Genomic DNA, 111,547 nt, shown 5'->3' on the forward strand with positions numbered 1-111,547 from the left:
TTTTTCCTGGAGGGGAACAGCAGGTTGAGAATGGACAGGTCGTAGAACACCGAGGCATTGACCCGGGGGGAGAGGAAAACCCGGTGCGGCCTGGGAGCTCCCGCCTCATCGGCCAGCCGGTTGAGGAAGGCGAATACCTGCGGGTGATCGGCCGCCTTGATCTCCAGGTCCTTGCTGTCGCCGCCTTTCTGGACGAAGAACACGGCCTTGAGCATGAAGATGGCCAGAAAAGCGGCGCAGCAGCCGAGCAGGCCGTGCAGCAGCGGATCGTCAATGCCGGCAGCCACTTCGCTCAGGGTGCTATAGGCGACCCAGGCAAACCAGCCCGTCAAGGCCAGGTAGAGGGCCACGAACAGCAGCAGGCTCAGCACCGCCAGCCAGGCGTTGCGTTTGTACTGGCTGGTGGCCTGTATCAGCGTGGGAGGGACGTCAGTGGGGCCGGAGGGGTAGATGTCTTCCATGGAGGGTCCGTGTCATGGCTGGGGAAATTGATGTCCGGCATATTCTATATGCATGGTCAATCTTCCTGGGGCTCATGACAGGCCCGGGCGATCCGTTCAAGCGGTGCGCAGGTGCCGCACCGCGCCTTCCAGCTCCCGGGCCAGGCCCTGGATGTCGCGCACGGTGAGGCCCGAGCGCTCCAGGGCCTGGTGGGTCTGTTCCACCATCAGGGCCACTTCCTGGACATTGCGGGCGATTTCGTTGGCCGCGTCGGTCTGGGCGCTGGTGGCGTCCACGATTTCCCCCACGTGTTTCCGGGATTCGCTCACTTCCGCGTGGATGCTGGAGAGGGCCTGGGACAGCTGATCCACCACCTGCACCCCCTGGTCCACCTGCAGGCTGCTCTTGCGGATGTCTTCCACCACCGACTGGATTTCCCGCTGGATGGCGGTGATGGTCAGGCCGATCTCGGTGGTGGATTGGCCGGTCCGGTCGGCCAGTTTCCGGACCTCGTCGGCCACCACGGCAAAGCCGCGCCCCTGTTCCCCGGCCCGGGCCGCCTCGATGGCGGCGTTCAGGGCAAGCAGGTTGGTCTGGTCGGCGATTTCCTTGATCACGGCGACGATGCGGCCCACCTCCTGGGAACGGGCTTCCAGTTCCCCCACCATCCGGGCGGAGCTGCGGATGGCTGCCACCGCCCCGTGCATTTCCCCGGCGGCGCTCACGGCCAGGGCCTGGCCCTCCCGGGAGCGTTCCCCGGCCCGCTCGGCGATGCTGGCGGTCTCCTGGGCGTGGGCGCTGATCTCGTGGATGCTGACGGTGAGTTCCTGGACGGCGGCCGAGGTCTGCTGGGTGGCATCGGTCTGGCTGCTGGAGGCCCGGGTGATGCGCTCGCTTTCCCCGGCCAGATCGTCCGTATGCCGTGCCAGGGTCTGGCTGGCTTCCCGGGTGTGGCGGATGAGCTGGCCGAAGCCGCTGGCCATCTGGTTGAAGGCGGCGGCGGTGGCGCCGATTTCGTCGCTGGAGCAGATTTCCGCCTGGCGCGTCAGGTCGCCGCCGGCCATGGCATGGGTGCTCGCCTGAAGGGCGCGGATGCTGCGCAGGATGGCCATGTAGGCGCCCACCAGCAGCCAGCCGAGCAGGAGCAGCACCAGCCCCAGGGTGCCGATGCTGGCGCCCAGCTTGCCCTGGGCCGTGGCGTGGCGGGCTGCCAGGGAGCGGCGGATTTCCGGCTCCAGGGCCCGGGCCAGCTGCAGGACCGCATCCAGAACGCCGTTGCCCTGGGCCTGGAAGGCCGCCGGCTCCAGGTCGAAATCGCTGGTGTTGATGACCTTGGTGACCAGCTGTTCCTGGAAGCTCAGCAGCTGGGCGTTCAACTGGTTGTAGGCCGGCTCCAGGCGGCCCCGGGCCTCCGGGTCCAGGGTGTAGGCGGCTTCCAGGTCGGTGGCGATCCAGTCCATCAGGGTCACGAAGCCGGCCTGGGCGATGCCCAGCTTCTCCCGCTGGGACAGGGGCAGGCGCTGGTTGGCGATGGCCTTGGCGCCCATGTCCCGGGCCGGGGCCAGTTCCTTCTGCAGTTCCGGCAGCTTGGCCGTGAGGATGCCGATCAGGGTATGGGCCAGGGGGTCGTCGTCCCGCTGCAGGCCGTGCAGGCTGACCTGGGCCCGGAAGGTTTCCAGCACTTCCTGGGGATTGCCCTCCTGATCCTGGGCCCGGCGCAGCTGTTCCAGGTCCGGCAGGACCCGGGCCAGCCCCGCCAGCTCCGTTTCCAGGACCTGGGCATCGCGGCGGATTTCCGTCACCAGGACCAGGGTGATGAGGACCAGGGGCAGGGTGGCCAGAAGCGCCAGGAGCAGCAGTTTGGCCCGGTAGTCGAGCCGGTTGACCAGGAGGACGGCGGGCAGGAACAGGATTTTCATGGTCTCAGGCCGGGCAGCTCAGGGGGGACGGGGGGACATCCAGGCCCGCGAGGGCCAGGAAATGGCTACGGCGGCGCTCGATGAAGAGGCTGGAGCCGCGCTGCTTCTTGGCCTGCTTCTTGGCGTCGGCGGCCGCCGTGGCGATCTCGTGGTGGGATTCGTACTGGTTGCTGTCGGCCAGCAGGGCGCCGATGGACAGGGCGGGCAGGGGATGCAGCACCTCCTCGCCCCGCCGGTTTTCGCCTACCAGGCCGCCCCGCTGCAGGTCCTCGGCGGTGAAGATGGGCAGCACCCGCTCGTCGAACAGCTTCAGGGCCCGGGCGCAGCGGACTTCCCAGTCATTGCTCTGGAACAGGATCAGGAAGTCGTCGCCGCCGATGTGGCCGACGAAGTCCAGGCGGCTGTCGGCCACCTCCACCAGAATCTGCCCCAGGAGCTGGATCACGTCGTCGCCCCGGCGGTAGCCATAGACGTCGTTGAAGGGCTTGAAGTTGTCCAGGTCCGCATAGCAGGCGGCAAAGCGCACCCCGGCCTTGAGCAGCCGGTCGATGTGTTCGTTGATGGGAACGTTGCCGGGCAACTGGGTGAGGGGGTTGGCGTAGCGGGCCGCGGAAATCTGCATCTCGGTGATCAGGGCCATCAGGTCGTGGCCGCTGCCCACCCCCATGTAGCGCCCGGCGCTGGTGACGATGAAGCCATCGAACAGGTAGTGCCGGGCCGCCCGGGAGAGGATCAGGCCCAGTTCCTGGACCGTGGCGTTTTCATCCACGATCAGGGGGGCCGGGTCCATGAACATGGAGCAGGGCTTCTTGCCGTACAGCTCCCGGCGGAAGGGCCGGGCAAAGCGGTCGATCAGGGTGTGGCGGTTGATCAGGCCCACCGGCATGCCCTCCTGAACCACCGGCAGCACTTCCAGCTGAGTCTCGCTTTCGAAGCGTTCGAACACCAGGTCGTTGTCGGCCCGGGGGTCTATGGGCTCGATGTAATGCAGCAGGGTGCGGGCCGTGGTGATGCTGCTGGTGGCCATGGCCTGGGGAAAGACCGCCACCCGGCGGCTGCAGAGCACGTCCAGCACCTCCTGGCGCGGGCAGGTGGCCGGGGCGGGCACCGGCCGGGCGATGAAATAGCCCTGGCCGCAGGCGATGCCCAGGTCACGCACAGTCTGCAGGTCGGCGGCGGACTCTATGCCTTCGGCGATGATGTGGGCGGTACAGGTCTCGGCCAGGTCCTGCATGGCCTTGACGAACTGGAACTTGAGGTCGTCCTGGCCGATGCCGGTGATGAAGTGGCGGTCTATCTTGACGTATTCGGGGCGGATCTCCGACCACATGCGCAGGTTGGAAAAACCTTCGCCCAGGTCGTCGATGGCGATCTGGTAGCCCAGGCTGCGGAAGTGGGCCAGGGTGGCCTGGATTTCCGGGAAATCGGTGATCTGCTGGTTTTCCGTGAGCTCGATCACCACCCGGGAAGGGGGCAGGCCCAGGCGGCGCAGGAAGGCCAGGGTCTCGCCGTTCTTGAAGCGGGGGTCCAGCAGGCAGGCGGGACTGGCGTTGATGAACAGCTTGCCTGGCAGGCGCAGCTCGGCAAAGGCCTGCAGGACGGTTTCCCGGCAGGCATGTTCCAGCTCCAGGCCCAGGTGATGGCGGCGCGCGGCGCCGAACAGGGCGTCGGGCATGTGCAGCGGATGGCCCTCGGGGCCCCGGATCAGACCTTCGAACCCCATGGTGCTGTGGGCCCGGCAGTCGAGGATGGGCTGGAACACGGCGCTCAGCCGGTGTTCGCGGATCAGTTCGGTGAGGGCCCGGGCCTCCCCGGTTTCGGGGGCCATGGGGGGAAAGGCCGCGCCCTGCATGGCGTGCCGTTCGGGTGTCAGATGGGGAAAGGGATTGAGCATGATCGGCAACCCTCCGCGCTGTAGGGAGGGGCGATGCTAGGGCTTTCCGGTTACAGGCACGTGAAGGGGGTAAAGGGGTAAAGGCGGCAAAGGGTTTATCATCTTCGCTGCCAGGAGCCGAAGGGAGAAGATCATCGTGTTGGGAGAGCAGATTCGCCAGGAACGGCTGCGGCTTGCCATCCCCATCCTGGGGGCGCTGCTGCTGCTCAACGGGGTGATCGGCATGCTGGCCTGGCAGGACCGCCAGGCCCGGCTGGAGGCTGCAGCGCTCCAGACCGAACACGCTGCCCAGATCGTGATGCAGCGGAGCGAGGCCAAATTGAGGCAGTTGGACGATCTGCTCACCGGCATCAGTGAGGTGCTGGCCGTACGCCAGGGCGTGCCCGCCAAGCCTGACCTTTATGTGCACCGGCTGCTGGTGCGGCGTAACACCCTGACCGACGGGGTGCACTGGATCTTCCTGGTGCGTCCCGATGGTTTTCTGGCTGAATCTTCCCGGCAGTTTCCCGTGCTGCCGGTCAATGTGGCCGACCGGGAGTATTTTTCCCGGCAGCTTGAGCACTGGGATCAGGGACTCTACCTGGGCGCCCCTCTGCGAGCCCGACTTCAGGGGGAAAGTTTCGTCCCGGTGAGTCGCCGAGTGAGTAATGACGGCGGGCTGTTTCTCGGTGTGGCCGCCGCAGGCTTGAATCCGGATGCCCTGCTGGAACTTATCCGGGATCAGTCCCAGTCCTTGCCCGCGGGGTTTCAGGCCGGAATCTTCCTGCCCGAGGGCGTTGCCCTGGCCTGCCTGGGGATGAGCTGCGATACCGCCGGCCTCCAGGCCAGCCCCCTGTTTGCCCGCTTCCTGCCCGGGGAGGCGGAAACCTGTGCGGTCCGGGGGGCGCCCCTGCTGGATCAGACGGCCGTGGTGGGCAGTTACGGCCGGTCCCAGGTGTATCCCCTGGTGGTGGCGGTGCAGGTGCCCCAGGCTCTGGTGCATCAGGAATGGCTGCAGCAGATGCGCCAGCAGGCCCCGGCGGCCCTGATACTGAATCTGGCCCTGGTGGCCCTGGCTCGGGTGGCCCATCGGCAGTTCCGCCGCCGCCGGGATGCCCTGCATGCCCTGGAGCGCGCCAATCAGGAGCTGGAGCGGCGGGTGGCGGAGCGGACCGATCTCCTCCAGGCCAGCGAGGCCCGGGCCCGGGCTTTCATGAATACGGCCCGGGACGCGGTGGTGGTGATCAATGACCGGCAGCGGATCCTGGAATTCAACCCGGCGGCGGAGCGGATGTTCGGCTACCAGGGCAGCGAGGTGCTGGGGCAGGACCTGAGCCTGCTGATGCCTGAAGAGATGGCCGAACTCCATGCCCGGCAGGTGGGTGAGAGTCCGCTCCTGGAAGGGGGGCACCAGATGGGAAAGGGGCGGGAAATCCAGGCCATGCGCCGGGACGGGAGCCGTTTTCCCGTGGAAGTGAGCGTGGGGAGCACCCTGGTGGGGAGCGAGCCGGTGCATGTGGGCATCCTGCGCGACATCACCGAACGCAAGGAGGCCGAGTGGCAGCTGCAGCGCCTGGCCACCGTGGATGGCCTCACCGGGGTGTTCAACCGCCGGGCCTTCATGGAGCAGGGTGAGCAGATGCTGGCCCTGGCGCGGCGCTATGACTGGCCCCTGGCGGTGCTGATGCTCGACGCGGACTACTTCAAGAAGGTCAATGACAGCTACGGCCACCACGTGGGCGACCAGCTGCTGCGCCTGCTGGCCGAGCGTATCGGCGCCGTCCTGCGCAGCACCGACATCCTGGGCCGTCTGGGGGGCGAGGAGTTCGGTCTGGTATTGCCTGAGACCGGCGCCCAGGGCGCGGCAGAACTGGGGCAAAGGCTGTTGCGGGTGGTGCGCGAGGCCAGCCTGCCCCTGGAGGACGGGGGCGTGCTGCGCTTTACCGTCAGTATCGGCGGCGCCACCCTGGAAGCCGGGGATGGCTGCCTGGACGATCTCTTTCGCCGGGCCGACGCCTGCTTGTACCAGGCCAAGGACGGGGGGCGGGACCGACTGGAGCTGGCGCTGCCGGGCCAGGGCTGAGCCCGGGCGTCCGGAAAAAGAAAAACCGCCCGGCAGGCGGGCGGTTTCAGGGATGCCGGGGAACGCCGGCTTAGTTCACCTTGGCCTTGGCGCGCAGCTCTTCGATGAGCTTTTCCACCTTCTGCTGGTTGGCCCGCTGGGTCAGCTGGGGCTTCAGTTGTTCGAAGGGGGGAGGGGTCAGGTTGCGGCTGTCGTCCAGCTGGATCACGTGGTAGCCGAAGTCGCTCTTCACCGGGGTCTTGGTGTACTTGCCCTTTTCCAGCTTCACCATGGCGTCGGAGAAGGGCTTCACGAAGGCGGAGGGCACGCTCCAGCCCAGGTCGCCGCCGTTGTCCTTGGAACCAGGGTCCTTGGACTGCTTGGCCAGGTCGGCGAACTTCTCGCCCTTTTCCAGCTTGGCGATGATGGCCTTGGCGTCGTCTTCCTTCTCCACCAGGATGTGGCGGGCACGGTATTCGATGCCGCCCAGCTGGGTCTTGAAGGCCTCGTAGTCCTTCTTCAGCTGGGCATCGGTGACCGGGTTGGCCTTGACGTAGTCGGCGATGAAGGCGCGGATCAGGATGGCCTGGCGGGTGATTTCCATCTGGCCGATCACGTCGGGCTTCTTGTCCAGGCCCTTCTTCTTGGCTTCGCTCACCAGCAGTTCCCGGCGCACCAGCTCTTCCTTGACGGCGTTGCGGAACTCGGGGTCATCCTTGGCGCCCTGGGCCTTCTGCTCGTTGATGAAGGCGTCGGCCACGTGCTGGGGAATGGCTTGGCCATTGACGGTGACGAAGGCCTTGTCGGCGGCCAGGGCGGGTGCAGCGATCAGGGCGCCAGCGATCAGGGCGGCGGAGAGCTTGGTCAGTTTCAGCATTTGTATTTTGTCCTTGTGGGGAATGTTCATCGGGCTTGATGGGGTACTTCTTCCGGGGCCAGGGCGCGGATACTCAACGCGTGCACGGGGCCCTGCATCAAATTGCCAGCGGCATCATATACCAGCCGGTGGCGGGCCAGCGTGCTCCGGCCCCGGAAAATTTCCGCGACGATGGTGAGCCGGTAATGGCCGCCACCGTCCCGGGCACCGGCATGGCCGGCATGGCGCTGGGAATCATCTTCCAGCTCCAGATGCAGGGGATTCAGGGTCGCCAGGCGTTCCTGCAGCCGGGCGATGGTGTCACTGCTCATGCCGGCAGGGCCTTCTTGAAAGGCTTGACCGTGACCTGGGCGTAGACGCCCGCCGCCACGTAGGGGTCGGCGTCGGCCCAGGCCCGGGCAGCTTCCAGGGAGGCGAATTCGGCCACGATCAGGCTGCCGGAAAAGCCGGCGGGTCCCGGGTCGGGGCTGTCGATGGCCGGGCAGGGGCCGGCCAGGAGCAGGCGGCCTTCGGCGCTCAGGGCCTGGAGTCGGGCCAGGTGGGCGGGACGGGCGGCCAGCCGGGCTTCCAGGCTGCCGGGCACGTCCTCGCCGAGGATCAGGTAGGGCATCACGGTGTTTCTTCCTTGATGTAACGGGAAAGGTATACGCCCTGGGCGAGCATGAACAGGAGCAGCAGCCCCATGCCGCCGAACAGCTTGAAGTTCACCCAGGTGTCGGTGGAATAGTTGAAGGCCACGTAGAGGTTGAGCAGGCCCATCCCCGTGAGGAAGGCGATCCAGGCCAGGTTGAGCCGCAGCCAGGCGGGTTCGGGGAGTTCCAGCTTGTCCTGCAGCATCAGGCGGATGGCGTTCTTCTTCAGGAAGGTGGCGGTGAGCATGCCGCCGGCCATGACCCAGTACAGCACAGTGGGTTTCCACTTGATGAAGTCTTCGTTGTGGAAGATCAGGGTCAGGCTGCCGAGTCCAGTCACCAGGGCCAGGCTGATCCACAGCATCTTTTCCACCCGGCCGTGGCGCAGGTAGGTCCAGCCGATCTGGGCCAGGGTGGCGAGCATCACCACCAGGGTGGCCAGGAGGATGGGGGCCTGGCTGGCGGGAGTGGCGCCGAGCAGCTGGCTGGCCCAGTCGGCGGCCTGCTCGGGGTTTTTCTCGGCGTATTTGAAGGAAGCGAAAAAGAGGATGACCGGGAACAGGTCGTAGAGCAGTTTCATGGACTGGGCGCAGGAAAGGTGCAGGGATTATGTGCATTTCCCCGGGGCTTGTCCAATGGCCGGACTGCTATACTCGTTTCCAGCCTGCCGGCCGGTGGCCGGATCTGCGGAGTTCCCATGGAAAAAGTGCTGATCATCGACGACAGCGATATCAACCTGACCTTGCTCAAGCACCTGGTGCTCAAGCTGGGGGGCTGTGAGCCCATCCTCTTCGATCATCCCTTGCGGGCCCTGGAATGGTGCCGGACCCATGTGCCGGACCTGGTGATCGTCGATTACATGATGCCCGACATGGACGGTCTGCAGTTCATCCAGGCCTTTCGGGCCCTGCACGGGCGGGCCGAGATTCCGCTCCTGATGATCACCGCCAACGACCAGAAGGACGTGCGCTACCAGGCCCTGATCGGCGGCGCCAACGACTTCCTCACCAAGCCGGTGGATCGTACCGAGTTCGATGCCCGGGCCCGCAACATGCTCAGCCTGCGCCAGGGGCAGAAGTTCCTGGCCGACCGGGCCCTGCACCTGCAGGCCCTGGTGGATGAGCAGATGGAACGCATCCGCCAGCAGGAGCGGGAGCTGATCTACCGCCTCTCCCGGGCCGCCGAATTCCGGGACCCGGAAACCGGGGCCCACATCCAGCGCATGGCCCATTACTCCAGCCTCATCGCCGCCAGCCTGGGGCAGGACGAGGGGCAGCAGAAGCTGATGCTGCAGGCGGCGCCCATGCATGATGTGGGCAAGATCGGCATTCCCGACTACATCCTGCTCAAACCCGGCCGCCTGACCCCGGAGGAGTTTCAGGTCATGAAGGGCCATGCCCGGCTGGGCTTCGAGCTGCTCCAGGGCAGTGCTTCGCCGGTGCTCCAGGCGGGCGCGGAAATCGCCCACAGCCACCACGAGAAATTCGATGGCTCCGGCTACCCCCTGGGCCTGGCGGGGGAAGCGATTCCCCTCTCCGGGCGCATCGTCGCCGTGGCTGACGTGTTCGACGCCCTGACCTCGGAACGTCCCTACAAGCGGGCCTGGTCCCTGGAGGACGCCCGGGCCTTCCTGGAAAAGGGGCGCGGCAACCATTTCGATCCCGCCTGCGTGGATGCCTTCCTGCAGGCCTGGCCCCAGGTCCTGGAGGTGCGCAACCGCTTCCAGGATGAGGAAGCCCCCCTGATCTGATCACCCGGGAGCCCCCCTTGTCACCACTCTGGCCCCGCCAGCTACGGACTCAGCTGGCCCTGCTGGTTTCCAGCCTGTTTGCCGTCCTGGTATTCGCCTACACCTGGTACACGGTCCAGGACCAGGCTGCCGTGGCCCGGGAAATGATCCTGTCCCAGAGCCAGGCCCTGGCCCGCAGCGTGGCCGCGGGGGCGGCCAGGGCTCTGGCCGCCGGCGACCAGGGGGGCATGGACGAGGTGCTGCGCCAGTCTGCCGGCTATCCGGAAGTGCGCAGCCTGGCCCTGGTGCATCCCGCCGGCCAGGTCCTGAGCGTGGTGCGCAAGGATGCCCGGGGCGGGGTTTTCCTGGATGTGGGCCGCGACAGCCGCTGGGTGCCGCCGGCCCCGGCCCTGTTACAGCCGGTGCTGGAGTCGGGCACGGCGGGCGGCGTGCATGAGGTGCTCTGGCTGCCGGTGGAGCAGGGCGGCCTCCTGGGCTGGGTGCGCCTGGAAGTGAGCATGGTCAGGCTGGAACAGCTGCGTACCCATATCTGGCACGACAGCCTGATTGCTGCCGCCATTGCCATCCTGCTGGCGGTGCTGCTGCTCTACCTGATCCTGCGCCGGCCCATGGCCATCCTCTCCCAGGCCGCCGACTTTGCCGCCCACCTGGACCAGCATCGGGGCCGGACCCTGCCCGACTACCGGGGCAACGCGGAAATGGAAGCCCTGGTCCTGGCCCTGAACCGGGCCTCGGTGCGTCTCAAGGCCCAGGAAGAGCAGATCGCCGAGAACAACCGTTTCCTGAAGAGTCTCACCGATGCCCTGGGCGAAGGGGTGCTGGCCACCGATGCGGAGGGGCGCTGCACCTTCGTCAATGCGGAGGCCGAGCACATGCTAGGCTGGAACCGCAGCGAACTCCTGGGGGAGTATGTCCATGACCTGATCCACGGTCAGACCCCCTCGGGGCTGCCCCTGGCCCGGGAGGAATGTTCCCTGCACGGCCCGGCAGCCGCCTGCCACGAGTTCCGTTCCGATCTGGAAACCTTCCAGCGCAAGGACGGCAGCAAGTTCCCCGTTTCCATCGTCTCCATGCCCCTGTTCGAAGGGGAACATTTCAGCGGCACCGTGGCCGCCTTCCAGGACATCACCGACCGCAAGCGGGACGAGGATGACCTGCTATCCACGACTTCCCGCCTCTCGGCCCTGATCGAGAGCATGCAGGCCGGGGTGCTGGTGGAGGACGAGCGCCATGGGGTGGTCCTGGCCAACCAGTCCCTGCTCGAGATGTTCTCCTGTACCGATCCCAGTCTGGCGGCCGTGGGCCAGCCCAGCCGGGAGCTGGTGGCGCACTGCCGGGAGGCCATGGCGGCGCCGGACGAGTTCGCCGCCGAGGTCCGGCAGTTGATCCAGGCCGGCGCCCCGGTGCTCAACCACGAACTGCGGCTCAGGGATGGCCGGGTGCTGGAGTTTGACTACGTCCCCATCTACCTGTTTCCCGCCTTTCCCCAGCCGGAGGACTGCCGCGGCCACCTGTGGCTGTTCCGGGACGTCACCGGGCGCAAGCAGGCGGAGCGGGAACTGCAGCAGGCCAAGGACATGGCCGAGGCGGCCAACCGGGCCAAGGGGGATTTCCTGGCCAACATGAGTCACGAGATCCGCACCCCCATGAACGGCATCATCGGCATGACCGAACTGGCCCTGGACACGGAGTTGAGCGAGGTGCAGCGGGAATATCTGGACCTGGTCAAATCTTCCGCCGATTCCCTGCTGGTGATCATCAACGACATCCTCGACTTCTCCAAGATCGAGGCCGGCAAGCTGGACCTGGAGTGCATCCCCTTTGCCCTGCACCGCCTGCTCCAGGAATCCCTGAAGCCCCTGGCCCTGCGCGGCGAGGCCAAGGGGCTGGGCATGCACCTGGATCTGGATCCCCGGGTGCCCGCCTGGGTACGGGGCGATCCCAGCCGGCTGCGCCAGGTGCTGGTGAACCTGCTCGGCAATGCCCTCAAATTCACCGAGCAGGGGGAAATCCGCCTGGGCGTGGCGCCGGAACCCGGTGGGCTGCTGCATTTCAGCGTCAGGGACACGGGCATCGGCATTCCCGCCGCCAAGCAGGCCGACATCTTTGCCGCCTTTTCCCAGGCGGATACCTCCATCACCCGCCGCTTCGGCGGGACCGGCCTGGGCCTGGCCATCTGCGGCAAGCTGGTGGGCCTCATGGGCGGGCGCCTGTGGGTGGAAAGCGAACCCGGCCGGGGCAGTACCTTCCATTTCACCGCGGCCCTGGAAGCCGCGGCCCCGGATCATGGCCTTACGGATGCGGGGACGCCGGCCCAGACTGAAGCGGAGCATGGCGGATCGGCAGGGGGGCTGCGCGTCCTCCTGGCGGAAGACAACCCGGTGAACCAGAAACTGGCCACCCGCCTGCTGGAAAAGGACGGGCACCAGGTGATCCTGGCCGGGAACGGGGCCGAGGCCGTGGAGCTGGCCCGCCAGGGCGGGCTGGACCTGGTGCTCATGGACATGCAGATGCCGCTCATGGACGGCATCGAGGCCACCCAGCGCATCCGCGCCCGGGAGGCCGTCAGCGGCGGGCACCTGCCCATCGTGGCCATGACCGCCAATGCCATGCAGGGGGACAGGGAACGCTGCCTGGCCGCCGGCATGGACGGCTACGTGGCCAAGCCGGTGAAGCCGGCGGAACTGCGCCAGGCCATGGCGGCTGCCCTGGGCCAGGAGGCGGGGCGGCCGTCTGGTGCCGCGCAGGCTCCAGCGCCGGCGGCGGCCTTCCGGCTCGACAAGGCGGGCATTCTCGAGCGTTTCGGTCAGGACGAGGAGCTGTTCCAGACCCTGGCGCAGATGTACCGGGGCGACGTGGAGCAGTATTGCCAGGGCCTGCAGCAGGCCCTGGAAGCGGAGGACGCCCCCCGCCTGTCCCGGGAGGCCCACACCCTGAAGGGGCTGTTGGCCACCTTCTCCGACGAGGAAGGGGCCCAGCTGGCCCTGGAAGTGGAAAACGCCGCCCGGGATGGTGCCTGCGCCAGCCTGGCCGAACCGGTGCAACGGCTGCAGCAACTAGCCCGGCGTCTGGCCCAGGCCCTGGGCGAAGCCTGATTTTCCCGGGGCTGGCAGGATGGTGAGAAGGACGCCCTGATATTGCTTCAGGAGATGCTGGAGGAGGGCGAGCCAGGGCCGCCACCTCTACAACATCAGGGGGGGGCCTTAAGCTGTTCCGCCCAGGGGTTTGGACGTCCCGCAAAGTAGTCGCGAAGACGATCTTCGACATGCTCTGGCTCCCACGCGGCAGCGGCTTCCAATCCCTTGCACTCTTCAAAGGTACGCACGCGGGTGAGCCCATCGGAACTGCGGTACACCGAGTACCGTCCAGTAAGCCGATCTCTAATGAAATATTCAACTGGTTTGGCAAGCTCGGGCTCCAATGGATGGAAACTCACTACTTGCCATCTGTTCGAAGTTAACGCCGACTTCATTACTGTTAGCCTCCAAACAGGCTCCGAGTCGAAGATGTCTGATGGTGGAGCGTCGCCCTGAGGGACTCGATGCGAATACAGCGCAACCTGGGAGTTGGGAAGTAGGCGTGCGAAAGCATCCATTCCATCGCCCAGATAAATGCGTAACAAGCTACCTTCTCGCGGCTTTTCCTTCGTCATTAATTTGACCTTCCGATCCTTCTGACGGATTCAGGGCATGCGGATGGTTTACCTAATTGTCCAGTCTCACCCGCTTCGCCTCATCGTTGTGGGTCAAGGCGACACACCAGCTTATCTCGTCATCGAAGATGCAGACGTCAAAATCTTGCCAAGGTTCTCGGGCTTTCAGAAACTGAAGCACCGCCGGCACAGTGCTACGAATCATAGTTCCGTAGTTTTCGATATAGACGATCACGGCTTGAACCCCAGAGAACCAACTTTCTTGAAGTTCATTCGCAAACTCCGTTGGCGCAATTCTGCAAGAGATGGGAATTGCACCCGAGCGAGCCGAAAAGAAATAACCGTCAAGACGTGCCAGAAGATGGGCACGTATTTGTTTCGCTTCTGTGTCGGGCACTAAGGTCCCAAGAAGACTGAAATCCATACTAGAAACCGCCGTTGAAGGATTTGAAGTAGATATTTCCCTCGGCACTGGTTCCCTTGCCTCCAGACCAATCCTGCCATTTGGTATGTGTCTTCGGACCTTGGGTTTCCTGCCTGGGATGTTGGGCCGCGCCTGCTGAAGAATTGCCTCTGCCTCCCGCTGAGCCCCGACTGTGATTTTGTTGCCTTTGCCGGCAGCACTATGCACGGTATCCACGTTAGAGAAGACTACCCTTTACCGCGTCATCATCACTAAATCAGCGGATCAATCCTCGCGCAAGGCGGGCGTCTTCGCAGTCGGTCCAGACGGCTTACCTGTTCACCGAATCCATCTTGTCGAGCAACAAGCCGACCTCTTTGAGCAAAGCAGCAACGCGCCCACGGTCTGCCCCGATCCGAGTCTCGAACTCGAACACCTCGATTCCGTTGCATACCTCATTCAGGGCTGCATTCACGATCAGGAGTTCATCACGGCTGATGCCGATGTGCGAGTGCTCGCCAGTAGTTTCAATAACTTCCATGTCCATTACCTCAAAGCGTCAAAGTAGGGCGACTGTTCGTCGATTGATATGCAGTGCTGCCGTCAGCTGCTCGCGGATTCCTGATGACAACGGTACTGCTGGTATCGTCCCAGTGGGCAGATCGGCCGCCACTCAGCTGCCGAGAGGCAGTCGGGTTGTTGACTACGTTCTCGATGTGGTCGGCAAACTGCTCCCTCTTCTTTGGCCAGAAATTATCTTGTCAACGCTTGGACTGGTGGAGTATGCCGTTGGCGTCGATGCGGCAACACCACTTCACATGCGTGCCCCAGCCCTCGGTTTTGTTGGCTTCCACTATTCCTGTGGCGACCAGGTTGTCGGAATTTCCATGTTCGTCAATGTCGTCCATATACACGGTCACTTCCTGCCCTGCTTCTAGTGTCACGAGCGCGCCATTAGAAGCAGTTTTTGTGTCGCTTGTTGAAAGCAGTACCAGGTCAGGTTCCAACATTTCGTTGAAGTCCACATACAGCATGGGTTTGGTCATTGTCACTCCTTCACCGCGAGGTCAAGTGCATCGAAGAAGGGGGAAACCTGCTCCGCAATGGGCCGCCCCTGCAGGAAAACTCCGTGGCAAGAGTAGAGTGTTCGCTCCGATTCAATGTCGATGATTTCAGCATCGTAGTCGCCACTTCTCCAGCATGTAATACGAGCGACCGCCGTAGGCTTGTCTATGTCGAGTCGCGCTGACGAATTTTCCGAGTTCCGTCCCTTGGTTACGCGTACTTCCACCCATTCAGTCCCCCGGCTAGCTTCTACTTGCCTTGCCCACTCAAGAAATGAACTCAACATAGGGTCTCTCCAATCAAGGAAGTCTGATTGCTGAGTGGATATCCGTCGCAGCCGACATCTGCGGAACAGGCCGTCCTTTTCGAGCGGAGAGCCGGCCTTCAAGGGATTGGGCCTGTCAGAAATTTTGTGTGTGAGGCAATACTTGTCGCCAAGGAGCGTGTATGCCAAGCAAAGCGGGTGTTATCACTGGAGACCAGCGCAACGTTTACACATCACTCTCATACACGGCTTCTTCGCAAAGAACCATGATTTCGCCCCCGTACGAGGGCGAAAACCGGATTAATTTCAGGTCCCCTTGCTGTAGCTTTTCAAGAACCGCAGTCCGATACCTTTGTTGAGTCTCCCCCGCGCCAGGAAGAATGTGGTTGAGCGCTTGAGAACAAACCCCCGCATCTTCTTCAATGCAGATGTCCAGGATAATGTTTTGCTCCGCCAGACCCGTTGAGAACAAGTGGGCTACGCCATGAAGCTCTATCCTTGTTGCCTGTCCATCGGGGGCACGACAATGCAAGGCCACTTGCTTCCCGCCAAAGTCGATGCGATAGAGGAGCGCATCGTGCAGCATTGGCTGAGATAGCGAACCAGTTTCGTCATATACAAAAGCGTTCATCGGGTAATTCTCCAGAATTGGTGGCGATAGAAGTAGAGCCAAGCGGCGGGGTCAGCGGTTCAGGCCTGGGACGCCGCCAGGCGGCGCAGCTGCAGGGCCAGGATCAGCACCCCCAGGACGCAGGCACCCAGCACCAGGGCCACTCCCGGCCACTGGCCCCGGGACCAGGCCAGCCCCGCCAGGGAGCCAGGAATGCTGGCTCCCAGGTAATAGCCGGTCAGATACAGGGCCGCCGCCAGGGCGCGCCGTTCCCGGGCCCGCTGGCCCACCCAGCCGCTGGCGGTGGTGTGGCTGGCAAAAAAGCCGAAGGTGAATAGGGCCACTCCGGCAATCAGCAGCGCCAGCTGCCCGGCCAGGGTCAGGGCCAGGCCGCTACCCATCACCAGCACCATCATCCACAGCACGTTCTTTCGGCCGATCCGGTCCACCAGCCGGCCCGACCAGGCCGAGGCCCAGGTGCCCACCATGTAGAGCAGGAACACGGCGCCGATGGCGGTCTGGCTCAGTCCGAAAGGCGGCGCCTGGAGGCGGAAGCCCAGGTAGTTGTAGAGCCCCACGAAGGCGCCCATGAGCAGGAAGGAAGTGAGGAACAGGCGCGGCAGCCCCGGGTCCCGGAAGATGCGTCCCAGGTCGGCCTTCAGGGCCGCCGGCTGCAGGCTGCGGGCCTGGAAGTGGCGGGAGGCGGGCACGCTCTTCCAGAACAGGGCTGCGGCCAGGGCCCCGATCACGCCCAGGACCAGGAAGGCCGTCTGCCAGCTGCTCCACTCGGTCACCAGGGCGGCGATGAAGCGGCCGCTCATGCCGCCCAGGGCGTTGCCGGCGATGTAAAGCCCCATGGCACGGCCCTGGGCCCGGGGGGCGATTTCTTCTCCCAGCCAGGCCATGGCGGCGGCGGGCAGGCCGGCGATGGCGATGCCGATCAGGGCGCGCAGCACCAGGAGCTGATGGAAGTCCTGGACCAGGGGCACGAGCAGGGAAAAGAAGGCGGAGGCCACCAGCGAACACTTCATCAGCAAGGCGCGGCCGTAGCGGTCCGAGAGCAGGCTGGCGGGAATCAGGCTCAAGGCCAGGGCACCGGTACCGGCCGAGACCGAAAGGCTGGCGCTGGCCGGGGTGACGCCGAAATGGCCGGCGAGCAGGGGCAGCAGGGGCTGGGGGCCGTAGAGCAGGGCGAAGGTGGCGAAGCCGCCCACGAACATGGCCAGATTGGCGCGCCGGTAGGCGGGGGTGCCGGCTTCGAGGTGGGTGGAATCCTGGGGGGCTGGGGACATGGGGCAGGGCGGATGTGGTTATGGCCCCCATGCTAGTTGCCTCCGGACTAGTGGTCCAATATATTCTTTTCTATTGATTGATCTCCGAAAAGTATCAATGGAACTCCGACATCTGCGCTATTTCGTGGCCGTGGCCGAAGAGCTGCACTTCACCCGGGCTGCCGAGCGCCTGCACATGGGCCAGCCGCCTCTGTCCATGCAGATCCGCGCCCTGGAGGAGGAACTGGGGGTGCAGCTCTTCGAGCGCAGCCAGCGCCGGGTGCGGCTTACCGAGGCCGGCCAGGGCTTTCTGCTCCGGGCCCGGGCCATCCTGGCCGACACGGAGGCCGCCGCCGAGGAAGCCCGGCGCCGGGCCCGGGGTGAGCTGGGGCAGCTGCGCATCGGCTTCACCTCCTCCCTGCCTTACACCTCGACCCTGCCGGACCTGCTCTATGCCTACCGGCAGCGTTACCCGGAGGTGGAACTGCAACTGACCGAGTCCTTCACCAATGCCCAGCTGGAGGCCCTGGACAAGGGCACGCTGGATGTGGGGCTGGTGCGCTACGTGGGCGGTCCCCTGCCTGCCGGGGTGAGTGTCCGGGAAATCGGCCGGGACCCCCTGCGGCTGGTGCTGAATGCCGCCCATCCCCTGGCCTCCCGGCCCGCCCTGCGCTTTGCCGAGCTGGCGGGGGAGCCCTTCATCACCTTTCCCCCGGGAGTGGGCACCGGCCTGCCCGCCATTCTGGAGCGTCTCTGCCGCCGGGCCGGTTTCGAACCCCGCATCGTCCAGACCGCCCGGGAGGCCACCACCCAGATCGGTCTGGTGGCTGCCGGCCTGGGGCTGGCCCTGTTGCCGGCGCCGCTGGAATGCGTGCGCATTCCCCGGGTGCGCTACCTGCCCATTGCCGAGGAAGATGCCTATTTCTCCCTGTCCGTGGCTGTACGCCAGAGCGGCTGTGGCCCGGCGGTGCGGGGCTTCCTGGAATTGCTGGACGAAGTGGGGGCGGCGCGGGGAGGGGAGGGCCTGATCCTGTAGAATGCGCCCCTCCCGGTATCCGGGCATCTACAAGAAAATAAAGGAAATTTCCCCATGAGATGGTTGATCAGAGGCTTCTTCAAAATCCTGCGGCTCGTCATTGGCCCCTTCCTGCTGTTGGGGGAATGGCTCACCGCCCCCAAGGGCATGGTGCGCGCTCCCGAGGCCCAGGCCCGGGTGGATGCGGCCTGCCGGCAGCTGGCCCTGTACCAGTTCCGGACCTGCCCGTTCTGCATCAAGGTGCGCCAGGAAATGCGCCGCCTGTCCCTCCCGATCGAACTGCGCGACGCCCAGTTCGATCCGCAGCACCGGGCAGAACTGGAACAGGGGGGCGGCCGGGTGATGGTGCCCTGCCTGAAGATCACCGGGGCGGACGGCAGCGTCACCTGGTTGTATGAATCCGGCCAGATCAAGGCCTGGTTGCAGGAGCGTTTTTCCGCGTGAGTCAGGACAACTACTTTGCAGGTGTCGCATGAATGCTGATGTAACTTACGAGAACAATCCGCTGCATGGTCTGGGTTTGAAGGACATGGTGACCGAGTTGGTCGATTACTACGGTTTCGAGATCCTGTTCGCTTACCTGAATATCAATTGCTTCAACAAGAACAAGAACCCGAGTATCGAATCCAGCGTGAAATTCCTGAAAAAGACGGATTGGGCGCGGGAGAAGGTGGAAGGGTTTTATCTATATCAATTCAAGAGCCTGCCCCGGGCATCTGCCGAGCAGTTTGAGTTGCCCCCCAGGGCCCGGCTGATTCCAGCGGGGCAAAAGCCTGGCAAACCGGCCGAGCTGAGTCTTGAGGATGCCGAGCGGCTGCAGGAAAAGCGAGCCAGGAAAGCGACGCTGCATGGCCGGGAGCCGTTTTTCGTCAAGCGCGGGGCCGGCGGCGGGGGCTCCCGCTGATCGTGCCCCAGCGGTGCTGCCGGCTGTTTCTGGCCGGTTGATGGGCTGGATCTGGTTCAGGCCGGTCCGCTCCCGAGGGGGCTGCTCAAGGGCTTGATCTTCCTTTCCGGACCGCGCCAGGAGCCAAAGCAGGGCAGGCCGGGCCCCCGTTCCGGAGTTCTGGCCCCGGCCCCTTCACGGCTTCGTCATCCCCATGTAAAACCCCGGTAGTGCCCGTTCCCCAGAATCGCCGGCTTCTTCCACTCCGAGCCGAGATTCCCATGGACCGCCGTTCCTTCCTGCGTCGCAGCATGTACTTCACCGTGGTGGCGGCTTCCGCCGGACTGTCCGCCTGTAACGACGGCGGCGATGGCGACGGGGAGGAGGAGGTCTCCGGCCGTTACGGCTTTCCCCAGGGCGTGGCCAGCGGCGATCCCCGGGCCGAGAGCGTGGTGTTCTGGAGCCGCTGTGTGCCCAGCGACGGGAGCGGTGGCGACGTGGCCCTGCGTCTGCAGGTCTCCGCCAGCGAGGGATTTTCCAGCCTGGTGGCGGATGTACCCCTGACCGCCACGGCCACCTACGACCATACGCTGCGGGCCAAGGTGACCGGTCTGGCCAGCGACACTTTCTACTGGTACCGCTTCGTGGCCGGGGCGGACATGAGCCCCGTGGGCCGGGCGCGCACGGCCCCGGCCGCCACGGCGAGCCGGAACATGCGCTTCGCCTGGTTCACCTGCCAGGACTGGAGCGTGAACCACTGGGGCGCCCTGAGCCTGATGCTGGAGGAGGAGCTGGACTTCACCGTGCACCTGGGGGACTACATCTACGAGACCGTGGGGGCCGACTTCCAGTCCGGTGCCGTGGAGCCTGCCCACGGCAAGATCACCCTGCCCGACGGCATGCTCCTGGCGGACGGCTCCACTGCCGCCCGGACTCTGGCCGATTACCGCAGCCTCTACAAGACCTACCGGAGCGATAGCCGCATCCAGGCGGTGCACGGCAAGTTTCCCCTGATTGCCATCTGGGACGACCACGAATTCAGTGACGATGCCTGGCAGGACCACCAGACCTACACCAACGCCAATGTCCAGGAAACCAGCCGGCGTCGGGCTGCCAACCAGGCCTGGGCCGAGTACATGCCCGTGGATTTCGGCGATGTCTCCTTCGATCTGGGCAATGCCGCCTACGACAACATCCGCATCTACCGGGACTTCCGTTTCGGCCAGCTGCTGCATCTGGTGATGACCGACGAGCGCCTGTACCGGGACGACCACGTGGTCAGCGAAGCACTGATCGCCCAGCAGACCGGGGCCGACCCGGTCCAGGGGGACAGTTCCGTGGGCGCCCGGTATTTCGTGCCCAAGGACGTGCTCGACACCCTGGAGGGGGCGTTCCAGGCCAGCCAGGGACGGCTGCCCTCCATGCTGGGCAGCACCCAGACCCAGTGGTGGAAGGACACCATGAAGCAGTCCGAAGCCCAGTGGAAGGTCTGGGGCAACGAGGTCACCCTGAACCGGATGTGGGTGGATCTGCGCACCATGCCCGAACCCTACCAGCACATCTACGTGGTCAATGCCGACTGCTGGGACGGCTTCCCCTCCTGCCGCAAGGAGCTGACGGGCTACCTGAACAGCCAGGGCATCCGCAACGTGGTGGCCATCACCGGCGACCTGCACGCCTTCCAGTGCGGCGTCATCCGGGATGATCCGGCCACGGGGACCCCGGCCCTGGTGGATTTCGTGGTGGCCGGCATCAGCTCCTCATCCTTCTACAGCTACCTGAAGCGGGCCGCCGGGAGCACCGCCCTGGCCAGCCTGGTGGCCACCCCGGCCGGATTCGACGCCCTGATGCAGGGCCACAACCCGGACTTCGCCTACGTGGATCACGATGCCCAGGGCTATGCCACGGCCACGGTCAGCGCCGACAGCTTCACGGTGGTCTTTCACAAGGTGCTGCCCCTGGACGCCCAGGGCAAGGCGCCAGCCAGCCCCCTGGCGGGCCGCACCCGCATCACCCTGGCCCGGGACAGCCTGACTCCCCAGGTACAAACCGGGGTGTGACCCGGGGCTGACCTCAGGCCTTGAAGCGCTGCACTTCCTGGGAGAGGGTATCGGCCAGGGTCTGGAGCTGGCTGGCGGTGGCGGCGTTTGCTCCGGCGGCCGCGTTGTTTTCCTCGGCCATCTGGGCGATCCGTTCCACGTGCCTGGCCACCTCCGTGGTGGCCGTGGACTGTTCCCGCAGGGAGGTGGAAATGTCTTCCACCACCTGCATCACCCGCAGGGCCTGATCCTGAACCCGTTGCATGGCGGTTCCGGCCTGCTGGGCCTGGGTCACGCCGCTGTCCACCCGGGCCACGCCCTCCTGCATGCTGTGCACGGCCTGCCGGGTGCCGTCCTGGATGTTGGCGATCATGGTGGCGATTTCCCGGGTGGAGGCGGCCGTGCGTTCGGCGAGCTTGCGCACCTCGTCGGCCACCACCGAGAAGCCCCGGCCCGCCTCTCCGGCCCGGGCCGCTTCGATGGCGGCATTGAGGGCGAGCAGGTTGGTCTGTTCGGCGATTTCCTTGATCACCGCAACGATGCTGGAGATTTCTTCGGACTGCTGGCCGAGCCGGGTGATGAGGCCGGAGGAATGGTTCACCGCCGTGGCAATCCGCTGGATTTCCTCCACCACCTGCAGCACGACCCGGCCGCCCTGTTCCGCCACCTGGTCCGATTCCCGCGACAGGTCCTGGGCTTCCTGGGCGTTGTTGGCGATGTGGCTGACGCCCACGGTCATTTCCTCGATGGAGGCGGCCATGCCCGAAGCCGATTCGCTCTGGGTGCCGGCGCTGGTGGCGATCTGGGTGCTGGCGCCGGCCAGGTGGCCGGCCGCGCCGTGCAGGGTGTCCACATCCTGCTGCAGCCGGCGGATCAGCAGCCCCAGCCCTTCAGCCATGCGGTTGAAATGCTGGGCCGCATCCCCCAGTTCATCGCGGCTGTCGAGCTGGAAGCGGGTGCTGAAGTCCCCCTCGGCCAGACGTCCGGCCCCTGCGGCCAGCCGTTCGATGGCGTTCTGGATCGAGTAGTAGGCGCCGATGGCCAGGTAGGTGAAGCCCAGGAAGGCCAGGAGCGAGGTGGCCACGTTGATCAGCAGGTGCTCCCGGGAGCGTTCGATGCGTTCCTGCAGCAGCCGGTCCAGCTCCGGTGCCAGCACCTGGAACATGGCCTGATAGCCCTGGTCGATGACTCGGGTGACCTGGTCGAAATATTCCTGGGAGGGGGTTTCGAAGCGCTGCTCGATGATCTGTTCCCGGATCAGCCGGGCCACAGCTCTTGCGTCCTGGGGAAAGCGCTGGTTGAAGTCCTGCAGCCGGGCCCCGGCCGCCGGCGCGTAGCGGGCCACCTTGGTCATGCCACTGGCCATGGTGTCCAGGTTGGCCTGCAGCTCGGCAATCTGCTGGCCCATGAGGATCTGCTGCTGGCTGGTGACTTCCCGCCGGGCGATGATGCCCGTGCCTATGCCCCGGGCCAGGGCCAGCTTTTCCAGCAGCAGGGGCATGCGCACCACCACCGTGTCCATCAGGTAGTAGGTATCCAGCTCAGGGTCCAGGGTCAGGGTGGAGGCGTCGGCCACCAGCAGCATCAGGTCCATGGACTTCTGCACCAGGGCCGTATGCTGGCGCAGGTTTTCCGACGCGGTCAGGGACAGGCCGTCCTGGACGATCTCCTGCCAGCCGGCGCGCAGGTCCTGCCAGCTCTGGTCCTGGCGCAGGGCCGGGTCCAGGACCGCTTCCACCCGCTCCAGGGCGGCTGCCACCGCCTTTTGCCGTTCGGCCCGCCGGGGTTCCAGGGCGGCATTGCCGTTCAGGATGCCCGAGGACAGGCCCCGATGCTGCTGCAGCTCGGCCACCAGCTGGTTGATGGGCTGGATCTGGCTCAGGCCGGCCCGCTCCTGGGTGGTGGTACTGACCACGGCCTGCAACTGCTGGTAGAGATTGAACAGCAGCACCAGTACGGCGAACAGGGCCACGATGCCCATCACGGCGAACTTGCGTGGATAACGGAGGCGGTCCATCAGGGCGATGGTGGGGAGGAACAGGGTCTTCATGGGCGGTTTCCCGGAATCGATGGCTTTCGGACTCATTAAACCTAGTCCGGGTTCCCGAAAAATGACAATGGAGATTTTTGCCGGCTTGCCCGGCCCTGGCGGGCGACGCACAATGGCTGGCCTCCTGGTCCCGGAGTTTGCCCTTGACCACTGTCTCCCTGGTGCTGCAATCCTGGCGTTTCTGCCCCGAGCGCGATACCTGCTCCACGGTATTGCCGGATGGCTGCCGCGACCTGATCCTGCGCCGGGCGCCTGGCGGTGAGCCCCTGTGGTTCATCTCGTCCCTGGCGGATCAGGCCTACCCGGTGGATTGCCTGGCCGGCGAGGCCTTCGCCGGCCACCGTCTGCTGCCGGGCACCCGTCTGCCCGAGGCGGAACTGCTGGCTGCCCTGGGGACGGTGGAAGATGCCGCGGCGGCGCTGCCCCTGATCGCGGCCTGCGGCACCCTGGAGGCCAGTCTGGAGGAGGCCCTGGCGGGATTGGCGGAATCCCCCAGCGTGGCCCGGGCCCGGACCCGGCTGGGGGTCTCGGAGCGCAGTCTGGAGCGGCTGGTGAGTACCGGCACCGGGCGCCCGCCGGGTTACTGGCTGCGCCTGGCCCGGGTGCGGCGGCTGGCCCGGGCCCTGTCCACCGGCGGCGGGGCGGATGCCGTAGCCCTGGTGGATCTGGCGGCAGCCCTGGGGTACGCGGACCAGGCCCACATGAACCGGGAATGCCGCCGCTGGTTCGGGCTGGCCCCCGGGGCCCTGCGCCGCCAGCCGGAACTGCTGGCCCTGGCGGCCGAGCCCGGTTACGGGTGATCCCGGGGCTGTTCCGCCTCAGCCTCCCATGGGGGAGCAGATTTCCACCAGGAAACCGTCCGGGTCGGCCACGTAGGCCACGCTCTGGCCCCAGGGCATGTGTTCCACGTCCTGGACCAGCCGGGCGCCGGCGGCCAGGGCCCGGGCCAGGGCGGCGCCCACGTCCGGGGTGACCAGGGCGATTTCGTTGCAGGGGGCTGCCGGATCGGGCCGGCCCGGGTTCTTGCCGAGCTGGGTCATCAGGCGGCGGGAGGAGAAAGCCAGGGCGGTGGCCCCGGTTTCCAGTTCGCCGAAGTCGCCGCTTTCGTGCAGGAAGCGGGTTTCCAGGCCGAAGGCGGCCCGGTAGAAGTCGAGGCTGGCGGCCACGTGGTCCACGTAGAAGATCGTATATCCGAGTTGCATTGGGAACTCCCTGGGTTGAGATGGCCCCATTGTGACGGGCCCCGGCATCCCTGTCTTGAACGGAACCGACAGGGGGTTGCGTTGCTGCTGCGCCGGCTTCCCGGCTCAGCGGGCCAGGGCCGGGGGCAGTTCCAGGGCGGCGGTGGCCGCAGCGGGGCCGCCCGCCTGGCCGTGGGGAATGAGGCCCAGGCAGGGAGCGGGGAGCAGTTGGGTGAGGCTGTCCAGGTTGTCGTCCAGGCGGTTCATGTCAGGGACCACGCAGTTGGCGATCCAGCCGGCCAGGGGCAGGTTCCGGGCCAGGATGGCTTCTGCCGTCAGCAGGGCGTGGCTGATGCAGCCCAGGCGCATGCCCACCACCAGGATCACCGGCAGCCCCAGGGCCACGGCCAGGTCGGCGCTGTCCCCGTCCGGGCCCAGGGGAATGCGAAAGCCCCCGGCCCCTTCCACCAGCACCAGGCCGGCGGGCCCCGCCAGCTGACGGGCTTCGGCCAGGGCGGCCAGGATGGGGGCGAAGCGGAGTTCCAGCCCCGCTTCCCGGGCGGCGATGTGGGGGGCGATGGGCGGTGCCAGCAGGTAGCTGTTCAGGGTGCGCTCCGGCAGGGGCTGGCTGGCGGCGGCGCGGATGGCTTCCACGTCCTCGTTTTTGCCGTCCGGGCCGGTACCGGCGGCCACGGGCTTCAACCCCAGGGCGGTACGGCCCAGCTGCCGGGCCCGGTGGAGCAGGGCGCAGGTGGCGTAGGTCTTGCCGACTTCGGTGTCGGTGCCGGTGACGAAACAGGCGGGAGCGTTCATCCTTAAAACCTCAGTTAAACCACAGAGGCACAGAGACGCCGAGGAAAAACAAAGACTTGTCCTGGAAGGGCAGGTCACTTTCTAGGTGAGCGCAGAAGATAATGCAAGCCATTGTTTTTTTGAACTTCTCTGTGTCTTTGTGTCTCTGCGGTGAGGTTTTTAGGTTCATTTCTGGGCGTAGCAGAGGATGACCTGGTAGGTCAGGGGCAGGCCCCGGGGGGTGCGCCTGGCTTCGTAGGCGGCTTCCAGTTGCTGCCAGGCGTGGCGGCCCAGCAGGCCGCGGCGGCGCTCGGGGCCGATCTGGCTGGCACCCACGAACTTGATGGCCTGGAGCAGGCTCTTCAGGTCTTTGTAGTGGGCGATGCAGGGTTCGCAGCGGATGCGGATGTCCCGGAACCCGGCCGCTTCCAGGGTTGCTTCCAGCACCTGGGGGGGCTGGAAGGGGATGGTGTGACGGTAGCGGTCTACCAGGGCGAAGGTCTCGTCCAGTTCCACGAAGGTGCCGGGCCCCAGGCTCGAGAGGGCCAGCATGCCGCCGGGCCAGATCACCCGCCGGGCTTCCCGGGCCAGAGCCATGGGATCGCACCACTGGGCCGTGAGGCTGGACCAGTACAGGCCCACTACGTCATCGCACAGGGGGATGTGTTCCACGTCCCCGGCGACGCCGAATTCCAGGGCCTTGATCTGGCTCAGCATGGCCGGGGAAAAGTCCATGGCGATGCGGCGGGCGGCGGGAAAGCGCAGGCCCAGCATCTCCAGGGCGAAGCCGGTGCCGCAACCGGCATCAAGGATCACCGCCGGGATCAGCATGGACGGTAGTCCGCCGATCAGCCGGGCACAGACCCAGCGTTGCACCTTGGCGGCGCTGTCGTAGGTGCGGGCTGCTTTTTCAAAAGACTGGCGCACCTGTTCCTTGGGCGGCAGATTCATGGGCGAGGCAATCCTGAGCAGAACGGGGTGGGGTCGGGGGAAAAGGGGGCGTGGGCCTTGCCGGGCAGCAGCCGCAGCTCGGCCCGGGGTAGCCGTTCGGCCAGCCAGCGGGCGGCGGCGGCGGGCATCAGGGGATCGTTTTCCCCGTGGATCAGGGTGACCGGGCAGGTCAGGGATGCCAGGCCGGCGCGCAGGTCCGCCTCGGCCAGCCAGGCCAGCCCGGCCTCCAGGGCTGCCTGGGGTACCGGGGTGGCTTGGGCCAGCAGCGCCTCGGCCGCCTGGGGGCTCGCATCGCCCTGGCAGAAACCTTGGGCAAAGCGGGGCAGGAGGGCGGCCCCCTGGCGGCGGATGCGGGCCTGGAAGGCCTGCAGTTCCGTGGGGGGGCGGCCCAGTTCCCAGCCTTCCCGGTTCAGGAAGCTGGGGCTGCTGCCCACCAGGGTGAGGCTCAGGACCCGCTCCGGTGCCGCCTGGGCGCAGGCCAGGGCCAGCATGCCTCCCAGGGACCAGCCGCCCAGGTGAGAGCAGGCCGGCAGGCGGGCCAGGAGGGCATCCCGGGCGGCCAGGAAGGTGGCCGGGACCGGGTCGCCGGTATTGCCGGGCAGATCCAGGACCTGCCAGCCGCTGCCGGCCAGAGCGGCGGTGAGGGGGCCGGGGCCGAAGCCCCAGCCGGGCAGGAAGAGTTGTGCTGCATTCATGCTAGGGCTTTCAGGGCATCCACCAGGCTGGCCACATCCGCCTGGCTGTGGGCCGCACTGAGGGAGATGCGCAGGCGGGCAGTGCCGACGGGCACCGTGGGCGGGCGGATCGCCGCCACCCACAGACCCCGCTCCCAGAGCGCCCGGGACAGGGCCAGGGCGGCTTCGTTGTCGCCCACGATCAGGGGCTGGATCGCGGTTTGCGAGGGCAGCAGTTGCCAGGGCAGGCCGGCCAGGCCTTCCTGCAACTGCCGGATCAGGGCTTGCAGGTGGGCGCGCCGGGCGTCGCCGGCAGCGATCAGCTCCAGGCTTTTCACCAGGGCGCAGGCCACGGCCGGGGGCTGGGCGGTGGTGAAGATGTAGCTCCTGGCTTTTTGCAGCAGGTAGTCCATGACCAGCTCCGACCCGGCCACGAAGGCGCCGCCGACCCCGGCCGCCTTGCCCAGGGTGCCCATCAGGATCACCCGGGGATGGGCGGGGACGCCGCAATGGGCCAGGCTGCCTTGTCCCTGGGGGCCGAGCACGCCGAAGCCATGGGCGTCGTCCACCACCAGCCAGGCGTCGAAGCGTTCGGCCAGGGCGAACAGCTCGGCCAGGGGCGCCAGGTCCCCGTCCATGCTGAACACCGCGTCGGTGACGATGACCTTGCTGCGGGCGTCGCTGGCCGCCAGCAGCCGTTCCAGGGCGGCCATGTCGTTGTGGGGATAACGGTGGTGCCGGGCCCGGGAGAGCTGTGCCGCATCGATGAGCGAAGCGTGGTTGAGCTTGTCGGCGAAGATGGCGTCGTCCCTGCCGGGGGCCAGGGTGGGGGTGACGGCCAGGTTGGCCAGATAACCGGTGGAGAAGGTCAGCGCCCGGGCAAAGCCGGTGAAGGCGGCGAGGCGCTGCTCCAGGAGGTCGTGGGGGCCCAGATGGCCGCTCACCAGATGGGAGGCGCCGCTACCCGCGCCCCAGGTCAGGGCCCCGTCCGCCAGGGCCTGAGCCAGCTCCGGATGGGCGGCGAGACCCAGGTAGTCATTGCTGGCGAAGGCCAACATCTCCCGGCCCTCCACCATGGCCCGGGGGGCGCAGGGGGATTCGAGCAGGCGGCGACGGCGCGCCAGGCCCTGGTCGGCCAGGGCGGCGAGTTCCTCACGGAGGCGGGTTTCGATGTTCATGCCGTGCCGACCCAGTTTTCCCATTGCAGGCCGGGAACCCGGGCGAATTCCCGATCGTTGTTGGTGACCAGGATCCAGCCTTCGGCCCGGGCGTGGGCGGCCAACCAGAGGTCGTTGTTGCCAATGGGCATGCCCTGTTGCTGGAGGACGGCACGAATCTGGCCATAGTGTTCCCCGGCGGCCTCGGGCAGGGGGCTGACCGGAATGGCCTGTTCCAGCTGGGCGACGACGGCCAGGGCCCGTTCCCGGGCCTGGCTCTTTTCGGCACCGAAGCGCAGTTCGCCCAGGGTGACTACGGACATGCTCAATTCCCGCGCCTGATGACGTGCAAAACGCTCCCGCACTTCAGGCGGGTTGTGCTTGGCGATATAGATGCAGATGTTGGTGTCGAGCAGGTAGCGGATACTCATTAGAAGCTCTCGCGCTCCTGGGGGGGCGTGTCGTCGCGGCCTGTTGCCATGAAATCATCCGGCAGCTGGGTCAGCAGATCGAAGATGGCGGTAGCGTTGGTGGGGGCTTCACGCAGGACGATTTCGTCGCCGCGCCGGAAAATCTCTACCTGCTCCACGTTGAGCCGGAATTCCTTGGGCAGGCGCACGGCCTGGCTGTTGCCAGACTGAAAGACACGGGCGTAGGTCATGGGGCGCTCCTGGTGTGTATATACATGAAGTTTATACATCCAAGTAACTGAAGCCAAGAAGTCAAAACATGACCCCTTACTCAAGAGTGCGGCCATGTTTGGCAGCGATGGCGGCTTTGACGTAACACTTGGCATTTTGGGCAAGGTCGCCAGGAGGATCGGTTGCTTCCCCATTTTCCAGCGCCGCATCCAGCGCCCCCGCCACGGCCTGGGCCAGGTGGGTGATTTCTTCCTGGGTGAGGATGTAGGGGGGCATCACGTACACCGTGTTGCCCATGGGGCGCACCAGGGCTTGCCGTTCCAGGGCGGCTCGGTAGAACTTGCGGGAGAAGGCCGGGTCGCTGCTCTCCACGTCAAAGGCCAGGATCATGCCCCGCTGGCGCAGGTGGCGCACCCGGGGATGGCCGGCCAGGGAGGCGAAGGCGGTTTCGAGCCGGGCGGCTTGCGCCCGGTTGGCGGTGAGCACCTGGTCTTCCGCAAAGATGTCCAGGGTGGCGAGCGCCGCCCGGCAGGCCAGGGGATTGCCGGTGTAGGAGTGGGAGTGCAGGAAGCCCCGGGGGGTGGCTTCGTCGTAGAAGGCGGCGTAGATCGCGTCGGTGCTGAGCACGATGGAGAGGGGCAGGTAGCCGCCGGAGATGCCTTTCGAGAGGCAGAGCAGGTCGGGTTTGATGCCGGCCTGTTCGTGGGCGAAGAAGGTGCCGGTGCGGCCGCAGCCCACGGCGATTTCGTCGCAGATCAGGTGCACTTCGTATTGATCGCAGAGCTGCCGGGCCAGGCGCAGGTATTCCGGGTCGTACATGACCATGCCGGCGGCGCCCTGGACCAGGGGTTCGACGATGAGGGCGGCGATCTGCTCCCCCTCGGCTTCCAGTTTGGCTTCCAGGGCGGCGGCGGCACGCCGGGCTACATCGATGGCAGTTTCGCCGGGTGCGGCCCGGCGGGCGTCCGGGCACATCACGGTGTCGGCCTGGCGCACCAGGGGGGCGTAGGCATCCTTGAACAGGGCCACGTCGGTGACTGCCAGGGCCCCCACGGTTTCACCGTGGTAGCTGCCTTCCAGGCAGAGGAAGCGGGTCTTCTGCGGCCGGCCCCGGTTCTGCCAGTGATGGAAGCTCATCTTCAGGGCGATTTCTGTGGCGGAGGCGCCATCGGAAGCGTAGAAGGCGTGTCCCAGGTGGCCGCCGGTGAGGGCGGCGAGGCGTTCCGACAGCTCCACCACCGGCTGGTGGGTGAAGCCTGCCAGCATCACGTGCTCCAGGCTTTCCAGCTGGGCCTTCAAGGCGGCGTTGATGCGCGGGTTGGCGTGGCCGAACAGATTGGTCCACCAGGAGCTGATGCCGTCCAGGTAGCGCTTGCCGTCAAAGTCGTACAGCCAGGCCCCCTGGCCCGAGGCGATGGGCACCAGGGGCAGGGCCATGGGGCCCGTGCTGTGGTGGTGCTGCATCTGGGTGCAGGGGTGCCAGACGGCGGCCAGACTGCGGTCGAGCCAGTCCCGATTGCTGCTGCCGCTCATGCTCAGTGCAGGGTCTGGGGCATGGGATCGGCCTGTTCGGGCATCTCCGCATGGACCAGCTCACCCTCGGGGGTGGGGAAGAAAGGGGCGCCGCAGTCGTCGCAGAATTCCATGGGCAGATGGTGGTCCAGGCTGACGATGTCCTTCAGGCCGCATTCCCGCAGGGTGGTGTCGATCTGGCCGGCCACGTCGCTGTGCTCGTCCTCGGCCCCCAGGAGGGCCCAGACCACGCCGTGGAAGACGGCGTTGTCCCGGTCCCGGGGGGCCAGGCCGATCCGGTATTCCTCCAGGCGCTGGTCGTAGCAGGGGGCGATCACGGCGCGCATTTCCTCGGGCAGCAGGCCCAGGGTGGTCTGCAGGAAAGCCACCGAAGCCTTCACCGCATAGGGGCGGGAGCTGCGGTCTGCGTGGCGGCAGGCGCTGTGGTAGGCGTCGGCCAGCAGGGGCTGGTAGGCGCAGCCGGTGAGCAGGGGGGCCAGGCTGGGGCTGCCCTGCTTGACCCAGGCGGTGAGGGCTTCATCCTTGCTGCCGTCCGGCTCGTTCCAGCGGAACAGGGGCTGGCCTTTGGGCACCAGGGCGACGCCGATCAGGTAGCGCACGTCGGAAAGGAAGCGGTTGGTTTCCGGCAGGCCCCGGGTGTCCAGGTGCAGGTCGGTTCCGGCCAGGGCCTGTTCCCCCAGGCTGCGGGTCAGCTGCCAGGTGTCGCAGAAGCTGCGCGGCAGCTGGTCGGGGCTGAACAGGTAATCCACCAGGGCGAGGCGGGTCTGGGCAGCGAACACGTGGGCGCCCAGCTGCACCTTCAGGGGTTCCAGGCTGCTGGCGCCCAGGGGGCCGGCGGGAATGGCGTAGCGGGACCAGGCCAGGATGGGGGCGGCAAAGAGCTGCAGGTCATGGAGCTGGCCGCCCACTTCCAGGCTCTGGGTCTCGGCCATGGATTCCACCATGTTGGCCAGTTCGTCGTGGGCCCGGGGGTGGGACTCGAACAGGCGGTCCATGGCGGTGGTGAGGTCGTCCTCGGCGCCGGACTGGATCAGGCCCTGGACCAGCTCTGCCAGCCGGCCTTCCCAGAAGCTGTCTTCCAGGCGGCCGCCGGATTCGGAGAGGCCTATGGCCAGGCGCTGAAGCTCTGCGGCGTCCCGGGAAAGACGGTCGCGGGCGCCGAAACGGGTGCGCTTCATGTTCTGCCCTCGTGGGAAAAGCCGGCTATTGTACCAAGTCGTCAGCCTGTTTTTTGGGCGGCAGGAAGAAATCCCGGGGATGGGTGAGCAGGCGCCGGACCAGGCCGCGCATCAGCTGGCGTCCCTGGGAGAAGGTCACGCCCCGGGCGCGCAGGGCCACGAACAGGGCCAGGGAGAAGCTGACGCTGAGATTCACCAGGCCGATGCCGGCCACGCCCAGGCAGGCCCAGATGAAGGGCGCCAGGGGCGGGGCGAAGTCGTAGGCCGCCGCCGCGTAGCCCAGGTAGGCGGAGGAAAAGGCGATGTGGCGGATGTCGATAGGCAGGCCCAGGAGCATGCCTATGCCCCAGGCGCTGCCCAGCATCATGCCGAACAGGAAGTTGCTGGCCAGGGCGCCCAGGTTGCGCTCCACGTAATCGGCGAAGCGTCCCAGCCGCTCCTCCCCGAGGAAGCGCCGGGCCCAGGCCAGCTGCTTGATGCGTTGGGGAATGCGGTTGTAGGTGGCCAGGTTGTCGAAGTAGCCGGCGATGAGGCCGGAGAGGAACAGGCAGACGCCGGCCACGCCGGCAAAGATCAGGGCGCCGCTGGTGAAGGGATGGTGTCCGGCCAGGAGCTTCTCCGCCTCCTCGACGGGAATCGCCTGCTGCCCGGAAAGCAGGAAGATCAGCATGCTCACGCCGATGGCGATGGGGATGGCCACCGAAACGTTGCCGAGGATGGCGACGATCTGGCTTCTGGTGGTGCGGGCGATCAGGGTGATCAGGTTTTCCAGGTCCCGCACCTTGCCCTTGGCCTCGCCGATGGAGGCGGCCAGGGCGTTGGCGGTCATGGCCGGCTGCTTGGTGGCCACGGTGAAGCCGACCATGTAGATCAGCATGAAGCCCAGGCCGTAGTTGAGGCCGTAGGCCAGCATCTCGTTCAGGGGCGCCAGGTGGGCGTGGTGCAGGGCCAGCTTGATCATCGCCATCAGGGCGATGAACACCCCGGCCCCCATGGCTGCCCGGGCCATGCGGAAGTACTCCTTGCGGCCTTCGGTGATGTAGTGCTCGCCGGCCTTGCCCGCGTATTCGGTGACCCGCCGGGCGGTGATTTCCAGATTCTGACGCCAGAAGGTGCGCAGGTCATTCTTGCGGCAGGAGGCGAAGACCAGGGTCTTGAACAGGCTGATGATGGAAGGGTAGGCGGTGCGGCCGCTCCGGTCCCGCTGCAGCTCCCCGGCGATGTTGGCCAGCTGCTCGCCCCGGCAGATGTGGTCGCGCAGGCACTGGAGCTTGTAGGTGAGCTGCAGGCTGGTGCCGGCCTGGGCGGCGCGGCGGTGGATGCGCTCCACCGCGTCCCGGCACTGGTCGAACAGCACCAGCAGCTGTTTTTCGTCTTCGGCCACGGCTTCCGGATCATCCCAGCGCTGCAGGCAGCATTCCACGAAGGCCCGGGTCTCCAGGTTCTGGGCCAGGAACGGGGAATCGGTGCGGGACAGGTTGGGGTCCAGGCGCAGGAGCTCCGGGTCGAAGCCGATCACGGTCATCCGGTAGGACAGCAGCCAGAGGCTGTGCAGCATGGTGGGCAGGCCCCCGGGCAGGGTCCTGGGGTCGGCCTCCTCGTCGAAGTGCAGGCTTTTCAGCAGGGTGATCCAGACTTCTTCCTCGACCCCGGCCACCCAGATTTCGTCGGTCTTGCGGCTGAACAGGCTCTGCAGCATGTCGCCCAGGTATTCCTCGGGCTTCTGCACGTCGGGGAGCAGGGTGTGGGTGATGCGCCGCCAGGTTTCGGAAAAGAAGCCGGTGATGGGCAGGATGCCCAGGGCCACGTAGAGGGAACCCGCCTTGCGGGTGGAAAACAGGGTTTCTATGGCTTCCCGCACCTGGCGCCGCAGGGCCGGGTCGGCTTCGAGCATGAAGGTGAGGGACTGGATGCGGGCGGTGGCGGAAGCGAGGTCTTCCGGGTTTCTCGGGCGGAGCTGTTCCATCAGCTCCTGGAGCAGGATCAGAGGGTCCTGCTCCCCTGCCGTCAAGGTGCGCAGTTGCTGTTCCATAGGCGGGGCCTTCTGTTTTTTTGAGGGTGCATTATCGCCGAAAGCGGTGAGCCGCTAAAATCGGGCAGTCCGATTGCAGGAGTTGCCCCCGTGTTCATGCTCGTTTCCCCCGCCAAGTCCCTGGATTTCGAAACCCCGCTGCCGGCCGCTATCGCCGGGCTGCACAGCCAGCCGGACTGGCTGCACGAATCGGCCCCGCTGATCGAGCGCCTGCGGCAGCTGAGCCCGGCCCAGGTGGCGGTGCTGATGGACCTGAGCGACAAGCTGGCGGTGTTGAACGTGACCCGCTATGCAGAGTGGTCTCCCCCCTTCACCCCGGACAATGCCCGGCAGGCGGTGCTGGCCTTCAACGGGGATGTCTATGAAGGCCTGGATGCGGCCCGGCTCGCGGCGGCCGACCTGGAATGGGCCCAGGGCCATCTGGGCATCCTCTCCGGTTTGTATGGCCTCCTGAAACCCCTGGACCTGATCCAGCCCTACCGGCTGGAGATGGGCACCCGGCTGGAAAACAGCCGGGGCAAGGACCTCTATGCCTGGTGGGGCGAGCAGCTGCGCGATGCGGTGCGGGCTGCCACCGAGGCCTCCGGCAGCCCGGTGCTGGTGAATCTGGCTTCCGAGGAATATTTCAAGGCGGTGCGGGCCAAAACCCTGGGGCTGCCCGTGATCCAGCCCGTGTTCGAGGACTGGAAGGGGGGTAAGTACAAGATCATCAGTTTCTACGCCAAGCGGGCCCGGGGCCTGATGGCCCGCTACGCGATCCTGAACCGGATCGACGACCCCGAGGCCCTCAAGGATTTCGACTTGGAAGGTTACGCCTGGGACCCGGCCGCCAGCGACGGGGACAGCTGGGTGTTCCGCCGCCGTCAGGGGGACTGAGGCTCCAGGTCTGCCAGCCGGGCTGCGGCCTCCTCGGGCTTGAGGATGGCGAAGGGCGGCGGGCAGCGGCGGTGGTGACGCAGGCGCAGCACCAGCTTGTCCTTGCTCACCAGCCAGGCAGCTTCGCCCCGGGCTGCCAGTTCCAGGAAACGCTGGTCATCGGGGTCCCGGCAGACAGGCAGGGCAACAGGGCTGCCCGTGCCGGGGACCAGGCGGACCTGATCCCGGTAGGCGGACCAGAGGCCGGCTGCCCGTTCCGGGGGAATGCCCAGGCGGGGATAGGCCAGCACCCGGCGCAGTTCTTCCAGGCAGCCCGGGTCGCTCAGGCCGACGAGGCGGCCTGAAGCCAGCCCTGCCGCCAGGGTGGCGGCCCGTTCATCGTGGAAATGCAGCAGGTCCAGGACCGTGTTGGTGTCCAGGACGATGGGCAGGGGCCTCACTTCTCCAGCCATTCCAGCATCTTGCGCAGTCGGGCGTCCTCGCCGCCGTTGAAGCCCTGGACGCCGATCCGCTGCAGCAACTGGCGGCCGCTGTCGCTCTTGTCCAGTTCCATCAGGGCGCCGCGCAGCCGCACCAGCTGCTCGGGGCCCAGGCCGGGAGCGGCCACCAGGGGCATGTAGGGCTGCGGGCCGGACTGGTGCAGCACCCGGTGGCCCTGTTTCAGCCAGGCGGGGTAGACGGAGGAATAGGTGGATACGCCGCCCACGTCGGAGATGCCGTTTTCCAGGGCGAAGGGAATGGCGCCCTGCTCCTTGGTGTAGGAGACATTCTCCTGGTCCAGGAGGATGCCCTTGTCGCGCAGTTCGGCGCGGCAGAGCCGGGTCAGGTAGGCGGCTTTCTCGGGCATGATGAAACGCTTGCCCTTCACATCCGCCAGGGTCTTCAGAGGCGAGTCGTTACGCACCAGCAGCACGCAGTGGCCGTCCGGCCGGCCCGTGGTGACGAGCCGGTAGCGGTAATCCCGCAGGCCCCGGGCCGGGTAGTCGGAGGGCCGGGCCAGGAGCAGGTCGAAGCGCTGTTCCCGCAGGCCCTTCTCCAGGTCGTTGAAGTCGCGCACATAGAGGGGCTTGACCTCCTGGCCCAGGGTTTTCTCCATCAGGTCCACCAGGGGGCGGTATTTGTTCAGGGTGGCTTCGGCGGTGAGCCCCCCCGAGGTGCCCTCGCTGATGGCGAAGGTCAGGGGTTTGCCGCCGGACTGGGCCAGGGCCAGGGAACTGAGCAGGAGGAGGACGACGGAGAGCAGGCGGCGCAGGGAAGGCATGATCTGGGTTTCTCTGGGTATTGTTATGGTCTGGTGCTGGCAAGGCGGCCGGTGAGAGCCCGGCGGCGCCGGAAGGTTCCCGGAGGAATGATACGGGCGGCATAATTCTATCCCGCTGCGCCCGGTCTCCGGCGGCCGGGTCGATCGGCGGAGGCAACGGCCCGGCGGACGGAGCTGCTAGAATCCGGCCTCCAGTTTCCCCATCCGGATTCATGTCCCCAGCCCCTGCCCAATTGATCCTCGCGCCCATGGAGGGCCTCGCCGACCACGAAATGCGCGAGGTCCTCACCGCCCTGGGCGGCTACGACTGGGGCATCTGCCAGTTCGTGCGGGTTTCCGGCAGCGTCCTGCCCCGGCGTACCTTCGCCCGGGTCTGTCCGGAACTGCTGCAGGGCAGTCGCACCCGGGCCGGGACGCCGATCCGGGTGCAGCTCATGGGCTCCGACCCGGACTGTCTGGCGGACAACGCCGGCCGCCTGGTCGGGATGGCCCCGGCCGGGGTGGATCTCAACTTCGGCTGCCCGGCCCCGACGGTGAACCGCCACCGGGGCGGAGCCGCCCTGCTGGAAGAGCCGGAGCTATTGCACCGCATCGCTGCCGCCGTGCGCCGGCAGGTGCCGGCCACCCTGCCGTTTACCGCCAAGATGCGCCTCGGGCTCAAGGACACCAGCCGCGCCCTGGAGTGCGCCCAGGCCCTGGAGGCGGGCGGGGTGGATGCCCTGATCGTGCATGGCCGCACCAAGGTGGATGGCTACCGGCCGCCGGCCCGCTGGTCCTGGATCGCCCGGGTGCGGGAGGCGGTGCAAGTGCCGGTGGTGGCCAACGGGGAAGTCTGGACCCCGGCCGACTATGCCGCCATCCGTGCCGAAAGCGGTTGCACCCATGTGATGCTGGGGCGCGGCGCCGTGGCCGATCCGCTCCTGGCCCGGCGCATCAAGGGTCAGGCCGGCGGTGGCTGGGACGACCTGGGCCCGGCCCTGAGCATGTACTGGGACCTGGTCTGCCGCCGGGTGCTGCCCGTGCATGCGCCGGGACGGCTCAAGCAGTGGCTGGGCCTGCTGCGCCGCAACTATGCCGAAGCGGAAAGCCTCTACCAGCAGATGCGTACCCTGCGCCAGGTGGCCGAGGTGGACCGGCTGCTGCTCGCCAGCGGCATTCCCGTGAGCCACCAGGAACGCCAGGCCGCCTGACCATGTTCGCCAATTCCCGCAGCATCAGCAGCAGCCAGACAGGCCCCCACCCGGACCTGGAGGCCGTGCTGCGCCGCCATCTGGCCCATCCCTTCCAGAAGCCGGTGGCCGATTACAATCGTCTGGCCTGGGACCAGGCTAGGGCTGCCTGGCAGGACTGGAATGCCGCCGCGCCCCTGATCCTGGATGCCGGCTGCGGCGTGGGCTGGAGCACCGTGCAGCTGGCGCGCCAGTGGCCGGACAGCTTCGTGCTCGGGGTGGATCAATCTTCGGACCGGCTGGGGCGGGGCAAGGACCTGGTGGGGACGCCCCCCGCCAACATGGCTCTGGTGCGGGCCGACCTGGTGGACTTCTGGCGTCTGCTGGCAGAGGCCGGCATCCGCCTGCAGCGCCATTACCTCCTCTATCCCAATCCCTGGCCCAAGGTGGGGCACCTGCAGCGCCGCTGGCACGGGCATCCGGTATTTCCCACCCTGCTGGCGCTGGGGGGCATGCTCGAATGCCGCAGCAACTGGGCCATCTACCTGGAAGAGCTGGCCTTGGCCCTGAGCCTGGCCGGTGGCTACCCGGTGCAGGTGCAGGCCTGGGAACCCTCCAGCTACCTCACCCCCTTCGAGCGCAAGTACCGGGAATCGGGCCAGGGCCTGTGGCGTCTGATGTTGGACCTGGATCTGCAACAGGGCGGCACGCCATGAGCAGCCCCTGCACCAGTTGCGGCGCCTGCTGCGCCGCCTTCAGGGTGGATTTCCATCCGGCCGAGCTGGCCGGAGCGCCCTACGCCTGGGGCGCCGGGGTGCCCCGGGAGATGACCCTGCCCCTCACCCCCGCCATCTGCCGCATGCTCGGCACCGACGCCAGCCCGCCCCGCTGCGTGGCCCTGGAAGGGGAAATCGGCATGGCCGTGAGCTGCAGCATCTATGCCGGGCGCCCCTCCCCCTGCCGGGAGTTCGATACGGAACACGAGGCCTGCGCCCGGGCCCGCCGCCGGCACGGCCTGGCGCCCCTGTGAGCCACCCGGGGCCTTGCCCTGCTACGGTCGATGCCGGCAGCTAGGCGAGGGAGACTCGCCTGTCCATTTACGCCAGATTGATCCTGGGGATGAACAGATCATCTTCTGGCGACGGCATTTCAGCCTTCCGCTCGCACCGTGACAACGCCTTGCTGCGCCGCCCAAAGGCCGACATCCTCGCGGCGGATGGCGGCGGCCATCAGGCCGGGGAACTGGTCCGGCGTACAGGCGAAGGAGGGCACGCCGAGGGCGGCCAGCTTGGCGGCCAGATGGTGATCGTAGGCCGGCGCACCTTCATCGCTCAGCGCCAGCAGGGTAATGAGCTGAACCCCGGACTGGACGAGCTCACTAGCCCGTTGCAGCAGATTTTTCTCGACGCCGCCTTCGTAGAGGTCGGAAATCAGCACCATGATCGTGTTGCGCGGGTCGCGGACCAGCGACTGGCAGTAACCGACCGCCCGGTTGATGTCCGTGCCGCCGCCGAGTTGTACGCCGAACAGGACTTCGACCGGATCGCTGAGTTGTTCGGTGAGATCGACGACGGCGGTATCGAAGACCACCATGTGCGTCTTGACGGCCGGTAGCGAGGCCATGACCGCGCCGAAAATGCTCGAATAGACGACCGAGGCGGCCATCGAACCGCTCTGGTCGATGCACAGGATGACTTCACGCTGGGTACGCCGGGCTTTGCGACCATAGCCGATCAGGGTTTCCGGGATGATGCTGCGGTAGCTTTCCTGCCAGTGCCGGAGGTTGGCCCGGATGGTCCGGTTCCAGTCGATTTCGGCATGGCGTGGCCGACGGTTGCGCACAGCCCGGTTGAGGGCGCCGGTGACGGCGCTGCGCATCGGCTCCTCGAGTTTCTTCATCAGCGCATCAACCACTTTACGGACGACAGCACGCGCCGTATCACGGGTCTTGGCCGGAATGATGCCGCGCAACGACATCAGGGTGGCGACCAGGTGCACATCGGGCTGCACGGCTTCGAGCATTTCCGGCTGGAAGAGCATGCTTTTCAGGTCGAGGCGCTCGAAGGCGTCCTTCTGCATGACCTGGACCACGGAGGCCGGGAAATAGCGGCGGATATCGCCCAGCCAGCGGGCGACGCGCGGCGAGGATGAACCGCTGCCGCCGCGCAGGCCGCCCGGTTCGTCGGCGTCGTATAGGGCGCTCAGGGCTTCGTCGATGCGCAGGTCGTCGCCGGCCAGCATGCCCCCGCAGCCGGCCTCGGCCGGTTCACCGAGGACCAGGCGCCAGCGCCGCTTGCGCGCCTCGTCGGTCAGTGCGCTTTGACTCATGTTTCAACTCCCAGCAATAGGCGCAGCATGGGCAAAACCTCTTCGGCACGGGTGGCATCCCAGTCTGCTTCAACATGTCCCGGGCTGGCTGTACTGGCAGCCGGACGAGCGGCACGTTCGCCAAGTTGGCGCCGCTCCGGCATGCTGAAAGCCGAAAAGGCGCGACGCAGCAAGGGCAACTCACGGGTAAAACCGTCTTCGCTCAAGTTGCTGAGCCAGTCATCCACCATGGCCCACAATTGCGGGTCGTGGAGCAGCACCATGCCGCTCTGGTTCAGGAAACCTTCGAGCCAGGCCGCGGCCGGCGCCGGGTCGTTGCCAACCGACAGGGCCTGACTCATGCACTGCGTGGTCTGTTCGGTACTGGCCAGTTGTTCATCAAAAAGCAGACGGCTGGCCAGGCCGCAGATCAGGCCATGACAACTGCCGAGCTGGGCAAGGCGGCTCAGGGCCTGCTGCCAGACCTCCTGCAGGTTCGGCCGGGCAAGCAGGCGTAGCGCCTGATGCATGGCGACAATATGCTCGCGCATCGTCAGGGCGGCTTCGTCATCGAGGGTCGAGCAGGCGCCAGGCAGGCCGATGGCGGCGCGCGGCACAAGGCTGTTGAGCAGATGTTCGACCATGCTGGCATCGGTCTGCCGGACATTGCCGTAGCGGGCAACATTGGCCAGGGGCGGCACGGCAGCCATGAGCTGCTGCACGTCGCTGGCGACTGCCGCCAGGTTTTCCAGCGCCAGGGAAACCGGGGCGATGGCTTCTTCCAGATCGGCGAGCAGAACCTGATTCACCAGTTCGGAGAGTTCAGGCAGGCTGCCTGCCGTTTGCGCCCGATCAATGGCCCGGCCACAGGCAGCTTGCCGCACGCTGTTACCCCAGCGGCTGGCATTGATCACGGCAATGACCAGTTTTGGCTCCCACTGGAGGGTCCACAGCTCGTGGAAGCTGCCCTTGGCGCTGCGTCCGGCCTTGTTCAGGGCCCCCCAGCCGATGTCGAGCAGGTTGAGGCGATGCAGCAGATGGCTGCGGGCCAGGTCGTTGGCCTGACGCAGGTCGAGATCCAGCGTTTTCTGCGTCGCCTCGGCTTTCAGGCGCAGGCTTTTCTGTTGTTGCGCCAGATCGCGCTGCAAGGGTACGGCGGGCGTCGCCTCGGGGGTGCGGCCAAGACGGTCACCGATGATCATCTGGCGACGGATGAGTTGCATCGGCGCATCGTCGCCCATGCAAACAACCGTCCGTAGCGCCTCGTCGAGTTCATCGAGGCCCGGTTGCGGGCGTTCGCGCAGGGCGGCGAGGGCATCGGCGAGGCGCACGGCTTCGATGATATGGGCCGAGGAGCAGTCCAGTCCGTCCGCACGGAACAGCCGGGCAGCCCGGGCCAGCCAGCCGATAGCCCGATCGTCGCTGGTGCTCTGCCAGAGATGTTCGTACCAGCCGGGCGAGGCAACCCCAGCGCCATAACCACTGGAAAAACTGAGGTTATGGTAGGACCAGGGCACCCAGGTGGCGGCGACCTTGATTTTCGCCAGCCCCTTGAGCAAATCGTTATCGGCCTTGGCTGTCGGCATGTCGCTCAGTGCTGGCACGTGCCAGGCACCGCAGACCACGGCGATGCGCTGGAAGCCTTCCTTCTGGGCCTGGCGCAGGCATTTGCGCATATGCGCCTCGCGCAGGGCTTCGCGCCGTTCGGCGCTGGCCGTGCGAACGCGGGGTGGCGCTTCGCTGCGGACACTGCTCATGGCCTCACGGATGGCGGCGAACAATTCCAGGCTGTTGCCGCGTTCCTCGACCATGTGGTTCCACCAGGCTTCGCCATCGCCATAACCCGCAGCACGGCCCAGCCAGTCGAGCGGGTCGCCGCTTGGCCCGGGATCTTCGCCGCTATCCGGGGGCATCGCTTCGTCGCCGGCTTCGTCATCTGCCTCAGGTGTTGCTTCTGTTGTTTCAGTCGCCTTGCCGTCCTCTGCCGGACGTTCCAGGGCGAACTGGTACGCCGCCGGCAGATCGATGAAGCGGGCCGGAATCTGGCGTTCCAGCGCAAAGCGCAGGGCATTCCATTCCGGCGAAAAGGCGGCGAAGGGATAAAACGCTGCTTCGCGTGCGTCGTCCGGGTTATAGACGAGCAAAGCCACCGGCGGCACGAGGTCTTCGGCCAGCATCAGCGCCAGCATTTCCTCGCCATCAGGGGGGCCTTCGACGAGCAGGCAATCCGGTTGCAGTTCCTCAAGAGCCCGCAGCAGGCTGCGGGCGCAACCCGGCCCGTGGTGACGAACACCGAACAGGTGGAAGGGCGTGGCGGATGAATCGGCCATGGGCGGCTTAGTCCTGTTCCCGACAGGCGCGGTAGAGGTCCTTCCAGTCGCTGCGTTCCTTCATGACCGTTTCCTGGTATTCGCGCCAGACCACCGCATCCTGCACCGGGTCCTTGACGATGGCGCCGACCAGGCTGGCGGCGATGTCGCCAGCGCGCAGCACGCCGTCGCCGAAATGGCCGGCCAGCGCCATGCCGCTGTTGATTACCGAAATCGCTTCGGCGGTGCTCAGGGTGGCGCTGGAGCTCTTGAGCTTGGTCTTGCCGTCTTCGGTCTGGCCATTGCGCAGTTCGCGGAAGATCTGCACCACCCGGCGCACTTCCTTGAGCGCCGGCGGCTCGCCTGGCAATTGCAAGGCCCGTCCGAGTTCGCTGACGCGCTTGGTGACAATGCTGACCTCTTCTTCCTCGCTGGCCGGCACGGGCAGGATGACCGTGTTGAAGCGCCGCTTCAGCGCGCTCGACAGCTCATTGATGCCCTTGTCACGGTTATTGGCAGTCGCGATGACGTTGAAGCCACGGATCGCCTGTGTCTCGATACCGAGTTCGGGTACCGGCAGTGATTTTTCGGAAAGGATGGTGATCAGGGTGTCCTGCACATCGGCCGGAATCCGCGTCAGTTCCTCGACACGCGCCGTCTTGCCCTGTTCCATGGCACGCATCAGCGGGCTGGGGACGAGCGCCGCCTGGGACGGCCCCTTGGCCAGCAGTTCGGCGTAGTTCCAGCCGTAGCGCAGTTGTTCCTCGCTGGTGCCAGCCGTGCCCTGGATGAGCAGGGTCGAATCGCCGCTGACCGCCGCCGCCAGATGTTCGGACACCCAGGATTTGGCCGTGCCCGGCACGCCGAAGAGGAGCAGGGCGCGATCGGTGGCCAGGGTGGCGATGGCGGTTTCCATCAGGCGCCGGTTACCGATGTATTTGGCGCTGACCTGAAAGCCGTTGGCCAGCGTGCCGCCCATCAGGTATTCGGCCACCGCCCACGGCGAAAGCACCCAGTTTTCCGGCCGTTCGCGGTTATCCGCCTTCTTCAGTTCTTCAAGTTCCTCGGCGAATTGTTGCTCGGCATGCTGGCGCAGGGTTTGGCTCATGGTGGGTGTCCGCTATCAGAAAAATTGGTGAAGGATTTTGCGTTGTTCGACGATGGCCAGGATGCCGGCTAGCGCGCGGGTGAAATAATCATCCGGATGACCAACTTTCCAGCCGTCGCGAGCAGCCGCCAAACAAGCCGGTGGAACAAGGCAGACGAACTCGGGCAGCATCCGGGCGATTTCGTAAAGTCCAGCGCTGGCCGGCTGTTCGACCAGTTGATGAATCTCCGCCAGGAGGCGATGGGAAAAGGCTTCGGAGGGCGATTCCTGGCGCTCGGCAAACGCCACCAGCACGTCAATCAGCACCCGGGCTCGGGTGCCCGCATGCGTCTCGTGATCCAGCATGCCCAGCCAGTGTCGCTCACGTTCCCGCACTGGCAACAATGCGAGCAGGTCAGCCGTGCCGAGCGGCAGGGCCAGGGATTTTCCCTGCTTCAGGAATTCTTCCACCCACAAGACCGCCGGCGTGCGCTGCAAGGCATCACTCCAGGCCCGCAGGATGGCCTCGCTCCAGTCCGTGCCGCGTACCCATTTGATGAGTTCAGTCTGTGACAGTCCCGTTGTGTCCTGCCACCAGGCGAGGGGCAGATTGCGGGCGATCTGGTACAGCCACCAGGCCCGGTCTCCGAGACTTTCGTTTTTGGGCCGAGCTTCTTCCAGCCCATCGTTCTTCCAGTCGGCGCCGAAGCTGGCGGGTGCTTCCAGCGTGCGCACGGTACGGAACAATTTGCGCTCCTGGCCGAGACAGGCCGTCATCCGTTCCGCCATCCGCGCGCAGTAGCGACTGCCGGGCAGATCAGCCAGCAGGTTGGCCGCGCGTTGGCGTACTTCCTTGCTGCGGTCGGTCAGCTGTGCTTCCAGGAAATCTTCGTCCGGCAGGCTAAGGCCTGTTTTCATCATGTCCAGCAGACTGGCCCGCTCGCGGGCATCGAGCTGGGCAAAGCCGTCCTGCAACAAGCTGCGCGCCTGATCGGGATCGCTGCACCGCAACTTGCCGAGCAACTGTTTGCGCTGCTCCTGGCTGCCGTGTTCCCACTGCGCCAGGTCGATGCCGGGATCGGCAGCACCGATGGCGTAGCTCCAGGCCGGATTAAGGCTGGCCAGCCACTGGCCCCGTTGGCCGAGGACAGCGAGCATGGCCGGGCGCAATGCGTGGTTTTTCTGGCCCAGAGTGAGGGCTTTCGGCAGCAGCCCGGGCGCCAGGCAATATCCCTTGCTCGCCATGAGGGAGAAGGCTTCGCGCCGTAAGGGATCGGGGCCGTCATCGACAATCTGTTGCAGCGTCGACAACAGTTGCGGGGCGTCGACCACGGCCTTTTCTTCGCGCGGACAAAGCGCTGGCGGCATTTCTTCGGTGCTGGCGGGCTGGTAGCCGGCCGCTGCACCGAGCGCCAGGCTGCCGGCGTAACGCAGCGCACGGATCTCCTTGTCGCTGTCGGGCGGGCAGGCGGCCCGAAGAAATTCGCCCAGCTTGCCGCCTGGCTCTGGCAGGACGGGCGGCCGGCGGTCGCTGCCGAGCAGGACCTGGGTGGCAAGTTCGTGCAACAGTTTCATGCGCTCTCCGCCGTTTCCTGCCACAGCAGCTTGTCTTGCCACGCCGCAAGCGGGCGCAGCACCTCGCCGTTCCACTCGCCGAGCAGGGTGAGCGGAGCACCGCCGCTGGCTGCCAGCAATTGCCAGCCGTCCTCGTCGCGCAGGCGCAGGGTCAGACGACGCTGTTCCGGGCAGTGCAGCGACCAGCCGCGCTGGCTGAGGTAGGGCACGCCCTCGAGCATCATGGGGAGTGGCGATTGCCAGGGGTTGGCGGCGACTGCCCGGGCCAAGGCAGTCAGGGCGGTGTCGAGTTGCCCCGTTGGCAGCGCAGTCGGATTTGGCTCTTTTTTCGGGTTGGCCGTGGAATCCGCCCTGGTTTCCGGGCTGACCGGCAGCAACTGCATGTCGCCCGTATTTAGCGCGCGCAAGGGCAGATTGCCGGGAAAGAAAGCTAGTTCGCCATTCAGGTTGCTGGCCGTGACGTAGTTCTGCTCAAAACGCCGGTTGCCGTGGGCGAAATCGAGCAACAGGGCCGTGCGTCCGGATTGCCGGCCGAACAGCCAGACACGACGTGACCACAGGTTGCCGTCTTCGTCGATGGACTGGCCGAGAACCAGCCAGTCGTCGCGCAGGCGTTCGCCCGTGGCCAGCACGCTGTCGCGGTCAACGGCGAGACCGAGCGCGGCACGAACGTCCTGCTGTACGGCCAGGGGCAAGCTGTCGAGGCGGCGAAAGGCGTCGATCAGCACGCGCAGTTGGCCTAATCCGCCCAGGACGTAACCCGGCCAGCTTTCGTCCTGCCCGACGCGGGCACCAATCTGGCGCAGGCGAAAAGCCAGCCCCGGCGCCTGGGCGTCGACCATGCGCCGCGCCATCTCTTCCCAGATGGCCGCTTGCCCCGGCAACTGGGCCAAGCCCTGGCGCAGGCGGTCGGCGAGCCAGCGCTCCAGTTCCTCCATGCCTGCGGCCATGCGTTGCAGGCGAGCTTCTTCGCGGCGCGCCGAAGCTTGTGGATCAACGGGCGCATCGCGCTTTTCGGCAATGCGTGCTTCCTGTTTTTCCGCCCGCTGCTGGCGCGATGCCAGCCATTCGGTAACCCAGGCCGGCGCTTCCGCCGCCGAAAAATTCGTCGGGTTCTGGGCCATGAGGAGTAAGAGTGCCAAGCCATGTTTGCAGGGAAACTTGCGACTCGGGCAGGTGCAGCGAAAGGCCGGGCCGGACTTGTCGAATTGCACCTGATACGGTTTCGAGCCACTCCCCTGGCACTCGCCCCAGATTGCTCTGTCGTCATACTCGAGCCGAGGCCATTTTCCGGGAACAACCAAGCCCTTGGCCGCCTTGGCTGAAGCATCGTCAGGCGAAAGCTGCAGGATTTCGCTGGCACTCAGCTGCATCATCAAATGGTCTTTTTCGTGAGAAGCGGGGATTCTAGGTGCATGTCATTGATTCGAACAAGGTGCACTACGTTCAGGTGCTCTACGCTCAAGGATTCACTATCTCAAATCAAGGTGAGTTTTCCATGGCACCGGTTAACAAGGTCATCAATCGTCGGAACTTCCGGCGTGCGCAAGGTGCATCAAGCGTGGTGACACCTTGTGCCGGCTTTTTAAAGCCCGTAACGGTCGATTATCGCGAGATGGGGCTCTATATCGAGTTCGCAGTGTTCCGCCAGCCTGAGCCAGCATAGCGGGTGTTCCCAGGCTTCCGTGCTGGCGCTGAGCGCCTTGTGGATTTCCAGGGGCGGAACGGATTCCGGGGCGGCGATCGTGAAGAAGATGCCGGGCAGGTCGATACCGCTGCTGCTGTCCTGAACCTGATAATCGTCGCCGCTGTGGATCCAGACTTTCCAGCCGCGTGCCCTCAGCTGTTCGCGCATCTGCTCGAAAGCTTCGTCGCCGGGATAGGCGCCGTCAGCCAGCCAGCCTTGGCCGAAGCCGCCCTGGGCCAGCGTATGCACATGCCTGAAGGTGCGTATAAAGCTTGCCCGTTCTTCTTCATCCTCGGGAGCAGGGAAGACCGGTGTGGCATCGAAAACCACCCAGTCGTCGACGTGCTGGCGCCAGTTGCCACGTGAATTTTCGATGATCCGGGCGCTGACCGGGCCGGTGCGCTGGGCAAAGTAATCGACGGGGTCGCCGTTCTCGATGTAGCGGATGATGACCGTGCCCCATTCCTCCTCGATCGGGCCGCTCTGGCTGTCGAGTTCCATGCCCAGCGTGGCCGCGGCTGCGCGCACCTTGTCCCAGGCCTCGGCGGCGGTGGCGGCAATCAAGTAATCCCAGAGCACGGATTGGTCTTGTTCGGTGTGCTCGTACATCGCGTGATAGCTCTCGGCGGCTTCGGCAAAACGCTTCTGCTGCATCAGGCTGTGCGCATGCAGGCGACGGGCGCCATGCGAACCCGGAGATGTTTCAAGCAGGTCGGCGCAGTGGCGCTCGGCGGCGGGCCAGTCGTCGCGGTGGCTGGCCAGGCGGGCCAGGCACCAGTGCGCGGTCAGCGGCACGCTGTTTTCGTAGAGCCTGGCCAGGCGCAGCACGCCGGCCTCGTCGCCGCGGTTCATCAGCGCGCCGAGCAGGGTGTAGGCGAGATTTTCTTCCTGCGCAGTGTGGGTCTCGACATATTCCCAGAGCAGGGCGATGGCTTCGTCGTGGGCGCCGCAGGCTTCCAGGGCGGAGGCTGCCTGGTCGCGCAGCGCCGCGTCTTCCGGGCGTTGACGGACGGCCAGCAGCAGCCACTGGACCTCCTTTTCCGGATTCCGGTCATTGTTTTCGCCGGCCTGCGCGGCCAGATGTTCAAGCAGGTTTTCCGCTGTGACGGGCAGATCGTTCTGGTTCGGCAGGGCGTCGATTTCGCTGGCCAGCTGGTCGAGCAGTGCGCTAGCGCCGAGATCACGGCGCAGCTTGGGCAGGCAGGCGCGCGCCTGGGCCAGGTAGCGGTGGGCGCTCCAGGCCGAGCCGCGCCGGATGGCGAGACGGATGCCGTATTCGGCCAGCTCGATGGCCATCCGGTAACTGCCGCTTTCGGTGAAATGGGCGAGCGCGCGCTGCAACTGGCTGGCCAGTTGCCAGGTGTTGCGTTCGCCCTGGCGCAGTAGCACAGGGTACGCCGCCTGCCACCAGGAAAGGTGGTCGCAGAGGGTGAGTTCGGCTAGCGGTGGCAGCGTTTCCCAGACCTCCTGGTCACGGCCGAGCCCGGCCAGGGCCTGGGCCTTGAGCAAGGTCCGCGGCTGGCTGATGTTGCGCGATTCCGTGCCTTCGGCAGCGGCCTCCTGGGCGGTGATTTGTTCGAGTGCCTCGGCATGGCGGCCGAGCATGATCAGCGCCCGGTTCCGCATTTCGAAGATGCCGTCGCCGACCTCTTCGCCGGCCGCTTCGATCCGTTCCTGCTGGTCTTGCAGATAGGCCAGTGCGTCCGTTGGACGCGCGTCGTCAAACAGGGCATCCGCTTTTTCGTTGCTGAGGCACTGGAAACAGCTCCAGCTCGGGTCGATGCGGGCCAGGGTTTCATCGCAGACCTCGATACGTTCGGCGACCCAGCCCGGACCGTCGATGTTGGCGTAGCAGGACGCCAGATCCTGGGTGACGCAGATGGATTGCGGGCAGTCGATGGTTTCCTTGCGATGGGCGAACTCGAACAGGGCGACGGCGTCGGCCAGGGCTTTCTCGCCTTCCGCCTTGTTGCCAATCCGGTTGCGCATTTCCCAGTGGCCGACGAAGACTTCCAGCCACGGGTTTTCCAGCGTCTTGCACAAGGCTTTGGCTTCCGGCAGCAGGGCATCGGCCTGTTCCGGGCGCATGTCGACGATTTCGCTGGTCAGGCGGTAGATCAGTTCGGCGCTGTGCGCCTGGCCGGCGTCGGCGAGGTCGTCCTGGAGCTTGTCTACCCAGTCCCAAATATTCATGTTTTCTTCCTTGAATGGTGGTTTGCCGCGCTGCGGCAGAAATTAGTGTTCGACGATCAGCGTGACCGCAGCTGCGAGATCGGTCAGGGCCTGGTTGGGGGCTTTTTCCCCGTGCGGGCTGCGGCTGGCCATCAGGACCTTGAAGGCCTTCAGCAGGCGCGCGGCGAGCGCCGCCTGGGCAGGGGCTTCGGCCATGGCGCGGAGCAGGGTCTGGATGGCCGGATTGTCGAGGTTGATGTACAGGCGTTCGTCGTATTCGGCGTCGATCTTGGCGGTGAATTGACGCGCCAGTCGCAGTGCCGACTGCGAAATCTGCTTGTCGCTGGCATCGGCCTCCAGGCGTCGCTTGAGCTCGCTGTCGCGGTCGGGGACGACGACCAGTGGCAGGGCTTCCGGATGAAAACGTGCAGGGATCAGCTTTTCGCCGTCCGCCAGATGCGTTTCCAGCCAGGCCTGTTGTTCCGCCGGCAGTTCAGCCAGTGTGAACAACTGGCGGTTGCCCTGTTCGGTGCCCAGTTCGGTCAGGCGGACCCCCTTGAGCTGCGCCCAGCGCCGCAGGAAGGGAACGACCGCGTAGCGGTGGCCGTGGGCAACCGGCACGCCCATGGTCCGGAACAGCATTTCCTCGAAGCCCTGGCGGTTTTCGAAGATGACGTGCAGGCTGCCGCGGGAAAGCAGGTCGCGGACAGGCAGATCGCCCCGCGAGCTGGGAATGCGCACGCAATCCATGATCAGCTGGAACAGGCGTTCGTCGCACAGGGCGGCGCCGAGCAGGGCTTCGTTGTGGCGGGCCAGGATGCGGCGCCAGGCTTCCGGCTGGCTGCGGCTGACTTCGGCCAGACCTTCGATCAGGGCTTCGCTGATGGCGCGCTGGGTGAGCCGGTAATTGTCGTCGCGCTGCAGATCCTCGCGGCTGGCCGTGGGCGTCAGCTGCGTCGACTCGATGACGCCGCCGACGAAACCGGCCCACGAGGGCAGCAGGTCGCGGGCGTCGTCATCGAGCAGCATGCCACGGACGAAGACCGAGAGATTGCGGTTGTCGCTGGTGCCATAGGTGGCGCCGTCCTGTATCCAGAGCAGGCCGGCCGTATTGCCGAACGGGCCGGGGCGCAGGGGCAGCGTGCAGATCGGTTCGAAATTCTTTTCGAAGCGCGCGGCAAAGGCCAGGTTGCGCCGCCGTTCGAGGGCCGGGTGCGGGTGCGCCTCGTCGTTTTGTCGCCAGGGCGGCGGTTCCGGATTGAGTGCTTCGGCACTGCCGGCGATGTAGATGGGTTCCTTGAGCAGCAGGCAGTAATGGCCGAGGATTTCCTGCAGGCGGCTGCTGTTGGCGAGTCCCAGGAAGTCCTCCTGCAATTCGAGCAGGATCTCGGTGCCGACTGGCCGGGAAGCGATGGGTGCCACCGAATACTGTTCGGCGTTGGTCGAGGTGTAACAGTGGCTGCGCGCGGGTTCCTGGTAGGAGGTGGTGTTGACGGTAACGCGTTTGGCGAGGACGAAGGCCGACAGGAAGCCGAGCCCGAACATGCCGATCAGGCCGCTGTCGTCGTGTCCGGTCTGGCGCAGGTTGCGCGTGTAGCCGACGCCGACGGTCGCCAGGTAAGCATGGATTTCGTGCTTGGTCAGGCCGGCGCCCGTATCGGTGATGCGCAGGATGCCGGCAGCACGGTCGAAATCGACGTCGATCCTGGCGGGTTCGTTCCAGCCGGCTTGCTCGATCCGGCGCCGGATGATCGAGTCATGGGCGTTCTGCACCAGTTCGCGCAACGCGACCATGGGTGTGGAATAAAGGTGTTTGCTGAGGACCGACATCAGACCCGGCAGGTCGACGTCGGTGCGGTGGAGCCCAGCGAGGGACAAAGAGGGGGCTGGTGAGTTCATGCTTCTGCTCTTGTTTATAGGTCGAGTGGAATCAGCTGACGTCTGCTCAAAAAAACGACATTTGAAACTTGCCTGTTTTTCCCGGTTGCCCCAATTGCTGCTGTGGCCGTGGAACGCTGACAAAACGAACTTAGTCAGCGATCTCGCAGTAGCCCTTTCCGACTTTTTCAGAAATCAACTTCTCGACGTGACGTGCCGCCGAGGCCGTATCGCTGAAGCGCTTCTCCTGGCTCTGCCCGGAGCCACCGATCCGCCCGTAGCTAACCAGGACCGTCATGTCGGCGATGCTGATCTCCCAGAATTTGGAAGATTTTTCATCGACATACTCGAAACGGCGAGTCGTCTTTTCGCCATCCTCAACAGGCGAAGCGGCTGGCGCTTCGCTCGCCACCGACTTGCTGGTCTTGCTTGGCGCACTGACCTCGGCCGGCATCAGATCGGAACGTACGCGGACGAATGAGGGGAAGCGCGGTACGCCCCCATCGGTCAATTCCTGGTAGCGGAAAGTAATCAGGCAGCCGGGAACCGGTGGGGCATCCCGAAGCGCATCGGAAAACCCGGTGCCGACGGAAAAGCGGGTGCCATCGGGAAGTTCAACCAGCAACGCCCCCATCCGCCCCTTGTGCCGTCCTGTACCGGGAAGATGTTCAACGACGACAGCCTCGGCATCATGGAAGGATTTCACCTTGTACAAGGTCGTCGACCGTCCCGCTTCATAAAGGGAGCCCGGTTGCCGCAACATCAAGCCTTCGCCGCCTATGGATTCGATCTGGCGCAGCGTCTCCCGCAGATGGTCCAGCCCCTGGCAGCGGTTCTGCTCAAGCAGTCGTACCGGCCCGTCGAGGCTTGCCAAATGCTCGGCCAGGGCTGCCTGGCGGGCTTCAAACGGTTCCGCCATCGCCGGCGCATCAAAAACGACATAGGAAATCTCTTTCCATAGATCGCTCTTGTCCTGCCGGCGCACGATACTGACCGTACGCTGAAAACGTTTCCTGTCCAGCCACAACTCCCCATCCAGCGGAATCGGCGGCAGCTTGGCAATGAACCAGTCCGGGGCGTGATACAAATTGCCCTGCCGCGAGAAAAACTGCTGGCCATCCCAATAGGCGCGCACACCGTCGAGTTTCTCGCTCATCCACCAGTCGGTCAGATCGGTCTCGTTGTCCCAACTGTGTGCCAGCAGCAAGGGCGGGCCTTTATCGACGGTTTCGCTGCCCTCATCCCCCGCTTCGCTGGCCTTGACCTTCCTGACCGGCTTTTCCGGCAGATTGCCGATGCGCTCAGCCTCGGCAGCATCACCGCGCAACTTGCGGATATGTTTGCAGGTGCGTTGCTCGATGGGCAGTGACTGGTTCATCCAGGCCGGACAGGTACAGCTGTATAAGCCGCCGATGTTCCGGATCAGGTAGGGCTTGACGCCCGAACCCTTGATCTCGATGCTCTCGCCGTCATTCAGATCAGCATGCATTTTCCATTTCCATTGCTTGGCTAAAGCGAGTCGATGATCAGAGCACCTGCTCCCAGCCCTTTTTGATGTTTTCCTCGATCCAGCGCGCCGCTATTTCTTCCATGAGCTCGGCGCTTGGCGCTGTCCGCACTTCGCGATCGAGCGGCGTCGCCCGTCCGGGGGAATAATCGGTCCAGTGCAGAACATAGGCGGGGTAGGAAGGATCCTGGCCTTCCTTGTTGGTCTTCCAGGCGACAAGCTTGCGTACCGCCATCTTGTCTTTTGTGACCTTCTTCCAGACCGTCCGGCGAAGAATCTCCGAGGCCGGCAAGGCAAGCGCCTGAACGGAACTGCTTGCCTGATCGACCTGGCAGCGTTCGAGAATCTGGGAAAACCGGGTATCGACCGGACCGGGCTTTTTATCCTCGCGCAGCCGCACCAACACGGGATGCAGCAAGCTGGCCGAGGGCATCGTGCCAATCGCCTTCCAGCCGCTCTCAGCCTGATACTCGAGTGCCATGGTGTAGACCGGCTGCCCGCCGGATTCCGGCTGCAGGTCCGTAACATTGACTTCAATCACCAGTTCCGGATGCACGAAGGTGAACAGGTCACCGGATCGGCTCGGACAGCGGAAGCTCGAGGCGCAGTTCATCGGCTTCAGACGATCCATCAGGCTATGCCGGAAATCATCGCCGCCCAGATTGCCGCAATGTCCGATGATCTGAACGCGGCCATCCTCGCGGGTCAGACCGATCAGGAGATTGCGGACCGCGGCCGGATCTTCCGTTCTTGCCGTATAGCCGAGAACCACCGCATCAAGCGTAAATTCCGGCTTGACCTTGTAGATGGCACCGAGTGCCGAGCGCACCACCAGTCCCTCGGCCTTGCCGCCTTCAACCAGTTCGGCAAACAAGGCGGGCAGATCCGTCACACTTTCGACGCTCTCCGTTTTGATGGCCTTTGTGCGCTTGCCACCGGCCAGCAATTCGGCGATGGCCGCCAGCCGTTGCTCATACGGGGCAAACTGCGGCGCATCCGCCAGCAGTCCCTCAACGAGGTCGAAAGCCAGGAAACCCAGCCGCTCAACCTGGGCATCGGCACCGCCGCCCAGTGCCGAGCCGACATCACCGACGCGCGGCCGGTCCTTGCCTGTCGAGGCAGCGAACAACTCGCCGGCCAGCACCACCCTGCCGGCAAGTTTTCCAGTCGCCGCCTGCGCCTCGGCCAGAAAGGGAATATCGCCCGATATCGCCTTGCCATTCGTGCTGACCAGGATCGCCGACGAAGGCTCCAGGACGAGAAACCAGAGTTCGCCATCCACTTTCGGGGAAACATGAAATGGACCGCCGAAGATACCGGTGGCGAGTTCATTCGGCTTGACCGAACGATAGGAGCCGACAACCCGCCGCCGATAGGCCTGGATGGTCTGCATCAGCGCCTCATCATTGACCGATCCTGCCGGGTACCAACTGCCCTTGCCCAGGGCACTGCCTTGTTGCAATTCCATGTCAAGCCTCCTTGGCGACGGTTGCAGGGCGTTTGAGTTCCAGGTCGCTCAGATGCAACCTCAGCTGATAGCGATCCCCCTCGACGCGCCCTTCGAGAAAGCCGCGACTGGGCCGACCATTGGCCTGGAAGACCAGCGGATCGGCCCCCTTCGGACCGGCGCCGACGAGCATGACGGAATCAGACTCGGCCAGTTCCTTGGCGATGGCGTAAAGGAAGTCGTAGGTCACGCCATCGACATGCATGACCTGCAGGGTGCGGCGAAAGACGAAACGACGAACCGCCTCGGCGATCGGAATCTTGCGCCCCGTCCAGCGGACCGGATGCTCGATATCGACATTGGCCTCGATATCCACCGGATCACGCCGCTCCTTCTCGCTGCCGTCGGGGGCCGAGACGATTTCGACGATACGGGGCGGGCAATGCAGGAATTCGCCGCCTTTCGTCAGGTAAACCACATTGGTTTCGCCGATGCTGCGCCCGACATGCTCAATGTCGATCTCCGGATCACCGTCAATCAGCGCTTGCGCGTAATCCTCGCCGAGGCGCTGGGCCAGGACGTCGCCGCGGCAAGCCTCGGTGGCTGCCAGGTAACGGCGAAAAGTCACGGTGTGTCCGGGCAGGCCTATCGGTATGGCGGCCTCGCGGGCGGGGGAAATGGTCTGCACGGTGCCATCGCGCCCGGCAGCATTGGATAAGCGGAATGAATTGGCCATGGCGCGCTCCTAGAACATGTCAAAGTTAAGTTCGTCGGCGCTTTCTTCCTCGTCTTCAACCGCCGAAATCTTGCCGGGCTCGGCCCAGCTCGGTGAAATCGGCGTGCCGACCAGGCAGAAGATCCCTTCGTTGTTTTGCAGCAGGAAGGCGGTATCGAGGCGGAAATCGGCGCTGTATTTGAACTTGAAGCTGAACACCTCACCCGCTGCAAGCCGCGCTTGCAAAGCCGCATCCAGCGTCATGGCATCGAGCGCATAGACGGCATCAATGGCGAAGTCGAGAACGGTAGACGGCGAAACGGCCGCGAGCGCTTGCGGCGCGCCGAGCGTCGAGGGCTTCAACTCCAGCGCCTGTCCGTCTGCACCAATCCCGACCAACTGATTTTTCTGCAGCCACCGACCCGATTCATCAAAATAGCCCTGCGCCGTCATCCCGGTTTGCAGGAGATAAAGGCCGTCGGTGGTCAATGCCGACTTGACGCAGGTTTGTCCATCCTGATCGAGTGGCACCCGCCGACGCGAACCATAAAGCTTGGTGCGCTCGACCTTGGCGTGGTCGAAGCTCGACTCAATGCCATCAAGCACGACGATGATGGGTTTAGCCATACTGAAGCCTCCTGCTTCGTGAACTCGTGAATGAGTAGGCCCGGGGACGCGTCCGTGGCCAAAAATTCAGAGATCATATTTCGGGAAGGCGGCCGATATCAAGCGGCTTCGTTCCACGCCGAACCTCAACGAACAACGAACTGCCGAGGCTCACGGCACAGGCGAAGGCAGCCTGAGATGCAGAAAATGCACTGTGCATTTATGGACAACCGGCTACGCCGGTTCTCGCCGGACCGCGCAAGCGTTGCCACGGTTTGTCCGTAGGTCGCGGCAGTGGCAGGTCCTGGCGGCGGCGCGGTCGCATTTTTACAAGACGCCGGCCTGGCCAGGGGCGATGATGAGGCCTCCTTTATTTCCTTGATGGGAGTGCCGTGATGATGTTGCTTTGGGTGGAACTGCAGGCCCGGCCCGGGGCCGGGGATCAGTTAGCGGACTTGCTGGCGGGGCTGGCGCAGCAAGCCGGGTCGGAGCCGGGCATCCTGTTTTACGCCGTGCATCGGCAGCAGGCGGACCAGAATGCCCTGGTGCTCTACGAGCTGTACCGGGACCGGGCGGCCTGGGAGACCCACATGGCCCTGCCTGCGGTGCAGGCCGTGCTGCAGCAGTTCGACGCCCTTCTGGTGCAGCCGCCGCGGCTGGTGTTCTGCGATCCCCTGGCCTGGTCGGGCCCCGGCCCGCTACCGCCTTGCCGCTGATCGTTATCGCAGGCGGAGAGGAATGCAGCGGGCACGAGGCTCAGCAGCATTCCTCCTCGAGCTGCACCAGCAGGGCCATGGCTTCCTGGTCTTCCCAGGTTTCGAACAGCTCCCGCACCTGGTTGATGTTGGAGTGAATCAGGAACAGGTCGTCGGGCTTGGGGCCCGAGCCGCCCGCCCGTTTCTTGTTGAAGTATTCCCAGAACACGTTGTTGCGTCCCGGGATGGCCAGATGCCGGTCGATGCAGGCCATGATCTGCCGGGCGTTGCCATCGCAGTCTATGCCTTCGAAGCTCACATAACGGTCGGTGTTCTTGCAGCCGCAACCTTGGGACATGGGGTTCTCCTGGGTGATGATTTCGGGAGAACTGTAACGGTCCTGGCTGTTCCTGTCCGTCGGCCAGCCGACGTTTCAGGGCTTGCCCGGGCACTGGGCCTCCAGGGCGCTGATGGAGCGGATCAGCAGGCTGCGGCGGCCCTGGCGCTGCAGGATGCCCTGGCGTTCCCACTGGTTGATCAGGGCGGACACGGTCTGGCGGGTGGAGCCCAGCAGGGAAGCAATGTCTTCCATGCCCAGCTCCAGGGGAATCAGCCAGCCCTGATCCTGGGCCTGGCCGCGCCGCTCCACCAGGCCCAGGAGGAAGCGGGCCAGGCGGGCCGGCACTTCCCGGAAGGCCAGGTCCTCGATCAGGGTTACCGCGTTGCTGAGCAGGCGGCCCAGGACCCGCATCATCACCGGGGTGGTGCTGGGGTCGGTGGCCAGCTTGCGGGCAAAGCTGCGGGTGTCCATCAGCCACAGCTCCGTGGGGGCCACGCTTTCCACATAGGTGGGGGTATGGGTGGTGTAGATGTCCCCGGCTTCCAGAAAGCTCAGGCTGAGTTCCCGGTTCTCTCCCGCCAGATAGACCCGCAGGCGGCCGCTCCGGACGATGAACACCTGGTCCCGGGGGCCGTCGGGGGAAGACAGCAGCCAGCCCTTGGGAAAGGCCTTCAGCTCGAAGCCCGTCAGCAGGCCTTCCGGGCTGGTGGCTTGCGCCAGGCGGGCAAGATCGATGGCGGCGGGGTGGGCGTTCATGGGTCCCCTCATGCAAGAGCGGTGCCATGGGCCAAGTCATTGAATCCAAAGACGGGTTTGGCCGGGGTGGAAAAAATTGCGGGATTTGCGACAGGCGCCGGGGTAGAGTTTCCGGTTTTCTCGAACGAACAGTTAGCCTTGCTCTGTTTTTTCGTGGGTGGATCAACGTTATCCTCACGCCACTTCATTCCTAATGTCGGGAGACTGTCATGAAATCCTTCACTCTTATGGCCGCCGTGCTGGCCCTGGGCCTGTCCCTGACCATCAGCGACGCGGAAGCCGCCAAGCGCTTCGGCGGCGGCAAATCCAGCGGCATGCAGCGGGAGTCGGTGACTTCCCAGCGGGCCGCTCCCAGCAGCAGCCCCACCGCCCCCAACCAGGCTGCAGCCCCCATGGCCGCCAAGCAGCCGGCTGCCGCCGCTGCCGGCCAGGCCGCCCAGCCCAAGCGTTCCTGGATGGGCCCCCTGGCCGGTCTGGCCGCCGGTCTTGGCCTGGCCGCCCTGGCTTCCCACTTCGGCTTCGGTGAGGAGCTGGCTTCCATGATGCTGATCGGCCTCCTGGTGCTGGCCGTGCTGATGGTGGTGGGCTTCATCCTGCGCAAGAAGGCTGCGGCCCAGCAGCCGGCCCTGGCTGGAGCCGGCGGCATGCAGTACGCCGGCGCCGACTTCAACCGGGGGGGCCAGGCGGCTTCCCAGCCCGCCCATCAGTCGGTCCACCAAGCGGCTGCTGGCAGCTTCCAGGCCATGGCGCCCCAGGCAGCAGGGACGGGTACCGGCAGCATTCCCGCCGATTTCGATGTGGAGGGCTTCCTGCGTAACGCCAAGGTGAACTTCATCCGTCTTCAGGCCGCCAACGACGCCGGCAATCTGGAGGACATCCGGGAATTCACCTCCCCGGAGATGTTCGCCGAGATCAAGATGAACTTCGTGGAGCGGGGCAAGGATGCCCAGCAGACCGACGTGGTGTCCCTGGAAGCCGAGGTGCTGGACGTGACCGAGGAAAGCACCCGTTATCTGGTGAGCGTGCGCTTCCACGGCCTGATCCGGGAAGGCGCCGAGGGTGTGGCCGATCCCTTCGACGAGATCTGGCACCTGATGAAGCCCGTCGATGGCAGCCGTGGCTGGGTGGTGGCGGGGATTCAGCAGGTGCAGTAAGCCTCCGTCGCCCATGAAAAAACCGCCGGCTCTGACCCCGGCGGTTTTTTTCTGCCTGCTGTTTGAGACAGGGGCTCAGTGCGAGACAGGGGCTCAGTGGGCGGCGGCCCGGCCCAGGTCGAAGGCCCGGGCATTGGTTTCCGCCAGGGCCGGCTTGCGCGCCCGGAAGCGTTCGACGATGCGCTCCTTGAGGGTCTCCGCCGGGAAGGGCAGGGCGTCGGCGATGGCGCCCATCATGATGGTGTTGACCAGGCGCAGGTCTCCCAGCTCCCGGGCGATGGCCCCGGCGTCGAAATCGTGCAGGCGGACCCCCTGCTTGCGGATTTCGCCCACCGGGTCGGCAGGATAGGGATAGAGGCCCAGGGACACCACCGGCGGTTCCAGGTTCAGGCGATTGACCATGGCCACCCCCTCAGGACGCAGGTAATGGCACCAGCGCATGGCTTCGGCAGCCTCGAAGCCCACCAGGATGTCCGCCTCTCCCGGGGCGATCTCGGGGGACAGGACCCGGGGGCCGAAGCGCACATGGGAGGAAACCACGCCGCCCCGCTGGGACATGCCGGCCACCTCGGTCTTCTTGACGTCGTAACCCTGGGAGATGGCGGCTTCGGAGAGGATTTCGGAGGCGGTCATTACCCCCTGTCCGCCGATGCCCACCACCAGGATGTTCACTACCTTGTTGCTTGCTGTCATGGATGTTCTCCCTGGCATTCAGTTGATGCTCACCGGGAAGGTGGGCACGGCATGGCGGATGGCCTTGGGGGCGCAGGTCTGGACGCAGAGGTCGCAGCCGGTGCAGGCGGCGGTCTCGATCTTGACGAAGGCCAGCTCCACTTCCTTGCCCGAGGGCTTGATGGCCTTGTCCCGGCGGGTGACGTGGATGGCCGGGCAACCCACCTCGACGCAGTTGCCGCAGCCGGTGCAGGCCGCCTCGTCCACTTCATAGGGCTGCTGCTTCTGGTAGTGGTCGATGAGCACGCAGGGGCGGTCGGTGATGATCACCGAGGGGCCGGGCCGCTTGGTCTCCTCCCGCAGGGTCTTGAACAGGACCGGCAGCTGGTAGGGATCCACCATGTGGATGCGTTCCTTGTCTATGCCCAGGGCCTCCACCAGCTTGGCGAAATCCACCCGGGGGGCGGGCTGGCCGTAGATGTCCCGGCCGCTGCCCGGGTTTTCCTGGCCGCCGGTCATGCCCACGGCCCGGTTGTCCAGGAGCAGCACGGTGACGTTGCCTCGGTTGTAGGCGATGTCCAGCAGCCCCTGCATGCCCATGTGCAGGAAGGTGGAGTCACCGATCACGGCCACCACCTTCTTGTTTTCATCCCCGGGACCGCGGCCCTTGTCCAGGCCCAGGGCGATGCCCATGGAGGCGCCCATGGAGATGCAGGTGTCCAGGGCATTCCAGGGGTGACCGGCGCCCAGGGTGTAGCAGCCGATGTCGCCGGAGATGTTCACGTTCCGGAGCTGGGACAGGGTGTAATAAACCCCCAGGTGCGGGCAGGCGACGCACATGGTGGGGGGGCGGGGAAAGACTTCCAGGGCGGGACGCTGGCCCACGTCCGCTGCCACGGGCTGCTGTCCGAGCAGGGCGGCCAGGCCCCGGCGCAGGATGTGGGGCGGCAGTTCCCCGGCGGCGGGGAGGATGTCCTTGCCATGGGCGGCGATGCCGGCTGCCTTGATCTCGGTTTCCATCAGGGGTTCGGTTTCTTCCACCACCACCAGGGCTTCTACCTGGTCGGCCAGCTGCCGCACCAGTCCCAGGGGCACCGGGTGGGAGAAGCCCAGCTTCAGCACCGGGGCGTCCGGGAAGGCCTCCCGCACGTGCATGTAGGCGGGACCGGAGGTGACGAAGCCGAGGCGGGGATTGCTGCCCGCTTCCAGCCGGTTCAGGGGACTGGTTTCCACGGCGGCGGCCAGGGCCTTGTCCCGGGCCAGCATTTCCGGCACGTGGCGCTTGGCGTTGGCGGGCACCATGACCCAGCGGCCCGGGTCCTTGGTGAACTGGTCCGCAGCCCGGACCACCTGGCGTTCGCCCACGCTCACCAGGCATTTCACGTGACAGACCCGGGTGGTGAGGCGCAGCAGCACCGGGGTGTTGTACTGCTCGGAGAGGGCAAAGGCCGCCCGGGTCATCTCGTAGGCTTCCTGGGAGTCGGCCGGCTCCAGCACCGGCAGGTGGGCGAAGCGGCCCCAGTAGCGGGAATCCTGCTCGTTCTGGGAGGAGGAGAAGCCCACGTCGTCGGCCACGGCGATCACCAGGCCGCCCACGACCCCGGCCAGGGTCTGGGTCATCAGGGCGTCGGCGGCCACGTTCAGGCCCACGTGCTTCATGGCGCAGAAGCCCCGGGCACCGGCCAGGGAGGCGCCGATGGCCACTTCCAGGGAGACCTTTTCATTGACCGACCATTCGGCGTAGAGGTCCGGGTAGAGGGAGAGATATTCGAGGATTTCCGTGGCCGGGGTGCCGGGGTAGGCGGCGGCGACGCGGGTTCCCGCGTCCCAGACGGCCCGGGCAACGGCTTCGTTGCCGGACATGAGCAGGCGGCTGCCGGCCGCCGGGGGTTGCAGCAGATTGGGATTCAAGGCTGTTCCTTCCTGTGTTTCGTAGCTGGGCCCGGGATGCCGGAGGCAGGGCCGCCGGGCGGTGCGGCGATTGTGGCCTGCCGCGGCCGCCCGGGGGTTGCGTTAGCTCAAGCCTCCTGGCAGACCAGGGTTCAGTGACCCTTCTTGCGGTGGTCCACCACGCGCACGGCCTTGCCCATGGAGCGCTCGATGGCGCCTGTGGGCTGGATCTTCACCCGGCAGGAGACGCCGATGAAGTCCTTGATGTCCTTCTGGACCTTGGCCGCCACCTTGTCCATGTATTCCTGGCCCTTGGCATGCAGGGGGGGGCTGGCTTCCACGTTGACCACCATGGAATCCATGAAGCCGTCCCGGAAGACCTCGATCTGGTAGAAGGGGGAGAGGGTTTCCGTGCGCATCAGCACCGCTTCCACCTGGGTGGGGAAGACGTTGACGCCGCGGATGATCAGCATGTCGTCGGAGCGCCCGGAGATGCGGCGCATGCGCACATGGGTGCGGCCGCACTTGCAGGGGGCGGGTTCCAGGACGGAGATGTCCCGGGTCCGGTAGCGCAGCACGGGGAAGGCTTCCTTGCTCAGGGAGGTGAACACGATCTCCCCTTCCTCCCCGTAGGGCAGGGGTTCGCCCGTGTCCACGTCCACGCATTCCACCAGGAAGTGGTCTTCCCAGATGTGCAGGCCCTTCTTGCCTTCCAGGCATTCCATGCCCACCCCGGGACCCATCACTTCCGAGAGGCCGTAGATGTCCAGGGCGTCCATGTGCAGGCGGGATTCCAGCTCGTAGCGCATCTCCTCGCTCCAGGGCTCGGCGCCGAAGATGCCCACCTTGAGGGCCAGCTTCTTCATGTCCACGCCCAGGACTTCCGCTTCCTCGGCGATGTTGAGGGCGTAGGAGGGGGTGCAGCAGAGGGCGGTGGCTTCGAAGTCCTGGAGCAGCATCAGCTGCTTCTGGGTCTGGCCGCCGGACATGGGAATGGTCATCAGGCCCAGGGTCTCGGCCCCGTAGTGCAGGCCCAGGCCGCCGGTGAACAGGCCGTAGCCATAGGCGTTGTGGAGCCGGTCACCGGGCCTGAGGCCGGCGGCGCTCAGGCTGCGGGCCACCATCTGGCCCCAGTTGGCGATGTCCCGGCGGGTGTAGCCCACCACCGTGGGCTTGCCCGTGGTGCCGGACGAGGCATGCACCCGCACCACCTGGTCGGTGGGGACGGCGAACATGCCGAAGGGGTAGTTGTCGCGCAGTTGCTCCTTCTTGGTGAACGGCAGGAGTTTCACGTCGGCGAGGTTCTGGATGTGATGGGGTTTGACCTCCAGCTCATCCATGGCTTCCCGGTAAAACTTCACGGTCTCGTAGCAGCGTTCGACGGTCGCCTTGAGGCGACGCAGTTGTAGGGCTTCCAGTTCCTCCCTGGGAAGCGTTTCGTTATCGACGTCGAAAATCATAGGTCCTCTCTCGTTATACCGCGCAGGCGGCATAACCCGGAATCATACGCCCGGGGAAAAGCCCTTCCAACCGTGGGGATGATTTGCCATTCGCCAGGCGGCGGGCCCGGGGCGGCCAAGCCGGGGCTCCTGCTTTCGGCTTAGAATGGGGCTCCTGAGCATTTGTGAGGGGCTTTTGCCCTCCCTTTTCCCGAGCGTCGCATGACCCAGTTGATTCCCATCGATCCCGGCCTCCTGCAGTTGGGGCGGCCCATGCAGGTGTGCCTCTATGACCGGCACGGCACCCTGGTCATCAAGGATGGTTACGCGATCCGCATCCAGCGTTATCTGGACCTGCTGGTCGCCCACGGCCTCTATTACGAGAAGAGCGACGAGCCGGCGGTCATCAAGTGGAAGGCGGCGCCCATGCCTCTCCTGTCCCGGGAGCAGGTGCGCCACAACTCCTTTGCCGACGTGGACATGATCAAGCTGCGCCTGGCCCGGCTCCAGGAGCAGTACCGCAACGGGGTGAGCAACCGGGAAGACTTCCTGCGCCGGGTGCAGCTCCTGGCCCTGGAAATCCAGGATGCCCTGGACCACGACGCGGACGCCTGCCTGGCCAGTCTGCATCTGGACGTGGAGAGTCCCTACGAGGTCCTGCACCACCTGCAGGCGGCCCTGATCTGCGAGATTCTGGGGCGGCGCCTGGGGGTGCCCGAGGAGCCCCGCCTGTCCCTGGTCCAGGCCGCCCTGACCCACGACATCGGCGTCACCGACGTACAGTTCCAGCTGGAGCGCGAGGAGGCCCTGTCCCCGGAGCTGCGGGAGCGGGTGCGCCGCCATCCGGAGGACGGGGTGCGCCTGCTGCGGGCCCTGGGAGTGAGCGACCGGACCTGGCTGGAGGCCGTGGCCCACCATCACGAACGCCTGGATGGCCAGGGCTATCCCCAGGGCTTGCGTGGCGAGCAGGTGTCGGTGTCCTCCCGGGTGCTGATGATCGCCGACATCTATAGCGCCATGATCCAGGACCGGCCCTACCGCAAGGCCATCTTCTCCCGGGAAGCCCTGCGCCAGCTGTTCGTGGACATGGAGCAGCAGTGCGACCAGCGCCTGACCCAGCTGCTGATCAAGGAAATCGGCATTTTCCCCCCCGGGGCCGTGGTGCGGCTCGCCAACGGCGAGGTGGCGGTGGTGGCCGAGCGGCGTGACAACAGTGCCAGCCCCCTGGTCTACACCTTCCTCAATGCCCAGGGCCTGCCTACCCTGGCGCCCATGCGCCGGGAGACCAACCGCAAGGAAGCGGCGGTCCAGAGCATGGCCTCGATCCGCGCCTATCCGGCCTGTCTGCGCATGGTGCGCAGCATCTGGCTGCAGGAAGGCCGGGCCGCCTGAGGCGGGCTGGCAGAGGGCGGCGGCCGGGGGACTGCTAGAATCCCCCCTTCGGCCTTGCCGGCCCCACGCTGAACAATTCATCTATGGACATGCTCGCCACCCTCTGGAACGGCCCCGGCGGCACGGGAATCATCTTTGCCCTGCTGACCCTGATCGCCCTGGGCTTCCTGCTGCGCTTCGTGGTCCCGGCCCTGGTGCTGCTGCGCGACCTGAAACGGGCGGTGCGCAGCCTGGAACAGCTGACGGCGGGGGGCAGCCGCCCCGGGCCGGATGCCATCGCGGCCCAGGTCATGACCTCGCCCCGCCTCGCCCACCTGTGGCGCGAATACGCCCAGACCCTGCACGGCATCACCGCCACCGACGCCCAGCAGCAGACCCGGGTCACCGCCTGGCGCTCCACGGCCATGGCCGAGCACTTCTTCACCGAGGCGGCCCTGGTGGAGACGCCCCTCAAGACCGAGTTCTACAAGCACCTGCCCGGCATCCTCACCGGGATCGGCATCATCGGCACCTTCGCCGGGCTGATCGTCGGCCTCACCCACTTCGAGGTGAACAGCGATGCGGACACGGTGCGGCTCAGCCTGAAGAACCTGATCCAGGGGGTGGGCCATGCCTTCCAGGTCTCGGCCCTGGCCATCGCCCTGGCCATGGTCGCCACCTGGATAGAAAAATCCCTGGTCACCCTGGGCTACCGGCAGGTGGCCCGGCTCAACGAGCTCATCGACAGCTGCTTCGAGAGCGGCGTGGAGGAGGAATACCTGGCCCGGCTGGTACGGGCCAGCGAGGTTTCCGCCCACCAGGGGGCGCAGCTGCGCCAGGCCCTGGTCCAGGAACTGCGCCAGAGCCTGGGGGCCCTGATGCAGCAACAGCAGGAACAGGCGGCCCGGCAGCAGGAGCAGATGGCGGCCGCCGTGGCCAATGCCGTTTCTCTGGCCGTGGGCCAGGCCCTGCGGGAACCCTTGACACGCATGGCCGCTGCCGTGGAAAAGGCCGGGGGCAGCCAGGGCGAGGCCGCCGCCCGTTCCCTGGAGCCCCTGCTGGAACGCTTCGTGGCGCGCATGGAAGCCAACCTGGGCCAGGGCCAGGCCGGTCTCGAAGCCCTGCTGGTCCGTACCGCCGAATCCCTGAACCGGGTGGTGGGCGAATTGGGCAAGGTGACGGCGCGCCTGGACGGGATTGGTCAGGGGGCGGTCAACAGCGCTGCCGGACAGCTGCAGAGCGCGGGCCAGGGCGTGGGCCGGGCCGCCGACACCTTTGCCGGGGCCAGCGGCCAGCTGGTGGCTGCGGCCGCCTCCCTCACCGCCGCCGCCATGGAAGCCGGAGAAGTGATGCGTGAGCAGGGCCGCAGCCGGGAAGCCTTCGCCCTGATGCTGGGGGACCTGAAGACGGTGATGGAAAACGCCCGCCGGGAAGCCTCCCTGACCAGCGAACTGGTGGCCCGCATGGAAGCCGCCGGCAGCGCCCTGGCCGGGGCCCAGGGGGAAGCCCGGGATTTCCTGGAAGGGGTGAGCCGGGTGCTGACCGAGGCCCACGGCAGCTTTGCCGACAACCTGGAGCGCACCCTGCGCCAGGGCAACACCCAGTTCCACAAGGAGCTGGCCACCGCCGTGGATTACCTGAAGGGGGCCATCGAGGAACTGGGGGACACCCTGGAAACCCTGGCCAGCCGCAAATGAGCCTGGGCAGCAAGCGCCAGCCCCCCCGGCGGGGCCGCCGGGACGAGGCGGAGCGGCCCTTCTGGATTTCCTTCTCGGACCTGATGACGGCCCTGATGGTGCTGTTCCTGGTGGCCATGACCGTGGCCCTGCTGGCCATCACCCACGAAATCTCCGCCACCGAGGACCTGAAGGAGGCCCGGGAGGAGGACATCACCCGGCTCATGGACAGCCTCAAGGCCGCCACCGCCGATTTCCCCGGCGTGGCCGTGCGCGGCCGGGTGGTGGATTTTGGCGACCGGGCCCGTTTCGAGAGCGACAGCCACCGGCTCAATGCCAGCCAGGACCTGCTCTTGCGCACCGTGGTGCCGCGCATCCTGGCTGTGGCCCGGGACCCCCTGGGGGAAAAATGGCTGAAGCGGGTGGTGGTGGAAGGCTTTGCCGACGCCCGGGGCAGCTATCTGCACAACCTCAACCTCTCCCTGCAGCGCTCCGAGCGGGTGCTCTGCGTGCTCCTGGCCGGGCCTCCCGCCCCGGCGGCCCTGGACGAGGCGGACCGCCTGCTGGTGCGGCAGCTGTTTCTGGTGAGCGGCTCCTCCTTCAACGCCCTGAAGGAAAGCCCCGAGGAAAGCCGCCGCATCGAACTGCGCCTGGAGTTCCTGGAACTGGGGGAAGGGCGTCCCCCCAACCGCAGCCAGCCCCTGGACGGGGATTTCCGCTGCCCCCTGGACCTCTAGGATGAGCGCCCTGGACGAGCTGGAAAAGCGCCTGGCCCAGGCCCTGGCCGGCCGTCCCCGGCAACTGGGCTGGGGCGATCTGCCGGCCATGAGCCGCAGCCTGGAGGCGGTGCGCCAGGCCTTCGGCGACCGGCGCGGCATGGGGCGGGAGCAGCGGGTGGCCCGGGGGGTGATGGCCTTTCGCATCCAGGGGGAGAGCACGGATTTCGTGTACCTCAAATACGCCTGCCAGGGCCTGGCCCAGCCCATGGACTGGGAATCCCGGCGCCTGCTGGCCGACCGGGAGCAGGTGCAGCGTCTGCTGCAGCGGGTGCTCGACTTTGCCGATGACCGGCGCCGCTTCGCCGCCTGCTACCGGGGGCTGCTGGCCTCCTGCCTGCATGCCCGGGAAGCGGGGTTTCCTGCGGGCAGTCCCCTGGCCGCCAATCTCCTGCTCCTGGAACAGTTCCTGAGCCGGGAGCAGCTGCGCCTGCCCCCTGAAGCCCGGCCTCCCCTCCCGTTCGATGGTCCGTAAGGAAGAGGGGGCGCGCTTTGGTTCCGGCAGGAAGCCGTGCCCTGCCGTTTTGCGGGCCTAGCTGCCGGACCTATAATCGCCCCGTCATTTTTTCTGGAGTCGTCATGACCCTCGTTCCCTGCCGCGCCTGTGGTCATCAGGTCGATACCTCTGCCCTCGCATGCCCTGGCTGCGGTGCTACCGATCCGGGCCGCAGCATCAGCCGCCAGCAACGGGACCTGCGCATCCTCGCCGTCCAGATCGTCCTGGGCCTGGTGATCTTTGTGGGCGTCGGCAGTGTGGTGTGGAAACAGGTGGAGCCCATGGTGGCCCAGCTGACGAGCAAGGCGGCGGCGGGGCATTGAGGGCAGGAGTTCATGCCCCCCGGGCGTCGATACGGATGACGGTCGGGGCGCACACCATCTAGAACCCTTCCAGGACGATCTTGCCCTGGGCCCGGCCGCTCTCCAGCAGGGCGTGGGCCCGTTTCAGGCCGGCGGCGCAGATGGGGCCGAAATGTCCGGTCCGGGTACTGCGGATGCGTCCTTCCTGCACCAGCCCGGCCAGGCGCGCCAGCAGCCGGTGCTGGGCGATCAGGTCCGGGGTGGCGAAGCGGGAACGGGTGAACATGAATTCCCAGTGCAGGGAGACGCTCTTTTCCTTGAGCAGGCGGATGTCCAGGGGGCCGGGATCGTCGATCAGGCCGAACCGGCCCTGGGGCGCCATGACCCGGGCGATCTCCGGGAAATGCGCCTGGGTGTGGTTGAGGCTGACCAGGTAATCCACCTGGGGCAGGCCCAGGCGCTGCAGCTCCTCGGACAGGGGGCGGCTGTGGTCGATGACGTGATGGGCCCCCATGTCCTCGACCCAGGCCAGGGTGTTGGGGCGGCTGGCGCTGCCGATCAGGGTGAGGCCGGTCAGCTGTCGGGCCAGCTGCAGCAGGATGGAGCCGACGCCCCCGGCGGCCCCCACCACCAGCAGGGTCTGGCCCTGGTGTCCACCCTCCTGCAGGCCGAGCCGGTCGAACAGCAGTTCCCAGGCGGTGATGGCCGTCAAGGGCAGGGCCGCTGCCGCAGCGAAATCCAGGGCCTCGGGCATGGGGCCGGCAAGGCGCTCGTCCACGCACTGGAGTTCGGCATTGCAGCCCGGCCTCTCCAGGGCGCCCGCGTACCAGACCCGGTCCCCGGGCCGGAACAGGGTGACGGCCTCGCCCACCTGGCGCACCACCCCGGCCGCATCCCAGCCCAGCACCCGGGGTTCGCCCGGTTCCAGGCTGCGCCGCACCTTGGTATCCACCGGATTCACGGCGATGGCCCGGACTTCCACCAGGAGTTCATGACCCCGGGGCACCGGCTCCGGCAGTTCCAGATCCACCAGGCTGTCCGGATGTTCGATGGGCAGGGGGGCGCGGCAGGCAACGGCTTTCATGGGGGAACTCGCTCAAGTGCCAATGGAGGCTTGGAGCAGATGGGGAGGGGTTTGGTTCAGCCGGGCGGGGTGCCCCCGCTTACCAGCCGCCGCCCAGCGCCCGGACCAGATTGACCGTGGCGCGCGCCCGCTCGCCGTCCAGGGTCACCGCCACACGCTGTTGCTGCAGCATGCTGCGGTCGGCGTCGAGCACATCCAGGTAACTGATGGCACCTTCCCGGTAGCGGATGTGGGAGAGCTGGGCCGCCCGTCCGGCCGCGCTTACCGCCCGGTCCTGGGCGGCGTTCTGGCCGTCCAGGATGCGCAGGTGGGCGAGGTTGTCCTCGACTTCCTTGAAAGCCTGCAGGATGGACTGGCGGTAATTGGCCACCGCTTCCTCGTGCGCCGCATTGGCTCGCTCGACCCCGGCCGCGCGGGCGCCGCCGTCGAAGATCGGCAGACTGAGCAGGGTGCCGACCAGCGGTCCGAGCACATAGGTCCGGCTGGCCGTCTTGAACAGGTCGCCGAGGCCGGCCGACTCGTAACCGTAGTTGCCGGTCAGGTTGAGGCGCGGGAAATAGGCGGCCTTGGCGGCGCCGATGCGCTCGTTGGCAGCGGCCATCGCCCGTTCGGCAGCGGCGATGTCCGGGCGCCGTTCGAGCAGGGCCGAGGGCAGGCCGGCCGGCACGCCGACCTTGAGGCGGACGATGGCTTGCGGCGGCAGGCTGAACTCGGCCGGCGTCTTGCCCAGCAGGATGGCCAGCGCGTGCTCGGCGACTGCCCGCTGGCGGGCCACGCCGTCGGCTTCGGCCTCGGCCGAGGCCAGTTCGGTACGGGCGCGGGCCAGCTCCAGCTCGCCGATGTCGCCAGCGTCGTAGCGGCGCTGGAACAGTTGCAGCGTTTCCTGGCGCAGCTTGACGGTGTTGGCGTAGAGCGCGCGCAGGCCGTCCAGCTCGCGGACCAGGAAATAGGCCTGCGCCACGTCGGCCTGCAGGCTAAGCAACGTCGAGCGGAACAGGGCCTCGTCGCGCTCGGCATCCAGCCGGGCGGCGTCGGCGGCGCTGCCCAGGCGGCCGAACAGATCGGCTTCCCAGGCGAAGGTCGCCTGGCCGCGCCACAGCGTGGTGGCGCTGGTATCGGCGTCGGCCGGCAGGCCTTGCGAGGCCGGCGAAGGCTGCTGACGGGTCGGGCCGAAGCCGACGCCGACCTGCGGGAACAGTGCGGCGTGGGCGTTCTTCTCCAGCGCACGCGCCTGGCCGAGGCGGGCGGCGGCGGCCTTGAGGCTCTGGTTGGCGGCCAGCGCCTGCTGTTCGAGGTCGTTCAAGGTGGCGTCGCCAAACAGCTGCCACCAGTCGCCACGGGCGGCGCTGTCGGCGGGTTCGGCCAGCTTCCATTGCCCGTCGACGGCGGGGGCTTCCTTGTAGGCGGCGGGTACGGCCGTCTCCGGGCGCTGGTAGGTCGGGGCCAACGAACAGCCGGCGAGGATCAGCAGGCTGGCCAGCAGGGTGTTGGTCAGGATGGCTTTCTGGTTCATGGTCTTACTCCTGGGTCGCGTGGTAGGCGGACGGGCCGGCGACCAGCGGGGCGTCGTGATGGGCGGCGGAATGCAGCTTGTGCTTCTTGTCCAGCGTGCGCAGCAGCACGTAGAACACCGGCGTCAGGAAGAGGCCGAACAGGGTCACGCCGAGCATGCCGAAGAACACGGCGATGCCCATGGCGTGGCGCATTTCGGCACCGGCGCCGGAAGACAGCACGAGCGGCACGACGCCCATGATGAAGGCGATGGAAGTCATCAGGATCGGGCGCAGCCGCAGGCGGCTGGCGTTGATCGCCGCCTGCACCGGCGTGCTGCCCTGCATTTCCAGTTCGCGGGCGAATTCGACGATGAGGATGGCGTTCTTGCAGGCCAGCCCGACCAGCACCATCAACCCGATCTGGGTGAAGATGTTGTTGTCGCCGCCGGTCAGCCAGACACCGGCGAGTGCCGCGAACAGGCTGGTCGGCACGATCAGGATGACGGCCAGCGGCAGGGTCAGGCTCTCGTATTGCGCGGCGAGCACCAGGAAGACCAGCAGCACGCTGATCGGGAATACCCAGATGCCGGCGTTGCCCGCCAGGATCTTCTGATAGGTCAGGTCGGTCCATTCGAACTTGACGCCGCGCGGCAGTGTCGCCGCCGCCACCCGCTCGGCTGCTGCCTCGGCCTGCGCCGAGGAATAGCCGGGGGCCGGGCCGCCGTTGATGTCGGCCGCCGTGTAGCCGTTGTAGCGCACGACCATTTCCGGCCCGTAGGTCTTCTTCACCTGCACCAGCGAGGACAGCGGCACCATCTCGCCGGCTACGTTGCGTACCTTCAACTGGCCGATGTCCTCCGGATGCGCGCGGAAGGGGGCGTCGGCCTGGGCGCGCACCTGGTAGACGCGGCCGAAGCGGTTGAAGTCATTGACGTATTGCGAGCCGAGGTAGATCTGCATGGTGTCGAAGACATCGGTGACCGAGATGCCCAGCTGCTTGGCCTTGGTACGGTCAAGATCGACGTCGATCTGCGGCACGTTGATCTGGTAGCTGGAGAACATCGGGCCCAGCGCCGGTTCCCTGGCGGCGGCCGCCATGAAAGCCTTGGCTGCTTCGTCGAGTTCGGCGTAGCCGACCGAACCGCGATCCTCTATCTGCATCTTGAAACCGCCGACCGTGCCCAGGCCCATCACCGGCGGCGGCGGGAAGGTGGCGATGAAGCCTTCCTGGATGGCAGCGAATTTCTGGTTCAGCGCGCCGGCGATGGCACCGGCCGACAGTTCCTTGTCCTTGCGCTCGGCAAAGGGTTTCAGCCCGACGAAGACGATGCCGGCGCTGGAGCTGTTGGTGAAGCCGTTGATCGACAGGCCGGGGAAGGCGATGGCGTGCTCGACGCCGGGCTGTTCGAGGGCGATCTCGCTCATCTTGCGGATGACGGCTTCGGTGCGGTCGAGCGAGGCGCCGTTCGGCAGCTGCGTGAAGCTGACCAGATACTGCTTGTCCTGCCCCGGTACGAAGCCGCCAGGGACAATGTAGGAGAGGCCGATGGCGCCGGCGATCAGCGCCAGGTAGACGCCGATAGCTCCCGCCTTGTGGGAAATGATGCCGGTGACGCCGTGGCCGTAGCGGTCGGAGGAACGGTTGAAGAAGCGGTTGAAGGCGTGGAAGAAACCGCCAAAGTAGCGGTCCATCTGCACTGTCAGCCAATCCGGTTTCTCGCCGTGGCCCTTCAACAGCAGCGCGGCCAGGGCCGGCGACAGGGTCAGCGAGTTGACCGCCGAGATCACCGTCGAGATGGCGATGGTCATGGCGAACTGCTTGTAGAACTGGCCGGTCAGGCCGGTCATGAAGGCCAGCGGCACGAACACCGCGACCAGGGTCAGGGCGATGGCGATGATCGGCCCGGACACTTCGCGCATGGCCCGGTAGGTGGCTTCGCGCGGGCTCAGGCCGGCCTCGATGTTGCGCTCGACGTTTTCGACGACGACGATGGCGTCATCGACGACGATGCCGATGGCCAGCACCATGCCGAACAGCGACAGGGCGTTGATCGAGTAGCCGAAGCCGAGCATCAGCGAGAAGGTGCCGACGATGGACACCGGCACGGCCAGCAGCGGGATGATCGAGGCGCGCCAGGTCTGCAGGAAGACGATGACCACCAGCACGACCAGGGCGATGGCTTCGAGCAGCGTATGCACGACGGCCTCGATGGAGGCGCGCACGAACTGCGTCGGGTCGTAGACGATGTCGTACTTGACCGAATCCGGGAAGTCCCTGGCCAGCTCCTTCATCGCCTCGCGCACGCCGGCGGAAACCTGCAGCGCGTTGGCGCCGGGCGCCTGGAAGATCGGGATGGCCACCGCCTGCTTGTTGTCGAGCAGCGCGCGCAGGCCGTATTCGGCCGCCGCCAGCTCGACGCGGGCGACGTCGCCGAGACGGGTGACACCGCCATCGGGCGAGGATTTCAGGATGATGTCGGCAAAGTCCTCGACGCTCTTCAAGCGGCCCTGGGCGTTGACGTTCAGTTGCAGCGGCACGTCGGACAGGGTTGGCGAAGCGCCGATGGTGCCGGCGGCGACCTGCACGTTCTGCTCGCGGATGGCGCGCACCACCTCGGCGGCGGTCAGGTTGCGCTGGGCCACCTTGCCCGGATCGAGCCAGATGCGCATGGCGTAGTTGCCGGAGCCGAACAGGCCGACCTCACCGACGCCCTGGATGCGCGCCAGGCGGTCCTTGACGTTGATCAGCGCGTAGTTGCGCAGATAGGTCATGTCGTAGCGGTCGTCCGGCGAGGTCAGGTGCACCACCATGGTCAGCGTCGGCGAACTTTTCAGCGTCGTCACGCCCAGGCGCTGCACGTCCTCGGGCAGGCGCGGCAGGGCCTGCGAGACGCGGTTCTGCACCAGTTGCTGGGCCTTGTCGGGATCGACGCCCAACTGGAAGTTGACCGTCACGGTGAGGTTGCCGTCGCTGTTGGCCTGCGACTGCATGTAGAGCATGTTCTCGACGCCGTTGATCGATTCTTCCAGCGGCGCCGCCACCGTTTCGGCGATGACCTTGGGGTTGGCGCCCGGATACTGGGCGCGCACGACCACCGAGGGCGGCACGACCTCGGGGTATTCCGAGATCGGCAGCTTGAAGGCGGCGAGCACCCCGGCGAGCAGGATCAGGATCGAGATCACGCCGGCGAAGATCGGCCGGTCGATGAAGAATTTTGAGATGTTCATGGCTTGCTTTCTGCGGCGCTGGCAGCCGGTTTAACCGGCTTGCCCGCTGCGGGCGGCAACGGCAGTCTTGCCGTCGCCGTCGTTCATGGCGGTGGGGTTGGGGCTGACCGCGTCGCCCGGGCGCACGCGCTGCAGGCCGTTGACCACGATGCGCTCGCCCGGCTGCAGGCCGCGGTCGACGATGACCAGGCCGTTCTGCGAGGCGCTGGTGTGCACTTCGCGGTATTCGGTCTTGTTGTCGGCGCCGACGACCAGCACGAAACGCTTGTCCTGGTCGGTGCCGATGGCCTTCTCGTTGATCAGCAGGGCTTCGCGGTCTTCGCTGCCGCCCAGGCGGATGCGGGCGTAAAGGCCGGGGACCAGGCGGCCGTCGGCGTTGTCGAAGATGGCGCGCACGCGGATGGTGCCGGAAGTGGTGTCCAGGCGGTTGTCCACCGAGTGGATCTGGCCGGCCAGCGGGTAGCCTTCTTCGTTGGCCAGGCCGAGCCCGACCGGCAGGGTGGTGCCCTTGGCGCTGCGGGCCGGATTGACGTAGCGCAGGAAGGTTTGCTCGTCCACGTCGAAGGCGGCGTAGATGCGTTCCGACGAGACGACGGTGGTCAGTGCCGGGCCGGCATTGGCACTGACCAGGTTGCCGAGGGTGATTTCGGCGCGCGAAACGCGTCCGTCGATGGGCGAAACGATCTGCGTGTATTCCAGGTTCAGTTTCGCCACCCGCAGCGCCGCCTGGGCGGCTTGCAGGCTGGCGGCGCCGTCGCGGGCGGCGTTCTGCTTTTCCTCGAAATCGCGTTTGGCGATGGCGTTGTCGGCGAGCAGGCGTTCGGCGCGGGCGAGATCGGCGGCGGTGTAGGCGGCGCGCGACTCGGCGGCGCTGGCCTGGGCCTGGGCGCGGGCGACCTCGGCGGCGTAGGGGCGCGGATCGATGGTGAACAGCAGCTCGCCCTTTTTCACCAGCGCGCCATCCTTGAAATGCACGGCAGTGAGGATGCCGGAAACCTGCGGCCGGATTTCGACGCGGTCGACTGCCTCCAGGCGACCGGAAAAATATTGCCAGTCGATGATGTTGCGGCTGACCACGCTGGCGACATCGACCGGCGTCGCCTGGGCGGCGAGCGGTTCGTTGGCGTGCGCTTCACCGCCGCCGGACAGGCCCCAGGCGGCGGCCGTGACGGCGACGATGCCGGCGAGGGCAAGGCAGACGGAGGTTCTTTTCGATGCGGCGTGATGGCGGATGAGGTTGGGGAGGGGCATGGTCATTTCCTTCTTGGCTGGGATTTGCTGGGGGAGGCAGGATGCAGGCGCTGGCGCAGGAACTCGGCGGCTTCGGCGAGCAGCGGCGGGTGTCGGGGCAGGGCTTCGTGCTGGACGTCGAAACGGGTGATCTGGGTCGGTACGCCAGCGGCGATCAGGGCCGTGGCGTAGGCTTCGGCTTCCCGGTGCAGGACATCGCACTTGGCAGTCGCCAGGTAGGTCGGCGGCAGGTCGTGCAGGCGCCGCGAGGCGAGTGGCGAGGCGTAGGGATGCAGGCGTTCCTGGCTGCGCGGCAGGTACTGGGCGTAACGCTGGGCGCAGGTCTGCGGCTTGAGGTCGGAAGTCAGCCGCTCGGCGTCGCCGAGCAGGGTCATGCTCGGGTCCAGCATTGGCCCGATCAGCACCTGGGCGGCCAGGGCCGGGCCATTGCGGTCGCGGGCGATGAGCGCGGCGGCTGCTGCGATGTTGCCGCCGGCATCGTCGCCGGCCACCGCCAGCCGGCGGCTGTCGAGATTCAGCCCGGGGGCCGCACCGAGCAGCCAGCGCAAGGCGGCATGGGCGTCTTCCGGCGCTGCCGGGAAAGGATGGCGGGGCGCCAGCGAGTAGGCCAGCGACAGCACCGCGACGCCGGCTCGTTCGACCAGCTGGCGGGCGATGGCATCGGCGTCGTCAAGGGAGCCGGCCACGAAGCCGCCGCCGTGCAGGTAGAGCACCACCGGCAGCACATTGGCGTCGCCGTCCGGCCGGTAAAGGCGGGACGGCTGGCTGCCGAGGTAGGAGGAAATCAGCCGGTCTTCGACGTGGACCGCAGTATTCCGGTCATGGGGGGTGGAGGGGGCATCCATGGCAAGCGCTGGGGCGGTTGAGGTGGATGCATTCTGAGTGTTATATTGAAGTGAATAAATGCTTGCATCTCGACAACACTATTCGCGTTTCGCGAATAATTGCTGCCGCGATGTTTTCCTTCCGGAAAGGATGCCCTCCGATGGACCGTTTTCAAGCCATGAAGGTATACATGGCCGTCGTCGATGCCCGCAGCTTCAGCCGTGCGGCCGACAACCTGAGTCTGCCGCGCGCCACGGTGACGACCACCATCCAGAATCTGGAAAACCTGCTGCGCGTGCGCCTGCTCAACCGCACCACGCGCAGCGTCAGCCTGACCCCGGACGGCGCCGCCTACTACGAGCGCTGCGCCCGTCTGCTCAGCGATCTGGAGGAGATGGAAGCCGCCTTCCGCGATGTGGCGCAGCGGCCCCAGGGGCGGCTGCGCATCGACGTGCCGACCATCATCGGACGGCTGATCCTGATTCCCAAACTGTGCGAGTTCCGCCAGCGCTACCCGGACATCGAGCTGGTCATCGGCATGGGCGATCGGCCGGTCGATCTGGTGCAGGAGGCGGTGGATTGCGTCATCCGCGGTGGCGAGCTGATCGATTCCACCCTGGTTGCCCGGCGCATCGGCAGCATCAACTTCGTCACCTGCGGCGCGCCCGCCTATTTCGAACGCCACGGCACGCCGCAGATGCTGGCGGAGCTGCAGGAACACCAGGCGGTGCATTACTTCTCGGCGCGCACCGGCCGCATCATCGACTGGGACCACCTGGTCGATGGCCAGCTCCAGCACGTCAAGGTGCCTGGCTCGATCGCCGTCAACGATGCCGAGGCCTACATGGCCCTGGCGCTGCAGGGTTTCGGCCTGGTCCAGGCGGCGCGCTTCATGGCGCTGCCTTACCTGGAGCGCGGCGAACTCATCGAAATCCTGCCCCAATGGCGGCCGGAACCGCTGCCGATCTCGGTGCTTTACCCCCAGAACCGCCACCTGTCGCCCAAGGTGCGCGCCTTTTCCGATTGGGCCGCCGAGCTGTTCGCCCAGTGCCCGCTGCTCAGCGGCCGCGACGAGGAATACGTGCCGGGGGTGTGCACGCTGGGTATCGATCCGCCGACCAATGCCAGCGTGCGTGACCTGATCGAACAGCGCAACCTGGCCGAAAGCACGTTCTAACTGCCTGCCCGCGGCCACGGCAGACGCATGCCGAGCCCGGCGCACCGGGGCCGCTCCGGGCCTCAGACTTTTCGATGGGGGGGAGCGGGGCGTGGCTTCTGCGGTATTGCCGACCACGTTGAGGGGCTGGCAGTTGAGGGGCTTGCAGACGCGGGTGCCAGGCTGTTGATTTAAACTCGTCGGCCAATATCTGCACGGACGGTTCCGCTCATGAAATGTCTTGTGGTCATCGCCCATCCCCTTGCCGACAGCCTGTGCCAGACGCTGGCGCAATCAGCCATTCAGGCGCTGACAGAAGCCGGTCATACGGTGGAGATCGAGGATCTCTACAGGGCGGAATTTCCGCCGGAGCTGACCAGTGATGAACGCTGCAGCTACTACGCCCCTTGCTTCGATGCTTCTGCTGTCCAGGCACAGGTCCGGCGTTTGCTCCAGGCCGAAGCACTGGTGCTTGTGTTTCCCACCTGGTGGTTCGGTTTTCCCGCCATCCTGAAAGGATGGTTTGATCGTGTGTGGGCCCCCGGTGTTGCCTATGACCATGCCACCGATCTGGGCCCGATCAAGGCGCGCCTGCATGGCCTGCGGCACACGCTGGCGATTACCTCCCTCGGCTCGCCCTGGTGGGTGGATCGTTTGCTGTTGCGCCAGCCCGTGCGGCGGGTGCTGCAAACGGCGCTCCTGGGAACCTGTGCTCCCGGGTGCCGCTTCCAGATGCTGTCTCTTTACAAGGCAGAACGACTCTCCGCGGATCAGGTCGAGGCCTTCCGCGCGCGCGTCCGGCGGACCCTCGGAAAATGGGCTAGCCGCTAAGCCCTTGCGGCCTTGATCAGCGGTCCTTCCGGGGAGTGAAGGGCTGCTGGCGGCGGGGGCTTGTGCAGCGGCTTCCGGCCATATCTAGCGCACGGCCACCGTGCCGGCTTTCCACAGGGGACTCTGCCAGCGGTAGAAGGGGGTCAGGCTGGAGGGTTTGTCCGCCTGGCGGTCGGTGGCCAGGGTCTGGAGATTCACCGTTTCGAAGGTGGTGCGGTAGCGGTTGTCGCTGCGCACTTCCCGGGCGGCCAGCATCTGCTTGCCGCCCGGCACCCAGCCGGCGAATTCCACGTAGCCCAGATGGGGGTTGTCCAGGGCCGGGGGCAGCACGTCCACCGTCCAGCCCTCCGGGCCTTTGCGGAACACCCACATCTCCCGCCAGGTGTCCAGGGGCTGTACGGCCAGGGTCAGGGTGTCGCCCTGGGGCGAGGCGGCGGCGGAGGCGGGCCAGACCAGACCCCAGGTGCAGCGGCTGAGCAGGGGATGCTTTTCGTCGTGCCGGGCATCCACCAGATGCACGCAGGTTTCCCCGGGCTGGCCGGCGCTGACTTTCACGCCCAGGCCGGCGGCCAGGGGGGGCTGGGGCGTACCCGGTTCGGCGGCCCAGCGGGAGGCGCCGACGCGGATGGCGGCGTCGCTGTAGATGGCGGCGTCGCTTTCCATCAGTTCGCTCGGGTTGATGGCCGCCAGTTCGTCGATGGCGCGGGCGGCGGCGTCCCGGGCGGCGCCGGCCCCGGCTTCCGGGCGGCGGGCGCGCTGGTAGGCGAGACTGGCCCAGACGCCGGCCTTGCGCAGGTGCAGGCGGTTCTTCAGGACCTCCGGCAGCTTGCCCAGGGCCACCCGGTCCAGGGTTTCGGCGCGCCAGTTGTCGTGGGCGTAGCGTTCCAGGGGCGTCAGCTTGGGGGAGACGCATTCATGGCGGGTCAGGGACAGGACCGCCAGGGCCTGCTCGATGTCGCTGGCGGGCAGGGCCAGGACCCGGCGCTGGGCCTCGCCGTTGCTGCACAGCTGCACCTGGCCGTCCTGTTCGTGGCTGACCAGGGTCATGCCGTAGGTGGCGGCCACTTCCACGTGGGCAGCCAGGATTTCCCCGGCCTTGCCGCTGCGGCCGGCGGTGGCGCGGGCGGCCAGCCGGTCGCTCATGGCGCCCAGGGCGGCAAATACCTCCCCATTGATGCTGGCGGCGGGGGCGGCGCGCAGGTAGGCGGCGGCGTAGCTGATGCCCAGGGCTTCCGAGCCCGGGCTGTCCTTCAGGAAGCGGACGATGGAGAGCAGCTCCGGCGCATCCTCCTGCTTCATGGACTGGACCCGCACCTGGCTGGCCTTGATGTAGCCGGCCCGTTCCCGGCGGTGGTCGTAGACCTGCAGGAAGTCGCCTTTCTCGCCGCGGATTTCCAGGCTGTCTCCCTGCCAGAGCACGGCCTGCTGGGCGGCGGAATCCTTGGGGGCGGCGCGCAGGGCCGACTGGTCCTGGGTGACGATGGCGATGACGGTGAGGGCAGTGGCCAGCATGATCATTCTCCTTCCACGGGGGCTTGTTCGTAGGCGGCTTCCTGGGCCTGGGGCGCGGGCTTGCCGAGCAGGGTGTTGCCGATGAAGCCGCCGTCGGCCGGGGGCGGGGCGATGATCACGGAGATCTTGTCGGAGAGCTTGTCGGCCATGGTCTTCTGGATCAGCAGCGGGTGTTTCTGGATCAGGGCGCCATCCCGTTCCAGCTGGGCGCTGGCGATCTGGCCCAGGCGCTCCTGCCGGTAGGCCTCGGCGTCGGCCAGCTTGCGCCGGGATTCGGCCTCACCCTGGGCTTCGATCTGGCGGGCCTGCGAGTTGGCTTCCGCCGTCTTGATGCGGGCCACCTTCTCGGCCTCGGCTTCCAGGCCGCGCTGCTCGATCTGCTTCTGCTTGAAGGGCAGGATGTGTTTCATGGCCTCGGCCTGGGCCTTGGCGGCGATGATCTGCTCCTGGCCGGCGGCTTCGGCGGCCTTTTCCCGGCGCACCTTCTCGGCCTCGGCTTCCAGGTCGCTTTCCTTGACGCCCTTTTCCTTCAGCTCCAGGGTGTAGCGCATCTTCTCGCTGGCCAGTTCTTCCGCCAGCAGCTGGTCCATGCCCCGGCGGTATTCGGCCGGCAGTTCTATCCGGCCCAACATCACCCCCTGCAGCTTGATGCCGTCCCTGGCCAGCTGGGTGCCCAGCTCGCTCTGGATGCTGTCGCGGATTTCCTGGCGCTTGCTGGAGAAGATCTCGCGCACCGTGTAGCGGGACAGGGTCTTGTAGAGCACGTCCTGGGCGGCCGGCTCCACCACCCCGCCGCCGATGTCGTCGGGCAGGTTGCGGGCGATGCTGGCGATGCGGGCCGGGTCCAGGGCGTAGCGTATGGTCACGTCGACGCCGATGGAGAGGCCTTCCACCGTCTGGAACTGGTCCCGCATGTCCGGGCGGTAAAGCTGGTCCCGCAGGGGAAAGCTGCGCAGGCGGTGCAGGCCGGGGAGCACCAGCACGGCCCCTTCGCGCATTTCCACCGCCTCGCCGGTGAATTGGTTGATGCGCACCCCGATCTCCCCCCGGCCCACGGTCTTCATGGGGGGCTCCTGGTAGAGGCCGTAAGCGCCGATGCCGGCGATGGACAGGGCGATGATGCCGACCCGGGCCCGGTAGAGGCCGCTGCCCAGCCGGCTGCCGGCGTCACCGCCCAGGCCGGCGAGTTTGCGGCCGCCCCGGCCCAGGGATGCGCCCAGGCCGGACAGGGTTGCGAACAGACGTTCCTTCATGATGTTTTCCTCCGCTGAACCGATCTATCTGTGTCCGGGATTCCGGCCCGGGGGGAGAAGATCGTCACCCCCTCCGGCATGGCTTGCATCTTCCGGCCATCGGCCAGGAGGAAGCCATGCCGCCGGGAGGCGGCTTTGGTATGACGACGGAAGAGGCGGGCGCGGGGCGTGAACAAACACTCACGCCCCCTGCGCTGCAGGGCGCCGCAAAAACAGGGATACTGCGCTCCTCAGCCAGGGAGCATGCCATGATCAAGGTCGCCGTCATCGAGGACGACATCCCCACCAGCACGCAGTTGAAGGACTGGATACTCGCCGCCCGCCCGGATGTGGTGGTCGAGCAGTGGTTCAACCGGGACGACGCGGAAGCCGCCATCGCCCGGGAGGATTACGCCCTGGTGACCCTGGACATCGAACTGGGGCGTGAGCGTCATGCGGGCGTCGCCGTCATCAACGCCATCAACAAGACCGGGCGCGGCACGCCGGTGCTGGTGGTGTCGGCCATGCCGGCGGCCATCTACCGCAGCATCATGAAAGCCCTGGACGCCTGGGATTACCTGCAGAAAACCGCCTTCGAGGAAGCCGATTTCATCGAGACCTTCCTGGAAATCCTGCGCGCCTCCCGGGACCGGGCGGCCCCGGCGGCAGCGACCACGGCGCCGGACGAGCTGGCCCTGGACCCCCTGCGCCAGAGCACGCCCCTGTGGCGCGGCCAGCGGGTGAACCTGCCCCTCACCGCCCAGCGCATCCTCGCCACCCTCTACCAGCGGCGCGGCGAGGTGGTGTCCTACGACGAGCTGTTTGCCGTGGTGAAGAGCGGCCGCAACCGGGACAACATCAGAAAGCACATCAGCACCATCCGCGAAGCCTTCCGGGAGCTGGACGAGGACTTCGACCGCATCGAGAACGTGCCCATGCGCGGCTTCCGCTGGTCCGGCCCGGCCCGCTGACGCCATGAACCGCCTGCTCGCCTGGCTTGCCTCCTTCCGCCTGCGCGTCCTGCTGCGCACCTCCTTCCTGTTCCTGGCCTTCGTGGTGCTGGCCATGACGGTGACCGTGCTGCAGGAGGAAAAGCAGCGCAGCTACGACAGTTACCGGGCCGGGCTGGAGAAGACCAAGGAGCAGATCGTCGCCCGGCTGCACCATCCGGCCGGCCAGCTGGCCCTGCTCAATCCCCGCTGGGACGCCGGTTCCGCCGCCCAGGGACGGCCCCTGGTGCTGCCTTTCTCCGGCATCGATTTCGACGACCAGAACAAGGCCAGGAACGCCTTCGAAATGGCCAACTGCCTGATCCAGTACCCGGACCAGGGCAGCCTGTGCGTGGCCATCGGCAACAATCCCTGGGCCGGCGGCTATCTCTACCTGGCCGGCACCTTCGCCAGCGGGCCCCTGGTGCCCCACCAGATCGGCGACGAATTCCTGGACGGGGCCCACCGGCTGCGGGTCAGCGTCCAGGTCCGGGATCAGCGCTGGCAGTGGATCGCCCCCTTCGAGCTGACCGGTGCCCCCGCCACGGCGGCCGGGGAGGGGGTGCGGGGCCGCTTCACCGGCTATGTGGAACTGCCCGGTCGGGATTACACCGGGGCGCGGACCCAGCGGGAGTTCCGGGGCTGGGTCTGGCAGAGCGGCCGCTGTCTGAAAACGGCGGCCGGGGAGGGGGAGGACTGTCCCCGGAAATCCTTCTTTTCCCTGCGGCTGCCCGTGGAAACCCTGCGGGCCGCAGTCCTGGGCAGCCGTAATCCGGCCTGGCCGCCGGCGGACCTGGATCAGTACCGGGTGCAGCTGGAGGTGCTGCCGCCCGGGGAGGGGGCGCCGGTGTTTTCCAACGCCCAGCCCGGTAAGGCGCCTCCCTTCGCCCTGGACGCCCTGGCCCGGCTCCTGGCCCCCGGGGAGACCCTCAGCATCCGCCGGGTGGCGGGGGAGCAGGAAACCCCGGTGGCCCAGCTCGCCGGGCGGGAGGAGGACGAGGAACTATCCTCCCCCCTGCTGACCCGCCTGATCCTCCGCCTGCCGGTGGATACCCTGGAGACGCCCCTGGTGGAACTGGAGGACGAGATCGTCACTCCCCTGGGCAGTTACCGGCTCCAGCTCCGGGGGGATGCCCGCAGCGTGAACAAGCGGCTGGCGGCGGTGGCCACCCGTCTGTCCTGGTTCATCGGCGCCATGCTCGGCGCCATCGCCGTGGCCTGGCTGGTGATCGAGGCGGGGCTGATCCGCCGCATTGCCCGGCTGACCCGGCGCACCCGGGGGCTGTCCCGCTCCATGCAGGCGGAAGGGGGGCTGGAACGCTACGAGTTTGCCGACCTGCGCGGCCGGGACGAGCTGGGTCTGCTGGCCAGTGGCCTGGACGACCTGCTGCGCCGGGTGCGCGAGGATGCCGGCCGCGAGCGCATCCGCGCCGCCCAGGAAAAGGACATGTGGCATGCCGTGGGGCACGAGATCATGTCGCCCCTGCAGAGCCTGCTGGCCCTGCACGGCGATGCGGCCGATCCCAGCCACCGCTACATCAGCCGCATGCAGCAGGCGGTGCGGGTGCTGTACGGCAGCGCCAGCCCGAGCGAGGCCTTTGCCGGCAGCCAGCTGGAAATCGCAGCGGTGGATCTGGCCGGTTTCATCGGCCACGTGGCGGAAAACGCCGGGGTGGAGGGCCTGGGCTGCAGCGGCGTCGGGCAGCCGGTGCTGGTGCGGGCCGACGAGTTTGCCCTGGAGGACGTGTTTGCCCACCTGCTGCGCAATGCCGAGCGCTACCGGGAGCCCGGCACCCCCATCCTGATCACGCTGGCGGTGGAAGCGGAGCTGGCCCGGGTCACGGTGAGCAACCAGGGCCCGGCCATTCCCGCAGAGATGCTCGAACGGATTTTTGAATACGGGGTGTCGGACCAGGCCGAGGCGGGGGCCGCCGGCAACCGGGGCCAGGGCCTGTTCGTGGCCCGCACCTACATGGCCAAGATGGGGGGCACCATCAGCGCCCGGAACAGCGGCGACGGGGTGGCCTTCGTCCTCACCCTGCCCTGTCTGCCCCCGGCTCCCTGAGCCGGGGGGCGCAGCCTCAGGCTTCAGGCTTCAGGCCATCAGCTCCAGGAGCTTGGCGAAGGCTTCTTCGAACTGCTTGAGGCCGGCGGCCAGCAGTTCATCCCCCACCAGATCCAGATCCACACCCCGGGCGGCCAGGGCGGCCAGGAGGGCGTGGTTTTCCGCCTGGGCCCGGTCCAGGGTGGCGGCGGCTTCCCCGTGGTCCCGGAAAGCGGCCAGGGTTACGTCGGGCACCGTGTTGACGGTGCCGGGGCCGATCAGCTCCTCCACGTAGCGCACATCCCGGTAGGCCGGGTTCTTGCTGGAGGTGGAAGCCCAGAGCAGCTTCTGGGGCGCGGCTCCGGCCGGCAGCAGGGGCAGGGTGGGCAGGCGGCCGTAGGCGGCCCGGGCCGAGGCGATGGCGATCCGGCCCTGGAGTTCGGGGGGCAGCCGGGGGTCCAGGAGGCTGTCGATGCGGCTGATGAAGACGCTGGCCACGGAGGCGATGCCCTGCACCGGTTCGCCCCGGGCGGCCCGGGCTTCCAGGCCCCGGCGGTGGGCGGCCTGGACGGTGGCGAGTTGGTGGGGCCCGAAGATCAGGGTGACATTGACGTTGATGCCCGCCTCGATGGCGCCGGCAATGGCCTGCAGCCCGGCCCGGGTGGCGGGAATCTTGATCATGGCGTTGGGCCGGTCGATCTCGGCCCACAGGCGCCGGGCGGCGGCCAGGGTGCCGGCGGCATCATGGGCCAGGGCCGGGGCCACTTCGAAGCTGACGAAACCGGCATCGCCGCCGGACTGCTCATAGACCGGGCGGAGGATGTCGCAGGCGCGGCGGATGTCGGGCAGCACCAGGGCCTCGAAACGCAGTTCCGGGTCGGAAATTTCCTGCTTCAGGCGGGCCAGGTCGGCCTGGTAGCCCGGGTCGTTCTTGATGGCGTTGTAGAAGATGGCCGGGTTGGAGGTGACGCCGGCAATGGCATCATCGGCGATCCAGCGGGCCAGCTGGCCGGAGTCCAGAAGGTCGCGGGTCAGGTTGTCGAGCCAGATCTGCTGGCCGAGCTGGGCAATTTGCTTGAGGCGGGACATGGGCAGGGCCGCTATAAAAAAGCAGGCAGTGTAACGGCAGCCGCGCCGGCCTTCCAGTGCCGGGCCCCGCTGGGGCCGGGGTTCTGGGACAATGCCGCCTTTATTGCCAGGAAAACCGGACCATGACCACACCCTTTGCCGTGCGCGGCGATTACATCCAGCTCGATCAACTACTCAAGGCCGCCGGCCTCGTGGGTTCCGGCGGCGAGGCCCACGCTGCCGTGGAATCCGGCCTGGTGCAGGTGGACGGGCAGCCGGAGAGCCGCAAGCGGGCCAAGCTGCGCCCTGGGCAAAGGGTGGATTTTCAGGGCGAGACCCTGGTGCTGGTGGCCGAAGAATAAAGGATGTTGATAAGCTGAGTTTATCCACCCTTGCCGGGGGTAAGCTTGTGGATAAGCTCGGGACAGGTGCTGCAAGCCCTGGAAATCTAATGGTTTTCAGCGTTCGCCTGTTTTTTGGGCGGTTTTGCGGCGGCGCTGAGTAACTGCAGCGGCGCTGCTGGGCGCCTTGTTCATAAGTGCAACTTATCCCCGTCCGACGGGGGCAAGTCTGTGGATAAGCTCGGGACAGTTGCCCCAAGCCCCGGGGCCGCAAGGAAAAAATCCATCTGCCCAAAAATTGGGCGCCGCCCTTTTTACCCGGGGCTCCCGCCTCAATCGAACAGGCACAGGGGCACCTGGCGCTCCGCCGCGCTGACGCCCCCGTGCATGCCCAGCATCGGATGTTCCGGGGCGCCGGCCAGGCGGTCGGTGAGGGTCCAGTCGTCCTTGAGGATCAGGGTCACGTCGCCGATCCGCGAGTCCAGGCGGGGATGCCGGGGCCCGGGACCGAACCAGCCCAGGCGCAGCAGCTCGCGGCTGGGCACGGCCCACAGGGCGTGCCCCAGCTGCCCTTCCACCCCGGCCATGAATGCCGCCTCGCAGCCCGGATGCAGGTGGGCGTAGGCGGCCCGGCGCTCCCCGGACAGAGGCTGGCGCAGCAGGCGGTGCAGTTCCGGGTAGTCGTCCAGGTAGAGCAGCCGCTCCGGGGGAGCGGTGATGAAGCCGTGGTCGGCCGTCACCAGCACCTGGGGCCGGCGGGCATCCCGGGGCAGGCCCTGGAGCCAGCTGCCCAGGGCCTGTTCCAGAGTCTGCAGGGCCAGACCGGCGGCCTGGCTGTCGGGGCCGTGCTCGTGGGAGAGGCTGTCGAAATCGGGCCAGTAGGCCTGGATCAGCCGGGGTCCGGGGCCGCTTTCTTCCAGGGCCGCCTGAACCTGCTCGAACAGTTCGGCAAGATGCAGGTAGCCCCGCTTGTGGGTGCCCCGGGCCAGTTCCCGGTTGAAGGGGGAATAGAGAATGGCACTGGGGGCCACATGGGTGATGGCAGCCCGGGTCCGGGGGGCCAGGGGCAGGGCAATGGGCAGGTCCGGGGCGGCGAGGATGCGCCGGGCCCAGTCTTCCTGCTGTTCCCGGTCAGGCTGTTCCCCCTGGCGCCGCAGCAGGGGCAGGACGGCCAGCAGTTCCCCCACTTCCTCGGCCCACAGGTGCCAGCCGGTCAGGCCATGGCTGGCGGGGGCCAGTCCGGTGATCAGGGTACCCACGGCGCTGGCCGTGGTGCTGGGAAACACCGAGGCCAGGGTAGTCAGGCATCCGCCCTGCAGCAGGCCGCCGGGCAGGTGGCGCTGCAGCTGAGCTTCGCCCATGCCATCCACAATCAGCAGCACCAGGGGACGTTCCGGGTCGAGCCGGTCCGCCAGGGCGCCCAGGGGGGCGTAGGGCAGGGGGGCTCCCCCCAGGTGCTGTACCAGACTGGCCATCAGGTTGCCGAGGCCCTGGTCCGGGTCGGGGGGAGGGGGAAGGCCGGGGAGAGGAGGGTGTTGTGGCGCTTGCATCGGCCTAGTTTGCCTGCAAGGAGGGGACCTTGGAAAGGTGCGGCGGGCGGCAGCGGCAGGTGCTCGTGGCAGGCGGTAGCGGCGGGAGGGACAGGCGCCCGGTCGGGGATGCAATAAAAGTTGGCGAAAGCAGCTCTATAAAAGATAAAATATATAAGACTTGTGCCCCAGAACCCGAGTGGTCCGGCGCTGTCGTAAAATATGCGTTTTCCTAACACCGGGTTGCCCCCGATTTCTTCCCGCCAACTTCACGAAAGGAAGTCCCCGTGCTTGAAGCTTACCGTGCCCACGTTGCCGAGCGTGCTGCTCTCGGCATCCCCGCCCTGCCCCTGTCCAAGCAACAGACCACCGAACTGGTTGCCCTGCTGAAGAACCCGCCCAAGGGCGAAGAGGCTTTCCTGGTTGAGCTCCTGACCTACCGCGTGCCCGCCGGCGTCGATGATGCCGCCAAGGTCAAGGCCGAGTTCCTGGCCAAGGTTGCCAAGGGCGAAGAAAGCTGCGCGCTGATCTCCAAGGAAAAGGCCACCGAGCTGCTGGGCACCATGCTGGGCGGCTACAACGTCAAGCCCCTGATCGACCTGCTCGCCTGCCCCAGCTGCGGCAGCGTCGCCGCCGAAGGCCTGAAGAAGACCCTGCTGGTGTTCGACTACTTCCACGACGTGGCCGAGCTGGCCAAGTCCGGCAACGCCAACGCCAAGGCCGTGATGCAGTCCTGGGCCGACGCCGAGTGGTTCACCTCCCGCCCCGAAGTGCCCGCTTCGCAAAAGCTGACCGTGTTCAAGGTTACCGGCGAAACCAACACCGACGACCTGTCCCCCGCTCCCGACGCCTGGTCCCGGCCCGACATCCCCCTGCATGCCCTGGCCATGCTGAAGAACCCCCGTCCCGGCATCGAAGCTGACGAACCCGGCAGCCGCGGCCCCGTCAAGCAGCTGGAAGCCCTGGCCAAGAAGGGCAACCTGATCGCCTACGTGGGCGACGTGGTGGGTACCGGTTCTTCCCGCAAGTCCGCCACCAACTCCGTGCTGTGGTTCACCGGTGAAGACATCCCCTTCGTGCCCAACAAGCGCTTCGGCGGCGTCTGCCTGGGTTCCAAGATCGCCCCCATCTTCTTCAACACCATGGAAGATGCCGGCGCCCTGCCCATCGAAATCGACGTGGCCCAGATGGACATGGGCGATGAGATCGAACTGAAGATCGACCAGGCCAGCGCCAAGGTCATCGCCACCAAGAACGGCGCCGTGATCGCTGAAACCCAGCTGAAGACCCCGGTGATCCTGGACGAAGTGCGCGCCGGCGGCCGCATTCCCCTGATCATCGGCCGCGGCCTCACCGCCAAGGCCCGCGAAGCCCTGGGCCTGCCCGCTTCCACCCTGTTCCGCCTGCCCCAGAACCCTGCCGACCCCGGCAAGGGCTACTCCCTGGCCCAGAAGATGGTCGGCCGCGCCTGTGGCCTGCCCGAAGGCAAGGGCGTCCTGCCCGGCACCTACTGCGAACCCAAGATGACCACCGTGGGTTCCCAGGACACCACCGGCCCCATGACCCGCGACGAGCTGAAGGACCTGGCCTGCCTGGGCTTCTCCGCCGATCTGGTGATGCAGTCCTTCTGCCACACTGCCGCCTATCCGAAGCTGGTCGACGTCAAGATGCACCGGGAACTGCCGTCCTTCATCAGCACCCGTGGCGGTGTCTCGCTGCGTCCTGGTGACGGCGTCATCCACTCCTGGCTGAACCGTCTGCTGCTGCCCGATACCGTGGGTACCGGCGGTGACTCCCACACCCGCTTCCCCATCGGCATCTCCTTCCCGGCCGGTTCCGGCCTGGTGGCCTTCGCTGCCGCCACCGGCGTGATGCCCCTGGACATGCCCGAATCCGTGCTGGTGCGCTTCAAGGGCAAGATGCAGCCCGGCATCACCCTGCGCGATCTGGTCAACGCCATCCCCCTGTACGCCATCAAGCAGGGCCTGCTGACCGTGGAGAAGAAGGGCAAGAAGAACGTCTTCTCCGGCCGCATCCTGGAAATCGAAGGTCTGCCCGATCTGAAGGTGGAACAAGCCTTTGAGCTCTCCGACGCCGCTGCCGAGCGTTCCGCCGCTGCTTGCGCCATCGCCCTGAACAAGGAGCCGATCGTCGAGTACCTGCGTTCCAACATCACCCTGATGAAGTGGATGATCGCCGAAGGCTACCAGGATGCCCGCACCCTGAAGCGCCGCATCGCCGCCATGGAAGAGTGGATCAAGAACGGCACCCTGCTCAAGGCCGACGCCGATGCCCAGTACGCAGCAGTGATCGAGATCGATCTGGCCGAAGTCACCGAGCCCATCTGCGCCTGCCCGAACGACCCGGACGACGTGAAGGTCCTCTCCGAAGTTGCCGGCGCCAAGATCGACGAAGTCTTCATCGGCTCCTGCATGACCAACATCGGTCACTTCCGCGCTGCCGGCAAGGTGCTGGACGGCAAGTCCGACATCCCGACCCGCCTGTGGATCGCTCCGCCCACCAAGATGGATGCGCTGATCCTGACCGAAGAAGGCTACTACAGCGTCCTCGGCAAGGCCGGCGCCCGCATGGAAATGCCGGGCTGCTCCCTGTGCATGGGCAACCAGGCCCAGATCAAGAAGGGCAGCACCGCCATGTCCACCTCCACCCGGAACTTCCCGAACCGCCTCGGCATCGACACCCAGGTTTACCTGGGCTCCGCCGAACTGGCCGCCATGTGCGCGCTGATGGGCAAGATCCCCACCGTGGCCGAGTACATGGAAAACATCCAGGTGGTGAACGCCAAGGCGGCCGACATCTACCGCTACATGAACTTCGACCAGATCCCGGCCTTCGTGGAAGTGGCTGAAACCGTCGAGATGTAAGGTTTCTCGGGTATTCCCGAGCGTGAGCGGCGCCCTGCGGGGCGCCGTTTTTCATGCCGGCCCGCCTTGATGACTGTGTTTGTATGCAGCCACCCGGCGCATGGCCGAAACTGCGGCGCATCTCGTCGATCATGTTTTTCCGCGTCAGCCGGTGCGGCACAGCTTTTTGCGGTGCATCGAACAAGGCCTGCGACAAGGTCGGTCGACGCTGACGGGCGCACGCGCCTCGGTGCCGTCGTTTTCATCCGCCGCTTCGGCGCCTTGCTCAATGAGCGATTGCCCGAGGCGGATCAGGGTTGCCGGTTATCCGGCAAGGACCATAGCCGTGGCCGGTTGATCCGGGCAACGCGGCGGGTATGGCGGGCATCGACGATCTTGAACGCCTCCGTCTCGGTGTCCGGGAAAACCGCGAAGAGCGCTTCCGGGCAGCGGCTCACGGCAGTCGGCGGAAGCTTTTCGGCGAAATCGAGACGGCTCAGGCGCGGCCCGCATTTGCGATAAACAAACCCCTTGAGGTAGGGCGAGCCGTAGTTGAAGACAAAGACAAACAGGTCTTTGCTGCAATGGCTGGCGACGATTTCGCCGACCGCGTAGTCAGCGCTGTCCAGATCGCCGAAGGCGGGTATGGTCTGACCGTCGACAACCAGGGTGAGCACGCGGCTCTCGGGGTCCTGGCGCATTTCGACGGTGCTGGCCTGGCGAGTATCGCCCAGCCGGCAACTGCTCTGAAATGGCTCCGCGTCCGCTCGGGCGGTCGAGAAGGCAAGGCAGCAAGCAGCCAGTGCCAGCCAGTAGCGGGTGTAGCGGGGGAATTTCATGGGCGATTTTGAAGGGCTGGCGGTTGATGCGGCGCGCCGTTTGCGGGGAGGGCTGTCAGGAAACAGCGGCGGGCATTTGATGTTGTTCGGCAGGAGATCGACCTGAGCGGTCTGTCGTTTGAGCAGGCCCACGGCAACTATCGACCCGTTGCTGCCGTTCGCTACTTGGGACAGCAGACGTTCAACGGTTTAAGCAACCGGCGCGCTCCAGCGCGTCGGGTTGACTGAAATGCCAGGTTGTTCTCTCCGCTGCTTATGCCTAATCTCCGACCAAACGAATCGAGCCTAGCCACTCTATCTCCATGGAATCCATTCGGGCAGCTTGTCACGCTTGCCAGCCTGATAATCCAGCCAGGCACGATTCCAAAGGACGCTGCTTTCGTAAGGAATTTCGCTGAATTTTTCGGGGCGACTGTGGCTTGGCCCAGGCGGGTAATATTCCTCGCGACACGCCATGGCTGCGCGCCTTCGCCCGTCAGGACTGATCGGGCACCACGCCTTATCGTCCGGCGCGGTGGCCCAAGTAACGCCTTGTTTGAAGCAGGACAGCGCGCGAAACTTCGGCTCGATGACGGTTTTTCCGTTGCTGTCTTGCAAGCCCCACAAACCAGCCTTCTCGAAGAAGCGCAATCCGCCCTCGCAACTCAGTGTCGGCTCGGGGGTTAGCCTGTCTCTGGCCGGCTTTTCAACTCGCTTACCGTAGGCATCGATCCATTGGGAGTCTTTACCTTCTTCCACGACGAATATGCCTTCGCGATCCGGACGCAGCTTAGCAAAGCCGGGCTTGACAGTGAATGCACCGGAGCGGTCGATGATCCCCCATTTCCCTTCGACCTTAACAGCTGTGTGGTTCCCGCGAAATGAATAGAGGTTTTCGAAGCCATTCTTGCCACCGAGAACGGTGCCATCCTCCAAAACGATGAACCACTTTCCATCGTGCCTGGCCGAAAAGGGGCCTGGGCAATCTGTCATCCGGAAATACGTATTTTCAAATGGCCCTATCGGTTGGCTATCCCCTGGCCTACGGAATTCAACCGTCTCGCCGCGCTGGACGATAGTCAGGCCGCCAGGACACTCGGCCACAGTCTTGACGTCGAGTTGATCCGGAATCAGGCGCCCGTTTGGTTCGATGCTGTACCAAGTTTTGCCGATCCGACCACGTGGCAACTTGCCGTCGTCGCTAATCTCAACCTTGTCGAAATAGCGATCGGCGAGGAACGTGCCATCGGCACGTACGATTCCCTCTCTGACCTCGTTCTGCGTGCCATCCGAATTGAACTGCTTGCCCTCCAGAGCACGGCCATACCCGCCACGCCAGTAGCTGAGCTGCGCGAATTTCAGAGGAACGACAAGCTCGCCATCGCGATCAACCGCGCCGCGGCGAAGGGCCTCCCAACGCTGTTGCGGCGGTAGTGAATAGTCCGGCATCGACTCGACAATTGCGCGCGATTCCATCAGTTGTTGCACATGATGGTATCGAGGTGTCACCTGCCAGGTTCCATCTGCTCGCATGAGGCCCCAGATATCTGAGTAATTTTCATCCTTGGTTCCAGCCCAGATAAGCCCGCGTTCCGGCTTGTCGAAGATACTGAACCTCAGATTCTGATCGGAAAGCCATCCCTTTTTGGCATGAAAAAGGCCAGAGTCGTTATATGAAGACAAGGCTACAGGGTCAGTAATTGCACCCAATCGCTCATTGCCGGATGAAGCTTGCCGCTGCTCGTTCAGGAAAAGCTGCGCTATGAACGCATCGCCAACGAAGGGGATGATCCGCCTGAATTGCGGCGAAACCACAAGCTCTCCCGAGCGATTGATAATCCCGGATGCGTTGTCCATCCGGATTTCCGCATATTCACCGGTAAAGAAGCCTGCGTTCTGAAAGCGAGCCTCGATAACGACCTTTCCGGTCGCATCTATAAAGCCATACCGTCCTTCAATGCGAACAGCAGCCAAGCCTTCGCTGAACGCCTTGGCAACTTCAAATTGCTGAGGGATGCGCTCCACCCCACTGCCTTTTTCGACATAGCCGCAGAGCTGGAACGGACCGCCGCATCGCGGAAGCAGTTCAGTCCCGGCCTCCGCAGCCAACGCAGACAAAGAGGCAAGCAAAGTGAGGGTTGCGATAGCCAACGGGCCAGTTCGCCCAAGCCGAATCTTTAACCGTTCCGTGAAAAAGTGCACAGGAATCCTCTCGTATTCATCGGCGCGCCCGCCGAGAAAAATGGCACGCTAATCCATAAGCATAACCACATATCGAGGGGAATGTCTGCAATCGGCATTCAGTGGCAAAGTCCGCTCATGGCTGGCGGCTGCCAAGTGCTGATCGAAGTTTCAAGGTCCGTTCTGGCCGAGCTTCAGCCTCCCACCAAAACATCAGAAACTCTTCCGTCCGAGGGCGGCGGTGCGTATCGCAGCGACCATGGCGGGCCAGTTCGCAGACGCTCATGAACAGCATTTCCCGCTAAACCAGAACAAAGGTATCGCTGTAGCGGGCCACGGTCTGGTCGTGCGTCAGTAATCGCATGGGTTCGGCCAGGGGCTGAGCGAGCAGCAGGCGGTCGAAGGGGTCCTGGTGGTGCTTGGGCAGCGTTTCGATGGCGGCGGCGTATTCTGCCTCGATGGCCAGGAACTGGTAACCCGCAGCGCGAAAATGGCGGACGGCATCGTCGCCCGATACCGGCATGTCGCCCCGTTCCTGGCTGTGTTTGATGGTGATTTCCCAGATGCTGGCGACGCTGATCCAGATCGTGGCGCGCGGCGAAAGGATCAGCTCACGCGCTTTTTTGGTCAGGTTCGGGTGGTCGGTAATCGTCCGCAGGGCAACATGGGTGTTGAGCAGCAGGTTCATGATGATCCCAGAAACATCCGGGCCACTTCGGCATTGTTGGCGTCGATGTCGTCGGGAACCTCGAACAGGCCCTTGGCCACCCCGATGCGGTTCGATGCGGGAACGCTCGATAGTGGGACCAGTTTGGCGGCTGGCCGGCCGTTGCGGGCAATGATGATTTCCCGTTCCTCGCCCTGCTCGATGGACTCGACCAGGCGGGAAAGATTGCTTTTGGCTTGTAACATGTTGATGGTGGTCATGGCAGGCTCCTGCGCATTTGGTGCCTTAGCCTAGTCTGGCTAAGTTGTTTTCTCAAGCATGGGCGGATTCTGGAAAATCTCGCCCAATCAATTGCTTTGCTGCGAACGCTCACCGCTCCCCAATCAGCGCTGCCCTTAGCAATTCAATGAAAGCCGTCGTCCGGCTCGGGATCAGGCGGCGGCCGGGGGTGACGCACCAGAGGGTGACGGTGGGCATTGACCATTCCGGCAGGATGCGGCGGAGCAGGCCGCGTTCGACCCAGGGGCCGGCGAGGCGGTCGTCGAGGGCGACGATGCCGAGGCCGTGCGCGGCCATTTCGCGTTGCAGGCCGGGGGAGTTGGCGGCGAGCGGGCCGTTGGACAGGCCTTCCGGTGAATGTGTTTTGGCCTTGAACAGGCGCCGTCGGCAGCAGGCCTTTCCCAATCACCACAAACACCCCGGCTAAAACCGGGGGGCGTTTTTGCTACAAGCCAGGACAGTGCTCAGGATTTCACGCGGTAATCCTTGATCAGGTCATGCACCAGCTTGGCCTGGGAGGTGAGCTGCACGGCGGTGGTGGCGCAATGCTCGGCGGGGCTTCTGTTTATCAAAGTAGAATGCAACTTATGCTTACATCACAGCCTACTCTTGCTACCAGCCGTTTGTTCCTTCGTCCGTTTTGTATGGCCGATGCCGTAGATGTGCGTCGCTTGGCAGGCGATGAGAGAGTTGCAAGAACGACGCTGGCTCTACCTTTTCCTTATCCAGAAGGTGCTGCGGAAGAGTGGATCGCCAAGCATCCAGGTCAATACGAGGCTCGGAGCGAAATAACCTTTGCTATTACTTTGCTAGAAAATGAAGTTCTTGTCGGTGCGATAACACTGATGGCTGTGTCCAAGAAACATAGTCGGGCAGAACTTGGGTATTGGATTGGAACGGAGTATTGGTCTAAAGGCTACTGCACGGAGGCTGTTGTTCAGATTGTACGTTTTGCACAAGAGCAAATGGAGCTTTCCAGAATAACGGGGCAATGCCTTGCCGGGAATCCAGCCTCAGCCCGCGTGATGACCAAGGCTGGTATGTTACCCGAAGGTAGATTGCGTATGCATGTAAGGAAGGGGAGCATCTTCGATGATGTTCTATTGTTTGGCATTAACTTGCCCGCTCGAAGTATTCACTATCCATAGAAATGTAACCCCCCGGAAAACCCATGTTGATTTTTCACTCAGCCGGCAGATTCGAGTTGCCAGCAATGTGGGAGCAACTCTGCCATCAACCGGAACACACCTTCATGCCCGACGACACCGCCGCCGAGTTCCAACTTCTTGCCAGAGAAAGCGATATCCCCTTGCCGGACTCGCTGCAGAGACTGCTTGCCAGCGGCAAAACCCGCTATTCGGCGGACTGGCCATTAAGCTGGCGGGAACGTTGCCTGCACGAGCCGCCTGCCTTGATCAGCCTGTACGATTTCGAATGGATCACGGCCAGCGGCAGTCGGCAGCACATCGAGCAATGGCTCAATCCCGAAGATCAGCAAGGACGGCGCTTCCTGCCTTTCGCCGAGTCCGGTGCGGGCGACGTCTATTGTCTGACGCCCATAGACGACGGTGCACCGGGCGTCGCGCTCATTCTTCACGACGCTGAATACAGCCGGATCGCCTACCGCAGTTTCGACGATTTCATCTGCGCGAGCTTTCTTGAAACCTTTGCCGACATGAGCCATCTGGTCGACGATTTTTCCGAACAGGAAGCCCTGCTGATACTACGCAGGGATGTCAGCCAGCTTGCCGGCGTACTCGGCGAAACAGCGGTGAAGTATCTGCAAGCCTTTGTCGGTTTGCCTGCCGGCCTCCACGAATCATCCCGTCCCGGAGATCCGGCCCGGGTATTTGCGCTGATCTCCCGGGCGCAACTCGAAGCCGAACGCGGGCATTTCCCCTCACCGGAAATTGCCCCCTTCAAGATAACGGCCCGCTGGGAACTGCGCCCGGCAGTGGCATCGACGACCGGCCTCCCCAGCGAAAAAAAGCCTGCGGACTGGCGCGACCTGGCGCTCGATCCGCGACAGAAACTGGCAGCCATCCAGTTCTACCGCCAGCAACATGGCGGCAGCCTGGGCGAAGCCAAGGCTGCCATCGAGCGTTATCTTGCTGATACCCGATAAACTGGCCTGACCCGCAAAGGAAAGCCCGTGAGCATCACCGATTCGCCCACCTGGGCCCGACTGGAGAAGAATTCTCACTTGGGGGCTTGGAATTTCCTATCCTTTATCCTTTCACAAGACAGAGACTGCTAGCGACGATGACGAAACACTCCCTCCAAACAGGTATCGCCTTCGCTCTGTCCATATTTGCGGCAGCTTCCGTACAAGCGGCGAAGCCTGACGATGCCACCATGGAACTGCAATACCTGTTCCCCATCTGCAGTGAGGTACTCAAGGCCGAGCAAGACACAGGCGAACAAACTGACGCTGAAGAGGAGCTGCTCGAAGGCCCAGAGCTCTTGCCCTTGCTCAATCGGTATAAGCTCCAGCGCGCTGACCTCAATGCCTACTTTCGCGAGGGAACACCCTTGCACCATGCGGCGTGCGCAGGTTGGAATACCGAGGTGCTTTGGCTGCTGCGCAATGGTGCTGATCCTTTTCTTGATGCCAGTGGGTACGATGTGCTCGGTGTTGCGGTACACACCGAAAACTGGGAGGTGGCAAACACCATGCTGAAGCACTATCAGCGGCTACTCGGCACGGTGAGCGTTTCTGAAAAGCAACAAGCACAGATTCACGCGTCGGTGGAAAGAGCGACATCTCAAGCAACAGATGCCGGCGACAAGGCTGCACAGTTCCAAGGTTTGCTGAAAAAGGTGGGATGGAGACCTTCGCCCAAGGCATGGGGTACGAAGTATGCTGAACTGCTATGCAGCGGGAAAGCCAAGGCGGCACTGGACATCGTCAAAGCCATGCCGTGGGGGAGGGCAGCGCCGGTCGAAATCGCCGATGCCAATTGGACCTGCCCAATTTATTCCAATGGCCGTCGCTCGGCGGAGGTATTGCCCGGGGCGGCGGACATGTCGCATTGGCGCGCACTCGATGCCTTGCTGCCCAACCCGGTGTTGTTGCCCCTCGTTCCGGTGTTGCCCAGCGGCAAGGGCGAAACCGTCTTGCGCACAGGCATCGGCCATGGTCTGCGCGCGCCGTGGTCGAGCCAGAAGCTCGCCATAATTTACTTCCAAGCTGTCTTGTCGCGCCGCGATACTCCGGCGGGTGAGGAGCCGGCCCTGTTGCGCCTGATTCCGCAAAACGATCTGCCGAAGGTACTTGAGGCGCCCCAAACCCGACCAAGGTTTCACTTTACCCCCTACAGCCATCCCTTGGGGAGCGTTGCTCTGCTGCGTGCAGGCGCCTGGCCTTTGGCGGACCTGGAATGGCTGATCACTCAGCTAACCCCTTCCCTCATCAAACAGGTGCAGGAGCAACTACACCAATGGCCTGATCGTGCAAGCGCCGCGCACTGGGAAAAACTGACGCCCCACCTGGTCGCACCGCTCTCCATCCCCTATGGGTACCCCAAGTCCCTACCCTATGCTCTGTGGCCCAAATGGATGGCTCTAGGCGCACTACCAGCGCGCGAACGGAGCACTGAACCGGGGCAATTCACATATACATGGAGCCGCCTGTTGGCGTCCATTCCCATCCCGGAATTGGCGCAGGGCCTTGCGGCGGCGCGCCAACTCAAAGGGGTTGCACCAGAAGACTGGCCCACAGAGGCGGACTGGGCCGGCTTGTTGTTGCGGGCCACGCCGCAAGAGTTGCCTGGATTTCTGGCGCTGGCTAAGGCGCAGCGCCCAGACTTGTTGCCGCGTTTCATGGATTGGGCACTGGCGCCTTTGTCGTATGGCCCAACCCCAGACGCCGTGGCCTCGGCTTTGACGCCGCCATCCCTCAATCGTTACGGTGCGGATTCCAGAGGATGGGATCGAGTGCGCAATTTGGCAGCACTAGGATTCAAAGCTCGGCATCCACGTTACCCCATCCAGAATTTGTCTGAAGCGGACAGGCCAGCTCCGTCGCTACAGGAAGCGATCCAGAATGCCTGGCTGATCGCCCCGCCCAATACAACCGCAGAAGCGGATACCGCCAACCCGAGCTCTGTCCAATGGATCAAGCCGCTACTGACGTGTCACAAACAAGTAGATAGTGGATTGCGCCGCGCACTTGCAACAAATGGGCAGGGGGCCGATCCAGATGGAGTCGATTCTGCTTATCTGGTCCCCATTCAGGTGAACGGGTTGGGTGATTGTCAGTGGTTGAAAGTCGGAGGACGCTTTCCGGGTAGATATTCGTGGATCGAACACGATTTTTTTGAGGGCGTAACTGAGCGACGGGCAAACGCCGCAGACGGAAACCGATCTGCCATGTTTTGGCACCGTGCTCAGCAGACATTCTTGGATTCTGGTGTTGAGCCCAACTCCGGCGAAGCCATGCTCATGCACCAGTCGGGGCAACCAGCCCCTTGGGTCGCCATTTCGGGGAGCGTAGATTGGGGGCAGTTCTCCAACGACGTTTTTCGAGCGCGCCTGCAGCGCAACAATACCGTCGTGCTCGAACCCTTGCCAAACGACCATCCAGGACGCATCAGTCTGATAGAGCGCTGTGGCAGCGAACTACTACTGGACGGGTGCGAAGCATTGAAGGAGGCTCTACAGAATGACGAGTCGCTCGGTATTGCGCAGTTTGCCGACACCTATTGGCCGCAAGCCCGACAGGACTTTCTGGCCGCACTCTTGCGCAATGACCGTGCAAGCCTGCTCCGCATGCGTGAGGAAGGCTTGTTCTCGCATTGGCTTTCGGCCGGATTGCGCGCCCTGGGTGAGGCGAGTGCGTTGAGCTTGATGGAAAAGCGTCGGCGCGCGGCGTGGGTGTTGGCCTCGGACAGTCCCCGCGCGGCCTACGATGCAGCCACGCTCGACTCCCTGCTAACCTGGCTCCCTCCAGAGGATTGGCGCCCCATTGTCAAGCAGTTGCGGTGCTATCAACGCGAGCAACTCCTGGAGAAAGTGAAGCAGACAAAAGACCACGCACTTTCGTCGCGACTGCAACATGAGATGAACCGATTCGCTTGCGAAGGGTAGTAAGCCGCTCTGCAGCGACGTGCCTTGATGCCTCCGTCCGGTTAAGTGCCTGCACAATAGAACACCGGCACACCCAGTCGCGGGGCTGCTGGCGGCTCATGCTGAGGCGTTTGGCGGGGCGGATTGCGTTGGCGCAGCGGGGGTAACACCGACCGCCGTGGCCGGCTTCACCCTCGCTTCATGCTCTCCTCACCCGGCCGGCAGAGAGTGGCGGCGTGTTCTTCAGGAGACCGCCATGACCCGCAAAGCCAAGATCCTTCTGCTCAATCCGCCGCATACCGCCATCGGCAGCCGCGTTCCCGACGACCATCTGCCGCCGCTCGGCCTGCTCGCCATCGGCGGGCCGCTGCTCGACGCCGGTTTTGCCGTCGAACTGCTCGACGCCGACTACGACCCGCTAGCGCCGGAAGCAATCGTCCGCCGCGTGCAGGCAGCGGCGCCGCGCATCGTCATGGTCGGTCACGCCGGCTCGTCGACGGCGCACGCCACCATCCTTGAACTGGCTACCCGCATCAAGGCGGCGCTGCCCGAGGTCTGCATCGTCTATGGCGGTGTCCATCCGACCTATCACTGGCGCGAGACGCTGACCCAGTGCCCGGCCATCGACGTGGTCGTGCGCGGCGAGGGCGAGCGCACGGCGCTGCTGCTGGCACGCGCCATCGTCAGCCACGGCCTGGTCGCCACCGTGCCCGGCATCGCTTACCGGCAGGACGGGCGGGTGTGGGCGACGCGGCAGGCGAAACCGATAGCGAATCTGGACGATTACCGCGTCGGCTGGGAGCTGATCGACTTCGCCCGTTATTCCTACTGGGGCGGCCGGCGCGCGGTGGTCGTGCAGTTCTCGCGCGGTTGTCCCTACCTGTGCAGCTACTGCGGCCAGCGCGGCTTCTGGCGCAGCTGGCGGCATCGCGATCCGGTTCGTTTTGCCCGCGAACTGGCCTGGCTGCACAGGGAACACGGCGTCGAGGTGATCAACTTTGCCGACGAACTGCCGACCGCCTCGCGTGCCGCCTGGCAGGCCTTCCTCGAAGCGCTGATCGCGGAAAACGTCAATCTCACCCTGGTCGGCTCGACGCGCGCCGGCGACATCGTGCGCGACGCCGACATCCTGCATCTCTATCGCCGCGCCGGTGTCATCCGCTTCCTGCTCGGCATCGAGAGTTACGACGCGGCGACGCTGCAGGCCATCCGCAAGGACGCGAGCCCGCGCGAGGACGCCGAGGCGATCTGTCTGCTACGCCGGCACGGCATCGTCTCGATGGCGACCTACGTGGTCGGCTTCGGCGCCGAGACGGACCGTGATTACTGGCAGTCGTTGAAACACCTGCTGCGCTACGACCCCGACCAGATCCAGTTGCTCTACGCGACGCCGCACCGCTGGACGGCGTATTTCGCCAGCGTCGCCCAGCGCGAGGTGGTGCAGCCGGATACCCGCCTGTGGGACTACAAGCACCAAGTACTGGCGACGCCGGGCATGCCGCCCTGGCGCCTGCTGCTCTGGGTCAAGGGTATCGAGGTGGCGCTGCAGTTGCGGCCGCGCGCGCTGATGCGCACCTTTTTCAGCCGCGACCCGGAATTCCGCCACGCGATGCGCTGGTACGTGCAGATGGGGCGCCGCGTCTGGTTGCGCGAAGTCGGCGAGTTCCTGTTCGGCAAGCGGCCACGTTCGGGCGGACCGAGTCTGGCCGAATTCGAGCGGCGCCAGCGCGAACTGCCGCAAGACCCGGTGCCGACTGAACGGACAAGGTCGGCGCCCAGGCAAGCGCGCTGGCCGTTTTTTACGCCTCGATGGGCCTGTAATCAAGCCAGCGCCACCACCGAGCCGATGACCAAGCCTTGTCGTTCGGCGTAGTCGCGCACCTGCTGGCTGCGTAACATCGTTCATCAATTACACCTTGATCATGCGCACGCAGCGGGAAGATGTGGCCGCGCCGGTTCAGCGCGGTTGACGGCGAAAAACGTGTTCCGGTCGACCGTCCGGCGCGCGTTTTTTCCGGTAGCCCTTGCAACTGGAAGGCTGACGCAACATGCCGGGAAAACCCGGACTTCTTACCGGTCGACCGCAAAAATTGCCACATTCCCCGCCTCCGCCCCCGGCACGTCCCGGAAATCCTGCGTTTTGCGGCATGGCACCGATATTGCGTATGCCATCCGCCAGGAACAGGACATTTCGGGAGGACAACAATGAGTATCTCCGCCATCGCATCTTTTTACGCTGCCAGCACGATCAGCGCCGTGCGCAGCGTGGCAGCCAGCCAGGGCAAGGCAAGTACGACCGACGCGAGCGGCACGAGTGGCACAGACAGCACGACAGTGAGCATCTCGGACGCAGCCCGCCGGGCAGCCGCCAGCGCTGGCGGCATCGCCATCCCGGAGTCCATCCGCCAGGACGCCCTGGCCGAACTGAACCGGGTTTTCCCGCAGGACATCCTCGACGAAGCGCAGGCCCGGCTCGACGCCAACCAGGGCATCAGCGGCAGCAGCAGCGCCACGCCCGGTCTCGGCAACCTGCCCCTGTTACCGGAAAACGAGGCGCTGATCGCCCAGATCAAGAGCGAAATGCACGCCACGCACGCCGCCAACAAGGACGGCATGACCAACCTGACGCCCTACGTCCGCCTCATCAACGCGGTCCAGCAAGAAGGCTGGAAAGCGCCGATGAGCATGGAAGACGCGCAGCGCGAAGTGGACATCTCGCTGGCCATGGCCAGGCTGACGCCGGCCGCGAGCGCTGCCGAACCGCAGCAAAAGGACAAGGCGACGATGGCGCGATTGGAGCAGGAGCTGGCCGGAAAAGTCCCGGATACCTTGAGCAGCGCTGGCAAGAAGCCGGCCTGAGCATGCCGGAAACCGCCACCACGACCTTCCCGCAATCGATCTGGCTCGGCCTCGCCAAGGCCGCCGGGATAAGCGAGGACGAGTTCCTCGGCAAGGCGCGCGCGCTGGCCGCCAACTACACGGGCAACAGCTTCCTGCAGGAAATCGAGAAATTTGTCAGCGAGCGCTACATCGCCAGTTCGGGCACAACCCAGACCAGTTGAGTTGGCGCCTGTTGCAGTTTGCCGGCGCCGACACCTACGGGGCGCTGCAAACCGTGTGGGGCGAAGCCGCAAAATTCCAGGCATCTGCCGCAGTTCTTTCCGCGAGCAGTCCGCCGTTGATCGGATGAGAGAGCCGTAGCGATCAAAACTCCGAACGCTCCTGCAGCATCTCGACAAAAGCCTTCAGCCCGGCCGGCATCAGCTTGCGGCTCGGGTAGTACAGGTAAAAGCCGGGAATTTCCGGGCACCAGTCGTCCAGCACCGTTTGCAAGCGCCCTGCCGCGATTGGCGCCGCCGCGTACTGGGCATAGACGTAGGCCAGCCCGAGACCTTGTTCCGCCGCCGCGATCATCAGCGGCATCTGGCCGACGCTGACCGGTCCGTCGACTTCGATTTCGAACTGCTCGCTGCCGCGGGCGAATTCCCAGCGATAGAAACTGCCGTTGGGGAAACGGATGCGGATGCAGCGGTGCTGCTGCAATTCGCGCGGGCATCCGGGTACGCCGTGCGCCGCCAGATAGTCGGGCGAGGCGACCACGACAAAGCGCTGGGGCGGGCCGAGCGGTACGGCGACCATATCCTGCTGCAGGCTTTCGCCGAAGCGGACGCCGGCATCGAAGCCGGTGGCGACGATATCGACGAAGGCGTCGTCGGCCACCAGTTCGATGCGCATGCCCGGGTTGGCCCGCAGAAAGCGCCCGAGCAGCGGCGCCAGTACCAGTTCGCACGCCGCTCGCGGCGCGTTGATGCGCAGCGTGCCGAGCGGTGAGTCGCGAAAGGCATTGACTTCGTCCAGCGCGCCGTGGATGTCCTGCAGGGCGGGCGAAAGCCGTTCGAGCAAGCGCTCGCCGGCCTCGGTCGGCGCCACGCTGCGTGTCGTCCGGTTGAGCAGGCGGACGCCGAGCCGGGCCTCCAGGCCGCGCAAGGCATGGCTCAGGGCCGACGGTGAAACGCCAAGTTCGGCGGCCGCCTTGCGAAAGCTGCGCAGGCGGGCAACGGCGGCAAACGACTGGAGATCGGCCAGGCTGGCGAGATTCATAATTGATGAAAATTGCTCAATAGCTCATTAAATAATATGCGGATTGTTGCACAGTTGGCCGGGGAGTAGCCTGCTTTCCGTCATATCCCCAACCCCGCAATGGAGAACAACATGCAAAATATTCTGGCTGACCTGTCCGGCAAAACCATCCTCGTCACTGGCGCCTCGTCCGGCATCGGCGCTGCCACCGCCTTGGCGCTTGGCCGGGCCGGGGCCAGGGTGGCGCTGGCCGCCCGCCGTCTGGAGGCCCTGGAAAAGCTGGTCGCACAGATTCGCGCCGACGGCGGCGACGCCATCGCGATCAAGACCGACGTGGCCGTCGAAGCCGATGTCGCGAACGCCGTGGCGCAGACCGTCGCCCACTTCGGCCGCCTCGACGGCGCCTTCAACAACGCTGGCGTGCTGGGCAAGGTGGCGCCGATTCATGAACTGAGCAGCGCCGAATTCGCCGAGGTCATGCAGGCCAACGTCTATGGCGTGTTCTGGTCGCTCAAGTACGAAATGGCGGCGATGCTGAAGACGGGCGGCGGCGCCATCGTCAATACGGCTTCCGTCGTCGCCCAGATCGGCTTCGCCAACTTTGCGGCCTATACGGCCAGCAAGCACGCCGTGCTCGGCCTGACCCGCAGCGCCGCGCTCGAAGGTTTCCAGCAGGGCATCCGCGTCAATGCGGTGAATCCCGGCCCGATCGTTACGCCGATGGCCGAGATCGGTTTTGGCGGCCTGGAGAATCTCGAAGCCTCGCTCAAGGGCAGCCCGGCCGGCCGTCCCGGGCAGCCGGAGGAAATCGCCGGGCCGGTGCTCTTCCTGCTTTCCTCGGCGGCCAGCTACATCAACGGCCAGGGCTTCGCCATCGACGGCGGCTACACCGTTCAGTAAAGGGCCATCAACATGCAAACCCGCTTTCTCGGTCAGCAACAGCAGCCGGTCTCCGCCATCGGTCTCGGCTGCATGGGGATGAGCGAATTCTATGGTGCCAGCGACGATGCCGAATCCCTGCGCACGCTGGCCCGGGCGCTCGAGCTCGGGATCAATTTCTTCGACAGTGCCGACACCTACGGTCATGGCCACAATGAAAGCCTGCTCGGCCGTTTTCTCAAGGAAGGCGGCCCGGCGCGCCGGCGTCAGGTGGTAATCGCCAGCAAGTTCGGCATTGTCCGCGAGCCCGGCAAGTACGAGCGGCGCATCGACAACAGCCCGGCCTACATCCGCCAGGCCTGCGAGGCCTCGCTGCGCCGTCTTGGCGTCGAGCAGATCGACCTCTATTACTGTCATCGCCGCAACCCGGAAGTGCCCATCGAGGAGATGATGGGGGCGCTGGCGCAACTGGTCGCTGCCGGCAAGGTCCGCCAGATCGGTCTTTCCGAAGTGTCGGCCGCTACCTTGCGGCAAGCCGGTGCGGTGCATCCGGTGGCTGCCGTGCAAAGCGAATATTCGCTCTGGACACGCGAAGCCGAGCGCGAAATGCTCGCCACCTGCGCCGAGCTGGGCACGACCTTTGTTGCCTACAGTCCGCTCGGTCGCGCCTTCCTGACCGGCGCCGTGCACTCCGGGCAACTGGCCGAGGGCGATTTCCGCAAGCACAACCCGCGCTTCGTCGGCGCGGCGGAAAAGATCAACGCCCAGCTGGTTGCTGAACTCGGCCGCTTCGCCGCTGCCCGCGGCCTCAGCAATGCCCAGGTGGCGCTCGCCTGGCTGCTCGGCAAGCAGCCGCATGTCGTGCCGATTCCCGGCACCCGGCGGATTGCCTATCTCGAACAGAATGCCGGCGCCGTCGATGTGGCGCTGAATGCGGCGGAAATCGCCGAACTCGACCGGATGTTCGCCCCCGAACGGGTCGCCGGGGCGCGTTATCCCGAGGCCGGCATGGCGGGCATTGAGTAAGGCGTCTGGGGGTGGGGCGCAAGGCGGGACGGCAGCATTCCCTTGCAGCCTGCACGGATGGCGATACCTACTGGTTGTAGACGAACCTCGCCAGTTCGATCAGGTATTCCCGCTGCTTCCCGGTGGGTTCCCCGTTCGTGCTCAGGGACAGGCTGAAGTGGCTGTCATCCTTGTGAAAAACCACATCCGCCCGAAGATTGCCCGAGCTGCAGTGATGGCTGATGCCGCCGTATTCGCCCAGGCTGGGCTGGCGCTCGAAGGTGCAGCTGGTGGCGGCGGAGCGGAGCAGGTTTTCGGCGACCCTGGCGTTGATGTTGGCGGAGCGGGACAGCAGCACGACCGCGTTCTTTTCGTTTTTGGCCATGCAGCTGTTTTCACCAAAGCGCTCGATGCTGACGTTCTTGCCGGGAATCAGCTTGCGGATCAAGGCCTCATCGAAATAGGGGCATTGGGCGGCCTGCTGGGCGGTGACAGGATTCCGGGTATCGGCAACCGCGCGCTTCAGCAAGTCCATCAGGGCGGCTTCTTCGCTCAGGGCGGGAGGCGCGCCGACGGGAGGGGTGAAGCTGCCGAGGATGATGGCGCGGCCGACCTGGACGTACCACACCATGGAATTGCGGGGTTCGCCGTTTTCCTCATGGGCGGCAAAAAAACTGCCCGGGTCGGCGCCGGGGATGGTGACGGGCTGCAGCTTGAAGCTCTTGGCGCTTTCCTTGCGGATGGAATCCAGGATGCTCGTGGCGGCTTGCCTGGAAGGATGGAATTGCTGGGTGAACGAGAGGGCGGCATAGTTGAGTCGGGTGCCTTCGTATTCCCCCTCGAAGCGGCAGCCTCCCGGGCCGCCGGAATACAGGGTCCAGGGGGCGTAGTGGGGCAATGCGGCATTGAGCTGCTCCAGGGAAATCATCCGGCACTCTTCTGCAAAGGCAGGGGTGCCCGCCAGCAGCAGGAGCGCGGCGGCGAGGAAGGGGCGGCAGAGGCGGCGCGTCAGGGAGGAGAGTCGTAGGGTCATGGGGTTCGGCAGCCAACAGGGGACATTTGAAGGGGAGCGGGCCCTCATGCCAGGGCCCGGGGGCAGGTCGTGAATCCGCCAGCATGATGCCATCGGCGTCGCCAGCCCAGCAAGCAGGGGGTGGGATTTCCATTTGACATGATTTCTGAGGCTCGGCAACATTCCGCCCGCCTTCTGAGGGGCTTCACCATTCCCGGCCCTTCCTTCCCTATCTCCCTATTCTGGAAATGATCGCCATGACCATCCACCCAAGTCTGAAACTCCTGGCGGGGGCTGCCGTACTGCTCCTGACCCTGGCGGGTTTGCCCGCCCAGGCGGATACCCGTCCTGCGCCTGCCACCGAAGCCAGTCTGAAGCAGCTGTTCCAGGTGCAGGGGGCGTCCAAACTGGTCAAGGAAACCCTGTCCCTGTTCGAAGCCCAGCACGCGGCGCAGGTCGAGCGGGATACCGAGCCCGGCAAGCTGGAAGCCGCCCGGCGCAGCCACGAGCGCTTCGCCGCCGTGCTGCGGCAGCGCATGACCTGGGACGCGGTGGAACCCTATGTGGTGAAAGCCTACCAGGAGCACTACAGCGAGGCGGAAGTCCAGGGGCTGCTGGCCTACTACGCTACCGAGGCCGGCCGCTTGAGCGCGGAAAAGCTGCCCTCGGCGGAGCTGCGCGCCACAATGGCCCTCTCCGATGTACTGGAACAAAGGCTGACGCCGGTGCTGGAAGATGTCATGGCGGACCGTCCGGTCAAACGCCTGCCGGCAACGAAATGGAAGCCGGCCAACCGGCAGGAGCAGCTGGCGGCAGACCTGTCTGTGGTCCTGATGAAGGAGCGCTTTACCGCCAAACTGAAAACCATGGAGCAGCAAATGACTGAGAGTCTGGCTACGGTGCTTTGGGGCGGCAAGCCCGAATCCAAGACTTTGGAATCTAAGGAAAAGCGGATGGCGAAAGCCATCCGGGACAACCTGGGTTTTGGCGATGTGCAGCCGGTGATCGTCAAGGAATTGAGCGCCAGCCTCTCGGAAGCCGAGCTGGGCGTGCTGCTGGCCGATGCCCGTCTGCCGGAGCGCCTAGCGCAGCGGAAAAAGCAGGGGCTGGTGCAGGAAGCCGCCAATAACGCGCTCGGCGACTGGATGATGAAGCACCTGATGAAGGACCTGATGCAGGCGCTGGAAGCAGAAAAACCCGCCGCTCCGGCAGCGGAATAATCTGCTGCTGGAACAGGGCTGGGGCTTACTGCAGGGTTCCGGCCGCCCGGGCGGCGGCTTCATAGACGGGCGGCAGTTGGTAGCCCAGGCGCTGCAGCCGGGCCTGATGCACCGAGACCACGAAGGCCTTGCCGGTCTCGGCCGGCAGTGATCCGGGCGCCTCGCCCTTGAGCAGGCGGCCCACCAGGAGGGCGGCCGCCTGGCCGTGCTCCTGGGGCGAGGGGGTGATGGCGATGGCGCCCCCGTCGGGGACGAAGGTGATCTTGGAGGCCAGGGTCAGGGCCTTGCTGTGGGCTTCGGTCCAGCTGCCCACCTCGGCAGGGGGAACCACCTCGGCACTGCCGGGCTGCCGGTGCAGGCCCCGGTAGCCGGCCACGAACAGGATGTCGGCCTGCTGGCCCAGGCGGCCGACTGCCTCCTGCCAGGCGGGGAAATTGTCCACCTGCTCACAGGGCAGCAGCTTGTGGGGGCGCCAGTCGAAAGCGGACACCTGGGCCGCTTCCGCCTCGGCCACGGGGCGGGCATCGCCAATGCAGGCGACGCGCAGGGGGCGTCCCTGGCCCAGGTGGCTCACCGCATCGCGCAGGGCAGCCACAGGAATCCGTTCGAGCATGCCGGTGGCGTTGCTGGCCCGGTTGAAACCATGGTGGGCCAGGTCCTCGTCGATGCCGGCATAGACGATCTGGATGTCCGGCCGGTTCAGCAGTTCCGGCGTCACCAGTTCGGCGGCGATGTCGTCGAACACCACGAGGATCTTGGGCTCGAAGCTGGCTACGGCCCGCTTGGCCGAGGCGGCGGCGGTTTCCTGGAACTGGGTGCCGGGGGCGCCGCGCAGGCCCATGTAGTGCCAGCGGGTCAGCAGCGGCCGCTGCAGGCCCTTGAGGGATTTGCGCAACGAGGCGTCCAGGCCCTTGACCCAGCTGAATTCCGGGTCATAGCTGTGCAGGATCAGCACCCGGGGCCGGGTGATGTTGTAGTAGCCCACCAGGACGAGGGCGAGCAGCAGGAAGGCGCTGACCAGGAGGGTGGCGGTGCTTTTCTTCATACGAGTCCCAGGTAATCCCAGTAGGGAATGGAGGCGAAGACGGCGACGATGCGCAGGGCGCAGGTGGCCAGGTTGTAGCGCAGGAACAGGGGCTCATCGAACATCTGCCCCTTGCCGTGGGCGCCCCGGAGCTGGGTGTACTGGCTGCTCTGGTAGGGGAAGAACCACATGTCCGAGAACATGGCGGCGAGGAAGCCGATCACCCAGGGGTTGATGCCGGTGGCCAGCGCCAGGGGCATCAGCAGGATGGCCGAGACCACCATGCCGGCGGTGATCGGGAAGGCCAGGCGCACGATCAGCACCACGGCCAGTTCGAGCAGCACCAGGCGGGTCACGTCTTCCTGGAGCAGGGCGGCGGCGCTGTCCATCCAGGGCTTGATCTGGCCCACCAGGTCCAGGTACTCCATGGTGCTGGTCAGCCCCTGCAGGGAGAGCAGGAAGAACACCATGGGCCAGTCCACGTACTGCTGGAAGTTCTTCTTGCTCACCAGGCCGTAGAGCAGCAGGGCCACCAGGATGAAGCCGGCGATCCAGGGCAGGGAAATGTGGTGCCAGGAGATGCTGATGGCGCCGCCCAGGAACAGCACCAGGGCCAGCAGGGTGAATTTCTCCTCGGCGCAGAGGGGGCCGAGCAGGGCCAGCTGGCGGCGCACCTGCTCCTTGGGCATGGGGGGCAGGGCCTCGCCCTTGAAGAGCAGCCGTTCCAGGATGAAATGGCCGCCGGTCATGATGGCGGCGCAGACCAGGGCGGCCACGAACCAGAACAGGCCCTGGAATTCATCCTGGAGCTGGGCCGGCAGCATGGCGAAGACGATCAGGTTGGAGCTCTTGCTGGTGAGGAACATGGGTGACATGTTCAAGGCGCCGCAGAAGGTGGCCGCTGCCAGCCGGGTCTGGGCCCGGCTGCCGGGGGCGACACCGCCGGCACTGCAGAAATCCCGGTAGAGGGGCAGGATCAGGGTCATGCGGGCGTTGGCTGAGGACATGATGGGCGACAGGGCGTAGCCCGAGAGCACCAGGGCGAAACCGTGCCAGAAAGGGGTGTCGGGCAGCAGGGTGCGCAGCCAGATGATGAAGCGGTAGGAGAGCCCGGAGGCCACCATCACGCCGCCCAGTACGTATACGCCGACGAACAGGATCAGGCCGCTGGAGGCGAACCCGGACAGCACCACCTCGGTGGGGGCCAGGTCCACCAGCAGCATGGCGGCGGTGGCGAACAGGGGCGGCACGAATTCGTCCACCAGGGAGAAGGACCACATGCAGACCGTGGCGGCCAGGATGGCCAGGAACAGGGTGTTGCTCTGGCTCCAGCCGCTGGAGAGGCCCAGGGCCAGCACCGCCAGGGGCGAAAACAGGGTGCAGCTCCAGCCCCAGGTTTCCCGGGCCGAGCCCCTGGCGCCCTTGCCGGCGGCGGCCTTGGCCGGGCTCGGCAGCTCGGCGCCCCCGAGGCAGACCAGCAGGGCATCCTGGGCGGCCCGGGCCAGCCCGGGGGCTTCGCCGAGCACATCGCTCAGGGTCTGGCGCGGCAGGCGTACCGCCAGGGTATCGCCCCGGGCGATGGCACTGCGCAGGTAGCAGGGCTGTCCAGCCAGCACTTCTTCCCCCACCACCCGGGCCTGGCCCTGGGGGGCGCCGCTCAGGCTGCTCAGTTCCAGGCCCCCGTCGATGACCAGGTACAGGGCCTCCGCATTGGCAGCGGCCTGGACCAGGGGCTCGCCGTCGCCAAAGCGGCGCACCTGGGCTCCCCCCAGAAGGCGGGCCAGGGCCTGGCCCGAGAGGCGGGAAAACATCGGCTCGGCGCGGATCCGGTCAGCGAGGGTGGCCGCAGAGGGCAGGGGGGATACGGGAGGCAAGGCCGTCTGATTCATCCTTAAAACCTCAGTTAAACCACAGAGGCACAGAGACGCCGAGGAAAAACAAAGACTTGTCCTGGAAGGCCAGGTCACTTTCTAGGTGAGCGCAGAAGATGATGCAAGTCATTGTTTTTTTGAACTTCTCTGTGTCTTTGTGTCTCTGTGGTGAGGTTTTTAGGTTCATGGGGAGCTCGGCAGGTTGAGAGGGCGTGCCGCCTGGATCGTCAGCCCGGCTGACAACTCGGCGAACTGGCGTGGCGCCAGTCAGCAGGGCAGGAGCGGGTAGGGAGAGGGGCCTCCAGCGAGCGGCACCCCATGGGTAACCGATGCCGAAAAAAAGTTCCCGGATCGGCACCTCGTGACGGGATCGCCCTGGACCAGGCGTGGAGGTTCTGGCCGGCGGCTTCGCCATCGACAGTTCGTGCAAATACCAATAGCATTGCCGTCCCCCGTTCGTGATGACCTGCCATGGCCGCCTTGTCCCGCCTGTTTGCCTTCCTGCGCCGCCTGCTGCGCTGGGTCATGTATGGAGTGTTGCTGCTGCTGGGGCTGCTGGGAGTGGCCTACGCCGGGCTGGTCTATGTGAATCTGGAGGATGAAGCCCTGCTGCCCGGCATCACGGCCCTGATGCAGGAGAGGCCGCCCCAGCTGGCGCCCGAGCAGAATGGCTATTTTGCCTGGATCGGCGTCATGGGGCCGGAATCGGTGCCGCCCCATGCATGGGGCCGGCAGTGGTGGGCCGAGGCCCTGGCCATCGACGCCAAGCCCCGGCTGGGGGATGAACCGGTCAAACCGGCCATCCAGGCCGGTCTACGCGCCGGGAGCTGGCCGAAAGACGGGCCCTGCTGGCAGGTGGAGCGTTGTTTTGACCAGGTGGCGGCGGATCGGGCCCGGGTCCGGGCGCTGCTGGCCCAGGCCCGGCCTACCCTGGAGCGGGCCGAGGTGGCCATGGCCTTCTCGCAGGTGCAAGAACCCTGGCGTCCGGAGTACGGCCTGGCGTCGCCGATTGCCCCCTATCCCCGAAGCTTGGGGGCCATGGCGAGGGCAAGTTTCGTCCTGGACGTGTTCGAGGGGCGTCACCAGGAAGCCCTGGAGCGGCTGGCACGGCAACAGCGTTTCCACGTGGCCCAGGCAGTCGGGGCGGTATCCATGATCGACAAGATGGTCGCCCTGGCCTATCTGCGCGACCTTTACCTGATGCTGGGCCAGTACCTGCACCACCATCCCCGGGAAGCACTGGCCCATGGGGCCTTGATCGAGGCCATGCTCGCGCCGCTGCCCGATCCGGCCCTGGACCTGCGGGCGGCCATCCGCTCCGAGACCCGGGCCCTGCTGCAGTTGCTGCTCTCCATGCGCGAGCAAGGCCTGGACTGGCAGTCAGCGGTATTGAGGGGGCTGCCGGAGCAGTGGCGTGGCTGGTTGAGTGATCTCTTCTGGCTGCCTTTCTACCAATCCCAGACCACCGCCAATACCGCGTATTCCCTGTACGCCGGCTACCTGGAGGCTGAAGCGCTCTCTGGAGAGGCCTATCGGAGGACCTTGGCTGCGGCAGAGCGGCGGCGAAAGGACTACCGCACTTCCGTGCTGGAAAGTCTGCAGGCCCGTAACCCTGTGGGGCGGGTCCTGGCAAGTCTGGCGGATCCTGGTTTCAATTCCTTCATGTTCCGCCGCGATGACTTACGGATGATCCACGCCGCCCTGACCCTCCGCTTCCGCTTGCTGCAGGAGGGAACGGAACAGCATCAGGAACAGGACCTGAGCCTCCTGCAGGAGCAGCCGGGCCTGGTGCACCCCAGCACCGGGCAGGGTCCCCGCTGGGTCGAGGCAGAGCAAGCCCTGGTCTATCCCGCCCATGAACTGCGGCGGGACAAGGCCGCCCTGGTGATCCGGATGTAAGGGGACACCGTCTTTCTGGCGGGGCCCCCGATGGCTTACTTCCCCGGCAGGGGCGTGAACTCGGCGGGCACCCAGGCGTAGCCGCCCTTGCCTTCCTTGCGCACGTGGCCGATGCCCGGGAAGGGCAGGTGCATGCCGGCCACCATCAGGCGCTCCCGGGCGACCCGGGCGAACACCCGCTTGCGGGTGGCGATGGCCTGCTTCGGGTCCGTGTCGAACTCGATGGCGACCTCGGGTTTGGCGAACTGCACGGCGTGGTTATGGACGATGTCGCCCAGCACCAGGAGGCGTTGTCCGCCGCTCTGGAACAGGTAGCTGGCGTGGCCCGGGGTATGGCCGTGGGTATCGACGCTGGAGACGCCGGGCAGCAGTTCCTGATCCTGGGTGAAGGTCTTCCAGCGGCCGGCCGCCAGATAGGGGGCGGCTGCGTCCCGGGCCATCTTGAAGAAGCCCTGGCTTTCCTGGGGAGCCTGGGCGGCGATGGCTTCGCTCAGCCAGAAATCGTTGTCGGCCTGGGAGGACCACACCTCCGCATGGGCAAACACCCGCTCGCCGCTGGCGTTCACCAGGCCATTCACATGGTCCCCGTGCAGATGGGTGAGCAGTACCGCGTCCACCTGTTCCGGCTGGTAGCCGGCGGCCTTCAGGTTGTCCACCACGTGGCCGAGGCCGGGGCCGAACAGCTGGGCGGCGCCGGCGTCGATCAGGATCAGCTTGCTGCCGGTGTTCACCAGGTAGGCATTGACGGCGGTCTGGATCACCGGGCCTTCCAGGAACTGGCGGGCCAGCAGCCGTTGCAGGTCCCGCTTGGCCACGCCCTTGAGCTTTTTTTCGTCCAGTTCGAACACCCCGTCGTACAGGGCGGTGACCTGGAACTGGCCCAGGTTCAGATGGTAGTAACCGGGCAGTTGCCGGGTCTGCAGGGGGCCGGCGGCCGGGGCCAGGAGAGGCACGGCCAGCAGGGCGGCGAACAGGATGGGGCGCAGGGTCTTCAACATCGGGTGTGCTCCTGGGTGGGGGGACGACAGTATCGCATGGCATGGCCGCCAGCCCACTTCCTGGCCGGGGCCGTCCTTGACCCCGGCCGCCGGGCCCCGCCATACTCCGCTTCCTTGTTGAATCCCACCTGCTGACCACCATGGCTGCTTCCAAGAACCGCATCGACTGGGCCTTGCTGTGCCTGCGCCTCGCCGTGGGCGGCATGGCCTTTCTGTCTGGCCTGCAGCCCCTGCTGCACTCGGCCTTGCCGGCCTCCCTGCCCCAGGCGGGCTACTGGTTGCTGCACCTGGCGGAGATGCTGTGCGGGGTATTCATGATCCTGGGCCTGTGGATGGCCGTGGCCAGCGCTGGGCTGACCCTGATCATCGGCTGGCCCCTGGTCACGGGCTGGCTGCATGGGGCTCCGCTGCTGGGCAACCTGCACGGCCTGTTCCTGCTCCTGGTGGCCGGGGCCTCCGCCCTGGGCGGGGCCGGCAAGTGGGCCCTGGGGCGGGGCTGAAGGTTCTCAGGGCTGGGGATGGGCGGCGGTGTCCGAAGGCCGCTCGCCAAACAGCTTGCGGTAGTCCTGGGCGAACTGGCTCAGGTGGCTGAAACCCCAGGCATAGGCCGCTGCTCCGACGCTACTCGCCTGGCTACGCAACTGACGGCGGACCCCGTTGAGCCGCAGGGTGCGCATGTAGGCGAGAGGGGAGAGGCCGGTGATGTCCTCGAAGCAGTTTTGCAGGGCCCGCCGGCTCAGATGCAGACGCTGGCAGAGTTCGGGGATGGAGATGGGGGTGTCCGGATGGGCCAGCACGTACTCCCTCACCTGTTCCACGGTGCGCTGCCGTTGCAGCTGAGTCGCCACTCCCCGCAGCGTTTGGGCTGAGGCGGCGTTGAGCAGCCGCCCCAGGGTGGCAAAAATGCGTTCCTGTAGATGCTCCGGGGTGTCGCGGCTGCCCGCATCGGCCAGGATGTGACCCAGGTCCTGGCAAAGCCGGGCTTTCAGTTCCAGGGGCAGGTGCAGCACATCCTGCCCTGCCAGCAGGGTATCCAGGTCCTGGTGCGCCTCCCGGTCCAGGTAATCGCCAAAACTATCCCTATCCACCACGACGCCATACAGGTTGAAGTCGGGGGCTGTGTGCAGCTCGAAGTCCGACCCGTGTTGGCGCACACAGACGGCCTCGGCGGCCAGGGGTTTGCCGCCCAGGCGCATCACCCCCGAGCGGGGGGCGGGAATGCCGAACCAGATGGAATCAGGCCAGGCGGCACAGGACTGGCGCAGGCTCTGGTTGGCGGTTTCCACAAAGACCTGGGTTTTCGGCAGCCAGAGTTCGGTGACGGCGCCCATGAAGGCGCCGGGAGAAAGCTGGTCGTAGGTCTGGTTCCAGCGGCTCAGGTTGTGGGCATGTTCGTCCGCGTCCCTGGCGCGAGTCTTGCGAAGCAGGGGGGCAGGGCGGGATGCGTTGGGGGCCGTGGGCATGGCAGCTCCTGGTCTTGCAATTGCTGATGTTGCTCTGCAGCAATAGTCGTACCAGTGGGAGGGGATGGAACAACTCCCCGGTTGGTGCCGGGAAGGCTGCTCCGGCGGGGGCTGCCCCTGCTTGCGGCTCCGGCCGTAAGGGAACCGAAACAGTGCATCGGGGTCCGCGCGATCCCCCTTCTGGTGCGGCAAAAAGGACGGAAGCCATTGATTCTGAAGGTGTGCCGAATCTTGATAGCGGCGTGCCGAAACTTGATAACGGGTCCATGCCGGCCTTGCTCATCATGGCCCCATCGTCCTTGCGCTCCGGCTTCGGTTGGCCGCTGCGGTCAGGACGGGCCACTTTTTCAGGAGATCGACATGAGCGTAAACACACAAGGTCAGCCGGGAGGAGGCGCCCAGCTTTCTGCCAGCCTGGGTACCTGGCAACTCTGGGGCATCGCCGTGGGGCTGGTGATTTCCGGTGAGTACTTCGGCTGGAGCTATGGCTGGGCCTCCGCCGGTACC

The 111,547-nt window shown here is 65.8% G+C and carries 100 protein-coding genes (2 of these 100 cut by a window edge); 37 read left to right on the top strand and 63 right to left on the bottom strand.

Annotation, left to right across the window (positions count from 1 at the left end):
• The 3 genes from G474_RS19270 to G474_RS0102805 all read right to left on the bottom strand — a co-directional run.
• On the bottom strand, positions 1 to 461 hold the 5' portion of the coding sequence (locus tag G474_RS19270) for a M48 family metallopeptidase (RefSeq protein ID WP_084513535.1). 2,395 nt of this gene lie to the left of the window's left edge; 461 of the gene's 2,856 nt are visible here — the first part of the coding sequence; it begins with the start codon at positions 459 to 461; its stop codon lies off the left edge, out of view.
• A 96-nt stretch (positions 462 to 557) separates the two neighbouring features.
• Positions 558 to 2,360, bottom strand: coding sequence for a methyl-accepting chemotaxis protein (locus G474_RS24380; protein ID WP_026685646.1), 1,803 nt, complete (start codon positions 2,358 to 2,360; stop codon positions 558 to 560).
• A gap of 4 nt (positions 2,361 to 2,364) precedes the next feature.
• Positions 2,365 to 4,254 carry a GGDEF domain-containing protein gene (locus G474_RS0102805; protein ID WP_156919127.1) on the bottom strand — a complete coding sequence of 630 codons (1,890 nt, stop codon included), beginning with the start codon at positions 4,252 to 4,254 and terminating at the stop codon, positions 2,365 to 2,367.
• Positions 4,255 to 4,390: 136 nt separating this feature from the next.
• On the opposite strand from G474_RS0102805, the gene G474_RS0102810 reads away from it, so the two are divergent.
• A complete protein-coding gene (locus G474_RS0102810) occupies positions 4,391 to 6,316 on the top strand; it encodes a diguanylate cyclase (protein ID WP_156919128.1) in 1,926 nt (641 codons plus the stop codon).
• A 70-nt stretch (positions 6,317 to 6,386) separates the two neighbouring features.
• Here G474_RS0102810 and G474_RS0102815 read toward each other — a convergent pair whose 3' ends face one another.
• Genes G474_RS0102815 through G474_RS0102830 form a run of 4 tightly spaced genes read right to left on the bottom strand, consistent with a single transcriptional unit; the run spans position 6,387 to position 8,384 of the window.
• Positions 6,387 to 7,172, bottom strand: coding sequence for a peptidylprolyl isomerase (locus G474_RS0102815; protein WP_026685649.1), 786 nt, complete (start codon positions 7,170 to 7,172; stop codon positions 6,387 to 6,389).
• Between the two features lie 26 nt (positions 7,173 to 7,198).
• Entirely contained in the window at positions 7,199 to 7,483 is a 285-nt protein-coding gene (locus G474_RS0102820; RefSeq protein ID WP_026685650.1) for a BolA family protein, read from the bottom strand.
• Complete coding sequence (locus tag G474_RS0102825) at positions 7,480 to 7,782, bottom strand: YciI family protein (RefSeq protein ID WP_026685651.1); 303 nt, start codon at positions 7,780 to 7,782, stop codon at positions 7,480 to 7,482. Before G474_RS0102825 ends, G474_RS0102820 begins: the two co-directional genes overlap by 4 nt.
• Positions 7,782 to 8,384 (bottom strand): septation protein A, encoded by a 603-nt coding sequence (locus G474_RS0102830; protein ID WP_026685652.1) that lies wholly within the window; start codon positions 8,382 to 8,384, stop codon positions 7,782 to 7,784. Before G474_RS0102830 ends, G474_RS0102825 begins: the two co-directional genes overlap by 1 nt.
• A 117-nt stretch (positions 8,385 to 8,501) precedes the next feature.
• Here G474_RS0102830 and G474_RS0102835 point away from each other — a divergent pair, with 117 nt between their 5' ends.
• Positions 8,502 to 9,554, top strand: coding sequence for an HD domain-containing phosphohydrolase (locus G474_RS0102835; protein ID WP_026685653.1), 1,053 nt, complete (start codon positions 8,502 to 8,504; stop codon positions 9,552 to 9,554).
• A 17-nt stretch (positions 9,555 to 9,571) separates the two neighbouring features.
• Positions 9,572 to 12,649: a PAS domain-containing hybrid sensor histidine kinase/response regulator gene (locus G474_RS21810; protein WP_051281748.1), complete on the top strand. Its 3,078-nt coding sequence runs from the start codon at positions 9,572 to 9,574 to the stop codon at positions 12,647 to 12,649.
• Positions 12,650 to 12,744: 95 nt separating this feature from the next.
• Here G474_RS21810 and G474_RS24640 read toward each other — a convergent pair whose 3' ends face one another.
• The 7 genes from G474_RS24640 to G474_RS0102870 all read right to left on the bottom strand — a co-directional run bounded on the left by G474_RS24640 (position 12,745) and on the right by G474_RS0102870 (position 16,769).
• Entirely contained in the window at positions 12,745 to 13,206 is a 462-nt protein-coding gene (locus G474_RS24640) for an Imm26 family immunity protein (RefSeq protein ID WP_483771126.1), read from the bottom strand.
• 52 nt (positions 13,207 to 13,258) lie between these two features.
• Positions 13,259 to 13,630, bottom strand: coding sequence for a hypothetical protein (locus tag G474_RS23135; RefSeq protein WP_156919129.1), 372 nt, complete (start codon positions 13,628 to 13,630; stop codon positions 13,259 to 13,261).
• 310 nt (positions 13,631 to 13,940) lie between these two features.
• The gene (locus tag G474_RS0102850) at positions 13,941 to 14,150 is read right to left on the bottom strand and encodes a hypothetical protein (RefSeq protein WP_026685655.1); all 210 of its coding nucleotides are present in this window, start codon (positions 14,148 to 14,150) and stop codon (positions 13,941 to 13,943) included.
• Between the two features lie 220 nt (positions 14,151 to 14,370).
• Positions 14,371 to 14,655 carry a hypothetical protein gene (locus G474_RS0102855; protein ID WP_026685656.1) on the bottom strand — a complete coding sequence of 95 codons (285 nt, stop codon included), beginning with the start codon at positions 14,653 to 14,655 and terminating at the stop codon, positions 14,371 to 14,373.
• A gap of 2 nt (positions 14,656 to 14,657) precedes the next feature.
• Positions 14,658 to 14,960: an immunity protein TriTu family protein gene (locus G474_RS24550; RefSeq protein ID WP_026685657.1), complete on the bottom strand. Its 303-nt coding sequence runs from the start codon at positions 14,958 to 14,960 to the stop codon at positions 14,658 to 14,660.
• A gap of 205 nt (positions 14,961 to 15,165) precedes the next feature.
• Positions 15,166 to 15,570, bottom strand: coding sequence for a hypothetical protein (locus G474_RS0102865; RefSeq protein WP_026685658.1), 405 nt, complete (start codon positions 15,568 to 15,570; stop codon positions 15,166 to 15,168).
• Positions 15,571 to 15,629: 59 nt separating this feature from the next.
• The gene (locus G474_RS0102870; protein WP_026685659.1) at positions 15,630 to 16,769 is read right to left on the bottom strand and encodes an MFS transporter; all 1,140 of its coding nucleotides are present in this window, start codon (positions 16,767 to 16,769) and stop codon (positions 15,630 to 15,632) included.
• A gap of 169 nt (positions 16,770 to 16,938) precedes the next feature.
• Here G474_RS0102870 and G474_RS0102875 point away from each other — a divergent pair, with 169 nt between their 5' ends.
• The 4 genes from G474_RS0102875 to G474_RS0102890 all read left to right on the top strand — a co-directional run bounded on the left by G474_RS0102875 (position 16,939) and on the right by G474_RS0102890 (position 20,799).
• Positions 16,939 to 17,856, top strand: a complete 918-nt coding sequence (locus G474_RS0102875; protein ID WP_026685660.1) for a LysR family transcriptional regulator — start codon at positions 16,939 to 16,941, stop codon at positions 17,854 to 17,856.
• Between the two features lie 54 nt (positions 17,857 to 17,910).
• Positions 17,911 to 18,300 carry a glutaredoxin family protein gene (locus G474_RS0102880; RefSeq protein WP_026685661.1) on the top strand — a complete coding sequence of 130 codons (390 nt, stop codon included), beginning with the start codon at positions 17,911 to 17,913 and terminating at the stop codon, positions 18,298 to 18,300.
• 28 nt (positions 18,301 to 18,328) lie between these two features.
• Positions 18,329 to 18,760 carry a VF530 family protein gene (locus G474_RS19280; RefSeq protein WP_051281752.1) on the top strand — a complete coding sequence of 144 codons (432 nt, stop codon included), beginning with the start codon at positions 18,329 to 18,331 and terminating at the stop codon, positions 18,758 to 18,760.
• Between the two features lie 260 nt (positions 18,761 to 19,020).
• Entirely contained in the window at positions 19,021 to 20,799 is a 1,779-nt protein-coding gene (locus tag G474_RS0102890) for an alkaline phosphatase D family protein (protein WP_026685662.1), read from the top strand.
• 13 nt (positions 20,800 to 20,812) lie between these two features.
• On the opposite strand, the gene G474_RS0102895 is transcribed toward G474_RS0102890, so the two are convergent.
• The gene (locus G474_RS0102895; RefSeq protein ID WP_026685663.1) at positions 20,813 to 22,828 is read right to left on the bottom strand and encodes a methyl-accepting chemotaxis protein; all 2,016 of its coding nucleotides are present in this window, start codon (positions 22,826 to 22,828) and stop codon (positions 20,813 to 20,815) included.
• Positions 22,829 to 22,971: 143 nt separating this feature from the next.
• On the opposite strand from G474_RS0102895, the gene G474_RS19285 reads away from it, so the two are divergent.
• Positions 22,972 to 23,628 (top strand): helix-turn-helix domain-containing protein, encoded by a 657-nt coding sequence (locus G474_RS19285; RefSeq protein ID WP_051281755.1) that lies wholly within the window; start codon positions 22,972 to 22,974, stop codon positions 23,626 to 23,628.
• A gap of 18 nt (positions 23,629 to 23,646) precedes the next feature.
• On the opposite strand, the gene G474_RS0102905 is transcribed toward G474_RS19285, so the two are convergent.
• The 10 genes from G474_RS0102905 to G474_RS0102950 form a co-directional block, all read right to left on the bottom strand.
• Complete coding sequence (locus G474_RS0102905) at positions 23,647 to 24,030, bottom strand: VOC family protein (RefSeq protein WP_026685664.1); 384 nt, start codon at positions 24,028 to 24,030, stop codon at positions 23,647 to 23,649.
• Between the two features lie 105 nt (positions 24,031 to 24,135).
• Positions 24,136 to 24,822 carry a dethiobiotin synthase gene (gene bioD, locus G474_RS0102910; protein ID WP_026685665.1) on the bottom strand — a complete coding sequence of 229 codons (687 nt, stop codon included), beginning with the start codon at positions 24,820 to 24,822 and terminating at the stop codon, positions 24,136 to 24,138.
• Positions 24,823 to 24,987: 165 nt separating this feature from the next.
• The gene (bioC, locus tag G474_RS0102915; RefSeq protein ID WP_043463002.1) at positions 24,988 to 25,752 is read right to left on the bottom strand and encodes a malonyl-ACP O-methyltransferase BioC; all 765 of its coding nucleotides are present in this window, start codon (positions 25,750 to 25,752) and stop codon (positions 24,988 to 24,990) included.
• On the bottom strand, positions 25,749 to 26,447 hold the full coding sequence (locus G474_RS19290) for an alpha/beta fold hydrolase (RefSeq protein ID WP_051281757.1): 699 nt from the start codon (positions 26,445 to 26,447) through the stop codon (positions 25,749 to 25,751). The genes bioC and G474_RS19290 overlap by 4 nt, the downstream gene beginning before the upstream one ends.
• A complete protein-coding gene (bioF, locus tag G474_RS0102925) occupies positions 26,444 to 27,604 on the bottom strand; it encodes an 8-amino-7-oxononanoate synthase (RefSeq protein WP_026685667.1) in 1,161 nt (386 codons plus the stop codon). Before bioF ends, G474_RS19290 begins: the two co-directional genes overlap by 4 nt.
• Positions 27,601 to 28,014, bottom strand: a complete 414-nt coding sequence (gene vapC / locus G474_RS0102930; RefSeq protein ID WP_026685668.1) for a type II toxin-antitoxin system tRNA(fMet)-specific endonuclease VapC — start codon at positions 28,012 to 28,014, stop codon at positions 27,601 to 27,603. The genes bioF and vapC overlap by 4 nt, the downstream gene beginning before the upstream one ends.
• Positions 28,014 to 28,244, bottom strand: a complete 231-nt coding sequence (locus tag G474_RS0102935; protein WP_026685669.1) for an antitoxin — start codon at positions 28,242 to 28,244, stop codon at positions 28,014 to 28,016. Before G474_RS0102935 ends, vapC begins: the two co-directional genes overlap by 1 nt.
• A 76-nt stretch (positions 28,245 to 28,320) precedes the next feature.
• Positions 28,321 to 29,757, bottom strand: a complete 1,437-nt coding sequence (gene bioA / locus G474_RS19295) for an adenosylmethionine--8-amino-7-oxononanoate transaminase (protein WP_084513538.1) — start codon at positions 29,755 to 29,757, stop codon at positions 28,321 to 28,323.
• Between the two features lie 2 nt (positions 29,758 to 29,759).
• A complete protein-coding gene (locus tag G474_RS0102945) occupies positions 29,760 to 30,935 on the bottom strand; it encodes a DUF2863 family protein (protein ID WP_026685670.1) in 1,176 nt (391 codons plus the stop codon).
• Positions 30,936 to 30,960: 25 nt separating this feature from the next.
• Positions 30,961 to 32,967 carry a site-specific recombinase gene (locus G474_RS0102950; RefSeq protein ID WP_026685671.1) on the bottom strand — a complete coding sequence of 669 codons (2,007 nt, stop codon included), beginning with the start codon at positions 32,965 to 32,967 and terminating at the stop codon, positions 30,961 to 30,963.
• 90 nt (positions 32,968 to 33,057) lie between these two features.
• Here G474_RS0102950 and yaaA point away from each other — a divergent pair, with 90 nt between their 5' ends.
• Complete coding sequence (gene yaaA, locus G474_RS0102955) at positions 33,058 to 33,843, top strand: peroxide stress protein YaaA (protein WP_026685672.1); 786 nt, start codon at positions 33,058 to 33,060, stop codon at positions 33,841 to 33,843.
• Here the strand turns inward: yaaA and G474_RS0102960 are convergent.
• Both G474_RS0102960 and G474_RS0102965 read right to left on the bottom strand, forming a co-directional pair.
• A complete protein-coding gene (locus tag G474_RS0102960) occupies positions 33,831 to 34,295 on the bottom strand; it encodes a PIN domain-containing protein (protein WP_043463005.1) in 465 nt (154 codons plus the stop codon). The two genes, yaaA and G474_RS0102960, sit on opposite strands and share 13 nt — an antisense overlap.
• Positions 34,280 to 35,104, bottom strand: coding sequence for a phosphate/phosphite/phosphonate ABC transporter substrate-binding protein (locus G474_RS0102965; protein ID WP_156919131.1), 825 nt, complete (start codon positions 35,102 to 35,104; stop codon positions 34,280 to 34,282). Before G474_RS0102965 ends, G474_RS0102960 begins: the two co-directional genes overlap by 16 nt.
• 212 nt (positions 35,105 to 35,316) lie before the next feature.
• Between G474_RS0102965 and G474_RS0102970 the strand changes: the two genes are divergently transcribed.
• The 3 genes from G474_RS0102970 to G474_RS0102980 are packed head-to-tail and all read left to right on the top strand — an operon-like array spanning position 35,317 to position 37,303.
• Positions 35,317 to 36,294, top strand: a complete 978-nt coding sequence (locus G474_RS0102970; RefSeq protein ID WP_211228045.1) for a tRNA dihydrouridine synthase — start codon at positions 35,317 to 35,319, stop codon at positions 36,292 to 36,294.
• A 2-nt stretch (positions 36,295 to 36,296) separates the two neighbouring features.
• The gene (gene trmB, locus G474_RS0102975) at positions 36,297 to 36,989 is read left to right on the top strand and encodes a tRNA (guanine(46)-N(7))-methyltransferase TrmB (protein ID WP_026685676.1); all 693 of its coding nucleotides are present in this window, start codon (positions 36,297 to 36,299) and stop codon (positions 36,987 to 36,989) included.
• Complete coding sequence (locus G474_RS0102980) at positions 36,986 to 37,303, top strand: YkgJ family cysteine cluster protein (RefSeq protein WP_026685677.1); 318 nt, start codon at positions 36,986 to 36,988, stop codon at positions 37,301 to 37,303. The genes trmB and G474_RS0102980 overlap by 4 nt, the downstream gene beginning before the upstream one ends.
• 119 nt (positions 37,304 to 37,422) lie before the next feature.
• Here the strand turns inward: G474_RS0102980 and G474_RS0102985 are convergent, their stop codons facing one another.
• From G474_RS0102985 to G474_RS0103035, 11 genes are all read right to left on the bottom strand, one after another.
• On the bottom strand, positions 37,423 to 38,601 hold the full coding sequence (locus tag G474_RS0102985; RefSeq protein ID WP_026685678.1) for a VWA domain-containing protein: 1,179 nt from the start codon (positions 38,599 to 38,601) through the stop codon (positions 37,423 to 37,425).
• Positions 38,598 to 40,910 carry a DUF5682 family protein gene (locus G474_RS0102990; protein WP_026685679.1) on the bottom strand — a complete coding sequence of 771 codons (2,313 nt, stop codon included), beginning with the start codon at positions 40,908 to 40,910 and terminating at the stop codon, positions 38,598 to 38,600. The genes G474_RS0102985 and G474_RS0102990 overlap by 4 nt, the downstream gene beginning before the upstream one ends.
• Positions 40,911 to 40,917: 7 nt before the next feature.
• Entirely contained in the window at positions 40,918 to 41,997 is a 1,080-nt protein-coding gene (locus G474_RS0102995; protein ID WP_026685680.1) for an ATP-binding protein, read from the bottom strand.
• 15 nt (positions 41,998 to 42,012) lie between these two features.
• Positions 42,013 to 43,551: a DUF5691 domain-containing protein gene (locus tag G474_RS21815; RefSeq protein ID WP_026685681.1), complete on the bottom strand. Its 1,539-nt coding sequence runs from the start codon at positions 43,549 to 43,551 to the stop codon at positions 42,013 to 42,015.
• Positions 43,548 to 44,927, bottom strand: a complete 1,380-nt coding sequence (locus tag G474_RS0103005; protein WP_211228046.1) for an SWIM zinc finger family protein — start codon at positions 44,925 to 44,927, stop codon at positions 43,548 to 43,550. Before G474_RS0103005 ends, G474_RS21815 begins: the two co-directional genes overlap by 4 nt.
• A 209-nt stretch (positions 44,928 to 45,136) precedes the next feature.
• Positions 45,137 to 47,431: a tetratricopeptide repeat protein gene (locus G474_RS0103010; RefSeq protein ID WP_026685683.1), complete on the bottom strand. Its 2,295-nt coding sequence runs from the start codon at positions 47,429 to 47,431 to the stop codon at positions 45,137 to 45,139.
• A 42-nt stretch (positions 47,432 to 47,473) separates the two neighbouring features.
• Positions 47,474 to 49,309 carry an ATP-binding protein gene (locus G474_RS0103015; RefSeq protein WP_026685684.1) on the bottom strand — a complete coding sequence of 612 codons (1,836 nt, stop codon included), beginning with the start codon at positions 49,307 to 49,309 and terminating at the stop codon, positions 47,474 to 47,476.
• Positions 49,310 to 49,439: 130 nt separating this feature from the next.
• Positions 49,440 to 50,777 carry a DNA ligase gene (locus tag G474_RS0103020; protein WP_026685685.1) on the bottom strand — a complete coding sequence of 446 codons (1,338 nt, stop codon included), beginning with the start codon at positions 50,775 to 50,777 and terminating at the stop codon, positions 49,440 to 49,442.
• A 37-nt stretch (positions 50,778 to 50,814) separates the two neighbouring features.
• Positions 50,815 to 52,263, bottom strand: coding sequence for an ATP dependent DNA ligase (locus G474_RS0103025; RefSeq protein ID WP_026685686.1), 1,449 nt, complete (start codon positions 52,261 to 52,263; stop codon positions 50,815 to 50,817).
• 1 nt (position 52,264) lies between these two features.
• A complete protein-coding gene (locus tag G474_RS19305) occupies positions 52,265 to 52,978 on the bottom strand; it encodes a hypothetical protein (RefSeq protein ID WP_051281761.1) in 714 nt (237 codons plus the stop codon).
• A 9-nt stretch (positions 52,979 to 52,987) separates the two neighbouring features.
• A complete protein-coding gene (locus tag G474_RS0103035) occupies positions 52,988 to 53,584 on the bottom strand; it encodes a hypothetical protein (protein ID WP_026685687.1) in 597 nt (198 codons plus the stop codon).
• Between the two features lie 374 nt (positions 53,585 to 53,958).
• On the opposite strand from G474_RS0103035, the gene G474_RS24385 reads away from it, so the two are divergent.
• A complete protein-coding gene (locus G474_RS24385) occupies positions 53,959 to 54,279 on the top strand; it encodes a putative quinol monooxygenase (RefSeq protein WP_043463008.1) in 321 nt (106 codons plus the stop codon).
• 40 nt (positions 54,280 to 54,319) lie between these two features.
• Here the strand turns inward: G474_RS24385 and cowN are convergent, their stop codons facing one another.
• Positions 54,320 to 54,616, bottom strand: a complete 297-nt coding sequence (cowN, locus tag G474_RS0103045) for a N(2)-fixation sustaining protein CowN (protein ID WP_026685688.1) — start codon at positions 54,614 to 54,616, stop codon at positions 54,320 to 54,322.
• Positions 54,617 to 54,691: 75 nt separating this feature from the next.
• Positions 54,692 to 55,354, bottom strand: a complete 663-nt coding sequence (locus G474_RS0103050) for a Crp/Fnr family transcriptional regulator (protein ID WP_026685689.1) — start codon at positions 55,352 to 55,354, stop codon at positions 54,692 to 54,694.
• A 209-nt stretch (positions 55,355 to 55,563) separates the two neighbouring features.
• Here G474_RS0103050 and G474_RS0103055 point away from each other — a divergent pair, with 209 nt between their 5' ends.
• The gene (locus tag G474_RS0103055) at positions 55,564 to 56,508 is read left to right on the top strand and encodes a Tim44 domain-containing protein (RefSeq protein ID WP_026685690.1); all 945 of its coding nucleotides are present in this window, start codon (positions 55,564 to 55,566) and stop codon (positions 56,506 to 56,508) included.
• Positions 56,509 to 56,601: 93 nt separating this feature from the next.
• Here the strand turns inward: G474_RS0103055 and G474_RS0103060 are convergent, their stop codons facing one another.
• From G474_RS0103060 to G474_RS0103070, 3 genes are all read right to left on the bottom strand, one after another.
• On the bottom strand, positions 56,602 to 57,201 hold the full coding sequence (locus tag G474_RS0103060; RefSeq protein ID WP_026685691.1) for an indolepyruvate oxidoreductase subunit beta: 600 nt from the start codon (positions 57,199 to 57,201) through the stop codon (positions 56,602 to 56,604).
• 18 nt (positions 57,202 to 57,219) lie between these two features.
• Positions 57,220 to 59,043 (bottom strand): thiamine pyrophosphate-dependent enzyme, encoded by a 1,824-nt coding sequence (locus G474_RS0103065; protein WP_051281799.1) that lies wholly within the window; start codon positions 59,041 to 59,043, stop codon positions 57,220 to 57,222.
• A gap of 179 nt (positions 59,044 to 59,222) precedes the next feature.
• Positions 59,223 to 60,530, bottom strand: a complete 1,308-nt coding sequence (locus tag G474_RS0103070; RefSeq protein ID WP_026685693.1) for a phenylacetate--CoA ligase family protein — start codon at positions 60,528 to 60,530, stop codon at positions 59,223 to 59,225.
• A 201-nt stretch (positions 60,531 to 60,731) separates the two neighbouring features.
• On the opposite strand from G474_RS0103070, the gene G474_RS0103075 reads away from it, so the two are divergent.
• The 5 genes from G474_RS0103075 (at position 60,732) to G474_RS19315 (ending at position 65,151) form a co-directional block, all read left to right on the top strand.
• Entirely contained in the window at positions 60,732 to 61,901 is a 1,170-nt protein-coding gene (locus G474_RS0103075; RefSeq protein ID WP_026685694.1) for an HD-GYP domain-containing protein, read from the top strand.
• An 83-nt stretch (positions 61,902 to 61,984) separates the two neighbouring features.
• Positions 61,985 to 63,577, top strand: coding sequence for an anti-phage ZorAB system protein ZorA (zorA, locus tag G474_RS0103080; protein ID WP_026685695.1), 1,593 nt, complete (start codon positions 61,985 to 61,987; stop codon positions 63,575 to 63,577).
• Positions 63,574 to 64,293 carry a flagellar motor protein MotB gene (locus tag G474_RS0103085; protein ID WP_026685696.1) on the top strand — a complete coding sequence of 240 codons (720 nt, stop codon included), beginning with the start codon at positions 63,574 to 63,576 and terminating at the stop codon, positions 64,291 to 64,293. The genes zorA and G474_RS0103085 overlap by 4 nt, the downstream gene beginning before the upstream one ends.
• A gap of 1 nt (position 64,294) precedes the next feature.
• Complete coding sequence (locus G474_RS0103090; RefSeq protein WP_026685697.1) at positions 64,295 to 64,807, top strand: hypothetical protein; 513 nt, start codon at positions 64,295 to 64,297, stop codon at positions 64,805 to 64,807.
• A gap of 104 nt (positions 64,808 to 64,911) precedes the next feature.
• On the top strand, positions 64,912 to 65,151 hold the full coding sequence (locus G474_RS19315) for a hypothetical protein (protein ID WP_043463011.1): 240 nt from the start codon (positions 64,912 to 64,914) through the stop codon (positions 65,149 to 65,151).
• A 58-nt stretch (positions 65,152 to 65,209) separates the two neighbouring features.
• On the opposite strand, the gene G474_RS0103100 is transcribed toward G474_RS19315, so the two are convergent.
• The 5 genes from G474_RS0103100 to G474_RS19320 form a co-directional block, all read right to left on the bottom strand.
• Positions 65,210 to 66,214 (bottom strand): zinc-binding alcohol dehydrogenase family protein, encoded by a 1,005-nt coding sequence (locus G474_RS0103100; protein WP_026685698.1) that lies wholly within the window; start codon positions 66,212 to 66,214, stop codon positions 65,210 to 65,212.
• Positions 66,215 to 66,293: 79 nt separating this feature from the next.
• Complete coding sequence (locus G474_RS0103105) at positions 66,294 to 67,727, bottom strand: efflux transporter outer membrane subunit (protein ID WP_026685699.1); 1,434 nt, start codon at positions 67,725 to 67,727, stop codon at positions 66,294 to 66,296.
• 4 nt (positions 67,728 to 67,731) lie between these two features.
• Positions 67,732 to 70,935 (bottom strand): efflux RND transporter permease subunit, encoded by a 3,204-nt coding sequence (locus tag G474_RS0103110; RefSeq protein WP_026685700.1) that lies wholly within the window; start codon positions 70,933 to 70,935, stop codon positions 67,732 to 67,734.
• Between the two features lie 30 nt (positions 70,936 to 70,965).
• Complete coding sequence (locus G474_RS0103115) at positions 70,966 to 72,186, bottom strand: efflux RND transporter periplasmic adaptor subunit (protein WP_084513539.1); 1,221 nt, start codon at positions 72,184 to 72,186, stop codon at positions 70,966 to 70,968.
• 2 nt (positions 72,187 to 72,188) lie between these two features.
• A complete protein-coding gene (locus tag G474_RS19320) occupies positions 72,189 to 73,031 on the bottom strand; it encodes an alpha/beta hydrolase (RefSeq protein WP_043463012.1) in 843 nt (280 codons plus the stop codon).
• A gap of 140 nt (positions 73,032 to 73,171) precedes the next feature.
• Here G474_RS19320 and G474_RS0103125 point away from each other — a divergent pair, with 140 nt between their 5' ends.
• Both G474_RS0103125 and G474_RS0103130 read left to right on the top strand, forming a co-directional pair.
• On the top strand, positions 73,172 to 74,188 hold the full coding sequence (locus tag G474_RS0103125; RefSeq protein WP_026685702.1) for a LysR family transcriptional regulator: 1,017 nt from the start codon (positions 73,172 to 73,174) through the stop codon (positions 74,186 to 74,188).
• Between the two features lie 210 nt (positions 74,189 to 74,398).
• Entirely contained in the window at positions 74,399 to 74,998 is a 600-nt protein-coding gene (locus G474_RS0103130) for an NAD(P)H-dependent oxidoreductase (RefSeq protein WP_026685703.1), read from the top strand.
• Between the two features lie 84 nt (positions 74,999 to 75,082).
• On the opposite strand, the gene G474_RS0103135 is transcribed toward G474_RS0103130, so the two are convergent.
• Together G474_RS0103135 and G474_RS19325 are read right to left on the bottom strand one after the other, a co-directional pair.
• Positions 75,083 to 76,510, bottom strand: coding sequence for an SH3 domain-containing protein (locus G474_RS0103135; RefSeq protein ID WP_245589293.1), 1,428 nt, complete (start codon positions 76,508 to 76,510; stop codon positions 75,083 to 75,085).
• Between the two features lie 2 nt (positions 76,511 to 76,512).
• Entirely contained in the window at positions 76,513 to 77,763 is a 1,251-nt protein-coding gene (locus tag G474_RS19325) for an SPFH domain-containing protein (protein WP_051281764.1), read from the bottom strand.
• 248 nt (positions 77,764 to 78,011) lie between these two features.
• Here G474_RS19325 and G474_RS0103145 point away from each other — a divergent pair, with 248 nt between their 5' ends.
• On the top strand, positions 78,012 to 78,713 hold the full coding sequence (locus G474_RS0103145) for a response regulator (RefSeq protein WP_026685705.1): 702 nt from the start codon (positions 78,012 to 78,014) through the stop codon (positions 78,711 to 78,713).
• 4 nt (positions 78,714 to 78,717) lie between these two features.
• Positions 78,718 to 80,796, top strand: coding sequence for a sensor histidine kinase (locus tag G474_RS0103150; RefSeq protein ID WP_026685706.1), 2,079 nt, complete (start codon positions 78,718 to 78,720; stop codon positions 80,794 to 80,796).
• A gap of 30 nt (positions 80,797 to 80,826) precedes the next feature.
• On the opposite strand, the gene tal is transcribed toward G474_RS0103150, so the two are convergent.
• A complete protein-coding gene (gene tal / locus G474_RS0103155; protein ID WP_026685707.1) occupies positions 80,827 to 81,864 on the bottom strand; it encodes a transaldolase in 1,038 nt (345 codons plus the stop codon).
• A gap of 122 nt (positions 81,865 to 81,986) precedes the next feature.
• On the opposite strand from tal, the gene G474_RS0103160 reads away from it, so the two are divergent.
• Complete coding sequence (locus G474_RS0103160; RefSeq protein WP_026685708.1) at positions 81,987 to 82,205, top strand: RNA-binding S4 domain-containing protein; 219 nt, start codon at positions 81,987 to 81,989, stop codon at positions 82,203 to 82,205.
• Positions 82,206 to 82,516: 311 nt separating this feature from the next.
• Here G474_RS0103160 and G474_RS19330 read toward each other — a convergent pair whose 3' ends face one another.
• Complete coding sequence (locus tag G474_RS19330; RefSeq protein ID WP_051281766.1) at positions 82,517 to 83,659, bottom strand: alkaline phosphatase family protein; 1,143 nt, start codon at positions 83,657 to 83,659, stop codon at positions 82,517 to 82,519.
• 341 nt (positions 83,660 to 84,000) lie between these two features.
• On the opposite strand from G474_RS19330, the gene G474_RS0103170 reads away from it, so the two are divergent.
• A complete protein-coding gene (locus G474_RS0103170; protein ID WP_026685709.1) occupies positions 84,001 to 86,598 on the top strand; it encodes a bifunctional aconitate hydratase 2/2-methylisocitrate dehydratase in 2,598 nt (865 codons plus the stop codon).
• A 290-nt stretch (positions 86,599 to 86,888) separates the two neighbouring features.
• Here the strand turns inward: G474_RS0103170 and G474_RS21820 are convergent, their stop codons facing one another.
• From G474_RS21820 to G474_RS0103195, 5 genes are all read right to left on the bottom strand, one after another.
• The gene (locus G474_RS21820; protein ID WP_156919132.1) at positions 86,889 to 87,548 is read right to left on the bottom strand and encodes a hypothetical protein; all 660 of its coding nucleotides are present in this window, start codon (positions 87,546 to 87,548) and stop codon (positions 86,889 to 86,891) included.
• Positions 87,549 to 87,710: 162 nt separating this feature from the next.
• A complete protein-coding gene (locus tag G474_RS21825) occupies positions 87,711 to 89,546 on the bottom strand; it encodes a WG repeat-containing protein (protein ID WP_051281767.1) in 1,836 nt (611 codons plus the stop codon).
• A gap of 331 nt (positions 89,547 to 89,877) precedes the next feature.
• Positions 89,878 to 90,264: a type II toxin-antitoxin system VapC family toxin gene (locus tag G474_RS0103185; protein WP_026685712.1), complete on the bottom strand. Its 387-nt coding sequence runs from the start codon at positions 90,262 to 90,264 to the stop codon at positions 89,878 to 89,880.
• Entirely contained in the window at positions 90,261 to 90,503 is a 243-nt protein-coding gene (locus G474_RS0103190; RefSeq protein ID WP_026685713.1) for a type II toxin-antitoxin system Phd/YefM family antitoxin, read from the bottom strand. The genes G474_RS0103185 and G474_RS0103190 overlap by 4 nt, the downstream gene beginning before the upstream one ends.
• Positions 90,504 to 90,612: 109 nt before the next feature.
• Positions 90,613 to 90,927 (bottom strand): LysR substrate-binding domain-containing protein, encoded by a 315-nt coding sequence (locus G474_RS0103195; RefSeq protein ID WP_084513540.1) that lies wholly within the window; start codon positions 90,925 to 90,927, stop codon positions 90,613 to 90,615.
• Positions 90,928 to 91,019: 92 nt separating this feature from the next.
• Between G474_RS0103195 and G474_RS22385 the strand changes: the two genes are divergently transcribed.
• The 6 genes from G474_RS22385 to G474_RS0103225 all read left to right on the top strand — a co-directional run bounded on the left by G474_RS22385 (position 91,020) and on the right by G474_RS0103225 (position 98,651).
• Complete coding sequence (locus G474_RS22385) at positions 91,020 to 91,670, top strand: GNAT family N-acetyltransferase (RefSeq protein WP_211228048.1); 651 nt, start codon at positions 91,020 to 91,022, stop codon at positions 91,668 to 91,670.
• Positions 91,671 to 91,693: 23 nt separating this feature from the next.
• Positions 91,694 to 92,647: an SMI1/KNR4 family protein gene (locus G474_RS0103205; protein WP_051281768.1), complete on the top strand. Its 954-nt coding sequence runs from the start codon at positions 91,694 to 91,696 to the stop codon at positions 92,645 to 92,647.
• Positions 92,648 to 92,877: 230 nt separating this feature from the next.
• On the top strand, positions 92,878 to 95,610 hold the full coding sequence (locus G474_RS0103210; protein WP_156919133.1) for an ankyrin repeat domain-containing protein: 2,733 nt from the start codon (positions 92,878 to 92,880) through the stop codon (positions 95,608 to 95,610).
• Between the two features lie 235 nt (positions 95,611 to 95,845).
• Entirely contained in the window at positions 95,846 to 97,462 is a 1,617-nt protein-coding gene (bchE, locus tag G474_RS19345; protein ID WP_084513541.1) for a magnesium-protoporphyrin IX monomethyl ester anaerobic oxidative cyclase, read from the top strand.
• Between the two features lie 332 nt (positions 97,463 to 97,794).
• Entirely contained in the window at positions 97,795 to 98,448 is a 654-nt protein-coding gene (locus G474_RS0103220) for a hypothetical protein (protein ID WP_026685717.1), read from the top strand.
• A 2-nt stretch (positions 98,449 to 98,450) separates the two neighbouring features.
• Positions 98,451 to 98,651 (top strand): hypothetical protein, encoded by a 201-nt coding sequence (locus G474_RS0103225; protein ID WP_026685718.1) that lies wholly within the window; start codon positions 98,451 to 98,453, stop codon positions 98,649 to 98,651.
• Positions 98,652 to 98,793: 142 nt separating this feature from the next.
• Here the strand turns inward: G474_RS0103225 and G474_RS0103230 are convergent, their stop codons facing one another.
• On the bottom strand, positions 98,794 to 99,690 hold the full coding sequence (locus tag G474_RS0103230) for a LysR family transcriptional regulator (RefSeq protein ID WP_026685719.1): 897 nt from the start codon (positions 99,688 to 99,690) through the stop codon (positions 98,794 to 98,796).
• A 111-nt stretch (positions 99,691 to 99,801) separates the two neighbouring features.
• On the opposite strand from G474_RS0103230, the gene G474_RS0103235 reads away from it, so the two are divergent.
• Together G474_RS0103235 and G474_RS0103240 are read left to right on the top strand one after the other, a co-directional pair.
• Positions 99,802 to 100,569, top strand: a complete 768-nt coding sequence (locus G474_RS0103235) for an SDR family NAD(P)-dependent oxidoreductase (RefSeq protein ID WP_043463125.1) — start codon at positions 99,802 to 99,804, stop codon at positions 100,567 to 100,569.
• 12 nt (positions 100,570 to 100,581) lie between these two features.
• Positions 100,582 to 101,574: an aldo/keto reductase gene (locus tag G474_RS0103240; protein ID WP_026685721.1), complete on the top strand. Its 993-nt coding sequence runs from the start codon at positions 100,582 to 100,584 to the stop codon at positions 101,572 to 101,574.
• Between the two features lie 67 nt (positions 101,575 to 101,641).
• Here G474_RS0103240 and G474_RS0103245 read toward each other — a convergent pair whose 3' ends face one another.
• Positions 101,642 to 102,586, bottom strand: a complete 945-nt coding sequence (locus tag G474_RS0103245; RefSeq protein WP_156919134.1) for a hypothetical protein — start codon at positions 102,584 to 102,586, stop codon at positions 101,642 to 101,644.
• A 236-nt stretch (positions 102,587 to 102,822) separates the two neighbouring features.
• Between G474_RS0103245 and G474_RS0103250 the strand changes: the two genes are divergently transcribed.
• Positions 102,823 to 103,785 carry a DUF2059 domain-containing protein gene (locus G474_RS0103250; protein ID WP_026685723.1) on the top strand — a complete coding sequence of 321 codons (963 nt, stop codon included), beginning with the start codon at positions 102,823 to 102,825 and terminating at the stop codon, positions 103,783 to 103,785.
• 25 nt (positions 103,786 to 103,810) lie between these two features.
• Here G474_RS0103250 and G474_RS0103255 read toward each other — a convergent pair whose 3' ends face one another.
• Both G474_RS0103255 and G474_RS0103260 read right to left on the bottom strand, forming a co-directional pair.
• Positions 103,811 to 104,830, bottom strand: coding sequence for an ABC transporter substrate-binding protein (locus tag G474_RS0103255; RefSeq protein WP_026685724.1), 1,020 nt, complete (start codon positions 104,828 to 104,830; stop codon positions 103,811 to 103,813).
• Entirely contained in the window at positions 104,827 to 106,698 is a 1,872-nt protein-coding gene (locus tag G474_RS0103260) for an SLC13 family permease (protein ID WP_026685725.1), read from the bottom strand. The genes G474_RS0103255 and G474_RS0103260 overlap by 4 nt, the downstream gene beginning before the upstream one ends.
• A gap of 453 nt (positions 106,699 to 107,151) precedes the next feature.
• Here G474_RS0103260 and G474_RS0103265 point away from each other — a divergent pair, with 453 nt between their 5' ends.
• The gene (locus G474_RS0103265; protein WP_026685726.1) at positions 107,152 to 108,579 is read left to right on the top strand and encodes a hypothetical protein; all 1,428 of its coding nucleotides are present in this window, start codon (positions 107,152 to 107,154) and stop codon (positions 108,577 to 108,579) included.
• A 35-nt stretch (positions 108,580 to 108,614) separates the two neighbouring features.
• Here G474_RS0103265 and G474_RS0103270 read toward each other — a convergent pair whose 3' ends face one another.
• Positions 108,615 to 109,577 carry an MBL fold metallo-hydrolase gene (locus tag G474_RS0103270; RefSeq protein WP_026685727.1) on the bottom strand — a complete coding sequence of 321 codons (963 nt, stop codon included), beginning with the start codon at positions 109,575 to 109,577 and terminating at the stop codon, positions 108,615 to 108,617.
• Between the two features lie 140 nt (positions 109,578 to 109,717).
• Here G474_RS0103270 and G474_RS0103275 point away from each other — a divergent pair, with 140 nt between their 5' ends.
• The gene (locus tag G474_RS0103275) at positions 109,718 to 110,077 is read left to right on the top strand and encodes a hypothetical protein (RefSeq protein ID WP_026685728.1); all 360 of its coding nucleotides are present in this window, start codon (positions 109,718 to 109,720) and stop codon (positions 110,075 to 110,077) included.
• Between the two features lie 6 nt (positions 110,078 to 110,083).
• On the opposite strand, the gene G474_RS19350 is transcribed toward G474_RS0103275, so the two are convergent.
• Positions 110,084 to 111,040, bottom strand: coding sequence for a helix-turn-helix domain-containing protein (locus G474_RS19350; protein ID WP_051281770.1), 957 nt, complete (start codon positions 111,038 to 111,040; stop codon positions 110,084 to 110,086).
• Between the two features lie 360 nt (positions 111,041 to 111,400).
• Between G474_RS19350 and eat the strand changes: the two genes are divergently transcribed.
• Positions 111,401 to 111,547: the start of an ethanolamine permease gene (gene eat, locus G474_RS0103285; RefSeq protein WP_026685729.1), read on the top strand. The gene runs 1,272 nt beyond the window's last position; only the first 147 of its 1,419 coding nucleotides appear in the window; it begins with the start codon at positions 111,401 to 111,403; the stop codon falls past the right edge of the window.

Origin of the sequence: Azovibrio restrictus DSM 23866 (assembly GCF_000429665.1) — a bacterium.
Taxonomy (GTDB): Bacteria; Pseudomonadota; Gammaproteobacteria; order Burkholderiales; family Rhodocyclaceae; genus Azovibrio; species Azovibrio restrictus.

What these genes read in the sequence shown, in the direction of transcription:
- G474_RS0102850 (WP_026685655.1), bottom strand. Translation starts at nt 14,150, where the DNA reads ATGGAAGTTATTGAAACTACTGGCGAGCACTCGCACATCGGCATCAGC.
- G474_RS0102830 (WP_026685652.1), bottom strand. Translation starts at nt 8,384, where the DNA reads ATGAAACTGCTCTACGACCTGTTCCCGGTCATCCTCTTTTTCGCTTCC.
- G474_RS0103110 (WP_026685700.1), bottom strand. Translation starts at nt 70,935, where the DNA reads ATGAACATCTCAAAATTCTTCATCGACCGGCCGATCTTCGCCGGCGTG.
- G474_RS0102805 (WP_156919127.1), bottom strand. Translation starts at nt 4,254, where the DNA reads ATGCTCAATCCCTTTCCCCATCTGACACCCGAACGGCACGCCATGCAG.
- bioC (WP_043463002.1), bottom strand. Translation starts at nt 25,752, where the DNA reads ATGAATCTGCCGCCCAAGGAACAGGTGCGCCAGTCTTTTGAAAAAGCA.
- G474_RS0103255 (WP_026685724.1), bottom strand. Translation starts at nt 104,830, where the DNA reads ATGAAGAAAAGCACCGCCACCCTCCTGGTCAGCGCCTTCCTGCTGCTC.
- G474_RS0103055 (WP_026685690.1), top strand. Translation starts at nt 55,564, where the DNA reads ATGAAATCCTTCACTCTTATGGCCGCCGTGCTGGCCCTGGGCCTGTCC.
- bioF (WP_026685667.1), bottom strand. Translation starts at nt 27,604, where the DNA reads ATGAACATCGAAACCCGCCTCCGTGAGGAACTCGCCGCCCTGGCCGAC.
- G474_RS0103105 (WP_026685699.1), bottom strand. Translation starts at nt 67,727, where the DNA reads ATGAACCAGAAAGCCATCCTGACCAACACCCTGCTGGCCAGCCTGCTG.
- G474_RS0103020 (WP_026685685.1), bottom strand. Translation starts at nt 50,777, where the DNA reads ATGCATGCTGATCTGAATGACGGCGAGAGCATCGAGATCAAGGGTTCG.
- G474_RS0102905 (WP_026685664.1), bottom strand. Translation starts at nt 24,030, where the DNA reads ATGCAACTCGGATATACGATCTTCTACGTGGACCACGTGGCCGCCAGC.
- G474_RS0103185 (WP_026685712.1), bottom strand. Translation starts at nt 90,264, where the DNA reads ATGAACCTGCTGCTCAACACCCATGTTGCCCTGCGGACGATTACCGAC.
- G474_RS0103115 (WP_084513539.1), bottom strand. Translation starts at nt 72,186, where the DNA reads ATGCCCCTCCCCAACCTCATCCGCCATCACGCCGCATCGAAAAGAACC.
- G474_RS0103160 (WP_026685708.1), top strand. Translation starts at nt 81,987, where the DNA reads ATGACCACACCCTTTGCCGTGCGCGGCGATTACATCCAGCTCGATCAA.
- G474_RS0103010 (WP_026685683.1), bottom strand. Translation starts at nt 47,431, where the DNA reads ATGAATATTTGGGACTGGGTAGACAAGCTCCAGGACGACCTCGCCGAC.
- G474_RS19315 (WP_043463011.1), top strand. Translation starts at nt 64,912, where the DNA reads ATGACCCTCGTTCCCTGCCGCGCCTGTGGTCATCAGGTCGATACCTCT.
- G474_RS24550 (WP_026685657.1), bottom strand. Translation starts at nt 14,960, where the DNA reads ATGTTGAGTTCATTTCTTGAGTGGGCAAGGCAAGTAGAAGCTAGCCGG.
- G474_RS22385 (WP_211228048.1), top strand. Translation starts at nt 91,020, where the DNA reads ATGCACCAGCTTGGCCTGGGAGGTGAGCTGCACGGCGGTGGTGGCGCA.
- G474_RS0103075 (WP_026685694.1), top strand. Translation starts at nt 60,732, where the DNA reads ATGACCCAGTTGATTCCCATCGATCCCGGCCTCCTGCAGTTGGGGCGG.
- bioA (WP_084513538.1), bottom strand. Translation starts at nt 29,757, where the DNA reads ATGAGCGGCAGCAGCAATCGGGACTGGCTCGACCGCAGTCTGGCCGCC.
- G474_RS0102950 (WP_026685671.1), bottom strand. Translation starts at nt 32,967, where the DNA reads ATGGAACAGCAACTGCGCACCTTGACGGCAGGGGAGCAGGACCCTCTG.
- G474_RS0103190 (WP_026685713.1), bottom strand. Translation starts at nt 90,503, where the DNA reads ATGACCACCATCAACATGTTACAAGCCAAAAGCAATCTTTCCCGCCTG.
- G474_RS24640 (WP_483771126.1), bottom strand. Translation starts at nt 13,206, where the DNA reads ATGACGAAGGAAAAGCCGCGAGAAGGTAGCTTGTTACGCATTTATCTG.
- G474_RS0103070 (WP_026685693.1), bottom strand. Translation starts at nt 60,530, where the DNA reads ATGATTTTCGACGTCGATAACGAAACGCTTCCCAGGGAGGAACTGGAA.
- G474_RS0102970 (WP_211228045.1), top strand. Translation starts at nt 35,317, where the DNA reads ATGTCCCCAGCCCCTGCCCAATTGATCCTCGCGCCCATGGAGGGCCTC.
- G474_RS0103260 (WP_026685725.1), bottom strand. Translation starts at nt 106,698, where the DNA reads ATGAATCAGACGGCCTTGCCTCCCGTATCCCCCCTGCCCTCTGCGGCC.
- G474_RS0103210 (WP_156919133.1), top strand. Translation starts at nt 92,878, where the DNA reads ATGGAACTGCAATACCTGTTCCCCATCTGCAGTGAGGTACTCAAGGCC.
- G474_RS0103025 (WP_026685686.1), bottom strand. Translation starts at nt 52,263, where the DNA reads ATGGAATTGCAACAAGGCAGTGCCCTGGGCAAGGGCAGTTGGTACCCG.
- G474_RS0102935 (WP_026685669.1), bottom strand. Translation starts at nt 28,244, where the DNA reads ATGACCTACGCCCGTGTCTTTCAGTCTGGCAACAGCCAGGCCGTGCGC.
- G474_RS0103035 (WP_026685687.1), bottom strand. Translation starts at nt 53,584, where the DNA reads ATGGCTAAACCCATCATCGTCGTGCTTGATGGCATTGAGTCGAGCTTC.
- G474_RS0102870 (WP_026685659.1), bottom strand. Translation starts at nt 16,769, where the DNA reads ATGTTCGTGGGCGGCTTCGCCACCTTCGCCCTGCTCTACGGCCCCCAG.
- G474_RS0103015 (WP_026685684.1), bottom strand. Translation starts at nt 49,309, where the DNA reads ATGAACTCACCAGCCCCCTCTTTGTCCCTCGCTGGGCTCCACCGCACC.
- G474_RS0102945 (WP_026685670.1), bottom strand. Translation starts at nt 30,935, where the DNA reads ATGAAGCGCACCCGTTTCGGCGCCCGCGACCGTCTTTCCCGGGACGCC.
- G474_RS0102960 (WP_043463005.1), bottom strand. Translation starts at nt 34,295, where the DNA reads ATGGCTGGAGAAGTGAGGCCCCTGCCCATCGTCCTGGACACCAACACG.
- G474_RS0103230 (WP_026685719.1), bottom strand. Translation starts at nt 99,690, where the DNA reads ATGAATCTCGCCAGCCTGGCCGATCTCCAGTCGTTTGCCGCCGTTGCC.
- G474_RS0102995 (WP_026685680.1), bottom strand. Translation starts at nt 41,997, where the DNA reads ATGAGCCAAACCCTGCGCCAGCATGCCGAGCAACAATTCGCCGAGGAA.
- G474_RS0103225 (WP_026685718.1), top strand. Translation starts at nt 98,451, where the DNA reads ATGCCGGAAACCGCCACCACGACCTTCCCGCAATCGATCTGGCTCGGC.
- G474_RS0103205 (WP_051281768.1), top strand. Translation starts at nt 91,694, where the DNA reads ATGTTGATTTTTCACTCAGCCGGCAGATTCGAGTTGCCAGCAATGTGG.
- G474_RS0103220 (WP_026685717.1), top strand. Translation starts at nt 97,795, where the DNA reads ATGAGTATCTCCGCCATCGCATCTTTTTACGCTGCCAGCACGATCAGC.
- G474_RS0102835 (WP_026685653.1), top strand. Translation starts at nt 8,502, where the DNA reads ATGGAAAAAGTGCTGATCATCGACGACAGCGATATCAACCTGACCTTG.
- G474_RS0103135 (WP_245589293.1), bottom strand. Translation starts at nt 76,510, where the DNA reads ATGCTGGCCACTGCCCTCACCGTCATCGCCATCGTCACCCAGGACCAG.
- G474_RS0102990 (WP_026685679.1), bottom strand. Translation starts at nt 40,910, where the DNA reads ATGGCCGATTCATCCGCCACGCCCTTCCACCTGTTCGGTGTTCGTCAC.
- G474_RS0103065 (WP_051281799.1), bottom strand. Translation starts at nt 59,043, where the DNA reads ATGTCCGGCAACGAAGCCGTTGCCCGGGCCGTCTGGGACGCGGGAACC.
- G474_RS0103150 (WP_026685706.1), top strand. Translation starts at nt 78,718, where the DNA reads ATGAACCGCCTGCTCGCCTGGCTTGCCTCCTTCCGCCTGCGCGTCCTG.
- G474_RS0103265 (WP_026685726.1), top strand. Translation starts at nt 107,152, where the DNA reads ATGGCCGCCTTGTCCCGCCTGTTTGCCTTCCTGCGCCGCCTGCTGCGC.
- G474_RS0103060 (WP_026685691.1), bottom strand. Translation starts at nt 57,201, where the DNA reads ATGACAGCAAGCAACAAGGTAGTGAACATCCTGGTGGTGGGCATCGGC.
- G474_RS19350 (WP_051281770.1), bottom strand. Translation starts at nt 111,040, where the DNA reads ATGCCCACGGCCCCCAACGCATCCCGCCCTGCCCCCCTGCTTCGCAAG.
- G474_RS0102825 (WP_026685651.1), bottom strand. Translation starts at nt 7,782, where the DNA reads ATGCCCTACCTGATCCTCGGCGAGGACGTGCCCGGCAGCCTGGAAGCC.
- G474_RS0103005 (WP_211228046.1), bottom strand. Translation starts at nt 44,927, where the DNA reads ATGATGCAGCTGAGTGCCAGCGAAATCCTGCAGCTTTCGCCTGACGAT.
- G474_RS0103270 (WP_026685727.1), bottom strand. Translation starts at nt 109,577, where the DNA reads ATGTTGAAGACCCTGCGCCCCATCCTGTTCGCCGCCCTGCTGGCCGTG.
- G474_RS21815 (WP_026685681.1), bottom strand. Translation starts at nt 43,551, where the DNA reads ATGAAACTGTTGCACGAACTTGCCACCCAGGTCCTGCTCGGCAGCGAC.
- G474_RS0103050 (WP_026685689.1), bottom strand. Translation starts at nt 55,354, where the DNA reads ATGAACGCCCACCCCGCCGCCATCGATCTTGCCCGCCTGGCGCAAGCC.
- bioD (WP_026685665.1), bottom strand. Translation starts at nt 24,822, where the DNA reads ATGAACGCTCCCGCCTGTTTCGTCACCGGCACCGACACCGAAGTCGGC.
- G474_RS0102865 (WP_026685658.1), bottom strand. Translation starts at nt 15,570, where the DNA reads ATGAACGCTTTTGTATATGACGAAACTGGTTCGCTATCTCAGCCAATG.
- trmB (WP_026685676.1), top strand. Translation starts at nt 36,297, where the DNA reads ATGTTCGCCAATTCCCGCAGCATCAGCAGCAGCCAGACAGGCCCCCAC.
- G474_RS0102890 (WP_026685662.1), top strand. Translation starts at nt 19,021, where the DNA reads ATGGACCGCCGTTCCTTCCTGCGTCGCAGCATGTACTTCACCGTGGTG.
- G474_RS0102815 (WP_026685649.1), bottom strand. Translation starts at nt 7,172, where the DNA reads ATGCTGAAACTGACCAAGCTCTCCGCCGCCCTGATCGCTGGCGCCCTG.
- G474_RS23135 (WP_156919129.1), bottom strand. Translation starts at nt 13,630, where the DNA reads ATGGATTTCAGTCTTCTTGGGACCTTAGTGCCCGACACAGAAGCGAAA.
- G474_RS0103085 (WP_026685696.1), top strand. Translation starts at nt 63,574, where the DNA reads ATGAGCCTGGGCAGCAAGCGCCAGCCCCCCCGGCGGGGCCGCCGGGAC.
- cowN (WP_026685688.1), bottom strand. Translation starts at nt 54,616, where the DNA reads ATGTCCCAAGGTTGCGGCTGCAAGAACACCGACCGTTATGTGAGCTTC.
- G474_RS19290 (WP_051281757.1), bottom strand. Translation starts at nt 26,447, where the DNA reads ATGAATGCAGCACAACTCTTCCTGCCCGGCTGGGGCTTCGGCCCCGGC.
- G474_RS0102980 (WP_026685677.1), top strand. Translation starts at nt 36,986, where the DNA reads ATGAGCAGCCCCTGCACCAGTTGCGGCGCCTGCTGCGCCGCCTTCAGG.
- G474_RS0103090 (WP_026685697.1), top strand. Translation starts at nt 64,295, where the DNA reads ATGAGCGCCCTGGACGAGCTGGAAAAGCGCCTGGCCCAGGCCCTGGCC.
- G474_RS0102965 (WP_156919131.1), bottom strand. Translation starts at nt 35,104, where the DNA reads ATGCCTTCCCTGCGCCGCCTGCTCTCCGTCGTCCTCCTCCTGCTCAGT.
- G474_RS24380 (WP_026685646.1), bottom strand. Translation starts at nt 2,360, where the DNA reads ATGAAAATCCTGTTCCTGCCCGCCGTCCTCCTGGTCAACCGGCTCGAC.
- zorA (WP_026685695.1), top strand. Translation starts at nt 61,985, where the DNA reads ATGGACATGCTCGCCACCCTCTGGAACGGCCCCGGCGGCACGGGAATC.
- G474_RS19280 (WP_051281752.1), top strand. Translation starts at nt 18,329, where the DNA reads ATGAATGCTGATGTAACTTACGAGAACAATCCGCTGCATGGTCTGGGT.
- G474_RS0103130 (WP_026685703.1), top strand. Translation starts at nt 74,399, where the DNA reads ATGAAATGTCTTGTGGTCATCGCCCATCCCCTTGCCGACAGCCTGTGC.
- G474_RS0102895 (WP_026685663.1), bottom strand. Translation starts at nt 22,828, where the DNA reads ATGAAGACCCTGTTCCTCCCCACCATCGCCCTGATGGACCGCCTCCGT.
- tal (WP_026685707.1), bottom strand. Translation starts at nt 81,864, where the DNA reads ATGTCCCGCCTCAAGCAAATTGCCCAGCTCGGCCAGCAGATCTGGCTC.
- G474_RS0103250 (WP_026685723.1), top strand. Translation starts at nt 102,823, where the DNA reads ATGACCATCCACCCAAGTCTGAAACTCCTGGCGGGGGCTGCCGTACTG.
- G474_RS0103145 (WP_026685705.1), top strand. Translation starts at nt 78,012, where the DNA reads ATGATCAAGGTCGCCGTCATCGAGGACGACATCCCCACCAGCACGCAG.
- bchE (WP_084513541.1), top strand. Translation starts at nt 95,846, where the DNA reads ATGACCCGCAAAGCCAAGATCCTTCTGCTCAATCCGCCGCATACCGCC.
- G474_RS0102875 (WP_026685660.1), top strand. Translation starts at nt 16,939, where the DNA reads ATGGAACTCCGACATCTGCGCTATTTCGTGGCCGTGGCCGAAGAGCTG.
- G474_RS0103125 (WP_026685702.1), top strand. Translation starts at nt 73,172, where the DNA reads ATGGACCGTTTTCAAGCCATGAAGGTATACATGGCCGTCGTCGATGCC.
- G474_RS0102855 (WP_026685656.1), bottom strand. Translation starts at nt 14,655, where the DNA reads ATGACCAAACCCATGCTGTATGTGGACTTCAACGAAATGTTGGAACCT.
- G474_RS0102820 (WP_026685650.1), bottom strand. Translation starts at nt 7,483, where the DNA reads ATGAGCAGTGACACCATCGCCCGGCTGCAGGAACGCCTGGCGACCCTG.
- G474_RS0103100 (WP_026685698.1), bottom strand. Translation starts at nt 66,214, where the DNA reads ATGAAAGCCGTTGCCTGCCGCGCCCCCCTGCCCATCGAACATCCGGAC.
- G474_RS19330 (WP_051281766.1), bottom strand. Translation starts at nt 83,659, where the DNA reads ATGGCCAGTCTGGTACAGCACCTGGGGGGAGCCCCCCTGCCCTACGCC.
- G474_RS0102880 (WP_026685661.1), top strand. Translation starts at nt 17,911, where the DNA reads ATGAGATGGTTGATCAGAGGCTTCTTCAAAATCCTGCGGCTCGTCATT.
- vapC (WP_026685668.1), bottom strand. Translation starts at nt 28,014, where the DNA reads ATGAGTATCCGCTACCTGCTCGACACCAACATCTGCATCTATATCGCC.
- G474_RS24385 (WP_043463008.1), top strand. Translation starts at nt 53,959, where the DNA reads ATGATGTTGCTTTGGGTGGAACTGCAGGCCCGGCCCGGGGCCGGGGAT.
- G474_RS0103275 (WP_026685728.1), top strand. Translation starts at nt 109,718, where the DNA reads ATGGCTGCTTCCAAGAACCGCATCGACTGGGCCTTGCTGTGCCTGCGC.
- G474_RS19325 (WP_051281764.1), bottom strand. Translation starts at nt 77,763, where the DNA reads ATGAAGGAACGTCTGTTCGCAACCCTGTCCGGCCTGGGCGCATCCCTG.
- G474_RS0103245 (WP_156919134.1), bottom strand. Translation starts at nt 102,586, where the DNA reads ATGACCCTACGACTCTCCTCCCTGACGCGCCGCCTCTGCCGCCCCTTC.
- G474_RS19305 (WP_051281761.1), bottom strand. Translation starts at nt 52,978, where the DNA reads ATGGCCAATTCATTCCGCTTATCCAATGCTGCCGGGCGCGATGGCACC.
- G474_RS19320 (WP_043463012.1), bottom strand. Translation starts at nt 73,031, where the DNA reads ATGGATGCCCCCTCCACCCCCCATGACCGGAATACTGCGGTCCACGTC.
- G474_RS0103240 (WP_026685721.1), top strand. Translation starts at nt 100,582, where the DNA reads ATGCAAACCCGCTTTCTCGGTCAGCAACAGCAGCCGGTCTCCGCCATC.
- G474_RS0102985 (WP_026685678.1), bottom strand. Translation starts at nt 38,601, where the DNA reads ATGAGTCAAAGCGCACTGACCGACGAGGCGCGCAAGCGGCGCTGGCGC.
- G474_RS0103235 (WP_043463125.1), top strand. Translation starts at nt 99,802, where the DNA reads ATGCAAAATATTCTGGCTGACCTGTCCGGCAAAACCATCCTCGTCACT.